Source organism: Janthinobacterium sp. SUN120 (genome assembly GCF_030397735.1).
GTDB classification, from domain to species: Bacteria; Pseudomonadota; Gammaproteobacteria; order Burkholderiales; family Burkholderiaceae_D; genus Janthinobacterium; species Janthinobacterium kumbetense.
The window spans coordinates 514,124-595,336 of record NZ_JAPUBW010000003.1; the positions used below are offsets into that span (position 1 = coordinate 514,124).

Annotated in this window: 74 protein-coding genes (1 of these 74 running past the window's edge); 48 read left to right on the forward strand and 26 right to left on the reverse strand. The window is 63.6% G+C overall.

Annotation, left to right across the window (positions count from 1 at the left end):
* The 4 genes from O0879_RS20205 to O0879_RS20220 all read left to right on the forward strand — a co-directional run.
* Positions 1-485: the 3' end of a lipopolysaccharide biosynthesis protein gene (locus tag O0879_RS20205; protein WP_289906151.1), read on the forward strand. Its footprint begins 1,054 nt before the window's first position; the window shows 485 of its 1,539 coding nt (coding positions 1,055-1,539); the start codon falls outside the window, past its left edge; its stop codon occupies positions 483-485.
* Entirely contained in the window at positions 478-1,896 is a 1,419-nt protein-coding gene (locus O0879_RS20210) for an O-antigen ligase family protein (protein WP_099665077.1), read from the forward strand. The genes O0879_RS20205 and O0879_RS20210 overlap by 8 nt, the downstream gene beginning before the upstream one ends.
* Positions 1,896-2,840 carry a glycosyltransferase family A protein gene (locus tag O0879_RS20215; protein ID WP_289918383.1) on the forward strand — a complete coding sequence of 315 codons (945 nt, stop codon included), beginning with the start codon at positions 1,896-1,898 and terminating at the stop codon, positions 2,838-2,840. Before O0879_RS20210 ends, O0879_RS20215 begins: the two co-directional genes overlap by 1 nt.
* A gap of 205 nt (positions 2,841-3,045) precedes the next feature.
* Positions 3,046-5,277: a heparinase II/III family protein gene (locus O0879_RS20220; protein ID WP_289918386.1), complete on the forward strand. Its 2,232-nt coding sequence runs from the start codon at positions 3,046-3,048 to the stop codon at positions 5,275-5,277.
* A gap of 48 nt (positions 5,278-5,325) precedes the next feature.
* Here the strand turns inward: O0879_RS20220 and O0879_RS20225 are convergent, their stop codons facing one another.
* Positions 5,326-6,312, reverse strand: coding sequence for a glycosyltransferase (locus O0879_RS20225; RefSeq protein WP_289918387.1), 987 nt, complete (start codon positions 6,310-6,312; stop codon positions 5,326-5,328).
* 2 nt (positions 6,313-6,314) lie between these two features.
* On the opposite strand from O0879_RS20225, the gene O0879_RS20230 reads away from it, so the two are divergent.
* The 10 genes from O0879_RS20230 to O0879_RS20275 all read left to right on the forward strand — a co-directional run bounded on the left by O0879_RS20230 (position 6,315) and on the right by O0879_RS20275 (position 19,368).
* Positions 6,315-6,545, forward strand: a complete 231-nt coding sequence (locus O0879_RS20230) for a hypothetical protein (RefSeq protein WP_289918389.1) — start codon at positions 6,315-6,317, stop codon at positions 6,543-6,545.
* 83 nt (positions 6,546-6,628) lie between these two features.
* The gene (locus tag O0879_RS20235) at positions 6,629-7,840 is read left to right on the forward strand and encodes a glycosyltransferase (RefSeq protein WP_289918391.1); all 1,212 of its coding nucleotides are present in this window, start codon (positions 6,629-6,631) and stop codon (positions 7,838-7,840) included.
* 231 nt (positions 7,841-8,071) lie between these two features.
* The gene (locus tag O0879_RS20240) at positions 8,072-9,106 is read left to right on the forward strand and encodes a glycosyltransferase family 4 protein (protein ID WP_289918393.1); all 1,035 of its coding nucleotides are present in this window, start codon (positions 8,072-8,074) and stop codon (positions 9,104-9,106) included.
* Positions 9,107-9,132: 26 nt separating this feature from the next.
* Positions 9,133-11,001 carry an asparagine synthase (glutamine-hydrolyzing) gene (gene asnB / locus O0879_RS20245; RefSeq protein WP_289918395.1) on the forward strand — a complete coding sequence of 623 codons (1,869 nt, stop codon included), beginning with the start codon at positions 9,133-9,135 and terminating at the stop codon, positions 10,999-11,001.
* A gap of 7 nt (positions 11,002-11,008) precedes the next feature.
* Complete coding sequence (locus tag O0879_RS20250; RefSeq protein ID WP_289918396.1) at positions 11,009-13,024, forward strand: alginate lyase family protein; 2,016 nt, start codon at positions 11,009-11,011, stop codon at positions 13,022-13,024.
* The gene (locus tag O0879_RS20255; RefSeq protein ID WP_077400992.1) at positions 13,021-14,331 is read left to right on the forward strand and encodes a UDP-glucose/GDP-mannose dehydrogenase family protein; all 1,311 of its coding nucleotides are present in this window, start codon (positions 13,021-13,023) and stop codon (positions 14,329-14,331) included. Before O0879_RS20250 ends, O0879_RS20255 begins: the two co-directional genes overlap by 4 nt.
* Positions 14,312-15,574 (forward strand): glycosyltransferase family 4 protein, encoded by a 1,263-nt coding sequence (locus O0879_RS20260; protein ID WP_289918398.1) that lies wholly within the window; start codon positions 14,312-14,314, stop codon positions 15,572-15,574. The genes O0879_RS20255 and O0879_RS20260 overlap by 20 nt, the downstream gene beginning before the upstream one ends.
* 49 nt (positions 15,575-15,623) lie before the next feature.
* Complete coding sequence (locus O0879_RS20265; RefSeq protein WP_289918400.1) at positions 15,624-16,778, forward strand: NDP-sugar synthase; 1,155 nt, start codon at positions 15,624-15,626, stop codon at positions 16,776-16,778.
* A gap of 20 nt (positions 16,779-16,798) precedes the next feature.
* Positions 16,799-18,253: a mannose-1-phosphate guanylyltransferase/mannose-6-phosphate isomerase gene (locus O0879_RS20270; protein WP_289918402.1), complete on the forward strand. Its 1,455-nt coding sequence runs from the start codon at positions 16,799-16,801 to the stop codon at positions 18,251-18,253.
* Between the two features lie 74 nt (positions 18,254-18,327).
* On the forward strand, positions 18,328-19,368 hold the full coding sequence (locus O0879_RS20275) for a TIGR03790 family protein (protein WP_289918404.1): 1,041 nt from the start codon (positions 18,328-18,330) through the stop codon (positions 19,366-19,368).
* A 65-nt stretch (positions 19,369-19,433) separates the two neighbouring features.
* Here O0879_RS20275 and O0879_RS20280 read toward each other — a convergent pair whose 3' ends face one another.
* Positions 19,434-20,156 (reverse strand): PEP-CTERM sorting domain-containing protein, encoded by a 723-nt coding sequence (locus tag O0879_RS20280; RefSeq protein ID WP_251350025.1) that lies wholly within the window; start codon positions 20,154-20,156, stop codon positions 19,434-19,436.
* Between O0879_RS20280 and O0879_RS20285 the strand changes: the two genes are divergently transcribed.
* The 5 genes from O0879_RS20285 to O0879_RS20305 all read left to right on the forward strand — a co-directional run bounded on the left by O0879_RS20285 (position 20,155) and on the right by O0879_RS20305 (position 25,858).
* Complete coding sequence (locus O0879_RS20285; RefSeq protein ID WP_289913518.1) at positions 20,155-20,481, forward strand: hypothetical protein; 327 nt, start codon at positions 20,155-20,157, stop codon at positions 20,479-20,481. The genes O0879_RS20280 and O0879_RS20285 overlap by 2 nt on opposite strands.
* Positions 20,482-20,605: 124 nt before the next feature.
* Positions 20,606-23,620 carry an ExeM/NucH family extracellular endonuclease gene (locus tag O0879_RS20290; RefSeq protein WP_289918406.1) on the forward strand — a complete coding sequence of 1,005 codons (3,015 nt, stop codon included), beginning with the start codon at positions 20,606-20,608 and terminating at the stop codon, positions 23,618-23,620.
* A 10-nt stretch (positions 23,621-23,630) separates the two neighbouring features.
* Complete coding sequence (locus tag O0879_RS20295; RefSeq protein WP_251350027.1) at positions 23,631-24,269, forward strand: NF038129 family PEP-CTERM protein; 639 nt, start codon at positions 23,631-23,633, stop codon at positions 24,267-24,269.
* 195 nt (positions 24,270-24,464) lie between these two features.
* A complete protein-coding gene (locus tag O0879_RS20300; RefSeq protein ID WP_289918409.1) occupies positions 24,465-25,175 on the forward strand; it encodes a winged helix-turn-helix domain-containing protein in 711 nt (236 codons plus the stop codon).
* Positions 25,175-25,858 (forward strand): LuxR C-terminal-related transcriptional regulator, encoded by a 684-nt coding sequence (locus O0879_RS20305; RefSeq protein WP_289918469.1) that lies wholly within the window; start codon positions 25,175-25,177, stop codon positions 25,856-25,858. The genes O0879_RS20300 and O0879_RS20305 overlap by 1 nt, the downstream gene beginning before the upstream one ends.
* A gap of 6 nt (positions 25,859-25,864) precedes the next feature.
* Here O0879_RS20305 and O0879_RS20310 read toward each other — a convergent pair whose 3' ends face one another.
* Positions 25,865-26,230 carry a protease inhibitor I9 family protein gene (locus O0879_RS20310; RefSeq protein ID WP_289918410.1) on the reverse strand — a complete coding sequence of 122 codons (366 nt, stop codon included), beginning with the start codon at positions 26,228-26,230 and terminating at the stop codon, positions 25,865-25,867.
* 262 nt (positions 26,231-26,492) lie between these two features.
* Here O0879_RS20310 and gspG point away from each other — a divergent pair, with 262 nt between their 5' ends.
* The 12 genes from gspG to O0879_RS20370 all read left to right on the forward strand — a co-directional run bounded on the left by gspG (position 26,493) and on the right by O0879_RS20370 (position 36,605).
* Complete coding sequence (gspG, locus tag O0879_RS20315) at positions 26,493-26,936, forward strand: type II secretion system major pseudopilin GspG (RefSeq protein WP_034782166.1); 444 nt, start codon at positions 26,493-26,495, stop codon at positions 26,934-26,936.
* A gap of 36 nt (positions 26,937-26,972) precedes the next feature.
* Entirely contained in the window at positions 26,973-28,178 is a 1,206-nt protein-coding gene (locus O0879_RS20320) for a type II secretion system F family protein (protein WP_289918412.1), read from the forward strand.
* Positions 28,178-29,881, forward strand: coding sequence for a GspE/PulE family protein (locus O0879_RS20325; RefSeq protein ID WP_289918471.1), 1,704 nt, complete (start codon positions 28,178-28,180; stop codon positions 29,879-29,881). Before O0879_RS20320 ends, O0879_RS20325 begins: the two co-directional genes overlap by 1 nt.
* On the forward strand, positions 29,874-30,692 hold the full coding sequence (locus tag O0879_RS20330) for a hypothetical protein (RefSeq protein WP_289918414.1): 819 nt from the start codon (positions 29,874-29,876) through the stop codon (positions 30,690-30,692). Before O0879_RS20325 ends, O0879_RS20330 begins: the two co-directional genes overlap by 8 nt.
* Positions 30,689-31,237 carry a hypothetical protein gene (locus O0879_RS20335; protein ID WP_289918415.1) on the forward strand — a complete coding sequence of 183 codons (549 nt, stop codon included), beginning with the start codon at positions 30,689-30,691 and terminating at the stop codon, positions 31,235-31,237. The genes O0879_RS20330 and O0879_RS20335 overlap by 4 nt, the downstream gene beginning before the upstream one ends.
* Positions 31,234-31,830, forward strand: coding sequence for a hypothetical protein (locus O0879_RS20340; protein ID WP_289918417.1), 597 nt, complete (start codon positions 31,234-31,236; stop codon positions 31,828-31,830). Before O0879_RS20335 ends, O0879_RS20340 begins: the two co-directional genes overlap by 4 nt.
* On the forward strand, positions 31,827-32,348 hold the full coding sequence (locus O0879_RS20345) for a hypothetical protein (protein WP_289918419.1): 522 nt from the start codon (positions 31,827-31,829) through the stop codon (positions 32,346-32,348). The genes O0879_RS20340 and O0879_RS20345 overlap by 4 nt, the downstream gene beginning before the upstream one ends.
* Complete coding sequence (locus O0879_RS20350) at positions 32,348-34,363, forward strand: secretin N-terminal domain-containing protein (RefSeq protein WP_289918473.1); 2,016 nt, start codon at positions 32,348-32,350, stop codon at positions 34,361-34,363. Before O0879_RS20345 ends, O0879_RS20350 begins: the two co-directional genes overlap by 1 nt.
* Positions 34,360-34,851, forward strand: a complete 492-nt coding sequence (locus O0879_RS20355) for a type II secretion system protein (RefSeq protein WP_251350037.1) — start codon at positions 34,360-34,362, stop codon at positions 34,849-34,851. The genes O0879_RS20350 and O0879_RS20355 overlap by 4 nt, the downstream gene beginning before the upstream one ends.
* Positions 34,852-34,854: 3 nt before the next feature.
* Complete coding sequence (locus O0879_RS20360; protein ID WP_289918421.1) at positions 34,855-35,238, forward strand: prepilin-type N-terminal cleavage/methylation domain-containing protein; 384 nt, start codon at positions 34,855-34,857, stop codon at positions 35,236-35,238.
* Positions 35,239-35,243: 5 nt separating this feature from the next.
* Positions 35,244-35,885 (forward strand): type II secretion system protein, encoded by a 642-nt coding sequence (locus tag O0879_RS20365; protein ID WP_289918423.1) that lies wholly within the window; start codon positions 35,244-35,246, stop codon positions 35,883-35,885.
* Between the two features lie 222 nt (positions 35,886-36,107).
* The gene (locus O0879_RS20370; protein ID WP_077401053.1) at positions 36,108-36,605 is read left to right on the forward strand and encodes an FxDxF family PEP-CTERM protein; all 498 of its coding nucleotides are present in this window, start codon (positions 36,108-36,110) and stop codon (positions 36,603-36,605) included.
* A gap of 160 nt (positions 36,606-36,765) precedes the next feature.
* Here O0879_RS20370 and murJ read toward each other — a convergent pair whose 3' ends face one another.
* Positions 36,766-38,313 carry a murein biosynthesis integral membrane protein MurJ gene (gene murJ, locus O0879_RS20375; protein WP_289913529.1) on the reverse strand — a complete coding sequence of 516 codons (1,548 nt, stop codon included), beginning with the start codon at positions 38,311-38,313 and terminating at the stop codon, positions 36,766-36,768.
* A 308-nt stretch (positions 38,314-38,621) separates the two neighbouring features.
* On the opposite strand from murJ, the gene rpsT reads away from it, so the two are divergent.
* Complete coding sequence (gene rpsT / locus O0879_RS20380; RefSeq protein ID WP_010395935.1) at positions 38,622-38,888, forward strand: 30S ribosomal protein S20; 267 nt, start codon at positions 38,622-38,624, stop codon at positions 38,886-38,888.
* Between the two features lie 162 nt (positions 38,889-39,050).
* Here rpsT and O0879_RS20385 read toward each other — a convergent pair whose 3' ends face one another.
* The 3 genes from O0879_RS20385 to O0879_RS20395 all read right to left on the reverse strand — a co-directional run bounded on the left by O0879_RS20385 (position 39,051) and on the right by O0879_RS20395 (position 40,670).
* Entirely contained in the window at positions 39,051-39,494 is a 444-nt protein-coding gene (locus O0879_RS20385) for a DUF192 domain-containing protein (RefSeq protein WP_251350039.1), read from the reverse strand.
* Positions 39,495-39,672: 178 nt separating this feature from the next.
* The gene (locus O0879_RS20390; RefSeq protein ID WP_143451357.1) at positions 39,673-39,999 is read right to left on the reverse strand and encodes a hypothetical protein; all 327 of its coding nucleotides are present in this window, start codon (positions 39,997-39,999) and stop codon (positions 39,673-39,675) included.
* 107 nt (positions 40,000-40,106) lie between these two features.
* A complete protein-coding gene (locus O0879_RS20395; protein ID WP_099665051.1) occupies positions 40,107-40,670 on the reverse strand; it encodes a pseudouridine synthase in 564 nt (187 codons plus the stop codon).
* A gap of 292 nt (positions 40,671-40,962) precedes the next feature.
* Here O0879_RS20395 and icd point away from each other — a divergent pair, with 292 nt between their 5' ends.
* On the forward strand, positions 40,963-42,216 hold the full coding sequence (gene icd / locus O0879_RS20400) for an NADP-dependent isocitrate dehydrogenase (protein WP_289906125.1): 1,254 nt from the start codon (positions 40,963-40,965) through the stop codon (positions 42,214-42,216).
* A gap of 92 nt (positions 42,217-42,308) precedes the next feature.
* On the opposite strand, the gene O0879_RS20405 is transcribed toward icd, so the two are convergent.
* A complete protein-coding gene (locus tag O0879_RS20405) occupies positions 42,309-42,512 on the reverse strand; it encodes a cold-shock protein (protein ID WP_010395943.1) in 204 nt (67 codons plus the stop codon).
* 321 nt (positions 42,513-42,833) lie between these two features.
* Here O0879_RS20405 and clpS point away from each other — a divergent pair, with 321 nt between their 5' ends.
* From clpS to O0879_RS20420, 3 genes are all read left to right on the forward strand, one after another.
* Complete coding sequence (gene clpS / locus O0879_RS20410) at positions 42,834-43,136, forward strand: ATP-dependent Clp protease adapter ClpS (protein WP_034751577.1); 303 nt, start codon at positions 42,834-42,836, stop codon at positions 43,134-43,136.
* Positions 43,133-45,433: an ATP-dependent Clp protease ATP-binding subunit ClpA gene (clpA, locus tag O0879_RS20415; RefSeq protein ID WP_035825884.1), complete on the forward strand. Its 2,301-nt coding sequence runs from the start codon at positions 43,133-43,135 to the stop codon at positions 45,431-45,433. Before clpS ends, clpA begins: the two co-directional genes overlap by 4 nt.
* A gap of 207 nt (positions 45,434-45,640) precedes the next feature.
* Positions 45,641-48,994: a S41 family peptidase gene (locus tag O0879_RS20420; protein WP_289918425.1), complete on the forward strand. Its 3,354-nt coding sequence runs from the start codon at positions 45,641-45,643 to the stop codon at positions 48,992-48,994.
* Positions 48,995-48,999: 5 nt separating this feature from the next.
* Here the strand turns inward: O0879_RS20420 and O0879_RS20425 are convergent, their stop codons facing one another.
* The 5 genes from O0879_RS20425 to prpR all read right to left on the reverse strand — a co-directional run bounded on the left by O0879_RS20425 (position 49,000) and on the right by prpR (position 54,324).
* Positions 49,000-49,719, reverse strand: a complete 720-nt coding sequence (locus O0879_RS20425; RefSeq protein WP_289918427.1) for a LytTR family DNA-binding domain-containing protein — start codon at positions 49,717-49,719, stop codon at positions 49,000-49,002.
* Positions 49,716-50,780 carry a histidine kinase gene (locus O0879_RS20430; protein ID WP_289918428.1) on the reverse strand — a complete coding sequence of 355 codons (1,065 nt, stop codon included), beginning with the start codon at positions 50,778-50,780 and terminating at the stop codon, positions 49,716-49,718. The genes O0879_RS20425 and O0879_RS20430 overlap by 4 nt, the downstream gene beginning before the upstream one ends.
* Before the next feature lie 3 nt (positions 50,781-50,783).
* Positions 50,784-51,656: an alpha/beta hydrolase gene (locus O0879_RS20435; RefSeq protein WP_289918430.1), complete on the reverse strand. Its 873-nt coding sequence runs from the start codon at positions 51,654-51,656 to the stop codon at positions 50,784-50,786.
* A gap of 90 nt (positions 51,657-51,746) precedes the next feature.
* Positions 51,747-52,673 (reverse strand): phytanoyl-CoA dioxygenase family protein, encoded by a 927-nt coding sequence (locus tag O0879_RS20440; RefSeq protein ID WP_289918432.1) that lies wholly within the window; start codon positions 52,671-52,673, stop codon positions 51,747-51,749.
* Positions 52,674-52,698: 25 nt separating this feature from the next.
* A complete protein-coding gene (prpR, locus tag O0879_RS20445) occupies positions 52,699-54,324 on the reverse strand; it encodes a propionate catabolism operon regulatory protein PrpR (RefSeq protein WP_099665044.1) in 1,626 nt (541 codons plus the stop codon).
* A 212-nt stretch (positions 54,325-54,536) separates the two neighbouring features.
* Here prpR and O0879_RS20450 point away from each other — a divergent pair, with 212 nt between their 5' ends.
* Positions 54,537-58,199: an EAL domain-containing protein gene (locus O0879_RS20450; RefSeq protein WP_289918437.1), complete on the forward strand. Its 3,663-nt coding sequence runs from the start codon at positions 54,537-54,539 to the stop codon at positions 58,197-58,199.
* 86 nt (positions 58,200-58,285) lie between these two features.
* Here O0879_RS20450 and xth read toward each other — a convergent pair whose 3' ends face one another.
* Positions 58,286-59,050, reverse strand: coding sequence for an exodeoxyribonuclease III (xth, locus tag O0879_RS20455; protein WP_289900071.1), 765 nt, complete (start codon positions 59,048-59,050; stop codon positions 58,286-58,288).
* Positions 59,051-59,619: 569 nt separating this feature from the next.
* Between xth and O0879_RS20460 the strand changes: the two genes are divergently transcribed.
* The 4 genes from O0879_RS20460 to O0879_RS20475 are packed head-to-tail and all read left to right on the forward strand — an operon-like array spanning position 59,620 to position 61,232.
* On the forward strand, positions 59,620-59,991 hold the full coding sequence (locus tag O0879_RS20460) for a hypothetical protein (protein ID WP_034751548.1): 372 nt from the start codon (positions 59,620-59,622) through the stop codon (positions 59,989-59,991).
* Between the two features lie 10 nt (positions 59,992-60,001).
* Positions 60,002-60,190: a DUF1653 domain-containing protein gene (locus O0879_RS20465; RefSeq protein ID WP_034782199.1), complete on the forward strand. Its 189-nt coding sequence runs from the start codon at positions 60,002-60,004 to the stop codon at positions 60,188-60,190.
* 33 nt (positions 60,191-60,223) lie between these two features.
* The gene (locus O0879_RS20470) at positions 60,224-60,694 is read left to right on the forward strand and encodes a CreA family protein (protein ID WP_289906116.1); all 471 of its coding nucleotides are present in this window, start codon (positions 60,224-60,226) and stop codon (positions 60,692-60,694) included.
* A 10-nt stretch (positions 60,695-60,704) separates the two neighbouring features.
* Positions 60,705-61,232, forward strand: coding sequence for a hypothetical protein (locus O0879_RS20475; RefSeq protein WP_289918438.1), 528 nt, complete (start codon positions 60,705-60,707; stop codon positions 61,230-61,232).
* A 98-nt stretch (positions 61,233-61,330) separates the two neighbouring features.
* Here O0879_RS20475 and O0879_RS20480 read toward each other — a convergent pair whose 3' ends face one another.
* Positions 61,331-62,824 (reverse strand): leucyl aminopeptidase, encoded by a 1,494-nt coding sequence (locus O0879_RS20480; RefSeq protein ID WP_289906114.1) that lies wholly within the window; start codon positions 62,822-62,824, stop codon positions 61,331-61,333.
* 67 nt (positions 62,825-62,891) lie between these two features.
* On the opposite strand from O0879_RS20480, the gene lptF reads away from it, so the two are divergent.
* Genes lptF through O0879_RS20500 form a run of 4 tightly spaced genes read left to right on the forward strand, consistent with a single transcriptional unit; the run spans position 62,892 to position 66,575 of the window.
* Positions 62,892-64,037: an LPS export ABC transporter permease LptF gene (gene lptF, locus O0879_RS20485; protein ID WP_077401100.1), complete on the forward strand. Its 1,146-nt coding sequence runs from the start codon at positions 62,892-62,894 to the stop codon at positions 64,035-64,037.
* Positions 64,034-65,203, forward strand: coding sequence for an LPS export ABC transporter permease LptG (gene lptG, locus O0879_RS20490; RefSeq protein WP_289918440.1), 1,170 nt, complete (start codon positions 64,034-64,036; stop codon positions 65,201-65,203). The genes lptF and lptG overlap by 4 nt, the downstream gene beginning before the upstream one ends.
* Entirely contained in the window at positions 65,203-65,610 is a 408-nt protein-coding gene (locus tag O0879_RS20495) for a CbiX/SirB N-terminal domain-containing protein (RefSeq protein WP_289918441.1), read from the forward strand. Before lptG ends, O0879_RS20495 begins: the two co-directional genes overlap by 1 nt.
* Complete coding sequence (locus O0879_RS20500) at positions 65,607-66,575, forward strand: Stealth CR1 domain-containing protein (RefSeq protein WP_289918443.1); 969 nt, start codon at positions 65,607-65,609, stop codon at positions 66,573-66,575. Before O0879_RS20495 ends, O0879_RS20500 begins: the two co-directional genes overlap by 4 nt.
* Here O0879_RS20500 and O0879_RS20505 read toward each other — a convergent pair.
* The 8 genes from O0879_RS20505 to O0879_RS20540 all read right to left on the reverse strand — a co-directional run bounded on the left by O0879_RS20505 (position 66,572) and on the right by O0879_RS20540 (position 74,355).
* Positions 66,572-67,222, reverse strand: coding sequence for a hypothetical protein (locus tag O0879_RS20505; RefSeq protein ID WP_289918447.1), 651 nt, complete (start codon positions 67,220-67,222; stop codon positions 66,572-66,574). The genes O0879_RS20500 and O0879_RS20505 overlap by 4 nt on opposite strands.
* Positions 67,223-67,470: 248 nt before the next feature.
* The gene (gene cobA / locus O0879_RS20510; protein ID WP_289918449.1) at positions 67,471-68,235 is read right to left on the reverse strand and encodes a uroporphyrinogen-III C-methyltransferase; all 765 of its coding nucleotides are present in this window, start codon (positions 68,233-68,235) and stop codon (positions 67,471-67,473) included.
* A gap of 28 nt (positions 68,236-68,263) precedes the next feature.
* Positions 68,264-69,580 carry a GTP-binding protein gene (locus O0879_RS20515; protein WP_251350055.1) on the reverse strand — a complete coding sequence of 439 codons (1,317 nt, stop codon included), beginning with the start codon at positions 69,578-69,580 and terminating at the stop codon, positions 68,264-68,266.
* Positions 69,580-70,491 (reverse strand): sulfate adenylyltransferase subunit CysD, encoded by a 912-nt coding sequence (gene cysD, locus O0879_RS20520; RefSeq protein WP_034782216.1) that lies wholly within the window; start codon positions 70,489-70,491, stop codon positions 69,580-69,582. The genes O0879_RS20515 and cysD overlap by 1 nt, the downstream gene beginning before the upstream one ends.
* A gap of 40 nt (positions 70,492-70,531) precedes the next feature.
* Positions 70,532-71,248 carry a phosphoadenylyl-sulfate reductase gene (locus tag O0879_RS20525; RefSeq protein ID WP_289918453.1) on the reverse strand — a complete coding sequence of 239 codons (717 nt, stop codon included), beginning with the start codon at positions 71,246-71,248 and terminating at the stop codon, positions 70,532-70,534.
* A 9-nt stretch (positions 71,249-71,257) separates the two neighbouring features.
* Positions 71,258-71,818 carry a DUF934 domain-containing protein gene (locus O0879_RS20530; RefSeq protein WP_289918455.1) on the reverse strand — a complete coding sequence of 187 codons (561 nt, stop codon included), beginning with the start codon at positions 71,816-71,818 and terminating at the stop codon, positions 71,258-71,260.
* On the reverse strand, positions 71,811-73,499 hold the full coding sequence (locus tag O0879_RS20535) for a nitrite/sulfite reductase (RefSeq protein WP_289906108.1): 1,689 nt from the start codon (positions 73,497-73,499) through the stop codon (positions 71,811-71,813). Before O0879_RS20535 ends, O0879_RS20530 begins: the two co-directional genes overlap by 8 nt.
* An 82-nt stretch (positions 73,500-73,581) precedes the next feature.
* Positions 73,582-74,355 (reverse strand): sulfite exporter TauE/SafE family protein, encoded by a 774-nt coding sequence (locus O0879_RS20540; protein ID WP_289918457.1) that lies wholly within the window; start codon positions 74,353-74,355, stop codon positions 73,582-73,584.
* Positions 74,356-74,515: 160 nt separating this feature from the next.
* On the opposite strand from O0879_RS20540, the gene O0879_RS20545 reads away from it, so the two are divergent.
* The 3 genes from O0879_RS20545 to O0879_RS20555 all read left to right on the forward strand — a co-directional run bounded on the left by O0879_RS20545 (position 74,516) and on the right by O0879_RS20555 (position 77,302).
* On the forward strand, positions 74,516-75,457 hold the full coding sequence (locus O0879_RS20545; protein WP_034751505.1) for a CysB family HTH-type transcriptional regulator: 942 nt from the start codon (positions 74,516-74,518) through the stop codon (positions 75,455-75,457).
* A 61-nt stretch (positions 75,458-75,518) separates the two neighbouring features.
* Positions 75,519-76,169, forward strand: coding sequence for a class I SAM-dependent methyltransferase (locus O0879_RS20550; RefSeq protein WP_099665030.1), 651 nt, complete (start codon positions 75,519-75,521; stop codon positions 76,167-76,169).
* 185 nt (positions 76,170-76,354) lie between these two features.
* Complete coding sequence (locus O0879_RS20555; protein ID WP_046682561.1) at positions 76,355-77,302, forward strand: porin; 948 nt, start codon at positions 76,355-76,357, stop codon at positions 77,300-77,302.
* Positions 77,303-77,348: 46 nt separating this feature from the next.
* Here the strand turns inward: O0879_RS20555 and O0879_RS20560 are convergent, their stop codons facing one another.
* From O0879_RS20560 to O0879_RS20570, 3 genes are all read right to left on the reverse strand, one after another.
* On the reverse strand, positions 77,349-78,539 hold the full coding sequence (locus tag O0879_RS20560; protein ID WP_289918459.1) for a PAS domain-containing sensor histidine kinase: 1,191 nt from the start codon (positions 78,537-78,539) through the stop codon (positions 77,349-77,351).
* A gap of 163 nt (positions 78,540-78,702) precedes the next feature.
* Complete coding sequence (locus tag O0879_RS20565) at positions 78,703-79,461, reverse strand: LytTR family DNA-binding domain-containing protein (protein ID WP_034751497.1); 759 nt, start codon at positions 79,459-79,461, stop codon at positions 78,703-78,705.
* Positions 79,462-79,529: 68 nt separating this feature from the next.
* Positions 79,530-80,822: a histidine kinase gene (locus O0879_RS20570; protein WP_289918461.1), complete on the reverse strand. Its 1,293-nt coding sequence runs from the start codon at positions 80,820-80,822 to the stop codon at positions 79,530-79,532.
* Positions 80,823-81,213 lie beyond the last annotated feature (391 nt).

Consider the following 81,213-nt stretch of genomic DNA (forward strand, 5'->3'; position numbering starts at 1 on the left):
GCGGCAAGCACCTGGAAAGCCTGCTGCAGCTGCCGCTGATCGTGCTGGCCGGCGCGGCGCTGGTGCTGTGGGCGGGGCAGGGCGGGGCGGTGGTTGCCATGATCGCCGCCGGCACCTTGCTGGCGCGGGCGCTAGTGGTGGGCACGGTGGCGTGCCTGCGCCTGCAGGTGGGGCTGGGCGATCTGGCGCCGCTGGCCGCGCGCGGCCTGGCCATGGGCTTGCTGGCCGCCGCCGGCAGCTGGGGCGGCGCCATGTTGGGCAGCCTGGGCGGCAGCCATCCGCTGCCGGCATTCCTGGGCGGCGCGCTGTTCGGCGGCCTGACCCTGCTGCTGGCCGTGCTGGCCTGGCCTGAACTGCTGGGCACGCGCGCGGTGGGCATGCTTGCCCGCTTCAGCCCGCCGCTGCCGGCCAGGGTGGTCTCCTATTTGCGCGCCCGCTGTGGCGCGCGCGACAACTTACTGGATACGCGAGAACTACATGAGTGAAATACTGTTTGGCCTGTTTGCCGTGGTCGCCGCGCTGGTGGTGGTGTTCGTGATCGCCTTGAGCATCCATTGGGGCAGCAAGCGCGAGACGGGACTGGTGCCGTACGTGTTCTATCCGGTCTTCCTGTCGATCGCCGTGGCGGCCATCCTGTCGAACCGCGATGTCTCGGGCGATGAACTCCAGATGGGCATGCAGGCGCTGGCGCGGCACCCGGCCAGCTCCTGGTTTGGCCGGCTCACGTCCCTGTTCGTGATCTTTGCCTGCGGCGAGCGCATTCTGCACCGCCTGACTACGCGCGACAAGCTGCAGCCGATACCGATGCTGCTGTTCTGGGCGCTGTTCGTGTATTTCCTCAGCAATATCGTCAGTCCGGCCGTGCTGGGGCGCCATACCAATGTGTCGCATGAATACCTGTACATGTTCCTGGCCGGCTATGCGGCCTTGCTGATGACGCACAAGGAGGTCGACCTGAGCGTCATCTCGATGCGCAACGCCACCTTGCTGTTCCTGGTGCTCAGTGCCGCCGTGTTTGCCTGGAAGCCGAACATGGTCGTCAACCGGAATTACCACGGCCTGATTCCCTTCCTCAGCATCCGCTATACGGGCCTGGCCAATCACGCCAACAGCCTGGGACCGATGGTGGTGGTGTTCCTGCTGTGCCTGTGGCGCAAGCCCTATGGCTGGCGCCCGCTGAACCTGTTCGCCTGGGGCCTGGGCCTGGGCAGCCTGCTGCTGGCGCAATCGAAAACCAGCTGGATCGCCTGCTTCCTGTGCTTTGCCTGCGTCGCCTATTTCGGTTTCCGCGAACAGATCAAGGAGCGGCTGTTCGATTACCGCCGCCCGCAATTGTCGATCGTCGGCATCTTCTGCTTCATCCTGCTGTGTACGCTTGGCATGTTGTATGTGATGTTTGGCAATATCGATGCCAAGCTGGCGCACTTTGCCACCAGCAGCGAAGGCTCCGACTTGATCAGCTTGACGGGCCGCGACGTGATCTGGCAGGTGGCGTTGCAGGAATGGCACAAGAATCCCGTGTTCGGCTACGGCTTGCCGCTGTGGGATGACGCATTCCGCATCAGCATCGGCATGCCATACGCCACCCATGCGCACAGCCAGTTTTACCAGAGCCTGGCCAGCGCCGGCACCATCGGCGCCATCGGCCTGGTGCTGTATGCCATGGCGCTGCTGTATGCGTGCGCGCGCACGGCGCGGGCCAGCCAGGGCCTGTCGATGGCCTTGTTCGTCCTCATCGCCATCCGCTCGATCAGCGAAGTGCCGCTGTCGCTGACGGGCTTTGCCGCCGAGGCGATGACGCATTTGCTGCTGCTCATTATCGTGACGGCGTATTTCCCGGTGGCCGACAAGCAGGCCGTCAGGGCGCGCAAGGTGCGCGTGCCGGGGATGGCTTGATGCTGTGCTCGGTCATCGTGCCCCTGTATAACAAGGGGCCGTATATCGAAGCGGCGCTGGCCTCGGTGCTGGCGCAAACCCATGCCGACTGGGAAGTGGTGGTGGTCGATGACGGTTCCAGCGATGATGGCGCGCAGCGCGTGCGGGCTTGCGCCGATGCGCGCGTGCGCCTCGTCAGCCAGGCCAATGGCGGCGTCTCGCGCGCGCGCAACCGCGGCATCCTCGAAGCGCGCGGCGACTTGATCTGCTTTCTCGATGCGGACGACTGGTATGGCCCCGTGTATCTGGAAACCATGGTCGGCATGGCGCGCGCCTATCCGTCCGGCTCGTTTTTCGCCTGCGGCTTCGAACGCATACCGGACAGCCGCGCCGCGGCGCTCAGCTACCAGGGCGGGGCCGTGCGCGAGACGCGCCTGCTCGACGACTTTTTCGAGCGGCGCCGCCGTGGCGGACCGTTTTTCTGCACGAATTCGGTGGCCATCCGGCGCAGCGATTTGTTGCCCTTGCAACCATGCTTCCCGGAAGGCGAGTCGGCTGGCGAGGACCAGGATCTGTGGTTCCGGCTGGCCGAGCGCCTGACCCTGGTGTTTACGCCGGCACAGCTGGTGGCCTACCGTGTCGAGGTGGCCGGCAGCCTGTGCGCGATCGAGTCGGCCGATGTGCTCGCGCCCACGTTCGAACGGCTGGAACGGCGCGCCCTGGCCTGGCCGGCGGCCAATCCGGCGCGCCGTTCCGCCTTGCGGCTGGTGTCCGATGCGCGCGTCAGCGTGGCGCGCGCGGCGCTGGCGCGGGGCCGCCGGGGCGAAGCGCTGGCCGGGCTGCGCCGCGCCGCCGGCGGCGGCATGTCGCGCCACTGGTGGGTAGCCCTGGCCTTGTCTTGTTTGCTGCCGACCCGGCTCGCCGTCAAATGGCAAATGTGGCGCGAAACGCACATTAATAGCTGAGCTGCAACTAATATTAATGTTCGGAAGAATACTTTAGGTATATGCTTACAGGTATTCGCAGTGCCTTCAGCAGTGTCTTCGCCTTTTGCCCGATTTTGTACGGCGGGCCGTCCTGTGTCTCGCAAGCAGCCTCGACAGGAGGCGTATGATATGCCCCACGCAGCGGCGGTATCTTGCTCGATAGTTGATGTTAAGAAGGTAATCTATGAAATTCGCTAAATATACGCTGGTCAAAGTGGCGCTGCTGCTCGTCTGTTCAGCCTGCGGCCAGGCCCAGGCCGACTGGGCCCTGGCGACCGACCCATTGGCCGTCCGGACCTTGCCGGACAACCGCCAGATCCAGCCGCAAAATCCCCCCAGTTTTACCTGGTCGCGCCATCCGCTGTCGCCGGCGTCGTATGTCATTGAAGTCAAATTGGCGGGCACCGTGGTCAGCACCTTCACGTCGGCGCGCAACTGGTATCTGCCATCCAAGAAATTTGCGGCAGGCACCTATAGCTGGCGCGTGCGTCCCAGCACGAGCAATGAATGGTCGAGCCCGCGAACCTTTGTGATCGACGCCACGTCGAAAGTGTTCGAAGTGCCGGAAAGCAGTACCTTGCGCGCTGCCATCGTCTTGCGCCCGCGCCCGCGCGGCCTGGAGGATAACGCGACCTTTTTTGCGAGCTGGAGCGCGGCCAAGCGCGCCGACCGCTCCCAGGTGCTGACCTGGCTGAGCACCGAGGTGATACGTAATATGACGGCGATCGCGCCCGTCTCCGACGCCGAGTGGCCATTGTCTCCAGGCAAGGTGCGCACGGCCGCCAACGAGGCGCAGAATGCGCGCGTCATTTCGCGCACGAATCAGAGCGCCCGCCAGCTCGAAGCGGCCTCGCTGCTGTACCGCGTGACGGGCGAGAACCAGTATCTGGTGGAGGCGATCGCGCGCGGCGACCAGGAAGCCGCGCTCAGCCCGAACGGCGGTACCAGTTTTGTCAACCATGACCAGGGCAACCGCGCCATTGCGCAAAGCCTGATCAAGGCGGTCGACAACCTGGGCAGCGCCCTCGATGCGCCGCGCCGCGCTGCGTGGCTGGAAATGGTACGCGTTCGTACGAATGCGATGTACCTCGACCTGGCTGCGCAGACGGGGCGCCTGGACCAGTATCCCTACGATTCCCACGCCGCCAGCAATATCGGTTTCCTGACGCTGATTTCAACGCTGTCCCTGGGCGATATCCCGGAGGCGAAGGACTGGTTCGATTTCTCGTTCCGCGCCTTTGTCAGTTCCTACAGCGTGTGGAGCGGTCCGGAGGGCGGTTTTGCCAACGGCACGGCGTATGCCGAGTATGAAGCCGACTATGCGCTGCAGATCTGGCCGGCGCTTGCCTACGCGACCAAGGTCGACCTGTTCACCAAGCCCTGGGCCAGCGGCTTCCTCGATTACCTGATGCATTTCGTGCCGCCCGGTTCGCAGACCCACGTGTTTGGCGACGGGCACGAGACGCTGCCTGAAATCCGCATGATGAAGGGTTTCGCCGCGCATTTCGCCACGCCTGCCGCGGCGTGGTATTACAAGAACCTGATCCGCACCGACGATTCGCTGGCCACCTTGCAGGCGCCGTACCCGTTGCCGGTGGCGACGGTGGCCACGCCCGCGCCGCCAGGCAACTCGGCGTATTACCCCAGCATCGGCTGGGCCGCCATGCACAGCGACATCGGCAATCTGCAGCGCACCTCGGTGTATTTCAAATCGAGTCCCTACGGTTCGTTCAATCACAGCCACGGCGACCAGAACGGCTTTGTGCTGGCCAGCGCGGGCGTGCCCCTGCTGACGGAAAGCGGCTGGTACGACTGGTACGATTCGCCGCTGTGGAGTTCCTGGTACCGCCAGACCAAGGCCCACAATGCCTTGACGTTCGACAATGGCCAGGGCCAGCTGGTCGACGGCTATGAAACGACCATGGCGCGCAACGGCCGCATCACCGCCTTTGCTCCCAAGGCCACCGTCGACTATGTGGCGGGCGACGCCACGCTGGCCTACGGCGGCCAGCTGACATCGGCGCTGCGCAAGCTGTGGTTCCTGCGTACCACGGACGCCGTGGTGGTGCAGGACCAGGTGGCCTCGGCCACGCCGCGCGTGTTCGAGTGGAACTTCCATACGTATGCGCCTATCGTGGTCGACGCCGGCGGCGCCATCTCGGTGACGAATCAGGGCCGCAAGGTGTGCGTGGTGCCGGTCAGCACCGGTGCGCGTTTCGAAAAGCGCACGGGACCTCCGCCGCAGCCCGGTACCTATGAAGAGCATGGGGTGTTCATCAAGTCGGCCGCGGCGCTGAGCGGCGAATTCCTCACGGTGCTCGATGTCGGCTGCAAGAAGCCGCTGATCAAGCTGGGCAAGAGCGGTACGGCCCGCACGCTGACGGTCGGCAAGCAAGTGGTGACATTGCCGAACTGACCGCTGCTTCAAGGAAAATCCACTGTCGTTGTTGCGGCAGTGGATTTTTTAATTGGCGAGCAGAAATTGTTCGATTTCCTGGCCCGGTCCGCCGCGCTGCTCCATTTGGGCACAGGCGCGCGACACCTGCGCGGCCAAGCCTGCGCGGAAGGCGTCGTCGGACAGGGCGCGGCGCAAGCCTTCGCGCATGGCGCCGCTGTCGCCGGCGGCAACGAAGCCGGCGTAATCGCGTCCCAGGTACGCTTCGATGGCTTCGTGGCGCGTGGCGATCAGCGGTTTTCCATTGCGCAATACCCGCAGCAGCACGCTCTGGCCACAGGCTTCGCCCTGGCTTTTTAGCGGCATGGCGACCACCCGGCTGCTTGCCAGCAGCTTTTCAAACTGCGCTTCCGGCAAGTCGAGATGGACCGTGGTCTGCGCCGGGTCTTGCGCGGGGATCTGGTTTTGCGCCGACGCCACGATCACCAGGTGCGCTTCCAGCCCGTGCGCCGCATCCAGCAGCAGGTCGTAATCGCGGTTGGAAAAGCCGCCGGAGAAGATGCTGCCGTCATCTTGCCGCTGGGACGCCGTGGTGGCGCCGTCGAGATGCTGGCGCCACAGGTGGAAATGCACGGCGGCGGGTGCGATGCCGACGTTGTCGGTCAGGTTGCGCGTTTCGCCGCTGGAAAAAGTAATGAATTCCAGTCCGGGGAAATTGAGCAGGCGCCAGGCCCGGTTGATCACGTTGCGGGCCCGCGTGCCATGGATGAAACAAGCCATCACCAGCAGGCGCTGCGGGCGCGGTAGCAGACCCAGGCGTATCAGCGCCAGCACGGGCAGCGCCTGCCAGCCGACGACCAGCAGGCGGTCTTGCTGGCACCATAATTTGCGCGTGCGCAACAGCGACGGCGACAGCATGGCGGCCAGGATGGACAGTTTGCTGCGCATGTGCGCCTGCGCGTCCGGCCCGATATGCGTCACGCGCGCGCCGCCCGCCGCCAAATGCTCGACGATGTCGTGGTAGGTTCCCGCTTCCGACAGCAGCACGTGGATCATTGTTGCGCCTTATTAAAAATGAACATTATCACATTAAAACAACAGCCAGAGCCGTTCCGGCGCTCGTTGTCACACAATTAATGATTGGCAATCGACTGCATTATTACAATAGCATTAAAATGGACGTTTATGCATTGTTTCAGCGCGAGACCTGTCACGCTGCGGCCAGCTTGCCGCATGCTTGCCGTTCATCAATGGCGCAAGCTTGGTTTGATGTTGCTAATGCAATATAATTAATTATTTCGTAAGGGCATGATATGCTTCGGCGCATGGCGTATTGTATCTGCCTCAACCTTTTTTTGCCGTCGAACCGCCTATGTCCCTGAAGATTTTGCAACTGGTGCCGGAAAGCCTGCCCACGTTTCGCCCCGATGTCGCGGTACTGTTCGGCAAGTACCTGCCGCGCCACGGCGTCGAATGCGATATCGTCGGCATGCCGTCGCAACAGCCGCCGCAGGCGCAGGGTTTCCGTTCGGTGCGCCACGGGCGTTTCCTGGGCAGCCGCCTGTTGCGCGAACTGGCTTTCCAGTGGCTCTGCCTGCGCGCCCTGGCGGGTGCCCGCCGCGCCGGTTGCGATGCGATCCAGGTGCGCGACATGGTGCCCACGGGTCTGCTCGCCTTGCTGGTGGCGCGCCTGAAGGGCATACCGTTCTATTACTGGGTGTCATACCTGATCAGCGAGGGACGCATCGAACGGGCGCGCAGCAGCCTGGCGCAGCGCCCTACCTTGCGCGCGCGCCTGGTGCTGTGCAAGGGCTTGCTCGAACAATGGTTGTTGTACCGCATTGTGTTGCCGCGCGCCAATCATGTGTTCGTGCAAAGCGACGCGATGCTGCGCATGATGCAGGCGCGCGGCATCGCGGCGCAGCGCCTCACTGCCGTGCCCATGGGGGTCGACATGGAAGTGTTGCAGGCGCAAGCCATCGCGCCCGTCCGGCCGGAGGGCTGGGAGGAGGTGCCCTTGCTGGCCTACCTGGGCACGCTCGACCAGTCGCGCCAGCTGGAACGCTTGCTGGACGCCTTGCTGATCGTGCGCCAGCGCATCCCCGCGGCCTGTCTGTTGCTGATCGGCGCTTCCGATACGCCATCCGACGTCGATGACTTGCTTGCCTATGCGCAGCGCGCCGGCCTGGCCGGGGCCGTGTGCGTGACGGGCTGGCTGCCCTCGGACCAGGCCTGGCCCCTGCTGGCCGGGGCCGATGCCGCGCTGTCGTATATTCCCCGTGGCGCACTGTTCGACGTCAGCTCGCCCACCAAGCTGCTCGAATACCTGGCCTTGCGCATGCCGGCCGTGGGCAATGACAGCCCGGACCAGGCTGAAGTGCTGACGGCCAGCGGCGCTGGCTGGCTGACGGCCAGCGAACCGGCCGCCATGGCCGCGGCGATGGCGGCCATCTTGTCCGATGTGCCCGCAGCGCGCGCCCGCGCCCAGGCCGGCGTCGCCTATATCGAGGCGCGGCGCAGCTACCGCGTGCTGGCGCAGGCACTGGCGCAGCGCTACCTGGATCTGGCCGGCGCGCGCCGTTGATGCCCGTGGCTGGAAGCGCAGGCAAGAAGTTGTTGCCGAACACGTAAACGGCGCTCAGAATGCACCATGGGTGGTGTTCCCTGGAAGAAAATTGTTGTAGATGTTAGCGCAATGCAGCAAATATATTTGTCTTCGCGTCTAAATTACAAAAGTACAACATATAATACCAATATGACTACGATAATGCTGCTAGGACCTGCACTTAATGCGGTGAGCGGGGTAACCACCCATTTGAATCAACTATTTCACAGTTCTTTGTCGCAAGACTACAAGCTCGTGCACTTCCAGGTCGGCAGCGAGGGCCGCAACGAGTCGCGCCTGCACAAGCTGCTGCGTTTCGCCTGGAGCCCCGTGCAGTTCGTGCAGGCCATGCGCAAGCAGCGCCCGCAGATCGTGCATATCAACACGTCCATGGAGTGGCGCAGCTATTGGCGCGACATCGTGTATCTGCTGCTGGCCAAGGCCATGGGCAAGCGCGTCGTGTACCAGGTGCATGGCGGCGCCTTGCCGCAGGTGTTTTTCAACGGCAAGCCATTGCTGACGGGTTTGCTGCGGCGCGTGTTGCGCGCTGCCGATGTGGTGGTGTTGCTGGCGCAATGCGAACTGCAGGGCTATCGCGATTTCGATCCGGCGCTGGCGCTCGACGTGATACCCAACGCCATCGATGCGGGCAGCGACCCCGGCGACAGGCCGCTCGTGCCGCAGCGTCCGCTGTCACTCGTGTACGTGGGGCGCCTGGCGGAAAGCAAGGGTCTGTTCGACTTGCTCGAAGGGCTGCGCCTGGCGCGCGCCGCAGGCGTGCAAGCCACGCTGGCGCTGGCCGGCAGCGGCCCCCAGGAAGCGGCGCTGCGCGAGCGCGTCGCCGGGCTCGGCTTGCAAGAGGCGGTGCGCTTTCTCGGCCCCGTCTTTGGCGCGGAAAAGGAAGCCGTGTGGCGCCAGGCCGACCTGTTCGGTTTTCCCACCTTGCACCAGGAAGGCTTGCCGTATGCGTTGCTGGAAAGCATGGCCGCGCGCACGCCCGTCCTGGTGTGCCCCGTGGGCGCGATTGCCGACGTGATGCAGGATGGCGTGCATGGCGTGTTCTTGCCGCGGCGCAATCCCCAGGCGCTGGCGGACGCCATCGCGCGCCTCGACGGCGACCGCGCCCTGTTGCTGCGCATGGGGCAAGCGTGCCGCGAGCGCATCGAAAGCGCCTATACGGTCGAGCGCCTGGCGCAGGATTTTCGCCGCGTCTACCGCGCCTTGCTGGCGCCGCCGGCAGTCTAGCCGACCCCTTTTTTAAGCGAGCCTATATGTGCGGTATTGCCGGTTTGATCTTCCCCTCGTCCGTCGCCGGCTTGCCCGCGGCGCTCGACGCCATGGGGCGCGCCATCGCGCACCGCGGTCCCGATGACACGGGCGTGCTCAACGCAGCCACGGCCGACGGCGCCTGGCAGGTGGGCTTGCTGCACCGCCGCCTGTCCATCATCGACATCGCCACGGGCCACCAGCCGCTGGGCAATGAGACGGGCGATGTGCAAATCATCTTCAATGGCGAAATCTACAATTTCCAGCCCCTGCGCGACGAATTGATCGCGCTGGGCCATCATTTCCGCACGGCATCCGACACGGAAACTATCGTGCATGCCTACGTGCAATGGGGCGAGGAATGCGTGCAGCATTTCCGCGGCATGTTTGCGTTTGCCATCTGGGATGCGCGCAACGACCGCCTGTTCATGGCGCGCGACCCGTTCGGCAAGAAACCCCTGTTCCTGTGGCAGCACGAGGGAAAACTGGCTTTCGGCTCGGAAATCAAGGCGCTGCTGGCCTTGCCGGACGTGGCGCCGCAAGCGGACGAGGCCGCCATCTGGGATTATTTCGCCTACCGCTACGTGCCGGGCCCGGCCACCTTGTTCCAGGGCATCCGCAAGCTGGCGCCCGGTTCCACGGCCACGTGGGAAAACGGCGTGCTGCGCGAGCGCGTGTATTACACGCCGCCCGACAGCCGGCCCCGCCTGGCGGCCCCGCTGCCGGCCGACCCCGTCGCCACCTTCCTCGACAAGCTCGATGAATCGGTGCGCATCCGCATGATTTCCGACGTGCCCTTCGGCGCCTTCCTGTCCGGCGGCATCGATTCGTCGGCCGTCGTGGCGCTGATGTCGCGCCATGCGGGCGTGCCCGTGAAGACTTTTTCCGTCGGCTTCAAGGAGGGCGGCTTCAGCGAGCTGGCGTATGCAGCCGATATCGCCCGGCAATTTTCCACGGAACACCATGAGCTGGAAGTGTCCGTCGACCAGGTCATCGCCTTGCTGCCCGACCTCGTGCGCTTCCGCGATGCTCCCGTGGCCGAACCGTCCGACATTCCCATCTACCTGCTGGCGAAGGAATCGCGCAAGACGGTCAAGATGGTCTTGACGGGCGAAGGTTCCGATGAAATCCTCGGCGGCTACCCCAAGCACGTGTACGAGCGCTATGCGGGCAACTACCAGATGCTGCCGGGCCTGCTGCGCCGGGGCTTGATCGAGCCGGCCATCGGCGCCTTGCCGTATCGTTTCCGCCGCGCCAAGACGGCCATCGTCAACCTGGGCCTGGAAGCGTTCCACGAACGCATGCCGCGCTGGTTCGGCATGATGTCCGACCAAGAACGCGCGCGCCTGGTGGCCATGCCGGCGCCGGCGCGCCAGCGCGATCCTTCGCTGGGCTGCGGCAGCGCCGGCAACAGCGCCTTGCGCCGCATCCTGTGCTTCGACCAGCTGAGCTGGCTGCCCGACAACCTGCTCGAGCGGGGCGACCGCATGACCATGGCCGCGTCGCTGGAAGCGCGCATGCCCTTCATGGACCACGAACTGGCGGCGTATGTGGCTAGCCTGCCGGACGAGTACCGCGTGCGCGGCCGCACCACCAAGTGGATCTTGCGCGAAGCCATGAAGCAACTGTTGCCGCAAGCTATCTTGGAGCGGCCGAAAGTGGGCTTCCGCGTGCCCGTCAACGAATGGTTCCGCGGCCCCATGAAGGATTACCTGTACGAACACTTGACGGGCGCCGAGTCGCGCACGCGCCACTATTACCATACACAAGCCCTGCATCAGGTGCTGGCCGAACACGTGGCCGGACGGCAAAACCACGAGAAACTGCTGTGGAGCTTGCTCACCCTGGAAATCTGGCACCGCCAGTATCTGTGAGACGTCCATGCTGAGCAACCTGTCCTGGAAACTGAACCGCTTGCGCGCCATGGGGGCGCCCGAGGTGGCGCATCGCGTGCGTGATGCCTTGCAGCAACGGCTGCAGGCGCGCGGCTATGGCCTGGCGCAGGTGCCGCCGCCCGCCGTGCGCCAGCGTTTCGGCGCGCCATGGCTGGGCATGCCCATCGACACGGCGCCGCACCTGGCGGCGGCCGAGCGCATCCTCGCGGGCCGCTTCGATGTGTTCGCCCTGCGCGATGCGGAGCTGGGTTTCCCGCCGCAATGGAACCGCGATCCGAAGACGGGCACCGTCGTGCCCTTGGATTTTGGCAAGACCCTCAATTACCGCGATGAAACCGTGGTGGGCGATATCAAATGCCTGTGGGAACCGAACCGCCACCTGGCCGTGGCCGACCTGGCGATGGCCTACCGCCTCGGCGGCGACTTGCGCCATGCGCAAGGTGTACAAGTCCTGCTCGAATCGTGGTGGCAGCAATGTCCATATCCGCTGGGGCCGAACTGGAGCAGCGCGCTGGAACTGGCCTTGCGCCTGGTCAGCTGGTCGCATGCGTGGCACTTGCTCGGAGGCATTAACAGCCCCCTGTTCCAGGGCGCGCAGGGGCAAGCCTTCCTGCAGCGCTGGCTCGACAGCATCTACCAGCATTGCCACTTCATCGCCGGACACTTTTCGCGCCACTCGTCGGCCAACAACCACCTGTTTGGCGAATTGACGGGCTTGCATATCGCCGCGCTCACATGGCCTTGCTGGCCGGAAAGTGCCGGCTGGCTGGCGCAGACGGAACGCGAGCTGGAAGCGCAGGCGCTGCAGCAGAACGGCCCGGATGGCGTGAACCGCGAGCAAGCCATTTATTACCAGCACACGGTGGCCGATGAAATGCTGCTGTGCGTGCTGGCGGGCCGCGCCAATGGCCGGCCCCGCTCGGCCGCCTTTTTGCGGCGCCTGGAAGCCATGCTGGAATTTATCGCCGGCATGACGAACGTGGCGGGCGAGGTGCCGATGCTCGGCGACGCCGACGACGCGTTGCTGGCGCACTGGGACAAGGCACCGGGCGCCAATCCCTATACGTCGCTGCTGGCCAGCGGCGCGGCCCTGTTCGGCCGCGCGGACTTCAAGGCCAAGGCGCGCACGTTCGACGAGAAAAGCGCCTGGCTGCTGGGCGAGGCGGGGAGCCAGGCGTTTGACGCCTTGCCGGACGCTGCGCCCGATACCTTGCCGCGCGCCTTCCCCGATGGCGGCTATTACGTGATGGGCGCCGGCTTTGGCACGCCCGACGAAGTGCGTCTGATTGCCGATGCCGGCCCGCTGGGCTACCTGGGCATCGCCGCGCACGGCCACGCCGATGCGCTGGCGCTGACCTTGTCCGTGGCGGGCCAGATGGTGCTGGTCGATCCGGGCACCTATGCCTACCATACGCACAAGCAGTGGCGCGATTATTTCCGCGGCACCAGCGCGCACAACACCGTGCGCATCGATGGCCGCGACCAGTCCGAGTCGGGCGGCAACTTCCTGTGGCTGCGCAAGGCCAGGGCCGAGTGCCTGGCGTGGCGTGACGATGCCGATGGGCAATTCTGGAGCGCCAGCCATGACGGCTACCTGGGCTTGAAAGATGGCGTGCTGCACCGGCGCGACGTGCGCGTGGCGCCCGGCGCCGCGCTGATCGTGGTCGATGACGTGCTCGAATGCCAGGGCGCGCATGAGGTGGAATTGTTCTGGCACTTTGATCCCCGCTGCCGCGTGCAGCTGGATGGCCAGGTGCTGCGCGTGGCGGGTGACGCCTTCGCGCTGGAGATGCATTTACCGCCGTTGCCGGATGCTTCCGTGCAACTGGTGTGCGGCAGCGACCATCCGCCGCTGGGCTGGATTTCGCACCGCTTCGATGAAAAACAGGCTGCGCCTGTGTTGGTCTGGCGCGGGCGGCTGCAAGGCGCAGCCACCTTGCGCACGGAGTTTCACCTGAGTTTGGCTACCCCTGATCTGTCAGAAAATACGAGGAAAACATGAAAATTAGCATATTTGGTTTGGGTTATGTGGGTGCCGTCTCGGCTGGTTGCCTGGCAACGGATGGACACGAAGTCATCGGCGTCGATCCGAACAGGACCAAGGTGGAGCTGATCAACCAGGGCACCACGCCCATCATTGAAAAAGACATCGGCGAAATGATCGCTGCCACCGTGAAGAGCGGCCATTTGCGCGCCACCTTCGACGTGCGCGACGCCGTCTTCGGTTCGGACATGTCGCTCATCTGCGTGGGCACGCCGTCGCAGCTCAATGGCAACCTGGACCTGAGCCACGTGCGCAAGGTGTGCCAGGAAATCGGCGCCGCCATCCGTGAAAAGGATACCTTCCACGTCGTCGTGGCGCGCTCGACCATGCTGCCCGGCTCCATGCGTTCGCTCGTCATCCCGACCCTGGAAGCGGCGTCGGGCAAGGTGGCTGGCGTCGATTTCGGCGTGTGCAACAACCCGGAATTCTTGCGCGAAGGCACGGCCGTCTACGATTACTACAATCCGCCGAAGACGGTGATTGGCGAATCCGACGAAAAGGCCGGCGCGCTGCTGGTGCAGCTGTATGAAAAGATGGATGCGCCGCTGGTGCGCACGGACGTGGAAACGGCCGAGATGGTCAAGTACACGGACAACACCTGGCACGCCGTGAAAGTGGCGTTCGCGAATGAAATCGGCAACATCTGCAAGGCCGTCGGCATCGATGGCCACAAGGTGATGGAAATCTTTTGCCAGGACACCAAGCTGAACCTGTCGCCGTACTACATGAAGCCGGGCTTCGCCTTCGGCGGTTCTTGCCTGCCGAAAGACGTGCGCGCGCTGACCTACAAGGCGCGCAGCCTGGACCTCGATTTGCCCTTGCTGAACTCTATCCTGCCATCGAACCAGCGGCAAGTGGAAAAGGGCATCAAGATGATCGTCGACAAAGGTGCGCGCAAGGTGGGCATCCTGGGCTTCTCGTTCAAGGCCGGCACGGATGACTTGCGCGAATCGCCGCTGGTCGATGTCATCGAGTATCTGCTGGGCAAGGGCTACGAGCTCAAGCTGTACGACAAGAACGTCAACCTGGCCGCCTTGACGGGCGCCAACCAGGATTACATCCTCAACCATATCCCGCACATTTCCAAGCTGATGGTGACGAATATGCAGGACGTGCTCGATTTTGCCGACACCATCGTCATCGGCAATGGCGCGGCCGAATTCAAGACCGTGCCCGCCAGCCTGCAGCCGCACCAGCACATCGTCGACCTGGTGCGCATCAGCAAAGAACAAAGTGGAGAGCAATATGACGGCATCTGCTGGTAACACCGTGGCAGGACAGCCGCGCCGGGTGCTGATCCTCGTGGAAAACCTGCCGTCGCCGTTCGACCGGCGCGTGTGGCAGGAAGCGACCACCCTGCATGCGAACGGCTATGAAGTGTCGATCATCTGTCCGACGGGCAAGGGCTACGAGTCGCGCTATGAAGCCATCGACGGCATCCATATCTACCGCTACCACCTGCCGCTGGAAGCGGAAGGGGCGAAGGGCTACCTGGTCGAGTATTCGCTGGCGCTGTTCCACACTTTCCGCCTGGCATGGAAAGTGCATTTCGCGCGCGGTTTCGACGTCATCCACGCCTGCAATCCGCCCGATCTGCTGTTCCTCATCGGCGGCTTCTTCAAGTTGACGATGGGCAAGCGTTTCCTGTTTGACCACCATGACATCAATCCGGAGCTGTACGAAGCCAAGTTCGGCCGGCGCGATTTCTTTTATAAACTGATGGTGCTGTTCGAGCGCTGGTCGTTCCAGAGCGCTGACGTGTCGATCGCCACCAACGAGTCGTACAAGAAGATCGCCATCGAGCGGGGCGGCATGAAGCCCGAGGATGTCTACGTGGTGCGCAGCGGACCCAAGCTGGACCGCCTGCGCGTGCTGCCGCCCGTGGCGGAACTCAAGAAGGGGCGCGCCTACCTGGTCGGCTACGTGGGCGTGATGGGTGCGCAGGAAGGCATCGACCTGCTGCTGCAGGCGGCGCAATACATCGTGCAAACCCTGAAGCGCGAAGATGTGCAGTTCGGCCTGGTGGGCGGCGGCACCTCGCTGGAACAGATGAAGCAGATGGCGCAGGACCTGGGCATTGCCGACTACGTGACGTTTACGGGGCGCGTGCCGGACCAGCAATTGCTGGAAATGCTCAATACGTCCGATGTGTGCGTGAATCCGGACGTGGCCAACGACATGAACGACAAGTCGACCATGAACAAGATCATGGAATACATGGCGCTGGGCAAACCGATCGTGCAGTTTGATCTGGTCGAGGGCAAGGTTTCCGCGCAACAGGCATCCTTGTATGCATTGAAGAACGATCCCATCGACATGGCGCGCAAGATCGTCGAATTGCTGGACGACCCGGCCCGCCGCGAGCAGATGGGGGCGTTTGGCCGCCATCGCGTGATCAACGAACTGGAGTGGGAATATGAAGCGCCGAAGCTGCTGGCCGCCTATGCGCGCCTGTTTCCCGCCGCCGCGCCCGCCGCTCCCGTGACCTTGAGCAAGGATGGCCGCTGAAGTGCGCCGCCTGACCAGCCATCCCCAACCCTGATGGAGCAGTTTGACGATGAAAGCGATGATATTGGCAGCAGGCAAGGGCACGCGCGTGCAGCCCCTGACCTATGATTTGCCCAAGCCGATGATCCCCATCCTGGGCAAACCCGTGATGGCTTACCTGGTGGAACACCTGGCGCAGCATGGCGTGACCGACATCATGGTCAACGTCAGTTACCTGCATGAAAAGATCGAGGAGTATTTCGGCGAAGGCCACCAGTTCGGCGTGCGCATCGGCTATTCCTTCGAAGGCTATACGAACGATGCGGGCGAGGTCGTGCCGCAACCGCTCGGCTCGGCTGGGGGCATGAAGAAGATCCAGGAGTTCGGCGGCTTTTTCGACGATACGACGATCGTGCTGTGCGGCGACGCCTTGATCGACCTCGACCTGGCAGCGGCCCTGCGCGAGCACCGCAGCAAGGGCGCGCTGGCGTCCGTCATCACCCTGGAAGTGCCGTGGGACAAGGTGTCGAGCTATGGCGTGGTGGTCAGCGATGCCGACGGGCGCGTGCGCGCCTTCCAGGAAAAGCCGGCGCAGGCCGATGCGCTGTCCAATTGCGTCAGCACCGGCATCTACCTGTTCGAGCCGGCCGTGCTGGACCTGATTCCCGCCGGCCAGCCCTTCGATATCGGCTCGGAACTGTTTCCCCTGCTGGTCGCGCAAGGCTTGCCCTTCCATGCGCAAAAACGCCAGTACAACTGGATCGACATCGGCAGCATCAAGGATTACTGGGAAGTGCTGCAAAGCGTGTTGATGGGAAAAGTGGCCCATTTGCACGTGCCTGGCACCCAGATCGCCGATGGGGTGTGGGCCGGCCTGAACACGAGCATCGACTGGAGCGGCGGCACGCGCATCGAAGGCCCCGTCTACATCGGTTCGGGTTGCCGCATCGAAGCGGGCACGACCATCATCGGGCCGGCCTGGATCGGCCATGGCAGCCACGTCTGCGGCGGCGCCGAAGTGGTGCGCAGCGTGCTGTTCGAGTACACGCGCGTGCTGCCTGGCGTGGTGCTTGATGAAATGATCGTCTTCAAGGATTATAGTGTCGACCGTGCCGGCCAGATGCGCCATGTCTCCGACTATGAAAAAGATGCCTGGGGCAATGCGCGCGACCGGCGCAGCCTGCGCCGCGACGAAACGCCGCCGGCCCTGTATGCTGCCCAATAAACTGTTTGCGAAGTGAAACCATGAAAATTTATCCAGTCATCCTGTCCGGCGGTTCGGGCACCCGTTTATGGCCGCTGTCGCGCGCCGTGTTGCCCAAGCAACTGTTACCGCTGGTAACGGACAAGACCATGTTGCAGGAAACGGCGTTGCGCGTGACCAGCCTTCCCAACCGCCGTGCAGGCGATAGCGGACTGGCCGGTTTCGACGTCATGCCGCCGCTGGTGGTGTGCGGCAACGAGCACCGCTTCATGGTGGCCGAGCAGCTGCGCGAGATCGGCTTGCCGCCGCTGGGCATCTTGCTTGAGCCCGTGGGGCGCAATACGGCGCCGGCCGTGGCCGTGGCCGCGCAATTCCTGCTGGCCATCGACCCGCAGGCGCTGATGCTGGTCTTGCCGGCCGACCATGTCATCACCGACGTGGCCGCGTTTCACCAGGCGATCGCCGAGGCGGCGCTGCTGGCGGCCGATGGCGCGCTGGCCACCTTCGGCATCGTGCCGACGGCGCCGGAAACGGGCTATGGCTACATCCGCAGCGGCGCGCCCGTCAATCCGGGCGCCGCGGGCTGCAAGGTCGAGCGTTTCGTGGAAAAGCCGGACCTGGCCACGGCGCAGTCGTTCCTTGCCGCCGGTAATTATTTCTGGAACAGCGGCATGTTCATGTTCCGCGCCGAACGCTATCTGGGCGAACTGGGACAATTCCAGCCCGCCATGCTGGCCGCCTGCGAAACGGCCATGCGCGACGGCTACCGCGACCTCGATTTCTGCCGCCTGCAAGAGCAGGCCTTTGCCGCCTGCCCATCCGATTCGATCGACTATGCCGTCATGGAGCATACGGCGCATGCGGTGGTGTTGCCGGCCGCCATAGGCTGGAGCGATGTCGGTTCCTGGTCGGCCCTGTGGGAAGTGCAGCAGGGCGATGCCAACGGCAACGTGGTGCGCGGCGACGTGTATCTCGATGGCGTGAGCAATTGCCTGGTGCGCGCCGAGCGCCGCATGGTGGCCGTGCTGGGCGTGCAGGATCTGGTCGTGGTGGAAACGGACGATGCGGTATTGATCGCGCACAAGGACCAGGTGCAGCGCGTGAAACAGGTGGTCGACCACCTGAAGCAGGCGGGGCGCAGCGAACACGTGCAGCACCGCAAGGTGTACCGCCCGTGGGGCAGTTATGAAGGCATCGATATCGGCGAGCGCTTCCAGGTCAAGCGCATCACCGTCAATCCGGGCGGCAAGCTGTCCCTGCAGATGCACCATCACCGCGCCGAACACTGGGTGGTGGTCAGCGGCACGGCGCAAGTCACGTGCGGCGAGAAGGTGACCTTGCTGACGGAAAACGAATCGACGTATATTCCCATCGGCATGACGCACCGCCTGGAAAACCCGGGCAAGCTGCCCTTGCACCTGATCGAAGTGCAGTCGGGCAGCTACCTGGGCGAAGACGACATCGTGCGCCTGGAGGATGTCTACCAGCGCGCCTGATGGCGTTCTCATCGCAGGGCAGCCGCGCCCCTGGCCGGCTGCCTCCGATCCCTCACTTACCGGTGTACCGACCCTTGCGCAACTTCCTTTGTCTCTCGCTGGCGCTGGCCGCCGGCGCCGCCCATGCCGACGCGCCAGCCGCCGCTGCCGCAGCCGCAGCGCCGCCCGGCTTGCAGGCGTCGCAGCTGGCCATCGTCATCAACGACGCCGAACCCAACAGTGTCGAGGTGGGCGAGTATTACCGCAAGGCGCACGGTATTCCTGCCGCGAATGTGGCGCACGTGAATATTCCCAACCGCCCCCGCAAGCTCAGCATCGACCAGTTCGCGCAGTTGAAGGAGCGCATCAATGCGCAGCTGAAACCCGAGATCCAGGCCGTGCTGATGGTGTGGAGCGCGCCGTATGCCGTCGAATGCAATGCCATCACCGCCGCCTTCACCCTCGGATATGACGGGGATCAATGCGCGAAGACGTGCGATCCCGGCAAGCCCAGCAAGTATTTCAACAGCGAGGCGGCGCAGCCCTACACGCAGCTGGGCTTGCGCCTGTCGATGCTGCTGCCTGTCGATTTCGTGGAAGAGGCCAAGGCCGTGGTGGACCGCGGCGCCGTCAGCGGCTTTTCCGTGCCGGCCGCCAGCGCCTATTATTTGACCACCAGCGACGCGGTGCGCAACAGCCGGGCCGGTTTCTTTCCACCCGCTGGCGTCGTGCGCCAGCGCAAGCTGACCGTCAAGAACCTCAAGGCGGACAGCCTGGAAGGGGCGCAAGACATCATGGTGTACCAGACGGGGCAGGCCAAGGTGGCCAAGCTGGAAACCCTGCATTTCCTTCCCGGCGCCCTGGCCGACCACCTGACCTCGTTTGGCGGCGACTTGCAGGGCAGTAGCCAGATGAGCAGCCAGCGCTGGCTGGAGGCGGGCGCGACGGCCAGCTATGGCACCGTCAGCGAACCGTGCAGTTATTGGCAAAAGTTTCCCAATCCGACCGTGCTGCTGCGCCGCTACCTGTCCGGCAGCACGGCGCTGGAAGCGTACTGGGGCAGCGTGCTGTGGCCGGCCCAGGGCCTGTTCATCGGCGATCCGCTGGCGGCGCCGTATGCGGGTTTCCGGCGCTGAAACCGGATTTTTCCAGACAATAAAAAAGGCCCTTGCGGGCCTTTTTTCATGGTGCAGCGTGACGGTTACTTGCTTTTGCGGCGGCGCGCCAGGGCGACGAGGCCCAGTCCGGCCAGCAGCATGGCATAGGTTTCCGGTTCCGGCACGGCCGGGATTTCCGGCGTCACGGGGAGGATGCTGCCGCCCGTGAAGCCGCCACCCGAACCGCCGCCGCCGACACCGTTGCTGCCTGTGGGCAAGTTTTCGCCCAGCGACGACGAAACGATCAAGGGCGCCTGGGTGTCGCCGCTGCGCGCCTGATACGAACGGCCCGGGCCACGGTAGCCGGCCGCGTCATCGAAAGGACGGTTTTCTTCGGCGGCCACGAAGTCGCGCGTGATAAAGCTGAAGTCGCGGTCGTCGCTGGCACGCACCTTGCGCGGTTCGCCGGCACCGGCACCGTCAGGCAACTGGCGCGCGGTCAGGCGGTGATTATTCTCGGCCGATGACGAATTGCGGAATTCCTGGTCGGACACGATGCCGTCAAATTCCGGCGTCTTGTTCGAGCCGTCGTTGGTGCGCGTGCCGGAGCCGATGAAGCCATTGGCCAGGCTGCAGGCGCTGTAGGTGCCGTCCAGGTTGGCGTCTTTCGTATTGCCATTCGCCGATTGCGTGCTGGCCTGGCAATTCTTTTCATTCTTTTGCGCAGGCGCGGCCGTTTGTGCCTGGGCGCTGGCGCCGAAGAACATCAAGGCCGCGGCCAGCAGCAAGGGACGGGAAGAGGCTGGCGTGAAAATTGGTGTTGGCATGATCGATCTCTCAAAAAGCATGGAAGGGTGCGCCGCCGGGCGCGTGTGTCCGCATGCGATTGTTGCCGCTCCCGTCCAGGCTACTGTTGCGAGCAAGGCAGGGAGTGCGTTTCAAGGTCAGGCATGGATGGGGCCTGCACTACTGGGTCTGGTGTTGCCGTTCAATTCCTTGTCAGGAACTAAACTTATTTGTTTGAATTATATCATATTGTACAGCGGCATAACGACCTGGCTTGCTTTGTACAGCCTGGCGTTGTTGAAAGGATACTTTCGGCAGGCGGCCGCCAGCCTGGATCCGCGCTGCGCATTACTCCGTTCAGCTTAATGAAATGTCATCAACTCGTCATGCACACTGTTTAGTATGCAAATCATAAGTTCGTCATCATTTTGTCAAGAACAGCCTGCCAGCGCCTGTCCGGGTTGGCGTCATCTTACCGACCAGGAAAACCATGAATGTCCACCTTGCCATCCCGTCCGTCCCGCGCTCGTCCCTGCGTAAACCGTTGCGCCTGACGGTCATGGCCGCCGTGCTGGCCAGCCTGTCCTTGCCAGCCCTGGCCGTGTCCGATGTCGTCATCAGCCAGGTATATGGGGGCGGCGGCAATACGGGCGCCGTGTACCGCAACGATTTCATCGAGCTGTTCAACCGTGGCGCCAGTCCCGTCAACCTGAGCAACTGGAGCGTGCAGTACGGCGCCGCCGCTAATACGAGCTGGTCCGTGACGGCCTTGCCGGCTATCGATTTGCAACCTGGCCAGTATTTGCTGGTCCAGCAAGCCAAGGGCACGGGCGGCACGCAAGACTTGCCGACGCCGGACGCGACGGGCACCCTGGCCATGTCCGGCACGACGGGCAAGGTACTGTTGAGTAATAGCAAGACGGCCCAGGTGGGCGCCAGCCCCACGGGTGCGGCCGTCATCGACCTGGTCGGCTTCGGCACGGCCAACGGCTTTGAAGGCGCCGTGGCGCCCGCGCCCTCGAATACCCTGGCGATTCTGCGCGCCAATGGCGGCTGCGGCGACACGGACGATAACAGCGTGGATTTTGCCACCGGCAGCGTGACGCCGCGCAATACGGCCTCGCCGCTGAATGTGTGCGGCGGCCCCGTCGTGCACAAGATCATCACCAGTTGCCCCGCCAGCCTGGCCTTGGCCGTGGGCAATGGCGGCAGCGCCGTGCTGCGCGCGTCCGACGCGGATGGCGTCGTGAACGCCGCTACCTTGAGTTCGCCGGCCGTGGCCGGCATCAGCCTGGCCAACTTCAGCGCGGCCGGCGTGGCGGGCGAAAGCGCCATGGTCAGCCTGCTGGTGGCCGCTGGCGTGCCGGTGGGCAACTATCCCGTCATCGTCAGCTTCAGCAATGACCAGCAGCAGACGGCCACCTGCAAGGTGGATGTCGCCGTGCAAGGCCTGGCCGCCGTCAGCCACACGATTCCGCAAATCCAGGGCAGCGGCGCGGCCAGCCCCTACGCCAATTCCGTGCAGACGACGGAAGGCGTGGTGACCCTGAAAGTGGGCACGGGCTTCTTCATCCAGGACGCGGCCGGCGACGGCGATCCATCGACGTCGGACGGCATCTTCGTGTACACGGGCGCGACGACCACCACCGTGCAGCCGGGCGAACTGGTGCGCGTGACGGGCACGGTGTTCGAATACACGCCCACGGGCGCCAAGAATTCCTACACGGAATTGAAGGACGTGACGGCCATCCTCACGCAAAGCGCGGGCCACGGCATCGTGCCGACGAATGTGACCTTGCCGAACGACAAGCTGGCCGCCGTGGAAGGCATGCTGGTGCGTTTCACGCAGCCCCTGACCGTGTCGCAAAACGCTTACCTGGGCGTGCGCGGCGAGCTGACCCTGTCGGCGGGCCGGCGCGAAGTGCCGACCAACCGTTATCCGGCCGGCTCCGCCGAGGCGCAAGCCTTGATCGCCGCCAATGCGAACAACCTGATTGTGCTCGATGATGGCATTTTCGTCACGCCGCCCACGATTCCCTACATCGGCCAGGACAACACCGTGCGCAGCGGCGACACGGTGGCCGACCTGACGGGCGTGGTCGATTTCGGTGCCATCGGCGGTGGCGGCGCCGCGTATAAATTGCAGCCGACGCAGACGCCGCAGTTTTCGCGCGATAACCCGCGCACGGGCAGCCCGGAACTGCCATCGGGCAACGTCAAGGTGGCCAGCGCGAATGTGCTGAATTTCTTCACGACCTTTACGAATGGCAACAATATCTTTGGGCAGACGGGGCAGGGCTGCACCTTGGGCGCCTCGACCACCAAGTCGAACTGCCGCGGCGCCGACAACCTGGCCGAATTCGAGCGCCAGCGCGACAAGATCGTGGCCGAACTGAAAGCCATCGATGCGGATGTGGTGGGCTTGATGGAAATCCAGAACAATGGCGAAATTGCCGTCACTTACCTGGTCGACCAGCTGAACGCGGCCATCGGCGGCGTCACGTACGCCGTGGTGCCGAAGCCGGCCGCCACGGGCACGGACGCCATCCGCGTGGCCATGATCTACAAGCCGGGCAAGCTGGGCCTGGTGGGCGGCGCCTTGTCGGACGCCAACGCCATCAACAACCGGCCACCGATGGCGCAAACTTTTCTTGCGAGCAATGGCGAGAAATTCTCGCTGATCGTCAACCACCTGAAATCGAAGGGCAGCTGCCCTTCGAGCGGGCTGGACGCGGACCAGAACGATAGCCAGAGCTGCTGGAACGCCACCCGCGTGCAGCAAGCCCAGCGCCTGGTGGGCAGCTTCGTGCCGCAGGTGGCGGCCGCTGCCGGCGACGCTGACGTGCTGGTCATCGGCGACTTGAATTCCTATGGCGCGGAAGACCCGATCCAGGTCATCACGGGCGCCGGCTTCGTCAATGAACTCGAGCGTTTCGTGCGGCCGTCCGGCATGCCGTATTCGTATGTGTTCGGCGGCCAGAGCGGCTACCTCGACCACGCGCTGGCCAGCGCGTCGCTGAGCCCGCAAGTGGCCGGCGTGGCCGAATGGCATGTGAATGCGGATGAGCCGGAAGTGATCGACTACAACATCGATTCGGCCAAGCCGCAAGACTTGTACAACGCCTTGCCTTACCGCGCCTCGGATCACGACCCTGTCGTCATCAGCCTGGATTTGCAGCCCGCCTACCGCGACATCACGGCCGCCGTCTCGACGGCCAGCTCGGGCCTCGCGTACAACCGCGCGACGCAAAAATACACGGGCACGTTCTCGTTCACCAACACGGGCACGAGCGCCCTGGCCGGCCCGTTCCAGGTGGCGTTCGGCGGCTTGCCGGCCGGCGTCAGCCTGGCCAATGCCACGGGCACCCATGCGGGCGCCGCATATGTCACCGTCAACGCCGCCAGCCTGGCGCCGGGCGCGACGGCATCGTTTGCCGTCAGTTTCACCAATCCGTCGAAAGTGACGATCACCTACTCGGCCAGCATCTACGCCGGCAACTTCTAAGGACACCATCATGTTGACAACAAAACTCCATCCGGCCCTGCGCCGCGCCGTGCTGGCCGCCGTGCTGGCCGCCAGCTCCAGCGTGGCGCTGGCGGACCCGCTAGCCTATCGCGTGGAAATCGACACGAGCGCCTTTTCCGGCGCCGGCTTCCTCGACTTCGCCTTTATCGCCGGCAACAGCCCCGCGCCGGGCGCCAGCGCCGTGCTCAGCAATTTTTCGGGCGCGTTCGGCGCGCTGGAATCGCTGGAAGGCAATGTCAGCGGCAGCGTGCCCGGTACCTTGACCTTCGGCAATAGCGGCGCCTACAACGACTGGTTCCACAACGTGACCCTGGGCGGCAAGTTCGGTTTCAACGTCGTCTTCGGCGGCGACTTCCTGAACACGGCCGGCAACGCGGGCACGACGTTTGGCGTGGGCTTGCTCGACTACACGGGTATGGCTTACCTGGGCAATGCGAATGGCAACCTGCTGCAATTCGAACTGACCCCGCTGAACGGCGGCTTGCCCGCCAGCATAGCCGGCAGCACCTACGCCAGCATCGCGACGATCTCGGCCGTGCCGGAAGCGTCGGAATGGATGATGCTCACGGGCGGCCTGGCGCTGATCGGTTTTGCCCTGCGCCGCCGCCAGTTCGTCACGCCAGCATAAATAGTCGTTGTCCCGCCTGAACACAGCGCGCCTTCGGTGCGCTGTGTTTTTTTTCGCCTATTTATTCGGAATAGCTATAAATCAGGAAACTAAATTGTATTAGTCACCGTTTTACGCTTGATGCATAGTCAAAAACTTGTCGTGCCGTCTAGTTTCTCAGGGAGGGCCGCCCACTTTTTTCGGGAGGATGCATCGATGCGCCGTCATATTCTGCTGCTGGATCCTGCGCCAGCCTCGCAAGCCTTGCTGGTGCATAACCTGCAAGGCGCCGGCTACCGGGTCAGCTGCGCCGTGGATGCGCGCGGCGCGCTGGCCTTGCTGGCCGCCGATCCGCCCGACGTGCTGCTGCTGGAGTGGGAATTGCCCGATGCGTCCGGCATCGCGCTGCTGCGCCAGGTGCGCCAGGATGGCCTGCTGTGCGACTTGCCTATCATCATGGTCAGTGCGCGCGACAGCGAACAGGACAAGGTGCTGGCCCTGGAAAGCGGCGCCGACGATTATCTGTGCAAGCCCGTCGGTCCCCGTGAAATGCTGGCACGCGTGCATGCCTTGCTGCGCCGCCGCGCGCCAGCGGCCTTGCGCGCAGGCTCAAGCGCGGACGGCGCCGCCTTGCGGCTCGATCCGCACACCCGGCGCGTGACGGCCGGCAGCGTGCCTGTCAGCCTGGGCCGCGTGGAATTCAAGCTGCTGCATTTTTTGATGGACCATCCGGGCCGGGTGCATAGCCGCGCGCAACTGCTGGACCAGGTGTGGGGCCATGCCGCGTATCTGGACGAACGCACGGTCGACGCCCACGTGGGCCGCCTACGGCAGGCTTTGCTGCCGGGCGGCTGCGGCCACCGCATCGAAACCGTGCGCGGCAGCGGCTACCGCTACCTGGCGTTTGATACCGCCGTGTGCGCCTGATGTTGCTGACGGGGCGGGAACAGGAATACTTGCTGCACGCCATACTCGGCGCGCATGGCATCGCCGCGCCCGGCGATTTCTTTTTGTGGAGCCAGGGGCCGCTGCAGGCGCTGCTGCCGCATGCCGTCCTCGTCTGCGCGCAACTGGGCGCCGATGGCGGCGTGGTGCGCAGTGCGGCCTGGCATAGCGCGGTGCTGGCCGAGGCCGAGGTGCGGGACTTCAGCGACCCGCGCCACGGACAGGTGGCCCGGCTGGCGCAGGCCTGGCGCGCAGGCGGGCGGCGCGTCGCCCTCATCGACGGGACCCTCGTGCATGGCAGCGCGGGTGCTGGCGGCGGCAGTTTCTTTGCCCTGTTCCGTGCCCCCTGCGCTGCCTGGCCCGACCCGGCGCGCCAGGCGTACGTGCTGGAATTGCTGCTGCCCTGCCTGCATCTGCATTGGCTGGCGCTGCCGGACGGCGCGCAGGCAGCTCCCGCCGGGGCGGCACGCGCGGCCAGTGCGCGCGAGCTGGAAGTGCTGCACTGGGTCAGCATCGGCAAGAGCAATGAAGAGGTGGGGCAAATCCTCGGCATCAGTGGGGGGACCGTGAAAAGCCACTTGCAGCGCATCTATAAATTATTGGGGGTGAGCAATCGCACGCAAGCCGTCTCGCGCGGCATCGCGCTGCGCCTGCTGGCCGCCTGATGCCGCTTAGCGCTGCGGCCGGGGTGCGGCGGTCCGGTGCGTGCCGCCGCTGTTGAACTGATCCTCGGTGCCGGGCGCCACCCGCGCGACGAGGGGGCTGGCGCGCAGGCGCTGGACTTCGGCCGGCGTCAGCAGGGCGGCAAAGCCGTTCAGCGCGGCCGTGTAGTCATATTGCACGGTGGCATCGGGCACCAGCGCCAGCACGGCGCGCCGTCCCGCTTCCCGCTGGGTTTCCCGTTGCGCTGCGTCAGGCGGCGTCAGTTGAAGGCGCAGTTCAACAACATAGGGCTGCCGCTGCTGCGGCGCCGATGCGCCGGCAGGCAGCACGCTGGCGGCGGCCAGGATGGCAAGGCTGAAACGGATTGCAGACATGCAAGCTCCCAAGGCAGGCGGCGTGGCCGCACATGCGCCGATTGTACGCCTGCCGCAGGGCAGGTGGCGCGCGACTTGCGTTAGTGCAAACGCGATGGTTTCCCCTGGGATTTTGTTGTTTTCAGTACAAACAAAAGATTGTATTAACCATAAGCGGCATGGTAGCCTGCTAGGCATCAGGCAGGCGCGCGCCGCCTGTGCGCGGCCACCAGCGGTGCACATGGCGGCAATGTATTGAAGGTAGGCAATAAGGAGTTACCGGATGCATGCAGCACACAGGCAGAACCTTGCAGCAACGCGCCATGCGCGCGGCTTTACCTTGCTCGAATTGCTGGTCGTCATCGTCATCATCGGCTTGCTGGCGGCGTATGTCGGCCCCAAATATTTCGCCCAACTGGGCAAATCCGAAGTGACGGTGGCCAAGGCGCAGATCGAGGCGTTTGAAAAATCGCTCGACACCTACCGCCTCGACGTGGGGCGCTACCCGACCACGGAAGAAGGCCTGGCCGCGCTGCTGGCCGCGCCGCCCGCCGCCGGCACGCGCTGGAATGGCCCCTACCTGAAAAAGGCCGTGCCGCTCGACCCGTGGGGCCATGCCTATCAATACCGCGCCCCGGGCAGCAAGGGCGAATATGACATCGTCTCGATGGGCAAGGATGGCCAGCCGGGCGGCAGCGGCGAGAACGCCGACATCAGTTCGCAATAACGCCAGCACCATTCTTTTTCCTACGGACAAGCCATCATGCAGTTCGAAGTACGCGCGCTTTCCACGGACCAGGTCGTAGCAACCTTGCATACGTGCGTGATCGACGGCCGCGACGAAGCCGACGCGCGCCGCCAGGCCGAGGCGCGCGGCCTGTTCGTCAGCGCCATCCGCCCGCTGCGGGCCACGCCGTTCAGCGCGGCCGGCCGCCAGCGCGCGCGGGCCTTGCCCCTGCTGCTGTTCAGCCAGGAGTTGCTGGCGCTGCTGAACGCGGGCCTGGGCATCGTCGAAGGGCTGGAAGCCTTGCTGGAAAAGGAAGCGTCGCCGGCCACGCGCAGCGTGCTCACGCGCCTGCTGGAAGGCTTGCGCGAAGGCAAGCGCTTTTCCGCCGCCCTGGCGGAGCAGGCGGAACTGTTTCCTCCCTTGTATATCGGCATCGTCAAGGCGGCCGAAGGCACGAGCGACTTGCCGCGCGCCTTGTCGCGCTACATCGATTACCAGCAGCGCATCGATACGGTGCGCAGCAAGATCGTCAGCGCCGCCATCTATCCCGCCATTTTGCTGGCCGTGGGCGGCGGCGTCAGCGCCTTCCTGATCAGCTATGTCGTGCCCCGCTTCGCCGAGGTGTACCAGGGCGCGGGACGCAACTTGCCGTGGATGTCGCAAGTTATGCTCAGCTGGGGCCAGTTCGTCACGCAGCATGGCGTGCTGCTGTTGCTCGGCCTGCTGATCACGGGCGGCGTCGCATGGTCGGCCGTGCGCCGCGTGCTGCGCCATGGCGGCGTGGCGCGCCTGCTGGCGAAGTTGCCCGGTATCGGCGAGCGCGTGCGCATCTATGAATTGTCGCGCCTGTACCTGACCCTGGGCATGCTGGCCGAAGGCGGCATCACCATCGTGCAGGCGATCGCCACCGTGCAGGCGATGGTGTCGCCGGGCATGCAGGCGTCGTTGCAGCAGGCGCGCGGCGCCATCGAGGCGGGCCAGCCCCTGTCGTCCGCGTTTGAGCAATATCAACTGACGACGCCCATTTCCCTGCGCATGCTGCGCGTGGGCGAGCGCACGGGCGACATGGGGCCCATGCTGACGCAGTCGGCGGCCTTTTATGACGGCGAAATCAGCCGCTGGATCGACCGTTTCACGCGCACCTTCGAACCCTTGCTGATGGCCGCCATCGGCCTGGTCGTGGGCGCCATCGTGATCCTGCTGTACATGCCCATCTTTGACCTTGCCGGCGATATTTCATGATGCAGAGCGCAGCCGAATCCCCCGTGGCCAGCGTGGCCATCGATCCCGCGCTGCTGCAGCGCGCGCGCCTCCTGTGCCGCCAATCGAAGCGCAGCCTGGTCGAGGAATTGCAGCAGCTGAGCGGCATCGAGGCGCGCGCCGTGGTGCGCGAACTGGCGCGCCCGTTCGGCCTGGACGTGCTGGAAACGGCCGACATGCTGGCGTTGTCTCCCGCCTTCGACGTGCTGCCCCTGTCGCAGGCGCTGGCGCGCCACAGCGTGCTGCTGCGCGCCGCCGACGGCCAGCTGGTGGGCGTGATCGCCGACCCCTTCGACCTGGACCTGCAAACCTGGCTCGGCGCGCGCGCGGGGCAGGGCGCCTTGAGCATCCGCCTGGCGCTGCAGGCCGACATCGGCGCCTACCTGTCGAAGCAGGAAGAATCGGCGCGCGCCGTCGACAGCCTGCTGCCCGGCGCCGCCACCGACGCGCGGCGCGACGGCAAGACGGCCGCCGTGCTGTCGTTCGCCAGCGTGTCGGAAGCGGCCAGCCCCGCCGTCAAGCTGGTCAACTCGACCTTGTATGACGCGCTGAAGGCGGGCGCTTCCGACATCCACCTGGAAAGCACGGCCGGCGGCCTGGCCGTCAAATACCGCGTCGACGGCGTGCTCGATCACGCCACGTCCGTCAACGGTATCGAAGTGGCGGAGCACATCATCTCGCGCCTGAAAGTGCTGGCCGAACTCGATATCGCCGAGCGCCGCGTGCCGCAGGACGGCAGCTTCCGCGTCGAATCGGGCGGGCGCGAAATCGATTTGCGCGTCTCCATCATGCCCAGCATCCATGGCGAGGACGCCGTCATCCGCATCCTCGACAAGCGCGCCATGATCGAGGCGTACGGCGCCCTGACCCTCGAAGCGCTGGGCTTTGACGCGCCGTCGCTGGAAGCCTTGCGCGCGCTGGCGCAGGAAGCCTACGGCATGCTGCTCGTCACGGGCCCCACGGGCTCGGGCAAGACGACGACTCTGTATGCGGCGCTGACGGAAATCCATAACGGGCGCGAAAAGATCATCACCATCGAAGACCCCGTCGAATACCAGCTGCCCGGCATTCTGCAGATTCCCGTGAATGAGAAGAAGGGGCTGACCTTTGCCAAGGGCTTGCGCTCGATCCTGCGCCACGACCCCGATAAAATCATGGTGGGCGAGATCCGCGACCGCGAGACGGCGGAAATCGCCGTGCAATCGGCCCTCACGGGCCACCTGGTGCTCACCACCGTGCATGCGAATAACGTCTTCGACGTGTTCGGCCGTTTTACCCACATGGGCATCGATCCGTATGCGTTCGTCTCGGCCCTGAACGGCATCTGGGCGCAGCGGCTGATCCGCACCAACTGCCCCCATTGCGCTACCGAATATACGCCGGACGATTCTGAACTGGCCAGCGTGGGCCTGGCGCGCGCCGACGTTGATGCATATCAATTCAAGCAGGGCAAGGGGTGCGGCGACTGCCGCGGCACGGGCTACAAGGGGCGCCGCTCGATCGCCGAAATCCTCGTGCTGACCGATGAAATCCGCGAACTCATCGTCGACAAGAAGCCGATCCGCCAGATCAAGGCGGCCGCGCATGCGAACGGCACGCGCAGCCTGCGCCTGGCGGCGCTGGAACTGGTCAAGCGGGGCGCCACCACCATCACGGAAATCAAGAGGGTCACCCTGCATGCGTAGAAGTTATGGACTGGGACTGCGCCTGGGCGTGGCGGCGGGCAAGGTGAGCCTGTGGCGCAGCAGCCGCTGGCGCGCGCCCGTCTGGACACCGCTGGGCGAAGCCGCGTATGTGCCGGGCGACACGCTGCACGGCGACTTTGCCGCCCTGGGGCAGGCGTTGGAACAGATTCTGCCGGCCGGCGAGTACGCGGGCTGGCCCCTGTCCGTGGTGCTCGACGATGGCTTGGCGCGCCTGTGGCAAGTGGATATGCCGCACGGCGCCGCGCGCCTGGCCGATATCGAGGCGGCCGCCGCGCTGCGCTTCCAGTCGCTGTATGGCGATCCTCCCGGCCTGTGGCACAGCAGCAGCGCCTGGGATGCGCGCGCGCCTTTCTTTTGCGCCGTGCCCCGTGCCCTGCTGGCGCAGCTGACGCGCGTGGCGGCAGCGCGCAAGCTGGCCCTGATTTTCATCACGCCGCAATTCGCGCGCCACTGGAACCGCTGGCACGGCGCGCTGAAACCGGGCGCCTGGTTCGGCCAGCTGCAGGAGAATGCCTTGACCCTGGGCGTGCGGCACGATGGCCGCCTGCGCGCCGTGCGCGCGCTGCCCGTGCCGCCCGGCGCGGGCCAGGATTGGCTGGAACATACGCTGGCGCGCGAGGCGCTGCTGCAAGGCGTGCCCGCACCGGCGCTGCTGCAGCTGTGCGGCGCGCCGCCAGCGCTCTGGCTGGCGCCGGCGGCAGCGTTCCGCTGCCAGATTTTTTCCGCGCCGGACGGGGAAGGCGCCTTGTCGCCGGCCGCCCGGCTGGCCCGCAGCGGAGGCGTGGCATGACGCGCCTCGATATCGATTTCGCGCCGCCCGGCTGGCGCCGCAGCCTGCACCGCGTGCCCGCATGGGCGTGGATGACGGGGGCGCTGGGCGTGGTGCTGGCCGTCACGGCGGCCTGCAGCGGCAGCGCCGCGCTGCAGCGCCAGCAACTGCGCGAGGGGCAGTTGCAGCGCGCGCAGCAGCGCGTGATGGCCTCCATGCAGGGCCCCGCGCCTGCGCCGCAAATCGCCATCGCGCCCGCGCAGGCGGCGGCCGTGAATGCGGCCATCCTGCAATTGAACCTGCCGTGGCGCGACTTGCAGGATGCGCTGGCCAGCGCCACGCCGCCCGCCATCGCGCTGCTGGCGCTGGAACCGGATGCGCGCAAGCGCGTGCTGAAGATCACGGCCGAGACGACCGGCAGCGACGCCATGGTGGCCTACATCGCGCAACTGAAGCAGCAGGAGCTGTTTGGCGCCAGGGTGCAGCTGCTGCGCCATGAAATCAATGCGCTCGACCCGAATAAACCCTTGCGCTTCCAGCTCGAAGCGCGCTGGGGCTCGCCATGATGGCCATCGATATCAATATCCTGCGCCTGCGCGCGCAACTGCTGCTGCGCCGTCTGGGCGCGCCCGCCTGCATCGCCGTGGCCTTGCTCGCGCTGGGCGTGGCCGCCTGGGCGTGGGCCTGGCAGCAGCGGGCCGTGGCGGCGCAGCTGGAAGCGCGTCCGTTACCTGCGCCATCGCTGGACGTGGCCATCGCGGCGCCGCCGGCGACGTCCAGCGAAAACCTGGCGCGCTTTTATGCGGCCCTGGGACAGCAGCGCCACGCGGAGCAGCAGGTCAAGCAGCTGTTCGACCTGGCCGCGAAGAACGGCTTGCTGCTGGCGCAGGGCGAATACAAGAGCGGCTACGACAAGGCCAGCAAGGTCGCCACATACCAGGTGACCTTGCCGCTGAAGGGCAGTTACGGGGCCGTGTGGCAGTTCGCGCTGCAGGCGCTGCGCGCCGCTCCCTTCGCCTCGCTCGACGAACTGAGTTTCCGCCGCGAGCAGATCGCCGATACGCAACTGGAAGCGCGCTTGCGCCTGACGTTTTATTTGACCGAAACGCAGGCCGAAACGCAGGCCGATGCGCAGGCCGATGCGGGAGGCGCGCCATGACGCCGCGCCATTGGCTTATGCTGGCCGGCGTGCTGGGCGCGGGCGCCTTGCTGCTGTTCGGCGAGCGCCAGCCCGTGGCCGACGTGGTCGAAGCGGTGGAGCGGGCCGTCGCGCCCGCGCGCCATGCGGCCGTCAAGGCGCCGGCCGCGCAGCCGGCCATCCTGGCCCTGCTGCCGCGCAGCGAAGTGGCGGGCGAGGAGGGCGAGACCTTTGGCGGCGCCGACGGCGTCTTCCAGAGCCAGAACTGGAATCCGCCGCCGCCGAAAATGGCAGTGACGGCAGCGCCGCCGCCACCGCCGCCGATGGCGCCGCCGCTGCCCTACGTCTACCTGGGCAAGGCGGCCGCCGACGGCGCCTGGGAAGTGTTTTTGTCGCGCGCCGACAAGACGTATATCGTGCGCGCCAATACCGTCATCGATGGCGCCTACAAGGTCGTGACGATCGCGCCGCCCGTCATGACGCTCACTTATCTGCCGTTGAACCAGCTTCAGCAGCTCAACATTGGAGTTTCCGAGTGATGTCTCGTTCCTTTTCATCGGCGCTGCTGCTCTTGCTGCTGTCCGGCTGCGCAGGGCAGCAAGCCTACCGCGACGGGCGCGAGTTGATTGCGCAAGATCAAGTCCCGGCCGGCCTGCAAAAACTGCAGGAAGCGCTGCAGCAAGACCCCGGCAACGCGCAATACCGCAGCGCCTATCTGCAGGCGCGCGAGCGGGCCACCGGCAGCCGCTTGCAGCAGGCCGAGCGCCAGGCGCAGGCGGGGCAGGGCGAGCTGGCGCGCGCCTCCTTCATGAGCGTGCTGGAAATCGATGCGCAGAACGAGCGGGCCAACAGCGGCTTGCGCGCGCTTGAACGCGAGCAGCGCCAGGGGAAATTGCTGGCCGATGCGCGCACGGCCCTTGAGGCAAAACAATACGACCCCGCGCGCCAGCGCCTGAACGCCATCCTGACGGAGCAGCCGAATCACGCGGGCGCGCGCGCGCTGCTGCGCGAGGTCGATGAAAAGACGGCGCCGCCCATCGTCGAATCGGGCCTGGCCAGGTCGTACAAGCAGCCGATCACGATCGAGTTTCGCGACGCGCCGTTAAAACAGGTGTTCGAGCTGATCGCGCGCCGTTCCGGCCTCAATTTCGTCTTCGACAAGGACGTCAAGGCGGATGCGAAAACGTCGATCTTCCTGAAAAACAGCACGGTGGAATCGGCCGTCTACTTCCTGCTGGTGACGAACCAGCTGGAACAGCAGGTGATGGATGCGAACACCATTTTGATCTATCCCAATGTGGCGGCGAAATTGAAGGAATACCAGGAAGTGCTGGTGAAAACCTTCTTCCTGGCGAACGCGGACGCCAAGCAGGTGGCCAACACGCTCAAGACCATCCTCAAGACGCGCGACGTGGTGGCCGATGAAAAACTCAACCTCGTCATCGTGCGCGACACGCCCGAGGCGATCCGCCTGGCCGAGCGCCTGATCGCGCTGCAGGACGTGCCGGAGGCGGAAGTGGTGCTGGAACTGGAAATCCTCGAAGTCAAGCGCAGCCGCCTGATGGAGCTGGGTGTGGCCTGGCCATCGAGCCTGACCTTGACGCCGCTCAGTACCTCGGGCGGGATCGGGTTGACCATCAACGACTTGAATAATCTGAATCAGCGTACTCTCGGCGTGAGCAACCTGGCCGTGACGGCGAACGCCAACAAGACGGACGGCGACGCGAACATCCTGGCCAACCCGCGCATCCGCGTGCGCAACCGGGAAAAGGCGAAATTCGTCATCGGCGACAGGGTGCCCGTGGTGACCACCACGATTTCGCCGGGCACGGGCGGCTTCGCTTCCGAATCGATCAGCTACCTGGACGTGGGCCTGACGGTGAACGCCGAGCCGACCATTTATTTGAACAATGAAGTGGGCATCCGCATCTCGCTCGAGGTGAGCAACCTGGGCGCGGCCACCACCACCCGGAGCGGCTCGACCCTGTACCAGATCGGCACGCGCCAGGCGTCGACCATGCTGCAGCTGAAGGATGGCGAAAACCAGGTGCTGGCGGGCCTGATCAACAATGAAGAGCGCAGCTCGGGCAACAAGGTGCCGGGCCTGGGCGACATACCCGTGCTGGGCCGCCTGTTCGGCAGCAGCAAGGACGATAGCCAGAAGACGGAAATCGTGTTGTCGATCACGCCGCACCTGGTGCGCACGGTGCAGCGCCCGGAAGCGAAGGAGTCGGAGTTTTCCGCCGGCACGGAAGGCAGCTTCCGCCGCCGGCCCGACATGGCGGTCAAAGTGCCCACGCAGATGCCGGGCACGGTGATCGTGCGTTCCGGCCCGTCGGCCGTCGGCATGCAGCCGGCGCCGGCGCAGCAGCTGATGGCGCCGGGCCAGGTGCCGCCCGCCTTGCCGCAGAGCGTGCCGGCGCAGGAAGTGGCGCCGTCGCCCGAGCCGGCCGCCTCGCCCTTGCCGATCTCGGCTGGCCAGCCCGTGCCGCTGCAGGCGTCGCCCTTGCCGCTGTCATCGAGCCAGCCGGTGCCGGTGGCGCCCGCCAAATGAGACTGGCGCATGCGCAGGGCGGGCCAGGCGGCTTCACCCTGATCGAGCTGCTGGTGACCCTGGCCATCCTGGGCGTGCTGGCCACCCTGGTGATCCCCGTCACGCAGGTGACGGTGCAGCGGCGCCAGGAGCAGGAATTGCGGCGCGCGCTGCGCGAGATCCGCCAGGGCCTCGACGCTTATAAACGGGCCGGCGACGAAGGCCGCGTCATGCGCACGCCCGACGCCAGCGGCTATCCGAAAAGCCTGGAGCTGCTGGTCGAGGGCGTGCCGGACCAGCGCAACCCGAAGCGCAGCAAGCTGTTTTTCCTGCGCCGCGTGCCGCGCGACCCGTTCAATGCGGACGCGGGCCTGAGCGATGCGCAAACGTGGGGCAAGCGCAGCTATGCCAGCGAAGCGGCCGAACCGCGCGAGGGCGACGATGTGTACGATGTGTACTCGACTTCCAACAAGACCGGCCTGAACAACGTGCCTTACCGTCTATGGTGAACCATGCCTGTCCCTGACCGCGCGCGCGGCTTTACGCTGATCGAGCTGCTGGTGGTGCTCGGCATCGTGGCGCTGTTGCTGACCCTGGCCGTGCCCCGCTACTTTCCCAGCCTCGACAAGGCGAAGGAAACCGTGTTGGCGGACAATTTGCGCAACCTGCGCACGACCATCGACCAGTTCCACGGCGATACGGGACGTTATCCCGATACTTTGGAGCAACTGGTCGAAAAGAAATACCTGCGCGCCATGCCCATCGACCCCATCACGGACAGCGAATCGACATGGCTGATCGTGCCGCCGCCCGACGATACGCCGGGCCAGGTGTATGACGTGAAAAGCGGCGCGCCCGGCAAGGACCGCAGCGGCACGCCGTTCGTGGACTGGTAGCGGCCATGCACCGTCCTGCGCGCCGCCAGCGCGGTGTTACGTATCTGGGCCTGATCATCCTGGTCGCCATCCTGGGCCTCGTGGGGGCGGCCGGGCTGAAAATGGGCTCCTTGCTGCAGCGCCAGGCGGCCGAGCAGGAGCTGCTCGACATCGGGGCGGAGTTTGTCGATGCGCTGCAGAGTTACACGGGTGCCACGCCCGCCGGCCAGCCGCAGCATCCGCCGACCCTGGCCGCCTTGCTGCGCGACCCCCGCTTTCCGCAGGTACGCCGCCATTTGCGCAAGCTGTATGTGGACCCCGTCACGGGACGCGCCGAATGGGGCTTGCTGTACCAGCCCGGTGGCCAGGGCATCATCGGCGTGCATAGCCTGTCATCGTCCGCGCCCTTAAAAGTGGGCAATTTCGACGCCCGCTTCACCGGTTTCGAAGGCAAGTCGCACCTGTCCGAGTGGCTGTTCGTCGCCGGCGGGCCCGTGCCGCCGGCGGGACTGGTCCTGGCGCCGGCAGACGCCGCCGCGCCGCCCTCCGCCGCGCCGCCCGTCTTGTTTCCGCCGCCGCATCCGGCTGCGCCAGCATCCGAACCGTCGGCGCCCGAGGTGGTGGAGCCGGAGGAAGAGGCCGGCGCGCAAGCGCGCAATCCACTTTAACCATAAGTCAACGATGAAGAATACAGGGATAACTATTTTCACCTGGAAATTCATCTTGACCTGGAACCATTTCATAGAGGAAATACTTTCAATAAATGAAATTTCAATAAAATAATTACAAGTAATTTGATGTCTTTATGCTACCATCCTTCCTGGTACTTTCAGTACTAAAGCGATGGCTGGCCCACCTGGCGGCCATAAATTACTTTTAAGGGATAATTTATGAAATTGAAATTTATCGCGGCAGGCATTCTGGCTGCAGCATCGTTCAGCGCATCGGCGGCCACCTACAATCTGGGCATCCTGGATCCAAGCGGCTTCGATACGCGGGCATCGATCACCACCAATTTCGCCGCCAATTCGGTGGTCGATGATTTGTGGACCTTCAAACTGCTGACCCCGTCGTCGACCTCGTTTGGCGCATTGCAAACGTTTTCCGTTGCCGAAGGCGCGATCAGCAACTTCGCCGCCACCCTGGTGGGCTATGGCGACCTGACCCTGACGTCGGTGGCCGGCATCCAAAGCCTGAGCTGGGCCGGTTCCCTGGCGGCGGGTACCTATGAGGTGCGTGTTTCGGGCTTGACCGGTTTGCAGAATGGCCAGTACGTGGGCACGGTCTCGGCCTTGCCTGTGCCGGAACCGGAAACCTACGGCATGCTGTTGGGTGGCCTGGCGCTGGTCGGTTTCGCCGCCCGCCGCCGCGCCCGCAAAGCTGTTTGATTTTTGCTGGCAAGAATGACAAAACCCGCCGAGGCGGGTTTTTTTGTTTCTACTGCATGATTACATATGCGATTGCGACAACATGTGCAGGACTAGGCGCCCAGTCGAAGGCAGTACGCCAGTACGGCGAGACGCAGGCAACAACGTCCTGCCCATGCTGTCAAGCGTGGCGCTTGAAATCGCGGAAGCGGAAGCCAACCGCAAATAACGTCGCAAAATACGCCACGCCGCACAGGGCCACCACCAGGGCCAGCGCGCCGGCCCGCAACAGCGGATGGGCTTGCATAGCGATCCAGTCGATGCGCATGGCGCCAGCATACGCCACGCCGCCCATCACGACGAGTGCCGGCAGCAGGCGCAGGAAGAACTTGGCCCAGCCCGGTTTCGGCTGGTAGATGCCGCGCTTGCGCAAGCCCCAGTACAGGAAGCTGGCGTTCAGGCAGGCGCCCAGGCCGATCGACAGGGCCAGGCCGGCCACGGCGATGTAGGGCACGAATAGCAGATTCATCAGTTGCGTGGCGATCAGCACGCCGATGGCGATTTTCACGGGCGTGCGGATATCCTGGCGCGCATAGAAGGCGGGCGCCAGGGTTTTCACCAGGATGATGCCGATCAGGCCCAGGCTGTAGGCCACCAGCGGCTGCGTCGACATGGTCACGGATTCAGCCGTGAACTTACCGTAGTGAAATAATGTCGCGATCAGCGGCGTGGCCAGGGTCGCCATGCCGACGGCGGCGGGCAGGGCCAGCAGGAAGGTCAAACGCAAGCCCCAGTCCAGCAGGGCCGAGTATTCCGTCTTGTCGCCATCGACATTCGCCTTCGACAGGCTGGGCAGCAAGATGGTGCCCAGGGCCACGCCCAGCATGGCGGTGGGGAACTCCATCAGGCGGTCCGCATACGACAGCCAGGAAATGCTGCCCTCGGCCAGGCGCGACGCGATACTCGTGTTGATCATCAGGCTGATCTGCGCTGCCGAGACGGCAAACACGGCCGGCCCCATCTTTTTCAGCACGCGGCGCACGCCGCCGTCGGACAGGCCGATGGCGGGATTGATCGACAGGCGCGGCAGCATGCCGATCTTGATCAGCGCGGGTATCTGGATTGCCACTTGCAGCAAGCCGCCGGCGAACACGGCAATGGCCATGGCGTAGATCGGCTGTTTCAAGTGCGGCGCGAGGAACAGCGAGGCGGCGATGAACGACAGGTTCAGCAAGACGGGGGTGAACGCGGGTATCTTGAATTCGCGCCAGGTATTCAGGATGCCGCCGGCCAGGGCCACGAAAGACATGCAAGTAATATAAGGGAACATCAGGCGCGTCATCCACACGGCCGCGTCGAAGGCCCCTGGGTCCTTGGACAGGCCCGTGGCGATCGCGTACACGAACCAGGGCGCGCCGACGATGCCGATGGCGGACACGAGCAAGGTGGCCCAGACGAGGGTGGTGGCCACATGGTCGGCCAGTTGCTTGCTCGCTTCCTGTCCATGCTGGTTCTTGTATTCAGACAAGATCGGCACGAAGGCTTGCGAGAAGGCCCCTTCGGCAAACAGGCGGCGCAACAGGTTGGGAATGCGGAAGGCAACGATGAAGGCGTCCGTGTAGGCGCCGGCGCCAAAGGCGCGCGCGAACAGGCTTTCGCGCAATAATCCGGTTACACGGGACAGCATGGTCATGCTGGAAATGGCGGCGAGGGTTTTAAGCAAGTTCATGGGGGCAGATTATAGCCGGGCGCGGTACCGGCAAACGGTTAAAATATGGTAACAAGCGGGTAACAAGCGGGGCCGATTCGCCCTTGTCAGGCCCATTTTCAGGTGATTTTGGCATCACACACGGTTTTTTGATTTGCCCCCGCTTGAAAATATCGCTATAATCGAAGGCTGTACAGAATTCTGTTACGCAGACACTAATGTTTGACAGGCACTGGTTTGGCACACATGGTTCGGCAGACGCACAGAACGCACCGGTTGGCAAACACTAATGTTTGCAAACGCACTTTGACCCTGTTTTAGGAAATTCCATGGCAAATACCGCACAAGCGCGCAAACGCGCTCGTCAAGCAGTTAAGCAAAACGCACACAATTCGTCCCAACGTTCGACCTTGCGCACGGCTATCAAAGCTGCTCGCAAAGCGATCCAGGGCGGCGACAAGGCAGCTGCTGCTGCAATCTTCCAAGCATCCGTGTCGACCATCGACCGTATCGCTGACAAGAAGATCATCCACAAAAACAAGGCAGCTCGCCATAAGAGCCGTCTGGCAGCTGCTTTGAAAGCACTGTCCGCTTAATATTCGCCAGCAGGCAAGCCGCCACGGCGGCCTTGCCTGTGCCGGTACGCTGGCACTGGTTGAAAAGCAAAAACCCGCAGATTCATTCTGGCGGGTTTTTTCGCGTTTTTTCAGGATTTTTTGCGGCCGTGCCCGCCAGCGGCAGGCTGCGGCCGCGCTGGCCTAGCGTGTCCCTGGCAAGTTGCCGATGCTCATGCCCGGCTTGATGTTCTTTTGCTTGAACCAGCCCAGGTTCATTTCCAGCGCATAGCGCACGGGCACGGTCTTCGTGGAGCAATGGCTGTCGAGCGTGTGCGGCTGCATGTCTTCGATGTTGACGATCTTGCCGCCGGCATCGATAAAGGCCACGGACAGGGGCAGCGGCGTGTTTTTCATCCACATGCATTGCGTCGATGGGTTGCCAAAGACGAACAGCATGCCCGCATTGGCCGGCATCTTTTCACGGTACATCAAGCCCTGTTCGCGCTGCTCTTCCGTGGCGGCCACTTCCGCCTGGATCAAATGCATGCCAGCCGACAGTTGCACGCTCTTTGTTTGAGCTTGAGCAATGTTGGCGCCGGCCAGCAGGGCGATGGACAGGCTGAGATGACGTAGGGAATTTTTCATGGGGCGGGACGGTGGCTGCGAAGCGGCGATTAAGCCATGCTGGCGGCTGCCTGGTCAAGCATGCTGCCTGTCCGCGCCGAAAGCGTGGGGTTACAGCAACATGGCTGCTGCCGTAACCCCGGGAATTACCCTTGCTGGGAATTACCCTTGCTTCTTCTTACTTCTTACTTCTTGCTGCTTACTTCACCGGCTTGCCTGCCTCGGCGGCCGGCTGCTTCGCCTTGCGGGCCTGGGGAACCAGGCGCGGGGCATCCGTTGCGGCCGAAGCCTTGGTCGATGCGCCCGAACGCGCCGCATCCGTCGCGGCCGAAGCGTTGACGGTGGCCGACGCCGGCGGCACCGGCTTGACGGCGTCGGTCGCGGCCGACGCATGGCTGGCTGCCGAAGCGGGTGGCGGCTTGACGGCATCGGTCGCGGCGGAAGCGTGCACCTTGGCGCCCGATTGCGCCAGTGCGGCGCCGGCAAGCAGGGAAGCGGCCAGGGCCAGGATTACTTTTGTCATCATCTTTCCTTTTCTATCATGTTAAGGTGAGATGATTTTAATGCATTATCTAAAAATAAATAGTGCATCTTGGCAAAATTCGGCGCCGGGGACGTTTTTTCTTGTCCGGTTCACGCTTTTCCAATGTTCTCGGCCGGCACTTCGCACCATTCGCCGGGCAGCAAGGGGTGGCTGGCCAGGGAAAACGGGCCGATGGCGCTGCGCACCAGGCGCAGCGTGGGCAGGCCGACGGCGGCCGTCATGCGCCGCACTTGCCGGTTTTTCCCTTCTTTCAGGGTGATCGCCAGCCATGAGGTGGGCTTGTCGGCGCGCGCGCGGATCGGCGGATTGCGCGGCCACAGCCAGTCCGGCTCGGCGATGCGCACGGCCTTGCACGGCTTGGTGATGAAGTCGCCCAGGTCCAGCGGCGCCTGCAGGCGCGCCAGGCTGGCCGCATCGGGCACGCCGTCGACCTGCACCAGGTAGGTTTTCGCTTCCTTGCGGTCCGGGTGGCTGATCTCGTGCTGCAGGCGGCCGTCGTCCGTCAGCAGCAGCAAGCCTTCGCTGTCGGCGTCGAGCCGGCCGGCCGGGTAGATGCCGGGGATGGTGATGTGGTCGGCCAGGGTGGCGCGGCCCTCCTGCGGCGAAAACTGGCACAGGACCTGGAATGGTTTATTGAAGAGGATGAGTGGCATGCTGGTAAGGGAATTGATGTAAGCGATGGTGGCTGCTGATCGGCGCCGCAAAAGCGTGGCGCCCTGTAAGATACTGGTGCATAATGTGAAATGTTAGTCTTATGTCTTATAGAAGACTTGAGGCGGTATGGCAATGCGGTTCTTTGGCGCCGCGGGTGGCCCGGGTGTTCTTTCCCTGCTAAAGTGCGTTGTTGCCGCCCTGTTCGGACTTGTTTTTGTAAACTCTGCAACCGCAGAGCGCGTCGCCGGCCTGCGTTGCCCGCCAGCGGTGTGTCCCACTTCGGAGATCACGATGTATCAACATATCACTGTACCTGCTGACGGCCAAAAAATCACCGTCAACGCCGATTTTTCGCTGAATGTACCAGATAATCCCATCGTTCCCTTCATTGAAGGCGATGGCACGGGCATCGATATCAGTCCGGTCATGATCAAGGTGATCGACGCGGCCGTGGCCAAGGCCTACGGCGGCGCGCGCAAGATCAGCTGGATGGAAATCTATGCGGGCGAAAAAGCGACGAATGTGTACGGCCCCGATGTGTGGCTGCCGGAAGAAACCTTGGCCGTGCTGAAAGATTACGTGGTTTCCATCAAGGGCCCGCTGACCACGCCCGTCGGCGGCGGCATCCGCTCGCTGAACGTGGCCTTGCGCCAGCAGCTCGATCTGTACGTCTGCCTGCGCCCCGTGCGCTACTTCACGGGCGTGCCATCGCCCGTGAAAGAGCCGGAAAAGACGGACATGGTGATTTTCCGCGAAAACTCGGAAGATATCTATGCCGGCATCGAATACCAGCAAGGCTCGCCCGAGGCGAAGAAATTGATGGATTTCCTCGTCAATGAAATGGGCGTGACCAAGATCCGCTTCCCGGCCACGTCGGGCCTGGGCATCAAGCCCGTTTCCATCGAAGGCACCGAGCGCCTGGTGCGCAAGGCCATCCAGTATGCGATCGACAATGACAAGCCATCCGTGACGATCGTGCACAAAGGCAACATCATGAAGTACACGGAAGGCGGCTTCCGCGACTGGGCATATGCGCTGGCGCAAAAGGAATTCGGCGCCGAGCTGATCGATGGCGGCCCGTGGTGCAAGTTCAAGAACCCTAGGACGGGCCGCGACATCATCGTCAAGGATTCCATCGCTGACGCGTTCCTGCAACAGATTTTGCTGCGTCCGGCCGAATACAGCGTCATCGCCACCCTGAATTTGAACGGCGATTACATTTCCGACGCGCTGGCGGCGCAAGTGGGCGGCATCGGCATCGCGCCGGGCGCCAACCTGTCCGACTCCGTCGCCATGTTCGAAGCGACGCACGGCACGGCGCCGAAGTACGCGGGCAAGGATTACGTGAACCCCGGTTCGCTGATTTTGTCCGCGGAAATGATGTTGCGCCACATGGGCTGGCTGGAAGCGGCCGACCTGGTGATTTCCTCGATGCAAAAGTCGATCGCCTCGAAGCGCGTCACCTATGATTTCGCCCGCCTGATGGAAGGCGCCACGCAAGTGTCGTGCTCCGGTTTCGGCCAGGTGATGGTCGAGCACATGTAAAGGAAGCGGGGCAGGGTGCTGCGCGCCCTGCGGACGAAAAAAAACCCCACTTCAAGGAAACGGGGTTTTTCACATCTGAGGGCCGGCGATGCTTAGGCTGCTTGGATGTTGGAAGCTTGCTTGCCTTTAGGGCCTTGCGTGACTTCGAATTGAACTTTTTGACCTTCTTTGAGGGTCTTGAAACCGTTCATGTTGATTGCGGAGAAATGAGCAAACAAATCTTCGCCGCCATCATCTGGAGTGATGAAGCCAAAACCTTTGGAATCATTGAACCACTTAACTGTACCTGTTGCCATAAAAAGAACTTTCAAAATTAAAACAAATCACACGAGCCATAAAAGCAAGAAGCTTCTTGCCCCCTCCTCGACGTCTCACTTCTTATCAAGCTGTACATTACTGCAACAGTCGATACAGCATTGTTGGCGGAATAAATAATGAAGTCAAGCGCTTTTCCATCGATATTGCCAAATTCTTCACGACAACCAAAAAAGCAACTCTTGATTTTGACGGCAAGGTCGCCATCTGCGCACTATTAAGAAAACGCGTAAGATTGAAAACAATTGGAAAGGCGTAGATATTGCGCATGACAACCACTGTGAAAGCATTAGAATAAGCGTATGGCAACCAAGCACGACACAGAAACCCTGCTGGAGCGGCAAGTGCTGAAGCCGCCACCGCTCTACCAGGTAGCCTTGCTCAATGACGACTACACCCCCATGGAATTTGTGGTGGCCATCATTCAGGAGTATTTCAACAAGGACCGTGAAACGGCGACGCAAATCATGCTCAGTGTTCATCGCTACGGCAAAGGAGTGTGCGGCGTGTTCTCTAAAGATATAGCGTGTACCAAAGTGGAGTTCGTTTTAACGCATGCGCGCAAGGCGGGGCACCCCCTGCAGTGCGTGATGGAGGAAGTATGATTGCGCAGGAATTAGAAGTAAGTTTGCACATGGCGTTTGTCGAAGCTCGGCAGGCACGGCACGAATTCATCACGGTTGAGCATTTACTGCTGGCACTGCTGGACAATCCCTCCGCTGCCGAGGTGTTGCGTGCCTGCGCGGTCAATATTGAAGACCTGCGCAAGACCCTCACCAATTTCATCGGCGATAACACGCCGACCGTGCCTGGCACGGGCGAAGTCGACACCCAGCCGACGCTTGGTTTCCAGCGCGTGATCCAGCGTGCCATCATGCACGTCCAGTCCGCCTCGAATGGCAAGAAGGAAGTCACGGGCGCCAATGTGCTGGTGGCCATCTTCGGCGAAAAGGATTCGCATGCTGTCTACTACCTGCACCAGCAGGGCGTGACGCGCCTGGACGTGGTCAATTTCATCTCGCACGGCGTGCGCAAGGACCAGTCGACGGAAAGCGCGAAAGCCTCCGAAGGCGTGGAAGAGGCACCCGTCGATGGCCAGCCGAAGGAAAGCCCGCTCGACCAGTTCACGCAAAACCTGAACAAGGCCGCTGCCGAAGGCAAGATCGACCCGCTGATCGGCCGCGAGGAAGAAGTCGACCGCGTGATCCAGATCCTGTGCCGCCGCCGCAAGAACAATCCGCTGCTGGTCGGCGAGGCGGGCGTGGGCAAGACGGCCATCGCCGAAGGCCTGGCCTACCGCATCACGCAAAGCGATGTGCCGGAAATCCTGCAGAATGCCGTCGTATATTCGCTGGACATGGGCGCCTTGCTGGCCGGTACCAAATACCGCGGCGACTTCGAACAGCGCCTGAAAGCCGTGCTGAAACAACTGAAGGACAATCCGAACGGCATCCTGTTCATCGACGAGATCCACACCATCATCGGTGCGGGCTCGGCGTCGGGCGGCACGCTGGATGCGTCGAACCTGCTGAAACCGGCACTGGCCAACGGCCAATTGAAGTGCATCGGCGCGACCACGTACACGGAATTCCGCGGCGTGTTTGAGAAAGATCATGCCTTGAGCCGCCGCTTCCAGAAAGTGGACGTCAACGAGCCAACCGTCGAGCAAACCGTGCAAATCTTGCGCGGCCTCAAATCGCGCTTCGAAGAGCACCACGGCGTGAAATACTCGGCCTCGGCCCTGTCGACGGCGGCCGAACTGGCGGCGCGCTTCATCAACGACCGCCACTTGCCCGACAAGGCGATCGACGTCATCGATGAAGCGGGCGCGGCGCAGCGCATCTTGCCGAAGTCGAAGCAAAAGAAAACCATCGGCAAGGCCGAGATCGAGGACATCATCGCCAAGATCGCGCGCATTCCGCCGCAAACGGTCAACCAGGACGACCGCAGCAAGCTGCAGACGATCGACCGCGACTTGCGCAATGTTGTGTTCGGGCAAGATCCCGCCATCGACGCGCTGGCTTCGGCCATCAAGATGGCACGTGCCGGCCTGGGCAAGACGGACAAGCCGATCGGCTCCTTCCTGTTCTCCGGTCCGACGGGCGTGGGCAAGACCGAAGTGGCGAAACAGCTGGCCTTCATCCTCGGTATCGAGCTGATCCGTTTTGACATGTCGGAATACATGGAACGCCACGCCGTCAGCCGTCTGATCGGCGCGCCACCGGGCTACGTCGGTTTCGACCAGGGCGGCTTGCTGACGGAAGCGATCACCAAGAAGCCGCATGCGGTCTTGCTGCTCGATGAAATTGAAAAAGCCCATCCGGACATTTTCAATATCCTGCTGCAAGTGATGGATCACGGCACCTTGACGGACAACAATGGTCGCAAAGCCGATTTCCGCAACGTGATCATCATCATGACGACGAATGCGGGCGCGGAAAGCTTGCAAAAGACGTCGATCGGCTTCACCAACTCGAAGCAGGCTGGCGACGAGATGGCCGACATCAAGCGCATGTTTACGCCGGAGTTCCGCAACCGCATCGACGCGACCATCAGCTTCCGGTCGCTGGATCAGGAAATCATCCTGCGCGTGGTCGACAAGTTCCTGATGCAGCTGGAAGAGCAGTTGCACGAGAAAAAGGTCGAAGCCGTGTTTACCGAGAAGCTGCGTGCTTTCCTCGGCAAGAAAGGTTTCGATCCGCTGATGGGCGCGCGGCCGATGGCGCGCCTGATCCAGGACATGATCCGCAAGGCCCTGGCCGACGAGCTGCTGTTCGGCCGCCTGGTGACGGGTGGACGGGTCACGGTCGACCTCGACGACAAGGACCAGGTCTTGCTGGAATTCCCGGAACCGCCAGATGCGGCGCCGACGGCTGCGCCGGAAACGGTGGAAGTGGAATAAGCTTCCTGCCGTCAACAAAAACCCGCCCACGCAAGTGGCGCGGGTTTTTTTACGCCCGTAAGTGAGTAATGGAAACTATTATGCAAATTGCCTTGTTTAAAAAAAGGTATTGCTTTTGCATTAGCTATGCAAGAATCGGGATCCCGGTGTCGGCCTTGCCCCGCATCGTTTCCATGACCGCTGACTGCTCGTTGAAAGACTGCCTACATGAAAATTTCCCGTACTCTCGCCTTCCTCCTGTTGTCCGCCGGCTTGCTGGGGAGCGCTGCCGCCGCTGCCGCGCCTGCCGGCAGCTACTTCCGCTTTCCCGCCGTGCGCGGCGATACCGTCGTCTTCACGGCCGAAGGTGACTTGTGGAAAAGCAATCTGCGCGGCGGCGCGGCGCAGCGTTTGACCACGCATCCCGGCTATGAAACGAATGCGGCGATTTCGCGCGACGGCCAGTGGATCGCCTTTTCCGCCGCCTATGAAGGGGCGCAGGAAGCGTATGTGATGCCGCTGGCAGGCGGCTTGCCGCGCCGTATTTCGTACGACAATGGCGGCGTGCTGGTGCTGGGCTGGACGGCGCAGGGCGAAGTGCTGGTCAGCACGCAAAATACGGACGGTCCCGCGTCGCGCCGCATCGTCGCTGCCATCGATCCCGTGAAACAGACGCGCCGCGTGTTTCCCGTGGCCGACGCCAACGATGCCGTGCTCGACGACGCCGGCAAGACGCTGTTCTTCACGCGTTTCGGCCTGGCCATGACCAACGACAATGTGCGCAACTACCGGGGCGGCGCGCATGCCGTCCTGTGGCGCTATGACCTCGATGGCAAGGGCGAGGCCGTGCGCATGCACGCGGAACCCGCTGTGTTGGCTGGCAACAACAAGCGCCCCATGTGGTGGCAGGGCCGTGTCTACTATATCAGCGACGCGGGCGGCAGCGACAATCTGTGGAGCATGCTGCCCGACGGCTCCGACCGCCGCGCCTTGACCAGCCACACGCAGTGGGACGTGCGCAATGCGTCCCTGGGCGACGGCAAGATCGTCTACCAGCTGGGCGCCGATTTGCACGTGCTCGACCTGAACGCCCCGGCAACGGGCGCTTCGCAGCCGTTGGCCATCAGCCTCGTGTCCGATTTCGACCAGCAGCGCGCGCGCCAGATCCGTTCGCCGCTCGATACCTTGAGCAATGTCCAGGTGTCGGGCAAGGATGAGCGCATCATCCTTACTGCAAGGGGCCGTGTCAGCATCGCCGGCACGGGCAGCTTGCGCCGCGTCGACATCGCCATTCCGGAAGGGGCGCGGGCGCGCGACGCCGTCTTTTCCAGCGATGAGAAATCCGTCTTCGCCATCGTCGACACGAGCGGCGAGAATGAAATCTGGAAGTACGCCGCCGACGGCTCGGGCAAGGGCGAGCAGCTGACGACGCAGGGCGATAATCACCGCTGGAAATTGTATCCGTCGCCGGACGGGCGCTGGCTGGCCCACACGGATAAAAAGGGCCGTTTCTGGCTGCTGGACCTGGCGACCAGGGGCAACGCGCTGATCGACGACGCGGGCAAGGCGGGCGTGGACAAGCACGACGAAGTGCAATGGTCGCCCGACAGCCGCAACCTGGCCATCGTGCGCGTGGCCAGCAACGAGCAGCGCGAGCAGATCGGCTTGTACAACCTCGCGTCGAAGCAGCTGCAATTCGTCACCAGCGACCGCTACACGTCTGGTTCGCCCGTCTTTTCGCCGGACGGGCGCTGGCTGTATTTCTTGTCGGCGCGCAATTTCCAGCTGGCCAACGGTTCGCCATGGGGCGACCGCAACATGGGGCCCGTGTTCGACAAGCGCACCGGCGTGTATGCGCTGGCGCTGCAGCCGGGCAACCGTTTCCCGTTCCAGCCCGACGATGAACTGAGCCGTCCGGGAGTGAAACCGCCCGAGACGGACGATGAAAAGGCGGCCGAATCGGCGGCGGAAAAAGCGCTGGAAAAGGCGGGCGGCAAGGGTGCCGTGAAAAAGGCGCCGGCCGCGTTGCCGGCCATCGTCAGCCAGGGCCTGGCCGAACGCCTGTATGAAGTGCCGCTGGCGGCGGGCAATTACAGCGCTCTGGCCGCCGATGACAAGCGCCTGTATTTCCTCGAGCGGGACAGCGGCGAAAACAAGTCCAGCCTGAAGACCTTGGCAATTGGCAACACCGGCTCCAAGCCGGAATTGCTGGTGGCCAATGTGCGCGAATTCGACCTGGCGCAGGACAAGAAGCATTTGTACTACCGTACGGCGGCGGCCACGGGACCGGGCGAGATGCTGGTGATCGAGGCGGGTGCCAAGCTGCCGGCCGACCTGTCGAAGGCCAAGGTCAAGGTCGACGACTGGACTTTCGTGTCGAATCCGCGCCTGGAATGGAAGCAGATGTTCAACGACGCCTGGCGTTTGCACCGCGATTTTCTCTACGACGCGAAGATGCGCGGCGTGGACTGGAAGGCGGCGCGCGACAAATATGCGCCGCTGGTCGAGCGGGTCACGGACCGCGCCGAACTCAATGACGTGCTCGGCATGATGGTGGCCGAAGTGGGCGCCCTGCATTCGCAGATCCGCCCCGGCGAATTGCGCCGCACGGAGCAGGAAGGCACGCCGGCGGGCCTGGGCGCCGTGCTGGCGCGCACCAGCGACGGCTACCGGGTCGAGCATGTCTACCGCAGCGAGGCGGAGCTGCCTTCGGCGCGCGCACCGCTGTCGCGTCCCGACGTGGAGGTGAAGGCGGGCGACGTGATCACGGCCGTCAACGGCAAGGACGTCTTGGGCGCGCGCGACATCAGCGACCTGCTGCTGAACCAGGCCGACAAGCAGGTGCTGTTGCAGGTCAGGCGGGGCAAAGGCGCGCCGCGCGCCGTCATCGTCACGCCCGTCAACATGGCGAAACAGACGGCGCTGCGCTATGGCGACTGGGAATTGAGCCGCGCCGAGCAGGTGGCGGCCGCCTCGCAGGGGCGCATCGGCTACCTGCATTTGCGCGCCATGGGCCCCAACGACATCGCCTCGTTCGCGCGCGATTTTTATGCGAACATCAACCGCGAAGGCTTGATCATCGACGTGCGGCGCAATAACGGCGGCAATATCGACAGCTGGATCATCGAAAAACTGCTGCGCAAGGCCTGGGCCTACTGGGCGCCGCCGGGCGTGCAGCCGTCGTCGAACATGCAGAATACCTTCCGCGGCCACCTGGTTGTGCTGGTCGACGAACTGACGTATTCGGATGGCGAGACCTTCGCCGCCGGCATCAAGGCCCTGGGCCTGGCGCCGCTGGTGGGCAAGCGCACGGCAGGCGCGGGCGTCTGGCTCAGCGACAATACGCGCCTGGCCGACAATGGCATGGCGCGCGTGGCGGAAAACGGCCAGTTCGGCATCGACGGCCAGTGGCTGATCGAAGGCGTGGGCGTGGTGCCGGACGTGGAGGTGGAAAATCCGCCGCACGCCACCTTCAATGGCGCCGATCGCCAGCTGGAAGTGGCGCTCGACATGCTGGCGAAAAAGTTCAAGGAGCAGCCGCGCCCCGCTTTCCAGGCGCAGCCGATCCCCGCGCTGAAGTAGTCCCGCTACAGGCCGCAGGCGGCCTTGAACTGTTGCGCGCGGCGGCGCGACACCTCGACCACGCTGCCGTCCAGCAGGTGCAGGTCGAGGCCATCGGCCGCATTCGGCGCCACTTGCGCCACCTGCGCCAGGTTGACGATCTGGCGCCGGTTGGCGCGCAGGAACAGGGCGGGATCGAGCTTTTCTTCCAGCAGGTTCAGGGTGCGCAGCATCAGCGGACGCTGCGCGCCGAAATGCACGCGTGTGTAGTTGCCTTCCGATTCCAGCAGGCGGATATCGTCAAACGCCACGAACCAGCAGCGTTCCCCATCCTTGATGAAGACTTTGCGCGGCGCGGGCGGCGGCACGGCTTGCGCCCGCGCGCCGGCGCGTGCCAGCGCCGTGGCCAGGCGTGCCGCCTGCACGGGTTTTTGCAGGTAGTCGAGGGCGCTGACCTCGAACGCCTGCAGCGCGTACTGGTCGAAGGCCGTGCAAAAGATGACGTCGGGCGCATCATCGAGCGCGGCCAGCAGGTCGAAGCCGGAGCCGCCCGGCATCTGCACGTCGAGCAGCAGCAGGTCGGGCCGCAGCTTGCCGATCTGCGCGACGGCGTCGGCCGCGCTGGCCGCCTCGCCCACGATCTCCACGGCGCCGCGCTGCACATGCGGCGCCAGCAGCCGTCGCAGCTCGGCGCGCGCCAGGCGCTCGTCATCGACCAGCAGTACCTTGAGCGGCTGGCCGTTCATGCCCGCTCCGGCAGGTGGATGGTGGCGTGCACCCAGCCCGCCTGTTCGCGCAATTCCAGGCTGGCGCGCTCGCCGCAAGCCAGTTGCAGGCGCTGGCGCGCATTGCGCAGGCCGACGCAGGTGGAGTTGCCCGGTTCGCGCAAGGCGCCCGTGTTGGCCACGTCGATCTGCAGCATGGCCGCGCCGTCGGCGGGGCTGGCGCGGCGCGCCTCGATGCGGATGTCGGCGCCCTCGGCGCTTGCTTCGACGCCGTACTTGACGGCGTTTTCCACCAGCGTCTGCAGGGCCATGGGCGGCACGCGCACGTGTTCCAGGTCGGGCGCGCCGATCTCGATCGCGAAGCTGACGCGCAAGCGTTCCTCGAAGCGTATCTGTTCGATGGCCAGGTAGGCGCGCACGGCGTCCAGTTCGGCCGCCAGCGGCACCGTGGCGTGCTGGCCCGATTGCAGCGCGTGGCGCATCAGGCCTGCCAGCTGGTCGATCATGTGCGCGGCCGCTTCGCGGTCTTCGAAGATCAGGGCGCGCACGCTATTGAGGCTGTTGAAGAAAAAATGCGGATTGACTTGCGCCTGCAGGGCGCGCAGTTCGGCCTCCCGTCCGTGCAGCTGCAGGCGCAGGGTTTCCGCTTCCAGGCGAGCGGCGCGGCGCAGCGACAGCGCGGTGAAGTAGAACACCGTCCAGGTCAGGAAGACCCCGAACCAGAACAGCAGCGCGCCGGGCAGCCAGGCGATGCCGCGCAGGATGTCGGGCGGATACATGACGTGGAAGGCGGCCGTCACACTGGCCGTCTGGATGGCGGCCAGCAGGATCAGCGACGGCACGATGCGTTTCCAGCGCAAGCCGTTTGCCGCCCAGCCGCGCCGGCGCAGCACGCCATGCCACAGGTGCGACAGCAGCAAGCCGCCCAGCGATCCCCAGCAGGCGATGGTCGCGACGATGCGCAGTTGCGAGGAGCCGCCATACACGCTGTTGAACAGGGCCAGCGCGCCCCAGCCGGCCAGCTGGAAGGTCCAGTACCAGTCGATCCGAGCCAGCAGCGGGGGGCGGTGGGGGTGCGTCATGGCTCAACGCAGGAATTGCTCGATCTGGCCGAACATCCAGTCCGGCTGGTCGTACATGATGAAGTGGCGCGCCGTGTCGGCCAGCGCGATCTGCACGCCGGGCAGCTGGCGGTACTGCTGCTGGAACGTGGCCTCGATGGCGGCGCGCGGCGCGTAGTCCTTGTAGGCGATCCAGGTGCCCAGCACCAGCGTGGGCGACTGCACTTTCGCCACGTCCTGGCGCAAATCGCTGGCCATCAGGGTGCCCATGGCCTTGATCACCGTTTCGCGGTCCGAGCGCTGGCCCCAGCCGATGATGCGTTCCACGTCGGCCGGCGCGCTGGCCATGGCCGCGACGGTGCGGCGCTGACTGGCGCTGGCGGCAGCCGCATCCTGGGCCCGCATGGCCGCCTGCATCTGCTGCGACATGGCTTGCAGCTGCTCCGGCGTGATGGAGGGCAGCTGCGTCGCGCCCAGCGCCGGCAGCGAATCGACGATCACCAGCTTGCCCGTTTGCGCCGGATGGTCGATGGCCATTTTCAGAGCCAGGAAGCCGCCCAGGCTATGCCCGATGATGGTTGGCTGGCCCAGTTTGCGGGTGCCGATGTAGTCGGCCAGCTGCTGTTCCGCCTGCGCCAGCAAGTCGCCTTCGATGGGCGCCACGCCGGCAAAGCCGGCCAATGTCAGCACGTGGCATTGGCGCGCGGCCTGCGGGCCGCACAGGCGCGCCACGGTGGCTTGCCACACTTCGCCCGAGGATGCGAGGCCGGGAATCAGGATCAGGGGACGGCCTTGTCCGGTGACCTCGACCGTGAAGGCCTTGGGCGCGGCGGCCTGGCTGGCGCCCGCTAGCAGCGCCGTACTGAGCAAGATCAATGTTTGCAGTGTTCGTTTCATGGGGTACTCCTCCTTGACGACCATGCTAGCGGCGCCGGGAACGCGCGGCCAGCGCCGCGGGATGAGCGGCGCCAGGGCAGGATGAGCGGCTCAGATCCATCCATCGTGGTCCTGGCAGTGGTCCGGATGGTAGGTCAGGTATTGCACCATGCGCGGCACCGGGCCGCGGTTGGGCGTGGCGCAATGGGGCAGGGCCTGGTGCCAGATGATGAAATCGCCGGCCATGCCTTCGACGGGCACGGGCCGCAAGTCGTCGACGGCCCATTCGCGCGGCTGGCGCCCTGGCGGCACTTGCCGCAGCCAGTCGGCCATGCGGTGCTGGAAGCCGGGCACGCAGTGGAAGGCGCCGTGTTGTGCCGGACAGTCGCTCAGGTACAGCATGCCTTGCAGCTTGAACGGAATCGGCTGCTGCAGGCTGACGTCCCAGTGCAGGGCGCTGCCGAGGAAGCGGTGCTGCGGCGTTTCCGGAGCATTGAAGCTCACCTTGTCGATGCTGGCGTAGATGCCGGCGCCAGTGCCGTACAGCTGCTGGTAGGCGTGGCGGATGTGCGCAACGTGGCGGTTTTCCTCGAGGGCCGGGTGGTCGGAAAACTGCAGCATCAGGCCCCGCTTGCCCGGGTGCGGCTGGTACCACGATGCCGCATCGTCCGGGCTGGCGCCCAGGTAGTCCCAGATGGCCGCCCGGGCGGCGGCGCACTGCGCGCGCGGCACGGCGCCGCGCAGCACCAGGTAGCCGTGCTCCTCGAAATGGCGCAGCTCGGCGGCGGACAGCACGTCCTCGTGCGGGCTGGCGGCGTGGGCCGGGCGTGGGCGCGTGCGCGCGGCGATCCAGTCCGTGTAGGCTTGCAGGGTCGGCCGTTGCTGATACAGGAAGTGCAGCGCGTCTTCCATCGAAATGCCGCGTGCGTACAGCGCCTTGATGTCGCTGTGGTCGCGCGCCAGTCCCAGGTTGCCGCTCGCGGCGCCTTGTCCCGTGCAGCGCTGCCATAAATCGTGCAAGTGAGCCCAGTCGTCCATGGTGTTTTTTGTCTGGTTGGAAAAATCAGCCGGCGCGCAGGCGGCGCCACAAGGTGGTGCGGCTGATGCCGAGGTACTGGGCGGCGGCGTCGCGGCGCCCGCCGAAGCGCGCCAGCACGGCGCTGGCGCTTTCGTCTTCCAGGCGCGGCGCGACGGCGGTGGCCGGTGCCGGCGGCAGCGCCGCCGTGCCGGCAGCGTTGGCCAGTTCCGGCGCCACGCCCAGCACGAAGGCGGGCGTCAGCGCCTGCAGCGGTTCGGCGGCCAGGAACAGCGCCAGGCGTTCGGCCAGGTTGCGCAGTTCGCGCACGTTGCCGGGCCAGTCGTAGCGGCGCAGCAGCGGCGCGCAAGCCTGGATTTCCGCGTGCAGGTTGGGGTGCGGACGGGCGCCCAGCGCCGCCAGCGCGTTTTTCAGCGACCATTCGGCCAGGCCGGGAATGTCGCTGGCGCGTTCGCGCAAGGCGGGCAAATGCAGGCGCAGCACGGCCAGGCGGTAGAACAGGTCGGCGCGGAAGCGTCCTTCGCGGATGCGCTGTTCCAGGTCGCAGTGCGTGGCGCTGATGATGCGCACATTGATAGCGATGGGCCGCGTGCCGCCTACGCGCACCACTTCGCGCTCTTCCAGCACGCGCAGCAATCGCGTTTGCAGGGCCAGCGGCATTTCGCCGATTTCGTCGAGGAACAGGGTGCCGTGGTTGGCCGCTTCGAACAGGCCCGCATGGCCGCCTCGGCGCGCACCCGTGAAGGCGCCATCCTCGTGGCCGAACAGTTCCGATTCCAGCAGGGATTCGGCGATGGCACCGCAATTGATGGCGATGAAGGGCCGGTTCGCGCCCAGGCTGCGCGGGCTTTCACGGTGGATCGCCTGCGCCACCAGTTCCTTGCCGCTACCCGTCTCGCCCTGGATCAGCACCGTCGCCGGCGAGCGGGCATACAGCACCACCGACTGGCGCAGCGCTTCCATCGCTTCCGATTCGCCGCGCAAATCGTGCAGGCCGTGGCGCGCGCGCAGGGTGTCGGCCACCACCGCGCGCCGTCCGCGGTTCGATTCGATCTGGGTCAGGCGCGCCAGTTCCAGTGCGTCGTCGAAGGCGCGCCGGATGGCCGTGGCCGAATACACGAAGACGGCGGCCAGTCCCGCTTCCTCGGCCAGGTCGGTGACGAGCCCCGCGCCGACGACGGCCTTGACGCCGGCCGCCTTCAGTTCATTGATCTGCGCGCGCGCGTCTTCCTCGGTGGCGTAGGTGCGCTGCGCGATCTGGAAACCGAAGGTGGCGGCAAATTCGGCCAGTTCCGGCATCGGATCCTGGTAGGTGACGACGCCGATGTGCGGCGAGATGCGCCGCGCGCGCGCCAGTGCCTGCATCACGTCGTAGCCGCTGGCCTTGGCGATGATGACGGGTACCGACAGCCGTCCCTTCAGGTAGGCGCCGTTCGAGCCGGCCGCGATGACGGCGTCGCAGCGCTCCGTGGCCATGCGTTCGCGGATGTGGCGCACGGCGTCGTCGAAGCCCAGGTTGATCGGTTCGATCGTCGCCAGGTCGTCGTATTCGAGCGTGATGTCGCGGAATAGGTCGAACAGCCGCGAGACGGAGACGGTCCAGATGACGGGTTTGTCGCGGTGGTCGAGCGGAGGTTGGGGAGGGCGGCGCATGCTTTATTCTAAACGATTTGTTTCATTTTCCAGCCATGCAACGGCGTTGCAACAGGCGTGTTGCAGGTGGTCTGTGGTGTTTCAGATATTGCCAATAAGGAATATGAAAAAACCGTGGGAAACTGGTTTATGATCTAGCAGCACCATGATGCTTGTAGGAATCCTTTTCCCAGGCGCATGTTTATCTTGTCCTTAACCGTCCCATGGTGTCCATGAACCGCGTACCGACCAGTCCCGATTTCATCGCCGATGCCTTGCAACTGATCGCCTTGCCGGCCTGCGCCTGCGATGCCTGCGGCATGGTGGTGGCGGCGAATGGCGCCTTGCAGGCCTTGCTGGGCCGGGATATCGCGGGCCGGCTGCTGGCCGACTGCTTTACGGACGCCTACCGCGCGTCGAGCACCAGCATGCTGCGCGGCGCGCTCGGTGCGGCTGGGCGCGAACGGCATTGGGACAGCAGCCTGGAAGGAGCGGCGGGCGCCATCGCCGTGCAGGTCTGGTCCCGGCCCCTGCTGGTGGACGATGGCTTGCCCGGCGCGACCCTCGTGTTTGCCGACATCCGCGTGCAGCAGCGCGACCAGCAAGCCTTGCGCAAGACCTTGCTCGAGCAGCAGGCCATCCTGGAAAGCGCGGCCGTCGGCATCGTCTTTTCCAAGGGCGGCTTCATCGAGGAGTGCAATATCCGCGCCGCCGAGATGCTCGGCTATGCGCGCCACCAGCTGACGGGCATGCCGGGCGCGGTGCTGTACCGCTCCGCCGAGCATTGCCGCGCCCTGGGGCTGGAAGCGGCGCCGCTGCTGTCGAAGGGCAAGCCGTACCGCACCGAACTGGAATTGCGGCGCCAGGACGGCAGCTTGTTCTGGAGCCGCCTGCACGGGCGCGCCGTCGATCCCCTCAATACGCATGACGGCACGGTCTGGATCATCGAGGATATCAGCGACCACCGGCGCGACGAAGACCAGCTGCGCCGCGCCATGCTGGAAATGCAGGCCGTGATGGATAACGCGCCCCTGGCCATCGGTTTTCAGCGCGACAAGGGCGTGCTGCGCTACAACCGGCGTTTCGCCGAATGCTTCGGCTTCGATGGCGACAGCGGCGTGGGCATGGCCGTCGCCGACCTGTATCCGTCACGCGCGGCGTATGAAAATGTCGTCAGGCAGGCGTCGCCCCTGCTGCGGCGCGGCCAGCCGTTCCAGGGCGAGATGGAGATGCGCCGCCGCGACGGTTCCACTTTCTGGGCGCTGGCGTATGGCTATGTCCTGAATCCGGAGAGCCAGACGGACCGCGGCCTGCGCGACACGATCTGGCTATTCGACGACCGCAGCGCGCAGAAGGCGGCCGAGGAGGCGACGCGCCAGCTGATGCTGGAGCAGCAGGCTATCCTCGACAACGCCTCCGTCGGCATCCTGTTTTCCCGTTCGCGCCTGGTCCTGCGCTGCAATCCCCGCTTCGCCGAAATGTTCGGCTACGCGCAGGAGGAGATGACGGGCTTGCCCGCCGCCGAGCTGTTTCCTTCCCCCGCCGCCTACGAGGCGTTTGGCGTGCAAGCCACGCCGCTGCTGGGACAGGGCTTGCCGTACGAGCAGGATGAATCGCTGTTCCGCCGCCGCGACGGCAGCCTGTTCTGGTGCCGCATCCGCGCCAAGGCCGTCGACCAGGCGCACAGCGAGCAGGGCGCCATCTGGATCCTGGAAGACGTCACGGCCAGCCGCCAGACGCAGATGGAAGTGGCGGCCATCATGACGAATGCCTCGGTGAGCATTTTGTATACCAAGAACCGCCAGATCACGCGCTATAACCTGGGCTTTGCCGCCATGTTCGGCTACAGCGGCGACGAGGCGCTGGGCTTGCCCGGGCGCGCGCTGTACGTGTCGCAGCAATCCTATGAATTGCTGGGCGCGGCGGCCTTTCCCTTCCTGTCCGTGGCCAAGCCCTTCCAGACGGAAGTGGAAATGATGCGCCGCGACGGCAGCACCTTGTGGGCGCAGCTGATCGCCTACGTCGTCAATCCCGACGATCCCGCCGCCGGCACCATCTGGATCATCGAGGACCGTACGGAGGCCAAGCGCGCCGAAGAATCCCTGCGCAACGCGCTGCTGGAAAACCAGGCGATCCTCGACAGCGCCGTGCTGGGCATCTCGGTGGTGGAAGGCGGCCACAATTTGCGCGCCAACAGCAAGATGGAAGAGCTGTTCGGCTATGGACCGGGCGAGATCAACGGCCTGTCGGTGCAGGCCCTGTATCCCGACGTGGCCGCGTGGAAGGCGGCGCGCGGCGAGACGGCGCGCGATTTCGATGCGGGCAGGGTGCACATGTCCGAATACCAGCTGGTGCGCAAGGATGGCAGCCGTTTCTGGGCGCGCCTGTCCGGCCGGCCGTTCGATCTGGCGCATGCGCATGGCCGTTCCGTGTGGCTGGTTGACGACGTGACGGCGCGCCGCGAGGCGGCCGAGGCGGTGCGCCGCGCGCGCGACGAGCTGGAATTGCGCGTGCAGGAGCGCACGGCCGAACTGGCCGGCGCCAACCTGCTGCTGCAGGGCGAAATCGTCGAGCGGCGCCAGGCCGAGGCGCGGGTGCATCACATGGCGTACCACGACAACCTGACGGGCTTGCCGAACCGCGCGCTGCTGTCGGACCGGCTGGAGCGGGCCATGCTGGCCGCGCAGCGCTCCGGGCGCAAGCTGGCCGTGATGTTCATCGACCTGGACCGCTTCAAGACCATCAACGATTCGCTGGGCCACATGACGGGCGACCTGCTGCTCAAGGAAGTGGCTGCCCGGCTGTGCGGCGCCGTGCGCGCCAGCGACACGGTGGCGCGCCTGGGCGGCGATGAATTCGTCGTGCTGGTGCCGGGCATCCGCGGCAGCGACGAAGCGGCGCACGTGGCCGAGAAGGTCATCGAGGCGCTGACGCCCGCCTTTCCTCTCGACGGCCACGTGCTGCACGTGACGCCGTCGATCGGCATCTGCCTGTATCCGGACGATGGCGGCGATGTCGACGCGCTGATGCGCCATGCGGATGCGGCCATGTACCACGCCAAGGGCAATGGCCGCAACAACTACCAGTTCTTCACGCAGACGATGAACCAGGCGGCGGCCCTGCACTTCGACCTGGAAAGCAGCTTGCGCACGGCGCTGGCGCTGCAGCAGTTCGAGCTGTTTTACCAGCCGGTCATCGATATCGCCACGCGCCGGCTGCACGGCATGGAAGTGCTGCTGCGCTGGCGCCGTCCCGGCCACGGCCTGGTGCTGCCGGACCGCTTCATCCCCATCATGGAGGAAAACGGCTTGATCGTGCCGGTGGGCGAGTGGGTGATGCGCCAGGCGTGCGAGCAAAGCATGGCCTGGCAGCGCCAGGGCTTGCAGCCCGTGCCCTTGGCGGTGAATCTGTCGCCGCGCCAGTTCATGCACAAGGGCCTGGTGGCTGCCATCGGGACCGTGGTGCGGGAAACGGGCATCGACCCGGCGCTGCTGGAATTCGAGATCACCGAGACGGCGTTGATGCAGCACGGCGAGCATACGCTGGAGATTTTGCGGCAGATCAATGGCATGGGCTTGCGCCTGTCGATCGACGATTTCGGCACCGGCTATTCCAGCCTGGCCTACCTGAAGCGCTTCCCCGTGAAGAAGGTCAAGATCGACCGCGCCTTCATCAAGGACCTCGAACACAGCGGGGAAGACCGCGCCATTGTGGCGGCCATCATCGCGCTGGCCGACAGCCTGCAATTGTCGGCCGTGGCCGAGGGCGTGGAGACGGAAGAGCAGTTCGCCCTGCTGCAGGCGAACGGCTGCCGCTATGCGCAGGGCTATCTGTTTTCCGCGCCCGTGCCTGCCGTGAACGCACAGGCCTTGCTGGAGCGGATAGCCGCTAGTTAATCAATCGTTGCCACGACGGGCGCGTGGTCGGACGGCTGTTCCCATTTGCGGGGCGAGTGCTCCATTGTCGATGATGCGCGCCTTGTCTAGTCGATGGTGGCCACGACGGGCGCATGGTCGGACGGCTGTTCCCACTTGCGGGGCACGCGGTCGATGACGCACGCCGTGCAGCGGGCGCTCAGGGCGGGCGAGAGCAGGATGTGGTCGATGCGCAGGCCCTTGTTCAGGCGGAAGCCCAGTTGGCGGTAATCCCACCAGCTGAACGATTTGTCCGCCTGCTCGAACAGGCGGAAGGCGTCTGTCAGGCCGAGGTCGAACAGGCGCTGCAGGGCGGCGCGTTCCTTGTCCGACACCAGTACCTGGCCGGCCCAGGCGACTGGGTCGTGCACGTCGCGGTCGTCCGGCGCGATGTTGTAGTCGCCGACGACGGCCAGTTGCGGGTGCTGCTGTGCTTCTTCCGCCAGCCAGTCGTGCAGGGCGGCCAGCCAGCCCAGCTTGTACTCGTACTTGTCCGAATCGATGCTCTGGCCGTTCGGCACGTAGGCGCAGACGACGCGCACGCCGCCGATGGTGGCGGCCAGGATGCGCTGTTGCGCATCTTCATAGCGCGGGTTGTTCTTCACCACGTCGGTGATCGGCAGCTTCGACAGGATGGCCACGCCGTTGTAGGTTTTCTGGCCGCTGAAGACCACCTGATAGCCGGCCGCCTCGATTTCGGCGACGGGAAACTTGTCGTCCGTGAGCTTGGTTTCTTGCAGGCAGAGTATGTCGACCGGGTTGTCCGTCAGCCATTGCAGCACTTGCGGCAGGCGCACTTTGAGCGAATTGACGTTCCAGGTGGCGAGTTTCATGGGGAAAATCCTTGCTTGAATAGGTATCGATAGGCGCGAATCTTACCGCATGCGTGTCGCCGGCGTCCTGCGCTGCCTGGCCGGTGCGGGCTTTATTTACTTGCCGGGAAAAAGAGGGCAAATAAAATATTTATACTTAACCAATCGTGGCGCATGAATATTATGTTTTTGTGTATCATTGATCAACCCCTATGTTTGATTTGGCATAAGTGGCTGGCGCGGCAGGATGCGTCTGGCCGTTTAACGCGACAAAGGTGTAAAGTTTCTCGCTAAAACGCGATAAAAACTACTAAAATGGCACCGTGTAACAACTGTGTCATACGGCTTTGTTACAGCCAAGTTAAGAACCGAACAGGAAGCAGTTGTAATTAGTTGTAATTGCTATTCCGATTACATGACCACTGTGCCGGGGACGGAGTGTCAATTCCGTCCTTGGCGCCGCCAGACTTGTTATATAAATTGCAGTACTATATCTATGAGACTGTTTTGCGACATCAATAGATGGTACTATTTTGAAATGTTGCAGTTTTAATAGTGAGACTTGCGCGTAGCATTTGCAAAGGAAGAAAATGCGAACTGCATTTGAAGCGTGGGCGCAGCGTGACGGCCACATTGTGCGGCGAAGAGAAGACAAACCGGATGAGTACCTGATTTTCGAGACCCAGCGCCGCTGGGTTATCTGGCAGGCTGCTCTGACGCATGGCAAGACGGCTGCCAAGCCGCGCGTGAGCGCGGCCGAAAAGGCGGCGAAAGCCCAGCGCGCGCTGGAAATGTCTTCCGATGAAGCGACCGTGCGCAACAAGGTGCTCAATGAGGTGCTCGACGCCTTCAGCGGCGCCGATGGCGCGGCCGGCATGGAAGGCATACTGAAAGTGATCCAGGGCCTGAAGCAGAAGCAGAAGGCACTGGCCGACGACAAGAGCGAAGATTCCACGGCTTGAGGGGACGGCGATGCGTTATCGGCACTACAAGGGCGGCATTTATGAACTGGTGTGCGAAGCCACGCTGGAAGCGGATCTGACGCCGATGATCGTGTATCGCGCCGCCGACGGTTCCATCTGGACCCGGCCGAAAGACGTGTTCTTTCAACTGATCGAAGTCGAAGGCGTCATGGTCCAGCGTTTCGCTCCCATCAACTGATGGCCGCCTGCGTGCGTGCCCGGGATACTCTTCATGCGTAAATTGCTGCCTGCCGCTCTGGTGCTGGGCCTTGCCTGCGCCGCGGCGCATGCCGAAACCATCGGTTCGGTCGACACGGTGTTCAAACTGATCGGCCCTGACCACAAGATCGTCGTCGAAGCGTATGACGATCCGCGCGTCGCCGGCGTCAGCTGCTATCTGTCGCGCGCCAAGACGGGCGGCATCAAGGGCGCCGTCGGCCTGGCCGAAGACAAGGCCGATGCGGCCGTGGCGTGCCGCCAGGTGGGGCCGCTGCAATTCAAGGGCAAGCTGCCGCGCCAGGAAGAAGTGTTTACCGAGCGTGCCTCGATCTTCTTCAAGCACGTGCGCGTCGTGCGCATGGTCGACAGCAAGCGCAATGCGCTGGTCTACCTCGTGTATTCCGACCGCCTGATCGAAGGCAGTCCGAAAAACAGCGTCACCGCCGTCGCCGTGCCTGGCGACCAGCCGATTCCCGTCCGTTAAGCGAGCTCCCATGCGCGTGCCGCTGTCTGTTCCCTTTGCCGCCAGGACGCTGCTGCTGTTGGGCCTGGGCGGCTGCGCCACGCTGACGGGCAACACCGAGCAAATGGTGCTGGTGCAAACCATCCAGGACAACCGCGAGTTGACGGGCGCCGGCTGCATCCTCAGCAACGACGTGGGCAAATGGTTCGTTACCACGCCCGGGCGCATCACCATCCGCAAGAGCCAGGAACCGCTGAAGGTCGATTGCCGCAAGCACGGTTCGCCCGCCATCGCGACGGACGACCATATCGATCCCAAGCTCAATGGCAGCGTCTGGGGCAATGTCATCCTGACCCTGGGCGTCGGCTATTTCGTCGACCGCAACACGGGCGCCGGCTTCGACTACCCGTCCATTTTGACCATCGTCATGCAGGACCCCGCGCGCCTTGCGCCGCCGCCCGCGCCGATTTCAGCGCCGCCGCCGGCCGCCGCCGTGCCGGAAGCGGTGGTGCAGCCGAAAGTGGCGCCATCGCCTTTGCCTAATCCCGTCGTCTACTGATTCAAACGTACATAAAAAAACCGCCATGGTCGCAAGACCTGGCGGTTTTTTGTGCATGGCGCTGCCGATAGCGCATGGCGCTACCGGCAAGCGTCAACTTATACGCGGTTGATCAGGAACGTCGTCAAGAGTGGCACTGGACGGCCGGTCGCGCCCTTCGAGCCGCCCGACTTCCATGCCGTGCCGGCGATGTCCAGATGCGCCCAGGTGTACTTCTTGGTGAAGTTTTCCAGGAAGGCCGCTGCCGTCACCGAACCGCCGCCTGGCGTGCCGATGTTGGCCAGGTCGGCGAAGTTCGACTTCAGCTGCTCGTTGTACGCCTCTTCGATCGGCATGCGCCATGCCGTGTCGCTCGACTGCTTGCCCGCTGCCAGCAATTCATTGGCCAGCTGGTCATGCGCCGCATCGCTGCGCGTAAACAGGCCGCTGTTGTGGTGGCCCAGAGCGACGACGCAAGCGCCCGTCAGGGTGGCGATATCGACCACGGCTGCCGGCTTGAAGCGTTCGGCGTAGGTCAGCGCGTCGCACAGCACCAGACGGCCTTCGGCGTCCGTGTTCAGCACTTCGATGGTCAGGCCATTCATCGAGGTGACGATGTCGCCCGGCTTGGTGGCGCGGCCCGACGGCATGTTTTCGCACGCGGCGATGACGCCGATGACGTTCAGCTTCAGGTTCATTTCGCCGATGGCGCGGAAGGTGCCCAGGACCGAGGCGGCGCCGCACATGTCGTACTTCATTTCATCCATGCCAGGACCGGCCTTGATCGAAATGCCGCCCGTGTCGAAGGTGATGCCCTTGCCGACCAGGACCACTGGCGCATCCTTGGCCTTGCCGCCCATGTGTTTCAGGACGATGAACTTCGGTGGCTGCTCGCTGCCGTTGGTGACGGACAGGAAGCTGCCCATTTTCAGCGCTTCGAGCTGTTTGCGGTCCAGCACTTCGACTTCGAACTTGTAATCCTTGGCCAGCTGCTTGGCCGTGTTGGCCAGGTAGGTCGGATTGGCGATGTTCGCCGGCAGGTCGCCCAGGTTGCGCGTCAGGTCGGAACCGTTGGCGATGGCGATGGCTTGCGCCAGCGCGCCGCGCGTGGCTGCCGTTGCAGGCGCCGCCAGGACGATCTTGCGCACGCCTGCCGGTGCCGGATCTTTTTTGCTTTTTTGCGAGTCGCAGCGGTATTCGCTGTCGTGGGCGGCTTGCACCACGCAACGGATTGCCCAATTTACGTCGCGCTCTTTCACTTCAGTCAGCGGTAATGCGATAATGGCGTCCGCAGCGCCCAGCGAGCCGAAGGCCTTCAGTGCGGCTTGTACGCCGGTCGTGAAGCTTTTTTCGCTGACAGCGTCGTCGCTGCCCATGCCTACCAGCAGAACACGTTCGGCGGCGACGCCATCGACTGCGCGCAACAGCAAAGTGCTGCCAGGCTTGCCGCTGATGTCGCCGGACTTCAGCGCAGCCGAAATCGCACCCTTGCTGTCCAGCGATTTTGCCGCTGGCGACAGTTTTTTGTTTTCGAATACCGCAACCGCGATGCATCCGCTTTTGGCCGTGCCGAGGGTGCTCTTGGTATCGAATGCTTTTATGCTAAAGTCCATTTGGTTCTCCGTTTTCATTTACTAGTAACGTGTTACTCAACTAACTGACCCGAATTATAAACTCCGAATGATCTTTCAACGCGCCCTTCGACGTGAATTGGCTAGTGCCGCCGGGGCCACCTTCACAGTTTTGTTCAGCATCCTGCTCACCTGGATGCTGATCGGTATTCTCGGCAAGGCGGCGGGCGGCAAGATCGCGTCGTCCGACGTCATGTCGCTGATGGTTTTTTCCGCCCTGATGCAGCTGCCCACCATCCTCATCCTCACCGGTTTCATCTCGGTGCTGATGGTCGTCACCCGCAGCTACAAGGAGTCGGAGATGGTGGTGTGGTTCGCCTCCGGCCTGAGCCTGTCGCGCTGGATCTGGCCCGTGCTCAGCTTCGGCCTGCCGCTGGTGCTGGCCACCGGCATCCTGAGCCTGTACGCCACGCCGTGGGCGCAAAAGAAGAGCGATGAATACGTGGCGCGCTTCGAGAAGCGCGAAGACCTGCAGAAAGTCACGCCTGGCCAGTTCCGCGAATCGGCCGGCAGCAACCGCATCTTCTTCGTCGAGGGCGTCAGCGGCGAAAAGACCGTGGTGCAGAACGTCTTCGTCAATACCGTCGATGAAAAAGGCAGCGCCGTCGTCGTCGTCGCCAAGGAAGGCGTGATCAATACCGACGCCAAGGGCGAACGCTTCCTGGTGCTCAAGAGCGGCCGCCGCTACCAGGGCGTGCCGACGCAGGCGGACTTCCAGACCATGGAATTCGAACAGTACATCATGCGCATCGAGAGCAAGCAGCAGGAACTGGGCGCGGAACTGGGCGTGCGCGCCATGAGCACCATGGCGCTCATCGCCGAGCCGAACCCCTACACCATGGCCGAACTGCTGTGGCGGGTGAGTGCGCCCCTGATCGGCCTGATGCTGATCCTGCTGGCCATTCCGCTGGGCTTTGTCAATCCGCGTGCCGGCAGTTCGACCAATTTGATCATCGCCCTGCTGATTTTCTTTACGTACAGCAACCTGATCAAGGTCATCGAAGCGAGCGTGAAGCAGGGCCGCCTGACCTTCGGCCTGGCCTGGTGGCCGCTGCACCTGCTGGCGGCGCTGGCCGTGGTGGGGCTGTTCGCGTGGCGCCTGAATGTGAACCACCGCTATCATCCGCTGGTCCTGCTGGCGGCTTTCAAGCGCGCGCGCCGCGCCGGCAACACAAGTAAAGCGGCATCGAAATGAAGATTTTACAGCGCTATTTTGCGGTCTCGATATTCCAGGCGGTGCTGTTCGTGCTGCTGGCCTTCCTGGCACTGCAAGCCTTCATCGACCTGACGGGCGAGCTGCCCAAGGTGGGGCGCAATGGCTACACCATCCAGTATGCCTTCCTGTACGTGCTGGTGCTGGTGCCGGGACACGTGTACGAGGTGATGCCGATCGCGGCGCTGATCGGCACCATCTACACGATGGCGCAGTTTGCCGCCAGCTCCGAATTTACCATCATGCGCGCATCGAGCATGTCGACGGCGATGGCGGCCGGTTTCCTGTTCCGCATCGGTATCGTCTTCGTCGTCATCACCTTCATCTTCGGCGAGTTGATCACGCCGCGCACGGAACCGCTGGCCGAACGCCTCAAGCTGACCTCGCGCGGCGCGGCCGTGTCGAGCGAGTTTCGCTCCGGCCTGTGGACCAAGGACATGGTCAAGAGCGAGGGCTTGACGGGCACCGTCACCGGTTCGCGCTTTTTCAATGTCGGCGAAGCGCGTCCGGACGGCCAGCTGAAAAACGTCAAGCTGTATGAATTTGACACCGATATGCGTTTGCGCACCTTGACCGTGGCCAAGGGAGCTACGTATCAGGGCAATAATATCTGGCGCCTGACCGAGGTGACGGAAACGTCGTTCTCGAACAGCGCGGCCGCCTTGCCAGGCTTCGAGCCGAAGCTGGCGAACTACTATGGGCAGGAAACGAGCCTGGTGCGCACGGTGCAAAGCGCCAGCAAGGACATGACGTCGGAAGTGACGCCGAAGATCCTGACGGTGTCGGCGTCCGATCCCGAGCGCATGTCTGCCAGCGAACTGGCCGTGTACACGCGCCACCTGGCCGAGAACAAGCAGGAAACCGAGCGTTTCCGCATCGCCTTCTGGAAAAAACTGATCGACCCGCTGGCCATTTTCGTGCTGATGGCGCTGGCGCTGCCGTTTGCCTACATGCATACGCGCAGCGGCGGCATCAGCCTGAAGATCTTCATCGGCATCATGATCGGCGTGAGCTTCATGCTGGTCAACACCCTGTTCTCGCATCTTGGCCTGCTCAGCACCTGGCCGGCCTTCCTGACGGCCGTGGCGCCGAGCGCCCTGTACCTGCTGCTGGCGCTGGGCGCCCTGTGGTGGGTGGAGCGGCACTGATGGAGACGAACGTGCAGCAGGCGCTGATCCTGTTTGCCCATGGCGCGCGCGCCGCATCGTGGGCCGCGCCCTTCGAGCGCCTGCGCGACCTGACCCAGGCGCGCATGCCGGGCACCGGCGTGCACCTGGCCTTCCTGGAACTGATGACGCCGCGCCTGCCCGAACTGGTGGCGACCCTGCTGGCCCAGCTGCCCGCCGGCGCCATCCTGGACGCCACCGTGGTGCCCGTGTTCCTGGGGCAGGGCGGGCATGTGCTGCGCGACTTGCCGCTGTTGCTGGAAGAATTGCGCCAGCAGCATCCGGCGCTGCGCCTGAAGGTGGTCGAGGCGGTGGGCGAGAACGCCAGCGTGCTTGCCGCCATCGCCGATTACTGCGTGGCGGCGCCAGGCTCCAGCCCTCTGCCTTGAGCGGCATCGACATCGTCTACCTGTGGGTGGACGGCGCCGATCCCGCCTGGCGCGCGCGCCGGCAGCAGGCATATGCCGCCTGGGCGCAGGCGCATCCCGGCCAGCTGGCCCTGCACGGCAACGTGGCGGGGCGCTACCGCGACAATGGCGAACTGCGCTACAACCTGCGCGCGCTCGAGCGCTTCTTCCCCGGCCACGGCCATGTCTACCTGCTGACGGACCGGCAAGTGCCCCGCTGGCTGCGTGCCTCATCGCGCCTGACGGTGATCGACCATGCCAGCCTGATGCCCGATGCATCCCTGCCGGTGTTCGATTCCGGCCATATCGAATCGTATCTGCACCATATTCCGGGTTTGTCCGAGCGTTTCCTGTATCTGAACGACGACGTGTTTTTCGGCGCGCCGTTCGAACCCGCATTCTGGTTTGGCGGGGAAGGGGATGGGCGGTTGAGCGTTTTCACGGAGAGCGCGCTGCAGGATGAGCTGCAGGGCTTGCGCGCCGATGTGGCGGCGCCCGTCAATTGCGCCACCTTGTCGCGGCAATGGCTGTCGGCGCAGTACGCAGATTACCGGCATGAACCGCGCCTGTATGCGCATGCGCCGCGGCCCATGCTGAAAAGCGCGCTGCATGTACTGGAAGGGCTGGCGCCGGCCATGTTTGCCGGCGTGCGCGCGACGGTGTTCCGCTCGTGGCGGGTGCCGGCCTTGCTGCCCGACCTGGTGCCGCGCTGGATGGTGCATCTGGGGCTGGCGCGCTCGCGCATGCTCGACCCGCTGCATATCGCCAGCGGCGATGCGCAGGCGCCGCAGCAGCTCGAGGAGCTGGCGGCGCGTTTCGGCAGCTTGCCGTTTTTCTGTATCAACGATACCTGCGACGAGGCCGAGGACGACGACCCGCGCCTGTTGCGCGTGGCCGCTACCTTGCAGCGACTGCTGCCGCTGCCATCCTCGTTTGAACTGGGCTAGGCCAGCTTTGTCTTCGGCGCCAGGCTGATGCGGGCGGCGGCTGCGCTGTCGGACAGCGAAGCGAGGAACAGCAGCAGATAGGCGCCCAGTTCGAAGACTTCCTCGCCCAGCAGCGCATAGGCGTCCGGCATGCCATGGAAGACCTTCTTGTCGAAGGGCCAGCCGGCAACCATCAGCAAGCCGCCGATGGCCGTCAGGATGGTGATGCGCATGCTGAAAATCTGCGGCGCATGGGCAAATACCTTGCGCGCGCGCGGTGCGAAAAAGATCAGCACGCGTATCAATATCAGCAATTCCACCACGCGCAGGGCTTTTTCCAGCTGAGCCCAGGCGGGCGCCGTGCCGAACTGGTCGATATCGAGTTCGCGCAGCAGGAAGCCGAACAGCAGGGCAGACAAACCTGCATGCATGAGGAAACGCAAGGATTGGCGGTCAGGCTCTTGCCAGGCGCGCGTGCCGTGCACGCTGCAGGCCAGGGCCAGGAACAGCGCCTGCAGCCATTCCAATAAGTGGTTTTCATCGTCGATATTCGGGAATACCGTCCACAGGGCGATGGAGGCGAGCATGCTGAGCAGCACAGCGCCGGCGACGCCGGCATTGCTGCGGCTGAGCGAAGTCAGGGCTTCGCGCACGGAAGAGAAATTCATTGTTGATTGTGACGGCTCAAGTTGCGCGGCGCGGTATTGCAGCCTGCGGGCGCAGCTTTTTTCGGGGAGATTGCCGGACGGCTCCCGTCAGCCGGGAGGCCGCGCAGCAAGCGCTATGGCGGGGCGAAGCGTGATTTTCTTGCTATCACGCAACAACTTCTCGAGAAAAGATGCGTGAGCATCGTATCATGTTTCCTCGGAAGACGTCAGTTACTGACTCTAAAGTCGGTAAAATACGGTGTGTTTATTCAAGCATGGCGCGCCAGAATGGCGACCGCTGCTTCCGTGGCCTGGTGCGCGCGCGTGGCCATGGCGTCGCCCAGCATCACCAGCACGGGGCCGTGGGTGTCGCCCAGGCCATGCGCCAGGGTGCTCAGCGGCAGGCGCACGATGCGCTGGTCCGGGCGGCTGCAGTTTTCAATCACCACCACCGGGGTGTCGGCACGGCGGCCCTGGGCCAGCAGGCGCTGGGCCGTGGTGATGGCTTCGCGGCCACCCATGTATTGCACCAGGGTATCGCAGTCGGGAATGCGCGTCTGGTCCGGCTCGCCCGGCGCCGTGCTGGACGTAAAGAAGGCCACGCTGCGCGACACGCCCCGCTTGGTCAGCGGCTGCTGCGTGGCGGCCGCGGCCGCCAGGGCCGTAGTGATGCCGGGCACCACTTCGACGACGATCCCCGCCCCTTCCAGCGCCCGCAATTCCTCGTCGGCGCGGCCGAACAGCATGGGGTCACCCCCTTTCAGGCGCACGACGACGGCGTGCTTGCGCGCGTTGTCGACCAGTTGCTTGTTGATGAACGCCTGCGCCGTCGACAACTGGCCGCAGCGCTTGCCGACCAGGATTTTTTGCGCCTGCGGGCACAACTCCAGCATCTCTTCGGTGACCAGCGCGTCGTGCAGCACGACGTCCGCTTGCGCCAGCAGGCGCGCGCCGCGCAAGGTCATCAGGTCTTGCGCGCCGGGGCCGGCGCCGACCAGGTAGACCTTGCCGGGGAGAGATGGGGAGCTGTTCATATGGCTGCCTTTCCTGGACGATACGGGGTTAGAGCCGGACCATGCCGGCCGCGACCGTCTGGTGGGTTACTTCATCGATCAGGATAAACGCACCCGTGGCGCGGATATCGGCATACGCGTCGGCCGCCAGCGCCTGCTGCACGTTCAGGCTGATGCGGGCGATGTCGTTCAGCTTCAAGCCTTCGGCTGGGTGGCGCTGCTGCGTGTTGATGTCGAGGATAGATTCGATCGCCGTCACCTTGGCCGCCGTCTGTTTCGTGCCGTGCTTGATCCAGTACTTGCGGCGCAGGTCCAGCGCGTCTTCCGACAGCCAGCACACGTCGGCCACCACCTGTTTCAGCAGGGTGGCAGGGCGATCGTTGCTCGCCAGCAAGTCGCCGCGCGAGATATCCAGGTATTCATTGAGCAGCAAGGTCACGGACTGGCCCACGACGGCCGTCGGCAGCGAGCCGTCCAGGGTGACGATATCCTTGACGGTGGCCGTCTGGCCCGATGGCTGCACCACGAGGGTGTCGCCGATGCTGACCTTGCCCGCTTCGATGCGGCCCATGTAGCCACGGAAGTCGTTCGCTTCGTGGCCATTGTGGCGCGCCACCAGCTGCACGGGGAAGCGGAACGGCGTGTCGTGCGATTCGTCGTAGACGGACAGCGATTCGAGCAGTTCGATCAGGGTCGGGCCCGTGTACCAGCCCAGCTTGTCGCCGCGTTCGACGACATTGTCGCCCGTCAAGGCAGACAGGGGGATCGGCGTGATATCTTTCAAACCCAGCGACTGGGCGAATTCGCGGTAGGCGGCCACGATGCGGTTGTAGACCGTTTCATCGTAGTCGACCAGGTCCATCTTGTTGACGGCAACGACCACGTGCTCGATCTGCAGCAAATGGGCGATGGTCGAATGGCGTTTGGTCTGGATCAACAGTTCCACGCTGCCATCGTCACCCAGTTTGACTTTCGACACGTCGATCAGGATGATGACGGCGTCGGCGGTCGATGCACCGGTCACCATGTTGCGCGTGTATTGCTCGTGGCCGGGCGTGTCGGCGATGATGAATTTGCGTTTCGGCGTGGCAAAGTAGCGGTAAGCCACGTCGATGGTGATGCCTTGCTCGCGTTCCGCTTCCAGGCCGTCCGTCAGCAGCGACAGGTCGACCGTGTCGCCTACCGTGCGCTTGTGCTTGGAGCGCGACATGGCGTCGAGCTGGTCGGCGAAGATGCCCTTGCTGTCGAACAGCAAACGGCCGATCAGGGTGCTTTTGCCATCATCGACGGAACCGGCCGTGATGAAGCGCAACATGCCGCGTTCGACGCTGTCGGTGAGATTGGTGTTCTGGATTGCTGCGTTCATTAGAAATACCCTGCTTTCTTGCGTTTTTCCATCGAGGCTTCGGACGTCTGGTCATCCATGCGGGTGGCGCCCCGTTCCGTGATTTGCGTGATTGCCGTTTCGGCGATGATGGCGTCGACCGTCGCCGCATCCGACGACACGGGGCAGGTGCACGAAATGTCGCCCACCGTGCGGAAGCGCACGACCTGCGTTTCCACCGTTTCGCCTTCGCGCGGCGGCGTCAGATCCGTCAGCGGCACCAATAAACCGTTGCGCGGGATCACCTGGCGCTCGTGCGCGAAATAGATCGGCGGCAATTCCAGTTGCTCGCGGGCGATGTATTGCCACACGTCCAGCTCCGTCCAGTTCGAGATGGGGAAGACGCGCATGTTTTCACCGGGATGCACGCGGGTGTTATACAGGTCCCACAGTTCCGGACGCTGGGCTTTCGGGTCCCAGGCGCCGAATTCGTCGCGGAAGGAAAAGATGCGTTCCTTGGCGCGGGCCTTTTCCTCGTCGCGGCGGGCGCCGCCGATGCAGGCGTCAAAACCGTGTTCGGCGATGGTTTCCAGCAAGGTCACGGCTTGGGCCGCATTGCGCGAATCCGTGGCCGGGTTGCGCAGGCGCACGGTGCCGCGCTTGATCGAGTCTTCCACGGAGCCGACGATCAGGCGCTCGCCCAGCTCGGCCACCTTCTTGTCGCGGAAAGTGATGACTTCCGGGAAGTTGTGGCCCGTGTCGATATGCACGAGGGGAAATGGGAACTTGCCTGGGCGGAAGGCTTTCTCGGCCAAACGCAGCAGGACGACGGAATCCTTGCCGCCGGAAAACAGCAGCGCAGGGTTGGCCGATTCGGCCGCCACTTCGCGCATGATGTGGATGGCTTCCGATTCAAGGCTGTCGAGGTGACGCTGGTTCAAAATATTGCTCATATAGGGTGCTTTCTTGTTCTGCTGTATCTGTTGTGTCTGATCAAGCTGCCACGGATTTGATGCGTATCAATTTGCCGTCCACCATGTGCAGGCCGCATTCCTTGGAATCCGGGTTTTCCCACCACCAGCGTCCGGCGCGCACATCCTCGCCAGGCTGCACGGCCCGCGTGCACGGTTCGCAGCCGATCGACGGGTAGCCCTGGTCGTGCAGCGCGTTGTAGGGCACGTCGTTGGCGCGGATATAGGCCCACACGTCTTCTTCCGACCAGTCGGCCAGCGGATTGAATTTCGTCATGCCATGCGCGGCGTCCTCTTCTTGCACGTGCAATTCGGCGCGCGTGGTGGACTGGGCGCGGCGTTGGCCCGTCACCCAGGCCTTGTTGCCGGCCAGGGCGCGGCCCAGCGGTTCGACCTTGCGGATGCGGCAGCATTCGCGGCGCATCTCGACACTATTGTAGAACGCGTTCAAGCCGTTCTGTTCCACGTAGGCAGCCACGGCGTCGGGCTGCGGGCGGTACAGGGTGATGTCGTGGTCGTAGCGGGCCTTCACCTTGTCGAGCACGGCCAGGGTTTCCTGGTGCAGCCGGCCCGTTTCCAGTGAAAAGATGCCGATGGGCAGCTTTGCCTTGAGAATCATGTCGGTCAGCACCATGTCTTCGGCTGCCAGGCTGGACGCGAACACGGCCGGCGAAAAATCCGCGGCGATGCGTGTCAGCGTTTGCTCGGTGGCGTGTATCAAAGAAGTCAGATCGCTCATGATGGGCCCTCAGATGCCGGCCGCGTTGTCGAGGTCAGGATTCTGGCCTTCGCGGTGGTGGCGGCGGAACAGCGGCGATTTTTGATCCCACGACGCCTGGTAGGTTTCCGAAAACACAGATAACCCTTTCAGCGCGTCATGGATGCTGCGGTCCGGGCGCGTCGCATACGCATCGAAGCCGACGCGGTGCATGGAAAACAGCTGGTCGCGCAACACGTCGCCGATGGCGCGCAATTCCCCTTGGAAACCCAGGCGGGCGCGCAGGTTGAAGGCGATGGAGTAGCCGCGGCCATCCGTGAATTTCGGGAAATCCACGCCGATGACGGGCAGTTGCGCCACGTCGGCCGCCAGTTCTTCCGGGCGCTCGTCGCTGGCCAGCCACACGCCGATGTCGGGCAGGCGCGCGGACAGGGTTGCGCGCTGGGCTTGCCAAACGAGCAGGGGCACGATGACCTTGCCGGCCGGAACGACCACCGCTTCCGGCGTGTCGTTTTCATCGAGGCGCAGCAAGCCCCAGGTATTCGGCACTACGGCGGCATTCTTGATGATTTCTTCGCGTACTTCAAACATATTCGTCTTCTCCCACCAGGTTGCCGACGGTGATCGGCGTTGCATATACGTGTTCCTTGAACGGCGCCAGGCCCAGGCGTTGGGCCGTATCGACGAAGCGCTCGCCTTCGTGGCGGTCGCGCACGTAGACGTGCAGCAGGCGGCCGATGACTTCAGGCATCTGCAGGGAAGAGAACGATGGTCCGATGATCTTGCCGATGGCCGCGTTGTTGCCTTGCGCGCCGCCGATCGACACTTGATACCATTCGCTGCCATCCTTGTCGACGCCGAGGATGCCGATGCTGCCCACGTGGTGGTGGCCGCAGGCATTGATGCAGCCGGAAATGTTCAGTTCGATCTCGCCGATGTCGTGCTGGAAGTCGATGCTGTCGAAGCGTTCTGCGATGGCGGCCGCGATCGGCAAGGACTTGGCGTTGGCCAGCGAGCAAAAGTCGCCGCCGGGGCAGCAGATCATGTCCGTCAGCAAACCGATGTTCGGCGTGGCCAGGCCGTGCGCCTTGGCTTCTTGCCACAGTGCAAAGAGTTTCGATTGCTCCACGTCGGCCAGCACCAGGTTTTGCTCGTGCGTCACGCGCAGTTCGCCAAAGCTGTAGCGGTCGGCCAGATCGGCCACGAAGTCGATCTGCTCGGCCGTCGCGTCGCCCGGCGGCACGCCGGTTTTCTTCAGGGACAGCACCACGGCCACGTAGCCGGGGCGCTGGTGCGGCTTGACGTTGCGCGCCAGCCAGTTCACATACGCCTTGTTGTCCGCGTGCTCGGCCTTGTAGTCGAGTTCCGGCAGGGCCAGGTAGGCGGGCGGATTGAAGAAGTCCGCCACGCGCTGCATTTCCTCGGCGCTCAAGGTTTCCGGACCATCCTTCAGATCGACCCACTCTGCTTCCACCTGGCGCGTGAATTCTTCCACGCCGATGGCTTTCAACAGGATCTTGATGCGCGCCTTGTATTTGTTGTCGCGGCGGCCGTGCAGGTTGTACACGCGCATGATGGCCTGGATGTAGGTCAGCAAGTGCTGCCACGGCAGGAATTCGCGCACGACGCTGCCCAGGATCGGGGTGCGGCCCATGCCGCCGCCCGCCATGACCTTGAAGCCCACTTCGCCGGCCGCATTGCGCACGGCCGTCAATCCGATATCGTGCACGGCGATGGCGGCGCGGTCTTCTTCGGCGCCATTGATGGCGACCTTGAACTTGCGCGGCAGGGCGATGAATTCGGGGTGAAAGGTACTCCACTGGCGCAAGACTTCCGCGTACGGGCGCGGATCGATGATTTCATCGGCCGCGACGCCGGCGAACGGGTCGGATGTTGTATTACGGATACAGTTGCCCGAGGTCTGGATCGCGTGCATTTCCACGGATGCCAGGTCGGTCAGGATATCGGGCGTTTGCTCCAGCTCAATCCAGTTGAACTGGATGTTCTGGCGCGTGGTGAAGTGGCCATAGCCGCGGTCGTACTTGCGCGCGATGTGCGCGAACATGCGCATCTGCTTCGACGACAGCAAGCCGTACGGCACGGCGATGCGCAGCATGTAGGCATGGCGCTGCATGTACAGGCCGTTTTGCAGGCGCAGCGGAATGAATTCCTCTTCCGTCAGTTCATTGGCGATACGGCGCGCAACCTGGTCTCGGTACTGGGCGATGCGTTCTTTGATGATGAGGTGGTCGTACTGATCGTAATGGTACATATCAATTCCTAAAAAAGCCGGGGTGCTGGAAGATTGCCTGGGATTATGTTCTTGATACTGCTCTTGTCACATGGTCGGTCAATTAATAGATTAGCTTCACTGCCACGCCGGTCAAGGTCATCGCCAGCAGCACTCTTAAAAACTTTTCCGGCACGGAGCGGGCGACCCAGGAACCGAGCGTGATGCCGGGCAGGGAGCCGACCAGCAAGGAGGCCAGCAATTCCCAGTGGATTGAGCCGAGCCACCAGTGGCCGAGGGCGGCGATGGCCGTCAGGGGCACGGCGTAGGCGATATCGGTGCCGGCCACTTCGGCCGAGCTCATGCGTGGATACAGCATCACCAGCAGGGTGGCGCCGATGGCGCCGGCGCCGATCGACGATACCGTCACCAGCACGCCCAGCACGGCGCCAGCAATGATGGTCGCGGCGGCAAGCTTGTTGCCTTGCAATTGTTTCTCGGGGTGGGCATTGATCCAGGCCAGCATGCGGCCCTTGAAGATCAGCGCCACGACGGTCAGCAGTACGGAGCCGGCGATCGAGTAACGGATGATCTGGCCGATTTCCGGCGACAGGGTGCCGAACGATTTCAGCGCCAGGGTCGAGACGACGGCGGCGGGCAGGGCGCCGATGCACAGGCGCTTGACGATATCCCAGCGGATGGTGCCGCGCAGGCGGTGCGTCAGCGTGCCGGCGCTCTTGGTGATCGAGGCGAAGGCCAGGTCGGTGCCCACGGCCACGGAAGGCGGCACGCCAAACAGCAAGGTTAACAGCGGCGTCATCAGCGAACCGCCGCCCACGCCGGTCATTCCTACGAGTAATCCTACGGCAAATCCTGAGACTATATAAGACAAAGTCATGCTTTCACCCCCAAAGTACCCGCAATAGTAATAAACTTGGCGTTTAATCCAAACTACTAAGTACGCATTTGCTTATATGCGATATGCGTATATGCATGAACGCAAAATCATGGGTGGGGCGGAAACTCGGCAAATCACGGCAATCTAGGGCAAACCAGCAATGAATCTCCATCAACTGCGCTTCGTGCGCGAAGCGGTCCGGCAGAATTACAACCTGACGGACGCCGCCAAGGCCTTGTTTACGTCGCAACCGGGCGTTTCGAAAGCCATCATCGAGCTGGAGGAAGAACTGGGCGTGGATATCTTTACGCGCCACGGCAAGCGCATCCGCGGCTTGACGGAGCCGGGCCGCCTGGTGCTGGAATCGGTCGAGCTGATCATGCAGGAAATCGACAGCATGAAGCGCATCGGCAAGGAATTCGCGGCGCAGGACAGCGGCAGCTTTACCATTGCCACCACGCATACGCAGGCGCGCTACACCTTGCCCAAGGTGGTGCAAGCCTTCATGCTGAAGTTCCCGAAGGTAAGATTGTCGTTACTGCAAGGCAATCCGCGCCAGATCGCCGAAATGGTGCAGCGCGATCAGGCCGACCTGGCCATCGCCACGGAATCGATCGCCGCCATCGATGGCTTGATCACCTTGCCATGCTATCAATGGGAACATGTGGTGGTGGTGCCGGTCGACCATCCGCTGCTCAAGTCGAAGTCCGTGACCCTGGAAGAAATCGCCGCTTTCCCCCTGATTACCTATGACAGCGCGTTCGCCGGACGCAACAAGATCGACCATGCTTTCGTGCTGCGCGGCCTGAAGCCGGACATCTTGCTGGAGGCCATCGACGCGGACGTGATCAAGACTTATGTCGAGTTGGGCATGGGGATTGGTATCATAGCGGGTATGGCCTTCGATGCCGAGCGCGACAAAGGCTTGCGCGCCATCCCTGTCGGCCACCTGTTCGGCATGAATGTGTCGCGCGTTGCCGTCAAGCAAGGCGCGTATTTGCGCAGCTATATCTATACCTTTATCGAGTTGCTGACGCCGACCCTGAACCGCAAGCTCATCGAGCAGGCGATGAGCGGTGATAAAGAGCACTACGAACTATAACAATGCATGAAATCGGCCGGGCGAGGTGCCTGGCCAAGATTATTTAAGAAGAGAAGAAACAATGATTACCGATCAGCTTGCCAAATATTACGCCACCATCGCGCAGCAGTACGAGCGCGTCTATGACAAGCCAGAACGCCAGGAAGACCTGGAAGTGTTGCGCGACAAGGTCGCCGACGTGCTGGAAGGCCACACCGTGCTGGAACTGGCTTGCGGCACCGGCTACTGGACGGAAGTGGTCGCCGAGTCGGCCGAGTCCGTGCTGGCCACCGATATCAACGATGAAATGCTGGCGCTGGCCCAGGCACGCGGCTTGCCCGACAATGTGACCTTCGCCAAGCTCGACGCATTCAATCTGCCGGACGATCTGCTGGGCAAGTTCACGGCCGTGTTCGCCGGTTTCTGGTGGTCGCACGTGAAGCGCGAAGACCAGGACAAATACCTGAAGCAATTGCGCAGCAAGCTGGGCAAGGACATTCTGCTGGTGCTGATCGACAATTCCTATGTCGACGGCAGCAGCACCGTGATCGCGCGCACCGACCTGGAAGGCAATACCCACCAGTTCCGCACGACGGAGGGGGGCGAGCGCTATGAAGTGCTGAAGAATTTCCCGTCGGATAGCCACCTGCGCAAGAAGTTTGCCCACTCGGCCCGCGAAATCCGCATGAAGCGCCTGGAATACTACTGGCTGCTGAGCTGCCGCCTGAAGTAAGGCAGTCACGGCAACACAAGCCGCCCTCGGGCGGTTTTTTTTCGCCTGTTGTTTTTATCTGACAAGATGTTGTGCTGAAAAACAACATCTTGTCGATGTCATATTGTTGAAGTATTTGGTGGGCATGATTCGGTTCAGCAGCTAAGCAGCACCACTCTTGTCCAACCTAATGTAGAGAATCTCAAGTGAAAAAAATTACTCTGGCAGCATTGATCATCGGCACCTTCGCAGCAGCTACGGCACAAGCACAATCGAACGTCACCGTGTACGGCCTGGTTGACCTCGGTATTGCCAAGACCACTGGCCAGCCGACGGTACAACGCGAAAACAACGCGTCGCGCCTCGGTTTCAAGGGTACGGAAGATCTGGGTGGCGGCCTGTCCGCAATTTTCAACCTGGAAAGTGAATTCCTGGCAGACACCGGCGCGCAAAAAGGCGTGTTGTTCGACCGTCAAGCGTATGTGGGCTTGAAAGGCGCGTTTGGTACCGCCATCCTGGGTCGCACCAAGAATCTGGTCGATGGCACCATCGCCCGCGTCGATCCTTTCAACACCTACGGCGTGGTCGGCAAGAACAATGAAACCTTGCTGCGTTCGGGCGTCGGTTCGTCGCGCGTCAACAATGCCGTGACCTACAACAGCCCAAGCTTTGAAGGTTTCGTGGGCAGCCTGCAATACGTGTTGAGCGAAGTCAACAGCGCTGACGCAGGCGTGATTGGCCTGGCAACCTACGACAACGGCCCGATCAGCTTGCACGCCGGCTACGAAAAAGCCGTGCAAGCAACGGCAACGGCCGCCAAGCCTGACCTGTGGTCCATCGGTGGCGGCTATAAATTCGGCCCGGCCAAGATTACGGCCGCCTACTCGAAAGGCGACACCAAGGTAGCCACGACTGGCGAATTCAAGTCCTACCTGATCGGCCTGAACTATACGGTTGGCGGCGGCGATGCCAAAGTGTCGTATGGCAAGCAAGAGCAAAGCAACAACAAGTTCAAGGATCAGGACACCATCAAGGAATTCGGCGTCGGCTACGACTACCACCTGTCGAAGCGCACCGACGTGTACGCGTACGCTGGCCGCGAGCGCGTGAAGTCGCTGACCTCGTACCAGATCGGCCTCGCACACAAATTCTAAGCATCGTTCGATGTGACGAAGTGAAAGGCGCCTGCGGGCGCCTTTTTTATTGCATCGCCGCCGCTGCCGCCTCCGCATGCATGGGCAGCGAGATGTCGATGCGCGTGCCGCCCAGCTCGCTGTCGGCGCCGATATGGATGCTGCCGTTCAAGCCCCACACCCGTTCGCGCATGCCCAGCAAGCCCAGGGCCGTGGCTTTTTCCAGGTCGTGTTCGGCAATCCCGCGGCCGTCATCCTGGATGGTGATGGCCAGCGAGGAATCGATGCGGTGCAGGGCGATGGTGATGTGGCTGGCCTCGGCATGGCGTGCGATATTCGTCAGCGCTTCCTGCACGATGCGGTAGATGGCCGTGCTGCGCGCATCGTCGAGCACCAGGTCGGCCTCGTCGGCCAGCAAGTCGAAATGGATGGCGCGGCGCAGCAGGAAGTCGTGGCGCAGTTTTTGCAGCGCAAAATACAATCCCCCTTCATCGAGCGCGCGCGGACGCAGGTTGCTGGCGATGCGCCGCAACGAGGTGATGGCCGTCACCAGCAAGCCATCCATGCTGTGCAGCAAGGCTTGCAGAGACTCCGTGGTGTCCGTGTGCTGGCGCACCAGTGTCAGGTCGACGCGTAAGGTGGCCAGCAATTGCCCCAGGTCATCATGCAATTCACGCGCGATATGCTTGCGCTCCTCTTCGCGGATGGATTGCAGCGCGCTCGACAATTCGCGCAGTTGCGAGAAGGAGCGGGCCAGCTGTTCATGCATCTGCTGGCGCGCGCTGATGTCGCGCACGATGATGGTAAACACGCTATGGCCGTCTTCCTGCATGGCCGAGAGCGAGCCTTCGAGGGGAAACATGAGGCCATCGCTGCGCCGTCCCGTCAGCGTGTAATCGGTGGCGCGCCGGCCCGTCAGGCGCAGCTCCTGGCTGATGTCGCCAAACGGCGGATCGCCGTCGTGCTTGCCCAGGCCGCCCAGGGTACGCAAGTCGCGCAGGATGTAGTGGCCCAGGCGCATGCCACGCATGCCGGCCGGCGTGTCGTCGAACAATCTGGCCGCCGCCGCGTTCGCATGCAGGATGATTTGCCCGCTGTCGATGCTGATGAAGGCGTCGCTGGCGCTGTCGATGATGGCCTGGCCGCGGGCCTGCCGCTGCCGGCGGGCTTTCAGTGGAGGAAACAAGCACAGCAAAAGCATCGCCGCCATGCCTAGCGGCAGGATGCGCAGCAGTGTCGAACTGCCTCGGTCAGGCATGGGATTCTCCTTGCGAACGTGAACGAAGGCAGGCAAGACAGGAGTGGCGGACAGGACTTGATATAGCCTATGCCTGTTGGCGCGGCGTGGCTTGATGTGGCGCAGGAAGGGGAAAGAAGAGGGGGCGCGCCGCGCCGGCCTGGGCCGGGCGGCGGCGGGAGACTTACATTTGCTTGAACAGGTGCAAGAAGCTGCGGCTCACTTCGAGCTTGTCGGACTTGCCTTTGATGAGTACCAGGTGGCGGCCGCGGATGTCGCGCGTCACGCCTTCGATGGCATTCACGTTGACCAGGGTGGCGCGGTGGATTTGCCAGAACAGCGAAGGATCGAGCTCTTCGGCCAGGTCGCGCACGGGCTTGCGGATCAGCGCCTCGTACTTGGCGGTCTGCACGCAGGTGTATTTCTCGTCAGAACGGAAGAACAGGATCTCTTCCACGGGGATCATGCGCAAGTCCTGGCCGATGCTGGCCTGTATCCATTGCAGGTAGGTGGGCTTGGCCGTGATTTTTTCCGCCAGCTGCGACAGCATGGCCGTGACGCTGCTGTTGACGTCCAGCGCCGGCTTGTTCAAGTGCGTTTTCAGGCGCTCCACGGTGACCAGCAAGCGCTCATGCTCGGGCGGCTTGAGCACGTAGTCGACGGCGCCCCGCTCGAAGGCTTCGACGGCGTGGCTATCGTAGGCCGTGACGAAGACGATATGCGTCTTGCTGCCGATCACTTGCGCCGCTTCCATGCCCGTCTTGCCCGGCATGCGGATATCGAGGAAGGCAAAATCCGGTTTGAGTTGTTCCACCAGTTCGATCGCTTCGTCGCCATTCTTGGCTTCGCCGATGATTTCCAGTTCAGGCCAGGCTTGGCCCAGGCGCAGGCGCAGCTGGTCGCGCATCAGTCTTTCGTCGTCGGCAATAATAGCGGTAGGCATAGGTCTCAAGTGTGAACAGGCGAAGATTGATTATTCAATGATTTAGCGTTTTTATCAACTACTCTGTCTTATTTGGACAATTGATATGGCACTTCGATCACGGCGCACACGCCGGACGGTTGATTTGGCGTAATGGTCAGGCTGCCCTGGTCGCCATGCAACAGCTTCAGGCGCTCGCGGATGGTGGGCAAACCCAGTCCCGTGCCATCGCTGGGCACCACGCCAAAGCCCAGGCCGTCATCGGTCACCGTCACGCGCAGCTTGCTGTGCGCCACTTCGGCCACGATGCGCAGGGTGCCGCCCTCCGGTTTGACTTCCAGGCCGTGCTTGATGGCATTTTCCACCATCGATTGCAGCATCATGGGCGGGAAGGCGGCGCTGCGCAGGCCGTCGGGAATCTGGAAGTCGACGGTCAGGCGTTCTTCCATGCGCATTTTCAGCAGGTTCAAGTACGCTTGCACCATGTCCGCTTCACGGCCCAGGTTGGTAATCAGGGCGTTGTCGCGCATTTGCGGCAGCACGGCGCGCAGATACTGGATCAGGCTGCGCTGCATCTTGGCCGCGCGCGGCGGGTCGACCTGGATCAGGTGTTCGACGGAGGCAAGCGTGTTGAACAGGAAATGCGGCTCGACCTGGGCTTGCATCATCTGCATCTTCGCTTCGCTGAGCTGGCGCTGCATGGATTCGCGCTCGGCGGCCTCGTTTGCCGTGACGGTTTCCGCTTCCGCACGTTTCTTGCCGCCGACCAAGGCCTTCATGGCGAACAGGGCCAATACCAGCAAGGACACAAAGCTCTTGAACCAGGTCGACGCTTGCTGGTGATAGCGCGACACTTTTTGTTCTGCCGCATCATCGACGGCTTCTTCGATGGCATTCGACAACTCTTCGCCGATTTGCGGCGGCAATTCAATATGGACTTCTTCGCCCGAGGCATTCGTCGTTACTGGATAGCTGGGCTTGGCGGGGGCGGCCGGCGGTTCCGGCGGTGCCGGCGGCACGGTGTTTGCGTGCTCGTCCGCCTCGGCGGCATCGGCCGGCTCGCTGGCCGCCTCCGTCGTGCTGCTGCGCCGGTTCTTGCTGTTGCGGGGATTGAAATGGATGCCCGTATCGTCGATCAGGATATTGGTTTCACCCGAGCCCTTGCTGCTGCGCTTGTGCGACTTGATGACCACTTCTTCGTTCTGGCTGGACGAGAACAGCTCATCTTGCAAAATGGAACCGGCGATCAGGGCCAGCGCGGCGAACAGGAAGAATTTCCACCAGGACAGTTGGGTGACCCAGGTCGTCGTCGCGTCGAATGCCCGTTGCAACCAAGCGAGGATGGTTTTCAACAATTGGGGCAGGCTGGAAATCGGAAGCATGGGGGCACTTTCAAGTACAAGAGTTAATCGACGCAGCGGGCAAGTTTAACCTCTTGTTGAGCCGCGTCAGAGTCTGATGTTGCCACTGTGCCTAAAGACCACGAACTACACCAGCCGATTGCGACAGGCTGCACAAAAAGGCGCTTGAAGTGAAGACAAGGCTTGCTGGGCCGTGAGGGCGGGGAAATAGCCCTTGCGGAGAGTGCAGGGCACGGCTATAATTCGCCCCCTCGCTGAACGACGCATGCAAATGCTGAGTGAGACGAGAAAAAGAAGGAGTTGACGGACGTAGCAAATTGCTTCATACTCTTCCTTCTTCGCAGCTGACAAACACAACGCTTTGTCGATAGCGCGAAAGCAGTACCGAATACAGTTCTTTAACAATTAACAG

What these genes read in the sequence shown, in the direction of transcription:
- O0879_RS20210 (WP_099665077.1), top strand. Translation starts at nt 478, where the DNA reads ATGAGTGAAATACTGTTTGGCCTGTTTGCCGTGGTCGCCGCGCTGGTG.
- O0879_RS20215 (WP_289918383.1), top strand. Translation starts at nt 1,896, where the DNA reads ATGCTGTGCTCGGTCATCGTGCCCCTGTATAACAAGGGGCCGTATATC.
- O0879_RS20220 (WP_289918386.1), top strand. Translation starts at nt 3,046, where the DNA reads ATGAAATTCGCTAAATATACGCTGGTCAAAGTGGCGCTGCTGCTCGTC.
- O0879_RS20225 (WP_289918387.1), bottom strand. Translation starts at nt 6,312, where the DNA reads ATGATCCACGTGCTGCTGTCGGAAGCGGGAACCTACCACGACATCGTC.
- O0879_RS20235 (WP_289918391.1), top strand. Translation starts at nt 6,629, where the DNA reads ATGTCCCTGAAGATTTTGCAACTGGTGCCGGAAAGCCTGCCCACGTTT.
- asnB (WP_289918395.1), top strand. Translation starts at nt 9,133, where the DNA reads ATGTGCGGTATTGCCGGTTTGATCTTCCCCTCGTCCGTCGCCGGCTTG.
- O0879_RS20250 (WP_289918396.1), top strand. Translation starts at nt 11,009, where the DNA reads ATGCTGAGCAACCTGTCCTGGAAACTGAACCGCTTGCGCGCCATGGGG.
- O0879_RS20255 (WP_077400992.1), top strand. Translation starts at nt 13,021, where the DNA reads ATGAAAATTAGCATATTTGGTTTGGGTTATGTGGGTGCCGTCTCGGCT.
- O0879_RS20260 (WP_289918398.1), top strand. Translation starts at nt 14,312, where the DNA reads ATGACGGCATCTGCTGGTAACACCGTGGCAGGACAGCCGCGCCGGGTG.
- O0879_RS20265 (WP_289918400.1), top strand. Translation starts at nt 15,624, where the DNA reads ATGAAAGCGATGATATTGGCAGCAGGCAAGGGCACGCGCGTGCAGCCC.
- O0879_RS20270 (WP_289918402.1), top strand. Translation starts at nt 16,799, where the DNA reads ATGAAAATTTATCCAGTCATCCTGTCCGGCGGTTCGGGCACCCGTTTA.
- O0879_RS20285 (WP_289913518.1), top strand. Translation starts at nt 20,155, where the DNA reads ATGATCGATCTCTCAAAAAGCATGGAAGGGTGCGCCGCCGGGCGCGTG.
- O0879_RS20280 (WP_251350025.1), bottom strand. Translation starts at nt 20,156, where the DNA reads ATGCCAACACCAATTTTCACGCCAGCCTCTTCCCGTCCCTTGCTGCTG.
- O0879_RS20290 (WP_289918406.1), top strand. Translation starts at nt 20,606, where the DNA reads ATGAATGTCCACCTTGCCATCCCGTCCGTCCCGCGCTCGTCCCTGCGT.
- O0879_RS20295 (WP_251350027.1), top strand. Translation starts at nt 23,631, where the DNA reads ATGTTGACAACAAAACTCCATCCGGCCCTGCGCCGCGCCGTGCTGGCC.
- O0879_RS20300 (WP_289918409.1), top strand. Translation starts at nt 24,465, where the DNA reads ATGCGCCGTCATATTCTGCTGCTGGATCCTGCGCCAGCCTCGCAAGCC.
- O0879_RS20305 (WP_289918469.1), top strand. Translation starts at nt 25,175, where the DNA reads ATGTTGCTGACGGGGCGGGAACAGGAATACTTGCTGCACGCCATACTC.
- O0879_RS20310 (WP_289918410.1), bottom strand. Translation starts at nt 26,230, where the DNA reads ATGTCTGCAATCCGTTTCAGCCTTGCCATCCTGGCCGCCGCCAGCGTG.
- gspG (WP_034782166.1), top strand. Translation starts at nt 26,493, where the DNA reads ATGCATGCAGCACACAGGCAGAACCTTGCAGCAACGCGCCATGCGCGC.
- O0879_RS20320 (WP_289918412.1), top strand. Translation starts at nt 26,973, where the DNA reads ATGCAGTTCGAAGTACGCGCGCTTTCCACGGACCAGGTCGTAGCAACC.
- O0879_RS20325 (WP_289918471.1), top strand. Translation starts at nt 28,178, where the DNA reads ATGCAGAGCGCAGCCGAATCCCCCGTGGCCAGCGTGGCCATCGATCCC.
- O0879_RS20330 (WP_289918414.1), top strand. Translation starts at nt 29,874, where the DNA reads ATGCGTAGAAGTTATGGACTGGGACTGCGCCTGGGCGTGGCGGCGGGC.
- O0879_RS20335 (WP_289918415.1), top strand. Translation starts at nt 30,689, where the DNA reads ATGACGCGCCTCGATATCGATTTCGCGCCGCCCGGCTGGCGCCGCAGC.
- O0879_RS20340 (WP_289918417.1), top strand. Translation starts at nt 31,234, where the DNA reads ATGATGGCCATCGATATCAATATCCTGCGCCTGCGCGCGCAACTGCTG.
- O0879_RS20345 (WP_289918419.1), top strand. Translation starts at nt 31,827, where the DNA reads ATGACGCCGCGCCATTGGCTTATGCTGGCCGGCGTGCTGGGCGCGGGC.
- O0879_RS20350 (WP_289918473.1), top strand. Translation starts at nt 32,348, where the DNA reads ATGTCTCGTTCCTTTTCATCGGCGCTGCTGCTCTTGCTGCTGTCCGGC.
- O0879_RS20355 (WP_251350037.1), top strand. Translation starts at nt 34,360, where the DNA reads ATGAGACTGGCGCATGCGCAGGGCGGGCCAGGCGGCTTCACCCTGATC.
- O0879_RS20360 (WP_289918421.1), top strand. Translation starts at nt 34,855, where the DNA reads ATGCCTGTCCCTGACCGCGCGCGCGGCTTTACGCTGATCGAGCTGCTG.
- O0879_RS20365 (WP_289918423.1), top strand. Translation starts at nt 35,244, where the DNA reads ATGCACCGTCCTGCGCGCCGCCAGCGCGGTGTTACGTATCTGGGCCTG.
- O0879_RS20370 (WP_077401053.1), top strand. Translation starts at nt 36,108, where the DNA reads ATGAAATTGAAATTTATCGCGGCAGGCATTCTGGCTGCAGCATCGTTC.
- murJ (WP_289913529.1), bottom strand. Translation starts at nt 38,313, where the DNA reads ATGAACTTGCTTAAAACCCTCGCCGCCATTTCCAGCATGACCATGCTG.
- rpsT (WP_010395935.1), top strand. Translation starts at nt 38,622, where the DNA reads ATGGCAAATACCGCACAAGCGCGCAAACGCGCTCGTCAAGCAGTTAAG.
- O0879_RS20385 (WP_251350039.1), bottom strand. Translation starts at nt 39,494, where the DNA reads ATGAAAAATTCCCTACGTCATCTCAGCCTGTCCATCGCCCTGCTGGCC.
- O0879_RS20390 (WP_143451357.1), bottom strand. Translation starts at nt 39,999, where the DNA reads ATGATGACAAAAGTAATCCTGGCCCTGGCCGCTTCCCTGCTTGCCGGC.
- O0879_RS20395 (WP_099665051.1), bottom strand. Translation starts at nt 40,670, where the DNA reads ATGCCACTCATCCTCTTCAATAAACCATTCCAGGTCCTGTGCCAGTTT.
- icd (WP_289906125.1), top strand. Translation starts at nt 40,963, where the DNA reads ATGTATCAACATATCACTGTACCTGCTGACGGCCAAAAAATCACCGTC.
- O0879_RS20405 (WP_010395943.1), bottom strand. Translation starts at nt 42,512, where the DNA reads ATGGCAACAGGTACAGTTAAGTGGTTCAATGATTCCAAAGGTTTTGGC.
- clpS (WP_034751577.1), top strand. Translation starts at nt 42,834, where the DNA reads ATGGCAACCAAGCACGACACAGAAACCCTGCTGGAGCGGCAAGTGCTG.
- clpA (WP_035825884.1), top strand. Translation starts at nt 43,133, where the DNA reads ATGATTGCGCAGGAATTAGAAGTAAGTTTGCACATGGCGTTTGTCGAA.
- O0879_RS20420 (WP_289918425.1), top strand. Translation starts at nt 45,641, where the DNA reads ATGAAAATTTCCCGTACTCTCGCCTTCCTCCTGTTGTCCGCCGGCTTG.
- O0879_RS20425 (WP_289918427.1), bottom strand. Translation starts at nt 49,719, where the DNA reads ATGAACGGCCAGCCGCTCAAGGTACTGCTGGTCGATGACGAGCGCCTG.
- O0879_RS20430 (WP_289918428.1), bottom strand. Translation starts at nt 50,780, where the DNA reads ATGACGCACCCCCACCGCCCCCCGCTGCTGGCTCGGATCGACTGGTAC.
- O0879_RS20435 (WP_289918430.1), bottom strand. Translation starts at nt 51,656, where the DNA reads ATGAAACGAACACTGCAAACATTGATCTTGCTCAGTACGGCGCTGCTA.
- O0879_RS20440 (WP_289918432.1), bottom strand. Translation starts at nt 52,673, where the DNA reads ATGGACGACTGGGCTCACTTGCACGATTTATGGCAGCGCTGCACGGGA.
- prpR (WP_099665044.1), bottom strand. Translation starts at nt 54,324, where the DNA reads ATGCGCCGCCCTCCCCAACCTCCGCTCGACCACCGCGACAAACCCGTC.
- O0879_RS20450 (WP_289918437.1), top strand. Translation starts at nt 54,537, where the DNA reads ATGAACCGCGTACCGACCAGTCCCGATTTCATCGCCGATGCCTTGCAA.
- xth (WP_289900071.1), bottom strand. Translation starts at nt 59,050, where the DNA reads ATGAAACTCGCCACCTGGAACGTCAATTCGCTCAAAGTGCGCCTGCCG.
- O0879_RS20460 (WP_034751548.1), top strand. Translation starts at nt 59,620, where the DNA reads ATGCGAACTGCATTTGAAGCGTGGGCGCAGCGTGACGGCCACATTGTG.
- O0879_RS20465 (WP_034782199.1), top strand. Translation starts at nt 60,002, where the DNA reads ATGCGTTATCGGCACTACAAGGGCGGCATTTATGAACTGGTGTGCGAA.
- O0879_RS20470 (WP_289906116.1), top strand. Translation starts at nt 60,224, where the DNA reads ATGCGTAAATTGCTGCCTGCCGCTCTGGTGCTGGGCCTTGCCTGCGCC.
- O0879_RS20475 (WP_289918438.1), top strand. Translation starts at nt 60,705, where the DNA reads ATGCGCGTGCCGCTGTCTGTTCCCTTTGCCGCCAGGACGCTGCTGCTG.
- O0879_RS20480 (WP_289906114.1), bottom strand. Translation starts at nt 62,824, where the DNA reads ATGGACTTTAGCATAAAAGCATTCGATACCAAGAGCACCCTCGGCACG.
- lptF (WP_077401100.1), top strand. Translation starts at nt 62,892, where the DNA reads ATGATCTTTCAACGCGCCCTTCGACGTGAATTGGCTAGTGCCGCCGGG.
- lptG (WP_289918440.1), top strand. Translation starts at nt 64,034, where the DNA reads ATGAAGATTTTACAGCGCTATTTTGCGGTCTCGATATTCCAGGCGGTG.
- O0879_RS20495 (WP_289918441.1), top strand. Translation starts at nt 65,203, where the DNA reads ATGGAGACGAACGTGCAGCAGGCGCTGATCCTGTTTGCCCATGGCGCG.
- O0879_RS20505 (WP_289918447.1), bottom strand. Translation starts at nt 67,222, where the DNA reads ATGAATTTCTCTTCCGTGCGCGAAGCCCTGACTTCGCTCAGCCGCAGC.
- cobA (WP_289918449.1), bottom strand. Translation starts at nt 68,235, where the DNA reads ATGAACAGCTCCCCATCTCTCCCCGGCAAGGTCTACCTGGTCGGCGCC.
- O0879_RS20515 (WP_251350055.1), bottom strand. Translation starts at nt 69,580, where the DNA reads ATGAACGCAGCAATCCAGAACACCAATCTCACCGACAGCGTCGAACGC.
- cysD (WP_034782216.1), bottom strand. Translation starts at nt 70,491, where the DNA reads ATGAGCAATATTTTGAACCAGCGTCACCTCGACAGCCTTGAATCGGAA.
- O0879_RS20525 (WP_289918453.1), bottom strand. Translation starts at nt 71,248, where the DNA reads ATGAGCGATCTGACTTCTTTGATACACGCCACCGAGCAAACGCTGACA.
- O0879_RS20530 (WP_289918455.1), bottom strand. Translation starts at nt 71,818, where the DNA reads ATGTTTGAAGTACGCGAAGAAATCATCAAGAATGCCGCCGTAGTGCCG.
- O0879_RS20535 (WP_289906108.1), bottom strand. Translation starts at nt 73,499, where the DNA reads ATGTACCATTACGATCAGTACGACCACCTCATCATCAAAGAACGCATC.
- O0879_RS20540 (WP_289918457.1), bottom strand. Translation starts at nt 74,355, where the DNA reads ATGACTTTGTCTTATATAGTCTCAGGATTTGCCGTAGGATTACTCGTA.
- O0879_RS20545 (WP_034751505.1), top strand. Translation starts at nt 74,516, where the DNA reads ATGAATCTCCATCAACTGCGCTTCGTGCGCGAAGCGGTCCGGCAGAAT.
- O0879_RS20550 (WP_099665030.1), top strand. Translation starts at nt 75,519, where the DNA reads ATGATTACCGATCAGCTTGCCAAATATTACGCCACCATCGCGCAGCAG.
- O0879_RS20560 (WP_289918459.1), bottom strand. Translation starts at nt 78,539, where the DNA reads ATGCCTGACCGAGGCAGTTCGACACTGCTGCGCATCCTGCCGCTAGGC.
- O0879_RS20565 (WP_034751497.1), bottom strand. Translation starts at nt 79,461, where the DNA reads ATGCCTACCGCTATTATTGCCGACGACGAAAGACTGATGCGCGACCAG.
- O0879_RS20570 (WP_289918461.1), bottom strand. Translation starts at nt 80,822, where the DNA reads ATGCTTCCGATTTCCAGCCTGCCCCAATTGTTGAAAACCATCCTCGCT.